Consider the following 109,362-nt stretch of genomic DNA (forward strand, 5'->3'; position numbering starts at 1 on the left):
ACCAACGACGCGCATCCGCTCGCCCTGACGCAGTCGGTGACGGCGCATCCGATCCTCGCCGCGGCGGCCTCCAAAGCCGAGGAGCTCACCGACCTCGCGATGGCGGCAGGCAGCTCGAGCATCGAGAAGCACCGCATGGGCACCGCGATCGACGCCGGCGGTCTGGTGCCCGACGAGGCGCACACCAACAGCTGGGTGCAGGCGGTGGAGGAGGTCGAGCCGATCGAGCTGCTCGAGGTGCAGCTGGCCAACTCGACGGCGCCGTTCATCCTCATCTCGAAGCTGCGCGAGTCCATGAAGCAGTCGCCTGCACGGCGCAAGTACATCGTCAACGTCAGCGCGATGGAGGGCGTCTTCAACCGCGGCTACAAGGGCCCCGGCCACCCGCACACGAACATGGCGAAGGCCGCGGTCAACATGCTCACCCGCACGAGCGGCCGCGAGATGTTCGAGACCGACGGCATCCTCATGACCAGCGTCGACACCGGCTGGATCACCGACGAGCGCCCGCACTTCACCAAGCTGCGCCTCGCGGAGGAGGGCTTCCACGCCCCGCTCGACCTGGTCGACGGCGCCGCGCGCGTCTACGACCCGATCGTGCGCGGTGAGGACGGCGAGGACCTCTACGGCATCTTCCTCAAGGACTACGCCAAGTCGCAGTGGTGAGCGCGGGTCGCTAGGTTGAGCAGCGTGCGCCGCCGCCTGCTGCTCCTCCTGCCCGTGCTGCTGTTGCTGGCGAGCGGATGCGCGGTGCCGCACGAGCACCCGACGGAGGCGGAGGTCTGGCTCGACGCGCAGAGCGCCGCCGGACCCGGCCCTTCCGGCGGTGGACTGCTCGACGGCGTCTCGGACTCCGCGGTGGGCCTCGGGGGTCTGGAGTCCGGCGCCTACGACGCGACATTCAGCTGCTTCGGGACGTCGGTGCGCTTCGCCTTCGAGGACCGGGACCTCGACCTCGACTGCTCGGAGTCCCGCGTCGAGCGCATGCAGGCGGAGACCGCGCTGGATGTCAGGGCGTCCAGCGAGGACGAGGGCGCCTGGTACGTGCGGCTGGCGCCCGCGGAGGCGTGAACGGCGCGCATCCGCTCTGCTAGCCTGGCCGGCTGCCCGGCGACCGACCGGTCGGCGGAAGGCGCTGCCATGACGTTCACCATCGTGGAGCCGCAGGTGCCCGCGCCCGAGGGGTCGGCCGACGCGGCGCGCTTCACCGGCTCGATCGACGTGCGCAACGCCGTCGAGAACGAGCCGTTTGGCACCGGCGAGGAGCTGTCGTTCCAGCCGGAGGAGCTGCTGCCGCAGTGGTCCGACCCGGCGGAGCCCAAGAGGCTGCTGGTGGCCGAGATCGACGGTCGGGTCGTGGCCCGCGGGCTCACCGAGACCCGCTCGGCGCCCGGCTGGCCCGTCTGCTACGTCTCGGTGCAGGTACTGCCCGAGGCCCGCGGCCTCGGTATCGGCAGCGCGCTGCTCGATCGGATCGAGGCCGGCGCGCGCGCCGAGGGCCGCACGCGCCTGCTCGCCTGGGTGGCCGTGCCTCCGCTCGACGGGCCGTCCCTCCCCTCTCCGACCGGCTTCGGCTCGGTGCCGGAGGCGGCGTCGTCGACCGGCTTCCTGCTGCGCCGCGGCTGGCGGCTCGAGCAGGTGGAGAGGGCCAGCCGCTACCCGCTGCCCGAGGGGCTCGGCGACCTCGAGCAGCGCGTCGCGGAGACGCTCGAGCGCAGCGGCGGCGTCTACCGCGTGCACGCCTGGGCCGGCCGCACGCCGCCCGAGTGGCGCGAGCACCTGGCCGCGCTCCGCACGCGCATGACGACGGATGCGCCCAGCGCCGGCCTCGAGGACCCGGAGGACGTCTGGACGGTCGACCGCCTGCTGGAGGCCGAGGAGTCGGATGCGGCGAGCCCGCGCACGACCCTCACCGCCGTGGTCGAGCACGTGCCGAGCGGGGCGCTCGTGGGCTACAACCAGCTCAGCGTGCCCGCCGAGCGCCACCGTCCCGTGCACCAGGAGGACACCCTGGTGGTGCGCGAGCACCGCGGGCACCGGCTGGGCATGCTGCTCAAGGTGGCGAACCTGCTCGAGCTGCAGCGCCGCGACCCCGGGCACCCGAGCGTGCTCACCTACAACGCCGAGGAGAACCGCCCGATGCTCGACGTCAACGAGGCGCTCGGCTTCGTGCCGATCGGCTACGAGGGCGCCTGGCGGAAGGACCTGGTGTAGGCGGCACGGGCCCGGCCTCGGGCACAACCTCCGGCGTGACTCATCATCGAAGCGACGATTCAGCTCCTCCGCGGGCGCTGAGTCGTCGCTCCGGTGCTGAGTCGTCGGCACGGCCGGCGGGCGGGATGCGAGGACGGGCTCGGCCAGCGACATCCGGGCCCCGCCGCGCCTGGTCCCCGCCCGCCGCACCGGCCTCACGCCGGTCCATACGCACGACTCAGCGTCGAGGCGACGAGTCAGCACGGCCGAACCGCATGAGTCGTCGCCTCGACGCTGAGTTGCACGACCCGGACGCGCGGCCCCGCGCGCACCCGAGCCGCCGCGCGCACCCGAGCCGCCGCGCCGTGACGCGTGCGGCGCGCATCCATCCGCCCTGCGCCAGGATGAGCCCATGCCACTCGCGATCGAGGACTACGCGCTCATCGGCGACTGCCATACCGGCGCGCTCGTCGGCACCGACGGCAGCATCGACTGGCTCTGCCTGCCGCGCTTCGACTCGTCGAGCACCTTCGGCGCCCTGCTCGGCGACGAGCGCCACGGCCGCTGGCTGCTTGCGCCCGAGGACCCGCAGGCGCGCATGCTCGGGCGCGGCTACGACGACGGCACCTTCACGCTCATCACCCGGTGGGCCACGCCGACCGGCGAGGTCGAGGTGCTCGACGTGATGCCGCACGGCGATCGACGAGCGGATGTGGTGCGCCGGGTGCGCGGCGTCTCCGGCACCGTGCGGATGCGGCAGGAGCTGCGCATCCGTTTCGACTACGCCGCCGCGATGCCCTGGGTGCGCCAGTCGGAGGACGAGCAGGCGCTCATCGCGACGGCCGGACCGGATGCGGTGATCGTGCGCGGTCCGCGGCTGCGCGCGACCGATCACCGCCACGAGGCCGTCTTCGACGTGGCCGCCGGTGAGCGGGTCGACACGGTGCTCACCTGGTACCCGGCGCACCGGGAGCCGCCGGCCCCGATCGACGTCGACGAGCAGCTCGACCGCACGAACGACTGGTGGCGGCGCTGGTCCGAGGGCTGCGATGCGCCCGGCCGCTACGAGGGGATCGTGCGGCGCTCGCTGCTCGTGCTGCGCGCGCTCACGCACGAGGACACCGGCGGCATCGTGGCCGCGGCCACCACGAGCCTGCCCGAGGACTTCGGCGGCGAGCGCAACTGGGACTACCGCTACGTCTGGCTGCGCGACGCCTCGCTCACGCTGCAGTCGCTCATGCTGCACGGCTTCCGCGAGGAGGCGGACCACTGGCGCGGCTGGCTGCTGCGGGCGATCGCCGGCGATCCGGCCGACGTGCAGATCATGTACGGGCTCTCCGGCGAACGCCGCCTGCCCGAGCGCGACCTCGACAGCCTGCCCGGCTACCGCGGGAGCGCTCCCGCCCGGGTCGGCAACGACGCGTACACGCAGTACCAGGGCGACATCTTCGGCGAGGTGATGATCGCGCTCGACGAGGCGCGAGGGCTCGGCGTGACCGAGAGCACCGACTCGTGGGCGCTGCAGGTGGCGCTGCTGCGCGACATCGAGCTGCACTGGGACCGCGAGGATCGCGGCATCTGGGAGATCCGCGGGCCGGAGCAGCACTTCACGCACTCGCGCGCCATGATCTGGGCCGCCTTCGACCGCGGCATCCGGGCGGTGCGCGAGCTCGGCCTGCCGGGGCCGGTGGAGCGCTGGGAGGCGCTGCGCGACCGGGTGCGCGACGAGATCGAGCAGGAGGGCTGGAACGCCGAGCTGGGCGCCTACACGCAGGTGTACGGCGGCAGCGAGGTCGATGCGTCGCTGCTGCAGCTCGCCCAGATCGGCTTCGTCGACTGGACGGACGAGCGGATGCTGGGCACGGTCGCCGCTGTCGAGCGCGACCTCCTGCGGGACGGCCTGCTGCTGCGGTACCGCACGGACGCCGGTGTGGACGGGCTGCGCGGCGACGAGCATCCGTTCCTCGCCTGCTCGTTCTGGCTCGTGGAGCAGTACGCCCGCTCGGGCCGGTTCGACGAGGCGGTCGCGCTCATGGACCGCCTGGTCGGTTTCGCGAACGACGTGGGGCTGCTCGCGGAGGAGATCGACCCCGCGACGGGCCGGCACGCCGGCAACACCCCGCAGGCCTTCTCGCACCTGGCGCTCGTGCGGGCCGCGGACGCGATCCACGCCGCCGAGACCGCGGGCCCCTGACACGGATCGCACGACGACCCCCGAACCGGGGAGGCGGCTCCCAGGACCGCGGCGTACACTCGGCCCGGTCGCCACCCCGTTCCGCGACGCGCCCCACCGTTCGACCGCTCTCCGGAAACACCTCTCGATGCCCGATCAGCCCCTCTCGCGCCGCGAAGCCCTGCGCGCCGAGCGTGCCGCCGCGCGCCCGCATCCGTCCGCCGTCCGATCGGACGAGCGCGACTCCGAGTCCCCGAGCTCCGACGGAGCGAACGCGTCGTCGCCGCTGGCCGAACCCGCGACGTCCACCGCGGGGCTCTCGGAGGCCGCGCTGGCCTTCCTCGGCGACGACGCGCTGCGCGCCGAGTGGGAGGGCGCCGAGTGGGAGGGCGCCGGGCACGAGCCCGCCGCTGCCGAGCGACGCGCCTCGCGGCGCACGAGCCGGCGGCCGCAGGCCGGTGCATCCGCTCGTCCTGCCCGCCCGTCGCGGCGCTCCCGCCGCGAGGACGACCGCGCACCCAGCGGCCATCGCGCGCGCAAGGCCGCGCTGACCTGGCTCGGCGCGCCCGCGCTGCTCGCCTGCGTCGCGCTGCCGGCGTACGCGCTCAACGCGCAGGGCGAGCCCAACGGCTCGGTGGTCGGCCAGGTCGACCCCGAGGCGCAGTCGCTCGAGATCGCGAGCGGCGACACGACCGCCGTGCAGCCCGAGATCCGCGATCGGTTCATGGCCCTCTCCGAGGCCGAGAAGACGGCCATCGAGGCCGGCCGCATCTCGGCCGACGGCATCATGTCGTACCTGCGCGGCAGCGACGAGGGCTGGTACCGCCCGGTCGCCGCCCCGATGACCTCGCCGTACGGCCCGCGTCGCATCATCTGCAACGAGGCCGGCTGCAGCAACCCCGTGCACGAGGGCATCGACTTCGGCGCCGCCTGCGGCACCCCCGTCAAGGCGGTGCGCGGCGGCACCGTCTCGTTCGTCGGCGCCGACGGGGGCTACGGCAACCGCGTCATCGTCGACCACGGCGAGGGCGTCTCCTCCGTCTACGGCCACCTGGGCACCGGCAGCTACCGGGTCGCCGAGGGCGACACGATCGAGGCGGGCACCTTCGTCGGCGACGTCGGGCGCACCGGCGTCGGCACCGGATGCCACCTCGATCTCAAGATCGACCAGGGTGGCAGCTTCATTGACCCCGAGGCGTTCCTCGTCGCGCGCGGCGTGGTGATCTGATCCCCCAGTAGTGGGCGTTCTCACCTACCGGGCCCGCCAATAGTGTGAGCGCATGCCGTCGCACCGGGCCTGGTGGTTCGCACTCCTCGTGGTGCAGATCGTCATCGCGCTCGCGGGGCTCGCGATCGGCCTCGGCATCCTGCTCGGCACGGGCTTCGCGGTGCCCTCGCCGGACTTCTTCGCCGATCGCGACGTGCGCGGCGTCGCGATCATGATCTTCGGTGCGTCGAGCGCCGCAACCGCCTTCTCCCTCATGCGCGGCCACCGGCTCGCGCTCGCCGGGTCGGCGCTCGGGTCCGTCCTGCTCATGGCATGGACGCACCGCGTGACGGTCGCCGTCGGCCAGCACTCGCCGGTCGGGGTCTTCTTCATGGTGCTCGCGGTCCTGCAGCTGCTCTTCGTGCTGCTCGTGCTCGGCATCGACCGCGGCGTCCCGGCCCCCGCCAGGTCGGCCCCGGCCCCGGAACCCGCACCGGAGCCGGACCACCTCGACCGCTGACGCACGGCCGCCCCTGGGATGAGGCGATGCTGCACGCCGCCGCGGCGCGCATCCGGCGCATCCGCTGGGCGATGCTCGCTCCGACCGGGAGGCGCGCATCCGGTAGACAGGAGCGCATGACGCCGCCGCTCGCCCCGCTGCACGATCCCCGCATCCGCTCCTTCGCGTCCGACAACTTCGCCGCGGCGCACCCGGAGGTGCTCGAGGCCGTCGGTGTCGCGAACGGCGGGCACCTGGGCTCATACGGAGCCGACCCGTACACGGAGCGGCTGCGCGAGCTCACCACCGAGCTGTTCGGCGAGGGTGCGACCGTGTGGCCGCTGTTCAACGGCACCGGGGCGAACGTCGTGGCGCTGCAGAGCATGCTGCCGCCGTGGGGCTCGGTCATCACGGCGGCCACCTCGCACATGCACACCGACGAGAACGGAGCGCCCGCCAGGGTCGCCGGCATCACGCTGCTGACCGTCGACGCGCCGGACGCGAAGCTCACCCCCGAGCTCATCGACCGCCAGGCGTGGGGTCGCGGCGACCAGCATCGAGCGCAGCCGCTGGCCGTGTCGGTCACGCAGTCGACCGAGCTCGGCACGGCCTACACGGCCGACGGACTGCGCGCGGTCGTCGAGCACGCGCACGGCCTCGGCATGCTCGTGCATCTCGACGGGGCGCGCCTCGCCAACGCCGCCGCGGCGGCCGGCGTGCCGCTGGCCGCTCTGTCGAGCGACCTGGGTGTCGACGCGATCAGCCTCGGCGGCACCAAGAACGGGCTGCTCGGTGCGGAGGCCGTCGTGCTGCTCGGCGAGGCCGGCCGGGCGGGTGCGCCGTACGTGCGCAAGATGGACATGCAGCTCGCCTCGAAGATGCGGTTCGTGTCGGCGCAGCTGCTCGCGCTGCTCGAGCCCGCCGAGGCTCCGCTCTGGCAGCGCAACGCGGCGCACGCGAACGCGATGGCCCGTCGGCTGCGCGCGGGGCTCGAGGCGGTCGACGGGGTGCGGTTCACCGTGCCGACCGAGGCGAACGCCGTGTTCGCGGCGTTGCCGCCCGGAGCCGCGGAGCGGGCGCGCGAGCGCTTCGCCTTCTACGACTGGCCCGGCGGGGCCGGCGAGGTGCGCCTCATGTGCTCGTGGGACACCGAGCCCGGCGATGTCGACGAGCTCGTGGCGGCGGTGAGCTCGGCGGTCTGAACAGGGCAGCAGCAGCGCGAGCGCGGAGGAGTCCACGAGGTTCGACCGCGGCGCCGAGCGCCATCACGCGGCCGCGCGACCCTTCGGAGCGACAGGCCCTCAGAGCAGCGGGTAGCCGTGCAGCACGGTGTTGGCCATCGCGACGACCGCCCGTGCGACGAGCATGAGCGTCACCGTGGCGCAGACGCCGAACCCGATGAGCGCACGGTCCCGGTGCCGGGCGGTTCCGCCTCGCAGCTGCAGTGCGCCGAGCACGACGCCGAGCACCGCGATCGGGAAGGTCAGCACGGCCAGCAGGTTGACGACGACGCGTACTGCGCCGGGATCGCCGACGCCGAGAGCCAGGAGGGATGAGGAGGCGAGGCCGACGAGCATCACCAGCGCCCCGACGCCGATCGCCGCGATGCCGAGGGCCAGGACGGCCGTGCCACCGCCCGCGGAGCGGGGCGCCGGCACCGCGATGAGCTGAGCGGTGGAGGGGTCGACGAAGGGCCAGGAGTTCGGCGCCACGGGGGCGGGATGCGCAGCCGTGCCCATCTGCGCCTGGGCTGCCGCGATCGGCGCCTCGTACGTCGCACGGCGCGGTCCCGGAGCGACGGCAGGACCGGCGAGGTCACCGCTCGGGCCATCGGCGCGCAGCGGCCCGTTCGCGTGAAACCGGGCGGCGACCGGTGCGGGCAGCGGTTCCGGCTGGTCCTCGATCGGCGGCTCCGGCGGGACCGCGCCCTGCCCGACCGGCAGCGGCTGCCAGCTCGACAAGGCCTCGCTCCAGATGAGCCATGCGTCCGGCTTCTCGGGATCGCGCACGACCCACGCGTCCCAGGCGTCGTCCCAGATCGGCTGCGCTGCCGCCGCGTCGTCGCTCACCGTGCCTGCTCCGTGCTCACCCGACATGTCTACCGGGTCCGCGCGTTCAGCGGTTGATCAGCTCCGCCACGCGCTGTCGGTGAGCGCCGCGGCGCCGGCCGGTCCCATCCGCAGCATGCCGCCGTCGACCGGGATCGAGGCCCCCGTGATATAGGAGGCGGCGGGCGAGGCGAGGAAGGCGACGAGCGCCGCGACCTCGCGGGCGTCGCCGGAGCGACCCAGCGGGATGCCGGGGCGCGCGCCATCGGCGGGCTCCGCATCCTCCCGTCCGGTCATCGCGGTGGCGATCTCCCCGGGCGCGACGGCGTTGACGGTGATGCCGTGCTCGGCGAGTTCGAGGGCCGCCCCTGCGACGAGTCCGCGCAGGCCGTGCTTGGCGGCGCCGTAGGCGGTCATCCGCATCATCGGCTCGTGCGACTGCACGCTGCCGGTGGCGATGATCCGGCCGCCGCGATGCAGCCGCACGAGGTGCCGGGCGGCGTGCTGGATGCCGACGAAGGCGCCGTCCAGATCGGTCGCGAGCACGCGCCGCCACTCCTCGAACGGCATGTCGAGCAGCGGCGCGGTGGCGGCGACGCCGCCGTTGCTCACGAAGACGGCGAGACCGCCGAGCCGCTCGACCAGGGCGTCGATGGCCCCGGTCGCCTGCTCGGGGTCGGTCGCGTCGAAGCGCTCGACCTCGGCGCGCACGCCGAGCGAGCGGACCTCTTCGGCCGTCGCGTGCGCGCCCTGCTCGTCGGCGTACCAGGCGACGCCCACGTCATGGCCGGCCTCGGCCAGCGCCACCGCGATCGCCCGGCCGATGCCGGAGTCGGCGCCCGTGACGATCGCGGCGCCGGTCATGCGTCGCCGCGCCCGGTGCTGGCCTGCAGCCGCTCGATGTGCTCGGACGCCTCGGCCTTGGTGAGGTCGGCGGAGAGCTCCTCGCCCGCCTCGCGGGCCAGCGTGTCGAGGTAGCTCCGCTGCGCGCCCGTCATCGGCTCGTCGCCGGTGACCCAGTCCGCCGGATCCTTGCTCGCCGTGCTGCCGTCCTCGGGCTTGCCGCCCAGTGTCTCGCCGCTCATCGCAGCTCCTCTCGTCAGGTGCGTCAACCCTCGCCGGATCGAGCGGATGCGGTCAGGACGCGGAGTCCGCGCCCAGCAGCCCCCGTGCATCCACGGCGGCGATGGACAGCTGCCGGTAGCCCTCGTGCTCGAAGAAGACCACGAGGCGGTCGGCCTCGACGCGCAGCACCGTGCCCGGCCCCCACTCGGCGTGCTCGACCTCGTCGCCCGGGGCGAAACGGTCGTCGGGCCGCTCGGTCTCGTCCGCGGCGCCCGAGTCGCAGGTGTCGCAGTTGCGGCAGGGCTGCTCGAGCTCGTCGCCGAAATAGCCGAGCAGCACGCGGCGACGGCAGTCGCGCGTCTCGGCGTACGCGCGCATCATCGCCAGCCGCGAGCGCCCGATGCGCTCGCGGCGTGCGGCGTCCTCGACGAGGCGGTCCCGGATCGCCTGGTCGCCCGGGTCGTCCACGAGGCGCAGCCGCGGGCCGTCGAGCTCGGCGATCCCCGCCGCCTCGAGCTGATTGCCCAGCGACGTCGCCCGGCGGGCGGGGATCGCCGCCGCCCCGGCCAGGTCGCTGCGGCGCCCCTCGCCGCCGGCCTCGCGGGTCGCGCGCAGCAGGGCCCGCAGGCTCCGCGCATCGACCTTGGACGACTGGAAGAAGCTCTTCAGCCCCAGATCCTCCTCGCGGTAGTGCAGGGTCGCGATCGCCGGTCCGCCGTCGCGGCCGGCACGTCCGATCTCCTGGTAGTACTCCTCCAGCGATTCCGGAGCGGATGCGTGGATCACGAAGCGCGCATCCGCTCGGTCGATGCCCATGCCGAAGGCGCTGGTGGCGACGACGACCAAGCGGTCGTCCGGATCGGCGAAGCGCTCGTGCACCCGCTGCCGCTCGGCGCTGCGCAGACCGGCGTGATAGGTCTCGGCGTCGACGCCCCGCTCGCGCAGGGCCGCGGTCAACGTCTCGGTCGCCTTGCGGGTGGCCGCGTAGAGCAGGCCGGTGCCCTCGAGCGAGGCCGCCTGCTGCACGATGGCCGCGTGCTGCTCGTCGGCGTCGGCGTGCCGCACGACGTCGAGGCGGATGTTGGGACGGTCGAAGCCGCGCACGAGCACCCTCGGGTCGCGCAGGCGCAGCGCGTTCACGATCTCCTCGCGCACCGGCGGCGCACCGGTCGCCGTGAGCGCGAGCACCGGCGGGCGCCCGATGGCCTCGGCCACCTCGCCGAGCCGCAGGTAGTCGGGGCGGAAGTCGTGGCCCCAGGCCGACACGCAGTGCGCCTCGTCGACGGCGAACAGCGAGATGCCGGCACCGCGCACGCGCTCGAGCACCTCGTCGTTCGCCAGCTGCTCGGGGCTGAGGAACAGGAACTCGGCGCCGTCGGCGACCGCGGCCCACGCCTCCTCGTTCTGCGCCTCGGACTGCGACGAGTTGACCGCCACGGCGTCGAGCGCGCCGCCCTCGTGCTCCAGGCTGCGCACCTGGTCCTGCTGGAGGGCGATGAGGGGCGAGACCACGAGCGTCGGCCCCGGCAGCAGCGCGCCGGCCAGCTGGTAGATCGCGGACTTGCCGTGGCCGGTCGGCATCACCACGAGCGCATCGTGCCCGTCGACCAGCGCCTCGACCGCGTCGCGCTAGCCCGGGCGCAGCTCGTCCCATCCGAAGCGTTCGCGGGCGATGCGGTCGATGTCGTGGGGCATGCCGTGACGCTAGGACGCCCGGCGGGGCGTGCGGGCCCGCAATCGCGTCGAGCGGATGGGCGAGGCCGTTCCAGGGGTTCGCATCCAGCCGGCTGTCGACCCGGCCCCGGCGGATGCGGGGTTCGCGATCAGGCGGGTCCGCGGCGAGGGGTGTCGGCGGGTCGCTCGCGCCAGCGCGGGTGACCCGCGGCAGCGGGGTGGAGGGTGGCATCAAGGTGGAGGGTCAGCGCGATGCAGGGTGTCACCGTCGGTACGCGGTGACGAAGAGCTCGCCGCGGATCTCGCAGCAGCGGTCGACGATGCGCTCGACGAAGGCTCCGGACACGCCCCTGGCGTCGAGGTCGTACGGCCCGATCGGCCGGAGCCCCTCGCCGCGCAGTCGGACGACCTCCCAACCGACCCGGCGCAGCAGTCGGTCCTTGAGCCGGTCGCTGCGCTCGCGGTGCCCGACGTGCTCGTCGCCGATGCGCCCGGTCGTGTCCCATTCGAGCGCGATCCTGAGATCGGGCAGGATCACGTCGGGCCAGACGTGGAGCCGGTCGTGGAACGGCTGCGCCACCCGTACGGCGTTGAACTCGAGGTTCTGGTCGAGCACCTCGGCGAGGCGCCGGCGCAGCTCGCCCTCGGCCGCCGAGGTACCGAGCCGCGTCGCCTTCGGGTCGACGAAGGCCTCGCCGGGCGGGCCCCCGGGAACCGGCGCGGAGCGCCGACGGCGGGACCCGACCGCACGGAGCGGCTTCGCCGGAAGCGGGATGCCCGAGCCACCGGAGCGCAGCGGATCGCCGAGCCGAGCGGATGCGCCGGGTGCAGCGGCGAGGAGGGCCCGGCCACCGGGGCGGTGCCGCGCCGACCGGTGAGCCTCGCGGCACCCGTCGGGTCGACCGGCGACTCACGAGCCCGCGGACCACGAGCGGATGGCGCGTGCCGCTCAGGAGCGGCGTCTCCGGACGCCGGCACCCGCCATACGCCGGCACCCGCCTCGGACGCCGCCTCCGCCGCCGACCTGGCGAGCTCGCGGCGCCGGGCCGCGGCGCGCTCGTCGTGCACCCGCAGCGCATCCGCTCGCTCCGCATCCGCCGTACCGCCGACCGGTGCGCCGTAGCGCGAGGGCCCGGCCATGAGCGTGCGTCGGGAGCACTCGGGGCAGGTGGTGTCGCGGCCTCTGCGGTCGCGGCCGGAACGGTCGCGCTGCTCCTGCGGAGTGGCGACCCACTCGTGGCCCAGGAAGCAGTTGAAGACGAGGTAGACGTCGGCGGCGAGCGGCACCTGCGAGAGCAGCAGGCCGTGGTTGCGCTCGGGCTCGTACACGGCGAGCACGCGCCGGTAGCCCGACCAGAACTCGCTGAAGCGCCCGGACTCGTAGGGCACGGCAGCGCCGGTGACGCGCTGGCGACGCGCCCACCACTGCAGCACGCTCTCGGGCATGCGATCCACCTCCGAGAGGAGCGTAGATCGGACCGCCGACATGGGAGCCGCGCCCGCCCGGGTCTGCGCACGCCACCGACCGCGGCGTCGCCCCAGCGACGACTCAGCATCGTCGCGACGTCTCAGCACCGACGAAGGGCCTGAGTCGTCGCTCCGGTGCTGAGTCGTGCGAGCAGCCCGTCCGAGCGCGGGCGAGGCGCGACGTCAGCCGTTGCGGTCACCGGCGGGACCGTTGCCGGCGGGAGCCTCTCCAGCGGGAACGTCACCGGCGGGCGCATCAGCGGCGGGCGCATCACCGGGCGCATCACCGGGCGCAGACGGCGCCGTGGTCCCGGCGGCGCCGCGCCGCGTCTCGCCCACCGCCGGGGCGAGCAGCACCGCGCCGGCGACGAGCACCAGCACGACGACCATGGCCAGGCGCAGCCCGAACTCCTCGCCGAGCAGACCGAGCAGCGGCGGCCCCACCAGGAACGCGAGGTAGCCGACCACCGCGGCCTGCGCCACGCGCTGCGCCGACTGCGCGACCGGACCGCTGTCCCCGGCGGCCGAGATCGCCACCGGGAAGCCGAGCGAGGCGCCGAGGCCCCAGAGCAGCACCGACGCCGCGGCGACGAAGGGGTGGTCGGCGAAGACGACGAGCGCGATGCCGATCGCCCCGGCGATCGCGCTGACCCGCATGACCGCGGCGCGGCCGAAGCGCGCGATGAAGAAGCCGCCAGTGAAGCGCCCGATGGTCATCGCGGCGGCGAAGACCGCGAACACGGCCGAGCCGAGTGCGGCGTCGAAGCCGTGGCCGTCGACCATGAGCAGCGGCAGCCAATCGTTGGCGGCGCCCTCGGCGAAGGCCATGGCCAGCACGATGCCGCCGATCGCGAGCAGGCGCGGGTCGCGCCACAGCACGACGCGGGCCGCCGGGTCGCGCCGGGCGCCGCGCTCCCGCGGGGCTCCCTTGCCGAAGCCGACCGGCACGGAGCGGATGGCGATGAGCAGCACGACGACGGCCAGGACGGAGACCGAACCGAGGTGCCACAGCACCGGGAACGCGAGCGCGGTGAGGCTCATGCCGATGACGGCGCCGATGACCGTGCCGAGGCTGAAGCAGCCGTGCAGCGCGGGCAGCACGGATCGCGCGAGCCGGCGCTCGACCTCCGCGCCCTCCACGTTCATGGCCACCTCGCCGGCGCCCATGCCGAAGCCGAAGATGGCGAGGCCGAGCGCGACGAGCACCGGCGCACCGAGCGCGCCGCCCGTGCCGATCACGGGTAGCGACACGACGAGCCCGGTCACGCCGAGGATGACGATGGGCCGGGTGCCGAAGCGCGACACGAGCGCCCCGGAGCCGAGGATGCCGATCATCGAGCCGACCGACAGGCCGAAGAGCACGAGCCCCATCTCGGCTGTCGAGACGCCGAGCAGGTCGCGCACGTCGGGCGTGCGGGTGACCCACGAGGCGAGGCCGAGGCCGGGCAGCAGGAAGAGCGCGAAGAGGGCGTTGCGGCGGCGCAGGTCGGCGCGGTCGAGGGTGGTGGTGCTCATGATGTGTACAAATGTACACACTCCCGCGCATCCGCTCTACGATGGAGGGGATGCGAACACGAGCGGATGCGCCGACCGGCCGGGTGGGCCGATGAGCGGCACCCCGCGCGGCGCGAACGACCCGCAGCGCCGGGAGCGGATCCTCGACGCCGCGATCGAGGTGATCGCCGACCACGGCGTGCCGCGGACGACGCACCGCCGCGTCGCGGACGCCGCCGGGGTGCCGCTGGGCTCGGTGACCTACTACTTCGACGGGCTCGCCGACCTGCTGGCCCAGGCCTTCCAGCGCTTCAGCGAGCGCAAGGCGTCGATCTACCGCGAGTCGCTCGAGCGCGCGCCCGACCGGCGTGCGGCGTGCGAGGCGGTGGCCGAGCTCATCTGCGGCGTCGACTACGTCGGCTCGCGCGAGATGGTGGTCATCTGGGAGATGCACGCGCACGCGAACCACGACGAGCGCGTGGCGGCGATCAACCTCGCCTGGCTGCGCCGCAGCCACGAGAGCCTCTCGCTGCACTTCTCGCCGGCCGCGTGCCGCGGCATCGACGCGCTCATCGAGGGCCTCTCGATGCACCAGCAGTGGGAGCGCCGCCCGCTCGACCGCGCGGTCGTCGTCGCGACCATCGAGGCCGTCGCCGAGCGGCTCGGCTGACGGAGTGACCGCGCGTGCGCTCGGCTCAGGCCGCCGCGAGCACGCGCTCGCGGGCCAGCAGCCCGAGCAGCGCCGCAAGACCCGCCGCGTCGCCGAGCGGGTGCTCCGGGTGCCACTGCACCGTCACCAGCGAGCCCGACTCGTGCTCGAGCGCCTCGACCACGCCGTCCTCGGCGGTCGCCGCGACGCGCAGACCGGCGCCCAGCGTCGAGACGGCCTGGTGGTGGCTGCTGCGCACCGGGCGCAGCGCGAGGCCGTCGAGCGCGCCGCCGGTGACGACCGCGAGGCCGTGCTCGACCATGCCGCCGGTCTCGGGGTGCTGGCGGTGCAGCCCCTCGAAGCCGATGTGCTGGTGCAGCCCACCGCCGAGCGCGACGTTCACGAGCTGCTGGCCGCGGCAGATGCCGAGCAGCGGGGTGCCGGTCTCGAGGGCGCGGTGCACGAGCGCGATCTGCGCCGCATCCGCCCGCTCCTCGTGCACGCCGCCGCCCTCGTACTCGAGGTCGCCGCCGTAGAAGGAGGGATGCACGTCCTCGCCGCCCATGAGCACGATCGCGTCGGTGCCGGCCACGGCCCGCTGCAGTCCGCGCTCGCCGAGCACGCCCGCGGCGAGGCGGTCGACCGTCCATCCGCTCGCCTCCGCGAGGCCGGTGAAGGAGGCGTCGAGTCCGTCGGCGAGGGCCTGGTAGGACTCGCGGCCCATGCGCTCGTCCGTCACAGAGATCATCGCGATGCGGGGCATGCCGACTCCTCTCGTTCCGAACGGCGTGCTCCGACGCTACGCGGGACCGAGCGGATGCGCGGGCGGATGACGGACTGTGACGCTCAGGGCGCGCCCACCCCCATCCGCTCTCCCCCGCAGCCGCCGCGGGCAGCGTGGACGGATGCAGACCTTCGTGCCGTTCCCGGATCTCGCGGCCTCGGCGCAGGCCCTCGACGACCGCCGCCTCGGCAAGCAGCGGGTCGAGACGCTGCAGGTGATGCGGGCGCTGACCATCGAGGGCTACGGCTGGCGGCACCACCCGGCGGTGGCGATGTGGCGGGGGCACCGCCCGGCGCTCATGGCCTACCAGGACGCCTGCTGCGACGAGTGGGCCCGCCGCGGCTTCGCGGACACCTGCCGCGCGAAGACCCTCGAGACGCTGGATGCGGATGCGCGCGACGGCGAGGACTACCGCGCCGGTCGCATCCCGATGCCCGCGTGGTGGGCGCGGCCGGAGGTGCATCGGTCGCACCGCTCGAAGCTGCTCGCGAAGGACCCCGAGTTCTACCGCGAGCGCTTCCCGCACGACCCGGACGACCTCGAGTACGTCTGGCCGGGCGAGGGCTGAGCCCTGCCAGACTGAGGGTGACGAGAAGGAGTCGACGATGACCGACCGACCTGCGCTGGGCGTGCTGCTGCCCCGCGACCTGCCCGCCGCCGAGATGCTCGACGCCGCGCGCCGTGCGGAGGCCGCCGGCGCTGCCGAGCTATGGGTGGTGGAGGACCTCGGCTTCCGCGGCGGCATCGCGCAGGCCGCCGCCGTGCTCGCCGCCACGACGACCCTGCGGGTGGGCATCGGCATCCTGCCCGCCGCGGTGCGCAACCACGCGTTCCTCGCCATGGAGCTCGCCACGCTGGAGCAGCTGTTCCCCGGTCGCCTCGACGCCGGCATAGGCCACGGCATGCCGGGCTGGCTGCGCCAGGTCGGCGCCTGGCCCGAGCGGCCGCTGGCGCTGCTCGAGCGCACGTTCACCGCGGTGCGCGGCCTGCTCGGCGGCGAGGAGTTCGAGGGCGTGCGGCTCGATGCCTCCGCGGTGCCCGCCGCGGTGCCGCAGCTGCTCGCCGGCGTGCGCGGACCCAAGTCGCTGGCCGCCGCCGGCCGCGTCGCCGACGGCACCGTGCTGGCCGAGCCGGTCACGCCGCAGTACGCCGCGGCGGCGCTCGCCGCCATCGCCGCTCCCGGGCCGCACCGGCTCGTCGCCTACAACGTCGCCAGCGTCGACGCCGACGAGGCCGCCGCGTTCGCGCGGGCGCGCCCTGCGCTCGCCTGGATCGGCGAGCCCGACTGGGCACCGCACCTCGTCGACCTGCCGTTCGCGGACGAGTTCCGTGCGCTGCGCGCATCGTCCGCCGGGCCGCAGGAGTTCGCCGAACGGCTGCCGGATGCGTGGGTCGCCGAGCTCGCGCTGGCCGGCTCCCCCGAGCGCGTTCGGGAGCGCCTGGCGGCGCTCGGCGCGGCCGGGGTGACGGACGTCGTGCTGCAGCCGACCCCTCCGATCCGCTGGGCGCCATCGCGGCGCTGCACGCGCTCGCCTGACGCGAGGGTCTGCTCAGGCGCTCGGCACCACGATCTCGACGCGCCGGTTCAGCTGGCGCCCCGCGGGGTTGTCCTGGCCGTCCAGCTCGTTCGGCGCGACGGGCTCGTTCTCGCCGAAACCGCGCGCATCGATCGCGGCGGTCACGCCCGCTTCGCGGAGGCCCCGGGCCACCGCATCCGCTCGCTGCTCGCTGAGCCGCTGGTTGTACGCGTCGGTGCCGATCGCATCCGTGTGGCCGCTCACGACGAGGTTCGTGGAACCCGACTCCTGCAGCGCGGCGGCGAGCTCGCGGATCACGTCGACCGAGTCGGGTCGCAGCTCGTACCGGTCGAAGTCGAAGAGCACCGCGTCTTCGAGCGTGATGGTGACGCCGCACGACTCGACCGGCGCCAGCGACCCCATCGACGGGAAGCTGCCGACCGAGGCCACCGGCGCCACCGGCTCGGCGTCGACGAGCGCCCCGTTCTCTACCGCTGTGCCGTCCCCGTTGTTGACGATCGTGATGTCGCGATCCGAGTAGGTGCCCGAGCCGTCGCCGTTGTTCACGATGGTCACGTCGTCGACGGCGTAGGTGCCGCTGCCGTCGCCGTTCACGACGATCGAGGCACCCCGGTGCGCCGAGGTGCCGAACCCGTCGCCGCCGGTCACGATCGAGCCCTCCAGGTCGTTGTACGTGCCGCTGCCGTCGCCGCCCACGACCACGTTGGTCGTGCCGTCGCTCCATACGCCGCTGCGGTCGCCGCCGACGACGACGTCGACGCCATTGAGGGTGAAGGTGCCGCTGCCGTCGCCGGAGTTCACGATCGTGTCCCCGTAGGGTAACCCGCCGCTCTGCCCGCTCGCGACGACGCCTCCGCTCTCGCAGCGCGCGGGCGAGAAGCTCAGGCCGGGCCGCTCCGTCAGCGTGCGCTGCAGCGCCTGCGCCGGCGCGGCGACGGCCGCATCGAGCAGGCTCAGATCGGGGATGCGGATGAGCGGCACCGGCGGGATCTCGCCGGGTGCGAACCTGGGCACCGCGGCGACGTCGGCCACGTCGGCAGTCGGGCTCGCGGACGGGCTCGGGCGCACGGGCGCCGGCCGCTCGTCCTCGGCCTGGGCGGTGCAGGCGCTGGCCAGCAGCACGACGGCGAGGGCCGCCGCGGTCACGGCGCTCCGCGTTCCACGGACGGTCCTGGAAGCGACCCTATCGAGGCGCCTCCCGGTGGGGCGCCGGTCCGTCGCTCGAGGGCGGGGCGAGCACCGCCGGAAACGACGGAAGGCCCCGCCGAAGCGGGGCCTTCCTGTGTTCTCGGTGGACCCTAGGAGATTCGAACTCCTGACCTCCTCGATGCGAACGAGGCGCGCTACCAACTGCGCCAAGGGCCCGTGAACTCGTCAACCCTAGCACCTCCGCGAGGGTCGTCGTGCACGCTGCTGCGTCAGCCGGTCGAGCGGCGGCGCAGCACCGCGTCGAGGTCGGGCATGCCGCCGGGTGCACCGAAGGGCGACACCTCCGGCTCGCGGTGGGCGGCGCGCAGCGCGCGCTCCGCGGCGAGGGCGGCCTGGCGCAGCTCGTCCTGCGGGTCCGCGGGCACGGCGGTCGCGGCAGCGGGCGCGGGCCTGGCGGGCGCCGCCGGTGCCGCGGGCCGCTCCTGCACGACCGGGCGCGGCACCGCCACGGGCTTCGGCAGCACCTCGGTGCGGCTGAGGTACAGCGGCTTGGGCACCTCGGTCGGGGTCCAGCTGCGGTCCTCGTCCTCCTCCTGCTGCGGCAGCGGGTCGCTGAGCACGATGCGGCGCCCCTTCGGGCGCGCGACCGGAGCGGTGCCGCCGCGGCGCGATCGGGCCCGGGCGGCGACGCTGGCCATGCGGCGCAGCGTCACGAGCGCGAGCACCGCGCCCGTCGCGCCCGCGGCGAGCAGCAGCCAGCCGGCGCCGAGCGCCAGCTGCACGCCGCCCACGACCGCGGCGATCACGGAGGCGAGCAGGAAGACGGAGGTGACCAGGCGGCTGCGGCGGCGCAGCTTCGCGGCCTGGTCGTGCGAGACCTGCGAGACCTCCTGCGCCGAGCGCTGGGCGGCGGCGAGGCTCGCGGCGGACGCCTTGCGTGCGGCGATGCGGGTCGCCTCGCTGGGAACGGGCTCGCCGCGCTTGCCGATGCGCTCGCGCTGCATCCGCTCGGCGCGTGCGACGGCCTCGGTGCGCTTCAGCTCCTCCTGCAGCGCCTTGCGTCGGGCGGCGAGCTCGCGCGCCTGCCGCTCGGCGGGCAGCTCGTCGAGCGGGGCGGCGGTGCCGGCCATCGCCCGGATGGTCTGCTGCAGCCGCACCGCGTTGCGCTCGGTCGACAGGTACTCCCGACGGCGGTACCAGCTGGGCAGCAGGTAGGCGAGCCACAGCACGGCCGCCACGGCGATGATGACCCCGCCCCCCAGTGAATCTCCCATGGGTGGAGCGTACGAGCGCGACGCGCCCGGCGCCGTCCGCCGCGCCGGGGCGCAGCGGTGATTACGCCGAGTCCGACCCGAACGGGCGCTGCGCGCGGCGGACGTCCGCGTCGGGCACCCGTCCGGCGTCCGCTGGCGCAGCGCCCTGACGCCAGCGCCGCAGTACGCCCTCGGGGATCTCCTCGCGCACCAGCGCGAAGCAGAAGTGATCGCGCCAGTCGCCGTCGATGTGGATGTAGCGGCGGCGCAGGCCCTCGTAGCGGAAGCCGAGCTTCTCGACCACGCGCAGGCTGGGCCCGTTCTCGGGGCGGATGCAGATCTCCATCCGGTGCAGATCGACGCCGGCGAAGCAGTGGTCGGTCGCGAGCGCCACCGCCGTGGGGGTGACGCCGCGACCGGCGAAGCGCTCAGCCACCCAGTAGCCGATGCTCGCCGAGGCGAGCGACCCGTAGCTGATCGACGACACGTTGAGCTGCCCGGCGAACTCGCCGTCGACCTCGATCGCGAACGGCATGCCGGTGCCGTTGCGGGCGCCGCCGAGGAGCGAGCGGATGCTGCTGCGCACGTCGACCCCGAAGGTCGCGTGCGGGCTGGTCGCCTCCCAGCGGCGCAGCCACGTGCGGTTCGCTGCGAGCTCACGTTCGAGGGCCCGGGCGTCCCGCAACCGGATGGGCCGCAGGGTGACCGAGCCCTCGCTCAGGGTCGGGATGTACAGGATCGCGTCCCCTCGTCGACGCCGGAGGGGGCGCTTACTCCAGGCCGGCGGCGAAGTCGCGCAGCCAGGGCTTGAGCTCCTTGCCGAGGTCGTCGCGCTCGCTGGCGAGCTGCACGATCGCCTTGATGTAGTCGAGGCGGTCGCCGGTGTCGTAGCGGCGACCCCGGAACACGACGCCGTAGACGCCGCCGGCGATGTCCTTGTCGCTGAGCTCGAGCATCGCGTCCGTCAGCTGGATCTCGCCGCCCTTGCCCGGCTCGGTGCGCTCGAGCACCTCGAAGATCTCGGGCTGCAGCACGTAGCGGCCGATGATCGCGTAGTTGGAGGGCGCGGTGCCCGGAGCCGGCTTCTCGACGAGGCCGACGACCTTGACCACGTCGTCCTCGTCGGTCGCCTCGACGGTGGCGACGCCGTACATGTGCGCGACGGCGGGGTCGACCTCGAGCAGCGCCACGACGGTGGCGCCCTTGCCCTCGGCGACCTCGAGCATGCGGGTGAGCAGCGGGTCGCGCTCGTCGATGATGTCGTCACCGAGCAGCACCGCGAAGGGCTCGTGGCCGACGTGCATCTTGGCGCGCAGCACCGCGTGGCCGAGTCCCTTGGGGTCGCCCTGGCGCACGTAGTGCATGTCGGCGAGCTCGGTGGAGTAGTTCACCTTCTCGAGCTTGGCCGTGTCGCCCTTGGCCGCGAGGGTCGCCTCGAGCTCGGTCATGCGGTCGAAGTGGTTCTCGAGGGCGTTCTTGTTGCGCCCCGTGATCATGAGCACGTCGGTCAGGCCGGAGTTCACGGCCTCCTCGACGACGTACTGGATGGCCGGCTTGTCGACGACCGGCAGCATCTCCTTCGGCATGGCCTTGGTGGCGGGCAGGAAGCGGGTGCCGAGCCCGGCGGCAGGGATCACTGCCTTGGTCACACGTTCAGTCATGGGCACACCCTACAAGGCGGCCCCCGTCCGCGGCAGGCGGCGGGGCCGGCGCAGCGGCGAGCGGATGCACCCGGCGGATGCGGCGCGCGCTCGGCCCGCATCCGCTCACCCTCGCGCTGCTCGCATCCGCTCGCCCCTAGGATGGGCGGCATGTCGCCGGACATCCACGCCGAGAAGCGCGCCCTGCGCGCGGAGCTCCGCGAGCGACGCCGCACGATGACCGTGACGGAGCGCGAGCACGCCACCGAGCAGTTCGGCGAGCGGCTGCGCGAGCTGGTCGCCGCGACGGGCGCCCGCAGTCTGTCGGCGTACCTCTCCTCCACGGACGAGCCGAACGTGCGCCCCTTCCTCAACTGGGCGCACGAGCAGGGCATCCGCGTGCTGCTGCCGATCACCCGCGACGACGGCCTGCTCGACTGGGCGGTCGGCGACGGTGAGAGCGAGCGCGAGGGCCTGTTCGGCCTGCCGGAGGTCGTCGGCGAGGTGCTCAGCCCCTTCGCGATCGACGAGGTCGACCTGATCCTCGTGCCCGCCGCCAGCGTCGATGCGAGCGGCATGCGGCTCGGTTGGGGTCGCGGCTACTTCGACAAGACCCTCGGCTCGATGGAGCGCCGTCCGCCCGCCTACGCAGTCGTCTTCGACAGCGAGTTCGTCGACGTCGTACCGAGCGAACCCCACGACCAGCCGGTCGACGGGGTCGTGACCCCGAGCGCCGTGCGCGCCCTCTGACCAGCTCCATCCCCCTCCCACCCGGAAGAACGCCGTGCCCACGTACTCTTATCGCTGCACCGTCTGCGAGAACGCCTTCGACATCCAGCAGTCCTTCTCGGACGCGAGCCTGACGGTCTGCCCCGCCTGCGGCGGCGGGCTGCGCAAGATCTTCAGCGCGGTCGGCGTGACGTTCAACGGCTCCGGGTTCTACCGCACCGACTCGCGCTCGTCGTCGGGATCGTCCTCGTCGGGGTCGGGGTCGTCCTCGTCGGGCTCGAAGCCCGCGGCGAAGAGCTCGAGCAGCGGTTCCACCAGCGCCTCGTCCAGCAGCTGAGATCGAACGGAAGCAAGGAGACATGACCGTGCTCAAGGGATTCAAGGACTTCATCCTCCGCGGCAACGTGATCGAGCTCGCGGTGGCGGTGGTCATCGGGGCGTCGTTCACGGCGATCGTGAACGGATTCGTCACCGGCATCATCAATCCGGTGCTCGCGTTGCTCTTCGACACGGGAGACCTTGCCGCCGCTACCGTGCCGCTCGGCATGGGCCGCAATGCTCCGGAGCTCGGCTACGGCATCGTCATCTCGGCGATCATCCAGTTCATCATGGTCGCGGCGGTCGTCTACTTCGCCCTGATCGTGCCGATGAACTACCTGAAGAAGGTGCAGTTCCGCAAGAAGGCCGAGGAGCCGGCCGTCGTCGAGCCGGCCCCGCCGACCGACACCGAGCTGCTCGTCGAGATCCGCGACCTGCTGCAGTCGGCGCACAACGATCGCAAGAAGTCCGAGAGCGCGTAGCGCCCGGCGCGCGCGCTCAGCCCCAGTGCGGCGGCTTGTCGGCGCGCAGGCGCTCGTCGTTCTCGGAGGACGAGTGGCGCCGCGGCTCCGGCGCGGGGTTCGGGTCGCTGCCCGGCACCGGCTCGGTGCGCACGCGGCGGTTCGGCCGGCGCGGGCGCGGTGCCTGCCCCTCCTCGACGGGGAGAGCGGATGCGGGCGCCGGCGCGGCCGGCTCCGTCACGTCCGCGGTGTCGCCGGTCGGCGCATCCGCTCGGGCGTCGGGGCGGTCCGCCCCGGTCACGCGCCCGGCAGCGCGGGCACCGGCTGCGTGTCGCTGCGGCCGGCCGCGCCGAGCGCCTGCGCGATGCGGTCGGCGACCGCGTCGGGGTCGGCGAAGAGCTCGAAGGAGTGCACACGCTCGTAGGACCAGCCGAGGCGCCGCAGCTGCTCGGGGCGCTGGCGCAGCACCTCGCGCAGGCTCCCCTCGCCGAGCGCGCGGTCGCTCTCGACGACGAGGCCCTTGTCGCGGTAGCCGACGACGAGACCCAGCGCGCCGCGGTAGCCGAGCGCCGTGCGCAGACCGCGCTGCTCGAGTCGCCGGGCGAGGTCGGTGAGCATCGGGTCGCTGTCGTCCTGCAGGGGCGCCTCGCCGCCGCGCGACTGGATCTCCCGCAGGATCTCGGCCAGCAGCACGACGCCGCGGCCCATCCGGTGCTCCTCGACGTGCTCGGGCTTGAAGGCGCTCACGATGACCATGCCGCGCCGGGCCCGGGTCATGGCGACGGCGAGCAGGCGCTCGCCCTCGGGGCCGCCGAGCGCGCCGAACTCGCTGAGCAGACGGCCGTGGGGCGTGCGGCCATAGCCGATCGAGAAGATCACGCGGTCGCGGCTCTGCTCCACGGCCTGCTCGAGCGTCGCGATGAGCAGGGCTCCGCGCGGTCGCGCACGAGGAAGTCGACGAGCTCGCTGCGGGCTCGCAGCGCCGTGGTGACCTCGCGCTGCAGGCGGGCGGCGTGCTTGCGACTCGCGGTGACGACCATGAGCGACTCGTTCGGGCGCTGGCGGGCGTGCTCGAGCACGAGCGCGACGACCCGGCCCAGCTCGGCGTCGGGGCTCTCGACCGCGCCGGAGATCGAGTCGGGCATGCCCGAGCCGTCGCGCAGCAGCTCGAGGCCGATGCTGTCGTGGCCGAGGAAGGAACCGGCCCACGGGAGCGCCGCGATGCGTCCGCCGTAGAAGCGGCGGTTCACGAGCCCGGCGAGGTCGTCGCCGCCGGCGCGGTAGCTGCGGGTGAGCTCGCGCTGCGGCAGGAGCGCGGCGAGCGCGCTGTAGGCGGAGTGCTCCTCGGGGGTCTCGGCGACCTCCTCCTCGGGCTCCGCATCCGGCGCCTGCAGCGCGAAGTCCTCGGCGGCGGCCGGCACCTCGCCGACGGCGATGCGGAACGGTCGTGCGGCCTGCGTCACCGGGTCGCCGACCACGACCACCTGACGGGAGCGGCGGATGGCGGGCACGGTCTCGGCGAGGCTCATCGAGCCAGCGTCGAGCAGCACGACCGCGTCGAAGCCCATGCCCTCGGGCAGCAGCGGCACCTCGTACGGCGAGGCGAGCCAGACCGGGGCGAGGAAGCGGGTGAGGTGCGGTGCCGCGCGGTGCAGCTCGTCGGCGTCGACGGCGTCGCCGCGCAGCAGCTGCTTGAGCTTGGCGGCCTCCTCGGGCCAGTCGACGAGACCGAGCTTCCAGTTCTCGGCGAGCTGCCACGCGAGCAGCTGCGCGCTGCCGGCGGTGTGCGCCTCGTCGACGAGCCGGAAGTCGGCCTCGAGCCGGTCGAGCACGCTCGTGTTGGCGCCGAGCAGCGCGCGCTCGCTCTGCAGCAGCGACTCGAGCGCCGACTTCCACCAGGCCAGTTCGAGCTCGCCCGCCACGCGCGGGCCCTCGATGCGGCGGGCCGCGAAGTCGTCGAGCAGGTCGGCGAGGTCGATGCCGTGCAGCTCGCGGGCGAGGGCGCTGCGCTCGCGCAGGTTGGCCAGCGCCTCCTCGTCCGCCGCCAGCGCGTCGAGACGGGCCTGCAGCTCCGCGAGCGGCATCGCCGTGAGCACCTCGTCGCCGTGGAGGCCCAGCGGACCGTCGAGCGCCGAGAGGTCCTGCTGCATCTGCTGGTAGGCGCGGTAGACGTCCGCGATGCCCGTGGGCACCTGCGGCTCGACGCCGGCGCGCGCGTAGCGCTGCCAGAGCTGGCGCTGCTGCTGGATCTCGACGAGGAACCCGTGCAGATCGCCGACGTGCACGCCCGGGCGCAGGTACTCGCGGGCGAGCTTCTTGAGCCGGCGCCGGTTGCCGCCCGACATGTCGCCGCCGTCGCGGCGCGGGGCGGTGGCGGCGATGAGCTCGCCGAGGGACCGGTCGAAGACGACGGGCTGGAACCGGTCGAGGGTGTCGCGGATGCCGGCGAGGAGCGACAGGTACTGCCCGAGCTCCTGGATGGTGCCGAAGGGGCGCATGCGGCTCTCGGCGATGACCGGGCGCGCGAGGTCGAGCAGCTCCTGCAGCCCGCCGTTCGCGAGGCGGCTCACCGTGCGGTGAGCCTCGATGGCCTGCTCGGCGCTGCCGAAGTCGGCGCCGTGCCAGGCCGAGTCGCGCGGGCCGAAGCGGAACTCGCCGAGGTCGGCGAGCTCGCTGAGCACCCGGGCGACGGCGGCACGGTCGGTGGCGAGCGCCTCGAGGGTGCGGCGCGGCAGGCGCGCCGTGGTCGTGGGCGGATCGGGCAGCAGCGCGAGCCGGCTGAGCTCCTGCAGGCACTCGAGCACCGACACGCCCATGCCGGGGTCCTTCGGCGTGAGCGCCCGGCGGTACTCGAGCAGCACGCCGCGCAGGCGCACGAGGGCGTTGTCGACCTCGGCCAGCTGCGGACGCTTCGCCTTCTCGTTGCGCGAGATGCCGCGCAGCACCGCGCGGCGCGGCTCGCCGGTCGGCGCCCCGACACCGGGCAGACCGATGTCGCTGAAGCGGCGCACGAGTCCCTGCAGGCTCGCCCGCCGGGGGCTGACGACGAGCACGCGCTTGTTCGCCGCGACGAGCGCGCCGATGGCGTTGACGACGGTCTGCGTCGCGCCGGTGCCCGGCAGCGCGGTGAGCACGAGGGAGTTGCCGGCGGCGATGTGCGCGACCGCCTCCTCCTGCTCCGGGTCCGCGTCGAGCAGCAGGGTGTCGAGCCCCGGCTCGCGCTCGTCGCTGGGCACCACGTCGGCCGGCAGGCGGCTCTCGGTGACGGCCCACTTGGCGGAGGGGTTGCCCGCGAGCGCGTCGAGCACCGGATGCGCGGGAGCCGTGACGTCGGCGGCCAACGCCGCCCCCGCATCCGCGAAGGAGGAGACGACGAGGCGCGGCTGCACCGCGAAGAAGCCGAGGTGCGCGGTGAGGCCGCGCAGCCGGTCGATGATGGGGTTCGGGCTGAACGAGGAGCCCTGCTCGGTGAGGGCGACGAAGGCCTTCGGGTCGATCTCGATGCCGTACTGCTCGGCCAGCGCCGCCGCGAGCGCGGGGTTCAGCTTGGCGGTGCCGCGCAGGGTCAGCTCGAAGTCGTGACCGTAGCGGCGCAGCGCGAGCGGACGCAGCAGGATCGGCCCGCGGAACTGCTCGCCCTCGTGCCGCCACTCGGCCATGCCGATGCCCAGGTGCACGCTGTCGATGCCGCGGGTGGTGGCCAGCTCGTGGCCCTTCGCGGCGATCTCCTCGGCGGCGGCGGTGGCGGCGGCGAAGGCGCGGTCGTCGCGCAGCAGGCTCGAGAGCAGGGTGGGACGGCCGGTGATGAACTGCGCGAGCCCGCCCGGGTGGGTGGTTCCGAGCTCGATGCCGGTGCGGGGGGTGTCCTCGAAGTGCAGCAACGGGCTCGTTCCGCCGACGGCGGCGAGCTCCTCGCGCCAGGCGGCCCACACGGGCTCGGCGACATTCACGGGGGTGTACTCCTCGTCTGCCCAGCTGACGGCGTCGGGCTTGACCCGCAGCCGGCCTCCGCCGAGGTGCAGCGGATGGCCGACCGTCTGGTCGTCGTCTTCCACTCGGCGTTCGGCACGGCGCATGGGTGCCACTGTAGGCCCGCGGTCACGCGGATCCGGGCACCGTCGTGGAGTTTCGCCGTGTCCGTGCGCTCAGCGACGGGCGGCCCCGCGGCTGCGCAGCGCCGGCAGGAGCGAGAGCAGCAGGAGGGCCGCCGCGAGCGCGGTCAGGATCGCCGGCGTCCAGACGATCGCGGTGAACCACGCCGTGCTCAACGGGTCGTCCCCGCTGGTGGCGAGCAGCACCTCCCAGAAGCGCGCGCCGGGGTAGCGGTCGAGGGTGCGCATCGTGGCGACGAGGTTGTAGACGAGGCCGACGAGCGCGAAGCCGGCCAGGACGAGCGCGACGAGGCGCAGGGTGCGATCGGGGCGTGCGGGCGCATCCGCTCGCTGCTCCTCGGCTCGGTCGGCGCCTGCTGCCTCGCTCATCCGACCGACCCTAGCTCGGCAGGATGCGTGCCCGAAGGTGCCGCGCTCCCCTCGTCTCTCCTCAGATCGGCATCTTCCTGATGCTCCCCACGGCACAGAGCGGCAGGAACACGCCGATCTGCGGAGACGGGAGGAAGGGATGCGGGATGCGGCGGTGAGGCGCGAGGGCCCCGGCCGCGGGTGCGGTCGGGGCCCTCGGGGAGCGGGCGGGCTCAGTTGATGTGCGAGCCGCCGTTGATGTCGTACGTCGAGCCGGTGATGTAGGCCGACTCGTCGCTGAGCAGGAACGCGAAGAGGTTCGCGATGTCGTCGGCGGTCGCCTGGCGGCCCAGGGGCACGTCGGCGGCCAGCTTGGCCTCGAGCTCGTCGGTGGTGGCGCCGGCGCGGATGTCGGTGCTCACGACGCCGGGCGTGACCGCGTTGACGGTGACGCCGGTGGGGCCGAGCTCGCGGGCCAGGGCGCGGGTGAAGCCGAGGATCGCGGCCTTGGCGGCCGAGTAGGGCACCTTGCCGAAGACGCCGCCGCCGCGCTGCGCGGAGACCGACGACATGTTGACGATGTGGCCGTGGCCGCGCTCGACCATGCCCTGCGCGACGCGCTTGGTGACGACGTAGGTTCCGGTCGCGTTGATGCCCATGACGCGGTTCCACTCGTCGAGCGTGGTGTCGAAGAAGGGCACGGGCGAGGTGATGCCGGCGATGTTCGCCAGGCCGCTGACGGGCGGCAGCGCGGCCTCGATGGCCGACACGGCCGCGTCGACGCTCGCCTCGTCGGTGACGTTCGCGGCGACGCCGATCGTGGGCACGCCGAACTCCTCGGCGACGAGGCGCGCGGTCTCCTCGGCCGCGGCGCCGTCGAGGTCGATGACGGCGACGGCGAAGCCGTCGCGCGCGACGCGGCGCGCGGTGGCGCGGCCGATGCCTCGCGGCGAGCCGCCTCCGGTGACGATGACGGTGCGGATGCCGGCGTCGGCGGTGTTCTGGGTCATGGTGTGTTCCTCGGTCGTTCGATTCGGTGCGGTGTTCAGGCCTTCGCGGCGTCGAGCAGGTGGGAGACCAGTTCGCCCGCGGCGCGTGCGGCCGCGGGGCGGTCGTCGTCCTCCACGTCGCGGGTCTCGAGCTCGAGGGCGAGCACGCCCTCGTAGCGGTGCTCCGTCAGCGATGCGGCGAGGTCGGCGAAATCGACCTGGCCGTTGCCGATGGAGTGGTGGATGTAGCCCCGTTCGGCGTCGCGCAGGTGCACGTGGCGCGTGCGGTCGCCGAAGCGGTCCAGGAAGGCGCGCGGCGTGCCCCCGCTGGCGACGATGTGGCTGACGTCGCAGACGGCGCCGATCGAGTCGGGCAGCCGCTCGTAGAGCGCCGCGGAGCGCTCCTCGTCCCAGAGGAAGCGGAAGAAGTGCGGGGCCTCGACCCAGAGCTCGATGCCGCGGTCGCGAGCGAGACCGTCGATCCAGGTGAGCTGCTCGACGACCCGGTCGAGGTCGGCCTCGAAGCTCTCGACGGCGTCGTGGGACTGGCGGCCGTTCGGCAGCACGAGCGCGTCGGAGCCGATCGCGACGGCGAGGTCGAGCAGACGGTGCACGTGCTGCTCGCGGGCGGCGCGGGCCTCGTCGTCGAGCACGGCGTTGAGGTCGCCGACGTCGGCGTTGATGGAGCGCACCCGCAGGCCTGACGCGTTCACGGTCGCGGCGACCTGCTCCACTGCGGCCTCGTCGAGCACGTACGGCACGTGGTCGCAGACGCCCGGCAGCGCGCCGAGGTCGATGACCCGGAAGCCGAGGTCGGCGATGGTGGCCAGCGCCAGGTCGAGCGGCAGGTGGCGCAGGGTGATCGTGGAGCAGGCGATCCGCTCGGCGTCGAGGCTCACGTGGTTCTCTCTCTCTTCGAGGACGTCGGTCGCAGCTTATGTGTCTAATTGTTAACAGTCAATCGAGGCGACGAAAAGGGGCGCCGGACCATCCGGTCCGACGCCCCTTCCGAAGCCTGCTCAGGCCTCCTGCACGCCGATGGCGAAGCGCACGGAGCCGTCCTGCTCGACCTGCGCATCCAGCACCTTGTCATCGAGCACCTGCGCCGCGGTGGGCTCGAGGAAGACGCGGGCGCCGCCCTCCTCCACCACCGTGTCGGCCTCGAGCGGCTCGGGCACGAGCGACAGCGCGAAGTCAGTGGGGCCGCGGTCGGCGCCGTCGATGCGGAGCCCGCCGGTCTCGGTGCCGGGGTTCTGCTCGACGATGGTCTTGACGACGTTGGTCGCGTTCTCGGTCAGGGTGAGCGTCATGATGGGAATCCTTCCGTCGTGGACAACGTGCGCTCCACCCTTCCGACTCCCCCGCTCGAGGGCCAAACGGACGGACGGTTTGCGGAGGGAGCGCACACGGGCCGCTCAGGCGCTCGCGGCGACCTCCGCATCGACCTCGACCGCAGCGCCCGGCTCGCCCTGCCGCGACCGCCGCCTCGCGCGCGCAGCGGCGAACCAGGTGAGCAGCAGCGCCCCGACGAGCCAGAGCAGCAGCACGGGCACCGCCTCGGCCACGCCGATCGACCCGCCGGCGATGAGCGAGCGGAAGGCCTCGACGGCGTGGTTGAGCGGCAGCACGCCGTGCAGGGCCTGGAAGAGCGGCGGTGCCGTCTCGACCGGGTACGTCCCACCGGCGGAGGAGAGCTGGAGCACGATCATCAGCAGCGCGATGAAGCGACCCGGCGCGCCCAGCAGCGCGATGAGCGCCTGGTTGACCGCGACGAAGGTCAGGCTCGTGAGCAGCGCCATGCCGAGCAGCCCGGGCACGTCCGCGGCACGGACGCCCAGGCCGACCACCACCGCGCCGGTCATGAGCAGGCCCTGCACGACCGCGACCGCCGCGCCCGGGAGGTAGCTGCGCAGCGCCGCCACCACGCTCGGACCGCGCGCGGCCAGAGCGCTCGCGCGCAGGGCCGGCATCATCAGGTAGAAGGCGAGGGCGCCGACCCAGAGGGCGAGCGACATGAAGTACGGCGCCAGGCCGTAGCCGTAGCTGGGCACCTCGTTGACGCGCTGCGCGTCCAGGTCGACCGGGGTGGCCGCGACCTGGCCGAGGTGCTGGCGCTGTCCGGCCGTGTAGCTCGGCACGTCGTCGACGCCGTCGCGCAGGCGGGTCGCGAGCTGCCCGGCTCCGTCCTCGAGGCTGCCGAGGCCCTCGTCGAGGGCGGCGGCGCCGTCCGCGGCGTCCGCGGCACCGCCGGCGAGTGCCTCCGCACCGCTCCGCACCGTGCCCACGCCGTCGCGCAGCGCTGCCGTACCGCTCGCGAGCGCGCTGCCGCCGTCGGCCGCATCCGCGATGCCCTGAGCGAGGCCGGGTGCGGATGCGGCCAGGGCGCCGGTGCCCTCGGCCAGCGTGGCGAGACCGTCGTCGAGCGAGGCCGCGCCGCCGTCGAGCTGCGCGGCGCCCGCGGCGAGGCCCGTCAGACCGGGACGCTCCGCGCTGCCGTCGCCGACGAGCTCGGCGCTGCCCAGCTCGAGCTGCTGCACGGCGGCGCGGCGGGCCGCGTCGGGGAGAGCGTCCCAGTTCGCGAGCAGCTCCTGCAGGCCGGCGTCGAGACGCCGAGCGCCATCGAGCGCCGTCCCACTGCCGCTCGCGAGCCGGTCGGCCCCCGCGGAGAGGTCCTGCGCGCCGGCCGAGGCCGCCCCCGCGCCGTCGGCGAGCTGCTGCGCCGAATCGGGCAGGGCCGTGGTGGCCTGGCGGAGGGACTCCAGCCCGCCGGAGAGCGACGCCGCACCGTCCGCCGCACCGGAGGCGCCGGCGGCGAGCTCGGGCAACCCGTCCCTCAGGCGCCCGGATCCGTCGCGCAGCTGCGCGAGGCCGGTGACGAGCCGGGCGGAGCCGCTGTGCGCATCCGCTGCGCCGCCGGCCAGCTCGCCCGCTCCGTCGGCGGCCTCCTGCAGCGAGTCGTGCACGTCGGTGAAGCCGACGTAGACGTTGTCGAGGTACTCCTCGGAGACCTGCGAGGCCAGCGACGCCGTGACCCGCTCCCCGATCGTCGCGGCGATGTTGCCGACGATGAGGTTCGAGCCGTCGTTGGTCTGCACGGTGAGCTCGGCGGCCGTGGCGGCCAGCGGGTCCTCGTCGCCCGCGGAGGCCACATCGGCGGAGAAGGTCTCGGGGATCGTGAGCACGGCCGCGTAGGCGCCGCTGGTGAGGCCGTCGCGCGCCGCGTCCGCGTCGACCGCGCTCCAGCGGAAGTTGTTCGAGGCGGTGCTCCCGACGAGCTCGTCGCGCACCTCGTCGCCGAGCTGCAGCCGTTCTCCGTCCGCCGCGTCGGCGCCGGCGTCGAGATCGACGACGGCCGCCGCGATGCCGTCGAGGTTGTGCGTCGGGTCCTCGTTGGACCAGACGAGCGCACCGGCGTAGATGGACGGGATGAGCGCGATCGCCACGAGCACGACGATCTGGAAGGGGCGGATGCGGCGGGTCATGCGGTCGGTTCTCCCGATTCGGCACCCGAGAGGGTGATGAGCAGTGCGGCGATGCGATCGGTCATCGCGTCGACGGCGTCGGGGCCCGAGAAGTCGGAGCCGAGCCAGTCGGTGATGATCCAGACGGCGCCGGCGGCGATGGCGGCGACCCGGTCCTCGGGCCGCAGCGCGGCGCCGCGCGGGATGCGCGCGCCGAGCGGCGACTGCTCGAGGATGCGGGTGGACAGGAAGGCGACGACCGAGGCGCTCAGCTCGCGACCGCTGGGGCCGTGCAGGGCGCGACGGTAGAAGACGGCGTGCTCGCGCAGGTGCTCGAGGAGTCCGCCGACGCCACCGTGCAGGAACGCGGCCCACTGCCCGGTGCTCTCGAACGACGCCGGCGGCTGGATGAGCGCGATGCGCTGTTGCAGCCGAGCGAACGCCGCATCGCGGAACACCGACGGCAGGTCGCCGAAGTGCTGGTAGAGCGAGGGTCGGCTCACGCCGGCGCGCTCGACGAGGCCGCTGATCGTGATCTCTTCGAGCGGACCGGCCTCCATGGCCTCGGTCGCGGCGTCGAGGATCGCGGCGCGGGTGCGGGCGAGGCGGGGGTCGGTCACGAGGACCACCTTTCTTACAGACGTCAAGAACTTTACGTCTGTAAGAAATGCCCGTCAAGCCCACAGCGCGTCACACGGAGCGGACGTCCCCGTCCACGTAGACCCAGCGCCCGTCCTCGCGGACGAAGCGGCTGCGCTCGTGCAGCAGGCCGGCGCCGTCCGCATCCCGGTAGGAGGCGCGGAACTCGACGACCCCCTGCGCGTCCGCCGCTCCCCCGCCGACCGCGTCGACGATCTGCAGCCTGCGCCACACCGTGCCGCCGTCGACCTCGAGGGAGGCCGGGCGGGTCGTGCGCGACCAGGAGCGCAGCAGGTAGGCGGCGTCGCCGAGCGCGAACGCACTGAACCGCGAGCGCATGAGCCGCTCGGCCGTCGGCGCCGGATGCCCCGCGTGGAGCGGCCCGCAGCAGGCGGCCAGCAGCTCGCCGCTGCCGCAGGGACAGGCGGGCGGGGCGGTCATGCGCTCAGCCTAGGCCGACCGGGCACGCCTACGATCGGCGCATGCAGAGGGGGCTCGCACGGCACGGGGCGCGACTGGGCCGCGCCATCGCCGACGTCGTGCTCGCCGGCCTGCTCGGCCGGGAGTGGCTGCTCGACTCGCACTACGCCACCCGCTCGCACGTCGCGGTGCTGCGCCGCCCGCTCGATCCGACCCGCTATCGCGAGGGACTCGCCGACCGCGCGCCCATCGTCCTGCTGCCCGGGATCTACGAGGACTGGCAGTTCCTGCATCCGCTCGCCGACCTCATGCACGAGCTCGGGCACCCGACCCACGCGGTGGTCGAGCTGCGCCGCACCACCACGGGCATCGAGCGCGGGGCGGAGATCGTCTCGGCAGAGCTCGAGCGGCTCGACCTGCGCGGCGCCGTGCTGCTCGCCCACAGCAAGGGCGGCCTGATCGGCAAGAAGGTGATGCTGGGGCCGAGCGGATGGCGGGTGGCCCGCCTGGTCGCGATCGCCACCCCGTTCTCCGGCTCGGCGTGGGGCGACGTGCTGCCCGTGCGCGCCATCCGGGCGCTCGCGCCCTCCTCCCCCGACGTGCTCGCGCTCGCCGCGGAGACGGCCGTGAACGCGCGGATCACCTCGATCTACCCGCTCTTCGACCCCCACGTGCCGGGTGGCAGCGAGCTGCCGGGTGCCGAGAACGTGCGGCTGCCGATCGCCGGGCACTCGCGCATCCTGGCCGACCCGGTCGCCCTGCGCGCCGTGGGCCGAGCGGTGGCCGGGGCGGCGGAGGAGGCCGAGCGCGCAGCGGGGGATGCGCCGCTCGGCGACCGGTCGCGCTGAACCGGGCGGGTCGGCGCCGCTCGTCGCCCGGTCTTCTGAACTGGGCGGGTCAGCGCCGCTCGTCGCCGAGGTGCTTGCGAGCCGCCTGACGCGCCTTCTCGATCTTGTCGCGGTGCTTGCCGCCCGTGACCCGGTCGCCGGCCTGCGCGATGCCGTCCACGGCCTTGCGACCCGCCGACCGGCCCTGCTCGGTCTTCAGCGCGTGCTGCGCCGCCTTGAGGATCTTCGAGAAGTTCGCCATGCGCTCATGATCCGCTGCACCGCTGTGAGCGGTGCAAGGACCGGCTGAGGGTCAGCCCCGCGCCGCGAGCAGCGCCGCGACGACGCGTGCCGAGCGCTCGGCGGCGTCGTCCACGTGCTCACTGAACTCACCGCCGTCGGCGAGATCGGAGATGCCGCGCACCGCGACGAACCCGACCCCGTGCCGGAAAGCCACCTGCGCGAGCGCGGAGGTCTCCATGTCGGCGAAGAGCGTGTCGGGGAAGTCGGCGAGGATGCGGCGCGCTCTCTCCGGGACGACGAACGCGTCGGTGGAGACCGCGTCGCCGATGCGCACCACGTCGCCGGTGAGCGACGCGGCCGCCGCGACCAGCTCCGGCGGCGCCTCGTAGCCGTCGGGCATGCGGGGCACCTGGCCCAGCGCGTAGCCGAAGACCGTCACGTCGACGTCGGCGTGCACGACCCGCTCCGCGACGACGACGTCGCCGACCTCGACCTGCTCGCCGAGGCCGCCGGCGGTGCCGGCGCTCACGACCAGCTCGGCCGGCGCATCCGCTGCGCTCAGCGCGTGCAGGGCGGCGGTGAGCGAGGTCGCGGCGTTGACGAGGCCGATGCCGCCCTGCACCACGGCGACCGGGCGCCCGTCGAGGCTGCCGCGCCACCAGGGCTGGCCGGCGAGCGGTGCCTGCTCGATCGCCTCGCCCACGTGCGCGAGCACGGCGCCGGCCTCCTCGGCCATCGCCGCGACGACGACGACCGTCACGCCATCACCGTCGACCACTCGGCGCGGGCGGCGAGGAAGGGACGCACGGCCTCCTTCGCCTTCTCGAGGTCGTGGTGCGCGGCCCAGCCGCACTGCACCTCGTTCGCGGCGGGCACCTCGGCGGCCTCGAGCACGTCGTGCAGGGTGCGCTCGATGAGCGCCTCGACCTCGGCGATCTCGAGATCGCCGTCGAGGGCTAGGTAGAAGCCGGTCAGGCATCCCATCGGCGAGAAGTCGATGATGCGGTCGCTGTGGGCGCGCGAGAACTCGGCGAACATGTGCTCGACCGAGTGCACGGCCTCGCCGTCGAGGTGTGCGACGTTCGGCTGCGTGAAGCGCACGTCGTACTTGGAGACGACGCCGCCGCTCTTCAGCTCCTTGCGGTCGGCGAGCCGCACGTAGGGGGCGACGACGGCGCGGTGGTCGAGGTTGAAGGACTCGACGCGGGCGCGAGGGTTCTCGGTCATGGTGGCTTCCCTTCGACGGCGGATGCGCGGATGCGCGGGCCGTCGTCCATCCTCCCACCCGCATCCGCTCGTGTGACGCGCGATGATCGTGGCATGCATGAACCACGCAGGACGCACGCCGAGCGCCGCGCCGTCGACGGGCGCCTGATCGAGCGCGTGCCCGTGCCGCCGCTCGCCGCCGCGCTGGAGCTGGAGCCGCACCCGGAGGGCGGCTGGTACCGCCGCACCTGGGCCGGCGCCGCGGAGGTCGCACTCGCGGACGGGCGTGTACGGCCCGCGGCGACCCTCATCCTCTTCCTGCTGCCGGCGGGCGAGGCGTCGGCGTGGCACCGCGTGGACTCGGACGAGATCTGGATCTGGAACGGGCTGGGCCCGATCGCGCTGCAGCTCGGCGGCGACGGGGAGACGCCGGTCGGCGGGGAGATCGTGCGGCTCGGCGACGTGCGCGGCAGCGGCGGCGACGGCGGTCGCAGTGGCGACGGCGGTCGCGGCGGCGGTGGCGACGGCGGTCGCGGTGGCGACGGCGGTCGCGCCCAGGCGCTCGTGCCCGGCGGCGTGTGGCAGCGCACGCTGCCGGGCGAGGCGGAGGCGCTCGCGAGCTGCATCGTCTCGCCGGGGTTCTCGTTCGACGACTTCGTGCTGCACGAGGGCTGAGGCGCCGCCGCGGGGCGGGCTTGCGCGGGGTGTGCTTGCGCGGGGTGTGGCGAGCCGCGCTTGCGTGGGCCGTGGCGAGCTGCGCTCGCGCGGGCCGTGCGGGGCCGTCTCAGCGTCGAAACGACAACTCAGCATCGATCGCGGGGCTGAGTTGTCGGCACGGTACTGAGTCGTACGGGCGCAGGCGCAGCGCGGGTGTGGGCACGAGCGCAGCGCGGGTGTGGGCACGAGCGCAGCGCGGGTGTGGGCACGAGCGCAGCGCGGGCGTGGGCACGAGCGCAGCGCGGGCGTGGGCACGAGCGCAGCGCGGGCGTGGGCACGAGCGCAGCGCGGGCGTGGGCACGAGCGCAGCGCGGGCGTGGGCGCGGGCATGCGCCGGTCGCCGCAGCACGCGAGCCCACCACCACCGCACGCAGGCTGCGCCGCCGCGCGGGACCGCCTCAGCGTCGAAACGACAACTCGGCATCGATCGCGGGGCTGAGTTGTCGGCACGGTACTGAGTCGTACGGGCGCGGGCGCAGGCGCAGTCCGGGCGCGGCGCGGGCGCAGCGCGGGCGCGGCGCGGCGCGAGCGCGAGCGCAGGCGCGAGCGCGGCGCGGGAGGATGGGAACCGCGGGGGCGATCACGCCGAACCGTAGTGCGCGGGGTGCAACGCGCATCCGTCCGTCGAGAGGAATCCCATGACCCGCAGGACCGTGCTCATCACCGGCGGCTCCGACGGCCTCGGTGCCGTGGCCGCCGGCCTCGCCGCGTCGCGCGGCGAGCGGGTGCTGATCGTGGGGCGCAACCCCGAGAAGACCGCGGCGGTCGCCGAGCGCACGGGTGCCGAGCCCTTCGTGGCCGACTTCTCGGAGCTGGACCAGGTGCGCGAGCTGGCGGAGCGCATCCGCTCGGCCGTGTCGCACGAGGGTGCGGGCATCGACGCGCTCGCGAACAACGCCGGCGGCATCTTCCGGGAGGAGCAGCTGACCGTCGACGGCAACGAGCTGACCCTCCAGGTGAACCACCTGTCGCCGTTCCTGCTCACCCGGCTGCTCATGGACGAGCTGCTGGCCGGCGACGGCGCGACGATCGTGAACACCTCGAGCATCGCGCACCGCCTCTGGGGGGACATCGCGCTGGACGACCTCGACAACGTGCGCGGGTACAGCCCCGAGAAGGCCTACGGCGACGCGAAGCTCGCCAATGCGATGTTCGCGCGGGCCCTGCACGAGCGCTACGCCGACCGCGGCATCGCGGCGGTCGCGTTCCACCCGGGCATCGTGGCGACGGGGTTCGCCGGCGACACCACGAGCGTGCTGCGCTGGCTCTACGGCTCCCCGCTGGCGAAGCCCTTCCTCACCACGGCGCAACGCGGCGGCGAGACCCTCGACCGCTTCCTGAGCGGACGCCCCGGGGCCGACTGGAAGCCCGGCGCCTACTACTCGAAGCGCCGGCTCGGGAGGCTGCTCAACCCGCAGCTGCTCGACGACCGCATCGTGAACGGGCTGTGGGAGCGCAGCGCCGAGCGGGTCGGCATCGCGAGCTGACGCACGAGGCCCGCGGCGTGGTGCAGCCCCGACGCCGCAGTACGAGAACGACAGGGCTGCACGCGTGCGCGTACTGCCGTGTCGCTTCGATACTGCGGCTCGGGCGATCGGATGCACGATCCGGAGTCGGGGCCGGGGGCGGGCCCCGCGACCGCCGCCGGTCCCTGCGCGCGCCCGCGGGTCAGCCGCGGAGGCGGGCGGGTCAGCCGCGGAGGCGGGCGTGTCAGCCGCGGGGGCGGGGCACCAGGCGCTCGAGCTGGGTGACGTGCTTCGGCTCGAGCTCGTCGAGGCTGTGCGCGCCGAGCAGCTGCATGGTGCGCACGATCTCGGTCGAGAGGATCTCGATCGTGCGATCCACCCCCGCACGGCCTCCGGCCATGAGCCCGTACAGGTACGCGCGGCCGATGAGGGTGAAGCGGGCGCCGAGCGCTACGGAGGCGACGATGTCGGCGCCGTTCATGATGCCGGTGTCGAGGCCGATCTCGGTGTCCTCGCCCACTTCGCGCACCACCGCGGGCAGCAGGTGGAACGGGATCGGGGCGCGGTCGAGCTGGCGGCCGCCGTGGTTGGAGAGGATGATGCCGTCCACGCCTCGGTCGACCAGCTGCTTCGCATCCGTCACCGACTGCACGCCCTTGACGACGATCTTCCCCGGCCACATGCCGCGGATGATGTCGAGGTCGTCGTAGGAGATCGACGGGTCCATCGCCGCGTTCAGCAGTTCGCCGACGGTGCCGCCGGTGGTCGACAGCGACGCGAACTCGAGCTTGGGGGTGGTGAGGAAGTCGATCCACCACCACGGCCGCGGGATCGCGTTCACGATCGTGCCGACGGTCAGCTGCGGCGGGATGGAGAAGCCGTTGCGCTTGTCCCGCAGCCGCGCACCGGCGACGGGGGTGTCCACGGTGAACTGCAGCGTGTCGAAGCCGGCCGCGGCGGCCCGCTCGACGAGGCCATAGGAGATCTCGCGCTGGTTCATCACGTACAGCTGGAACCAGTTGCGGCCGTTCGGGTTCGCCTTCTTGACGTCCTCGATCGAGGTGGTGCCGAGCGTCGACAGGGTGAAGGGGATGCCCGCCGCTCCCGCCGCGCCGGCGCCGGCCGTCTCGCCCTCGGTCTGCATGAGCCGGGTGAACCCCGTCGGCGCGATCGCGAACGGCATCGCCATCGGGCCGCCCAGCACCTCGCGCGAGGTGTCGACGTTCGACACGTCGCGCAGCACCTCGGGGTGGAACTCGACGTCGCGGAACGCCCGGCGCGCGCGCATCAGCGACAGCTCACCCTCCGCGGCGCCGTCCGTGTAGTCGAACGCCGCCTTCGGCGTGCGCCGCTTCGCGATCGTGCGCAGGTCCTCGATCGTCAGCGCGCCCTGGAGGCGGCGGCGCCGCGCATCCAGATCCGGCTTCTTGAACTGCATGAGCTCGAGGAGCTCCTTGGGCTTGGGGAGTTGACGCTGGACCACGGCTACCTCGACGGGGTGTAGGAGCGGACGGGGAAGGAGTCGCGCACGACGGCGCGCAGGCTCTCGAGGGAGCCCGAGATCTGCCCGAGGGTACGGGCCTGCACGAGGAGGTTGCCGATGGCGGTCGCCTCGTCGGGTCCGGCGACGACCGGCAGCCCGGTCGCGTCGGCGGTGAGCTGGCAGAGCAGCGCGTTGTTGCTGCCGCCGCCCACGATGTGCAGCACGCGAACCTCGGCGCCGCTCAGCTCGCGGGCCTGCTCGATGGTGCGGGCGTAGGCCTCGGCGAGCGAGCGGAGGATGCTGCGCACGAGCCGTGGGCGGTCCTCCGGCACCGGCAGGCCCCGTTCCGACAGCCACGAGCGGATGCGGGTGGGCATGTCGCCGGGCGCCAGGAACGCCGCGTCGTCCACGTCGAACACCGGCGCATCGTCCGGGGCGGCCGCGGCGGCCGCGAGCAGCGCGCCGAGGTCGACGGTCTCGCCGCTGCGCTCCCACTCGCGGATGCTCTCGCTGAGCAGCCAGAGCCCGCCGACGTTGCGCAGGTAGCGCACCCGCCCGTCGACGCCGCCCTCGTTCGTGAAGTTCGCCGCGCGGCTCGCCTCGCTGAGCACGGGGCGCTCCAGCTCGACGCCGACGAGCGACCACGTGCCGCTCGAGATGTAGCCGTAGCCGGGCTCGGTGGCGGGCACGGCGACGACCGCGCTCGCGGTGTCGTGCGATCCGACGGTGCTGACCACCGCATCCGTCGCGCCGATGCCGCGGGCCGCTGTGGGCAGCAGTCCGCCCAGCACGGTGCCGGCGTCGACGAGCTCGGGCAGGATCGCGGTCGGCAGGTCGAGGCGCTCTGCGAGCTGGGCGTCCCATCCGCTCGTCGTGACGTTCAGCAGGCCGGTGGTGGAGGCGTTCGTGCGCTCGGCGACCGCGCGGCCGGTGAGCCAGCTGCCGAGCAGGTCGGGTAGCAGCAGCATGCCGTCGGCGAGCGGCAGGGTGCCCTGCTGCCGGTCGACGGCGAGCTGGAACAGCGTGTTGAAGGGCAGGTGCTGCAGGCCGTTGCGGCCGTAGAGCTCCTCGGCGCCGACCAGCGCGTGCACGGCCTCGACGCCGGCCGCGGTGCGCTCGTCGCGGTAGTGGTACGGCGTGCCGAGCATGCGCCCGCCGCGCAGCAGCGCGTAGTCGACGGCCCACGAGTCGATGCCGATGCCCGCGAGGTCGGGGCGCGCCGCGCGGCGGCCGCGAGCCCCTCGACCAGGTCGCGGTAGAGCTCGAGGATCGACCAGTGCAGTCCGTCGGGCGTGCGCACGGGCCGGTTCTGGAAGCGCGCGACCTCCTCGAGGCGCAGCCGCCCGCCGCTCAGCTCGCCGAGTACGACCCGGCCGCTCGTGGCGCCGAGGTCGACCGCTGCGAGGCTCGTCATCGCAGGAAGGCCGCGGCCACGCCGGAGTCGACGGGGATGTGCAGGCCCGTGGTGCGGCTCAGCTCGGGGCCGGTGAGCACGGTCACCGCGTCGGCGACGTTCTCGGGCACGACCTCGCGCTTGAGGATGGTCCGGTTCGCGTAGAACTGGCCCAGGTCCTCCTCCGCCACGCCGTAGGTCGCGGCGCGGTTGGCGCCCCAGCCGGCGGCGAAGATGCCCGAGCCGCGCACGACGCCGTCGGGGTTGATGCCGTTGACGCGCACGCCGTGCTCGCCGAGCTCGACCGCCAGCAGGCGCACCTGGTGGGCCTGGTCGGCCTTCACGGCCGAGTAGGCGATGTTGTTCGGACCGGCGAAGACGGAGTTCTTCGAGGAGATGTAGATGATGTCGCCGCCGAGGCCCTGCTCGATGAGGGCGGATGCGGCGGCCTTCGACACGAGGAACGAGCCCTTGGCCATCACGTCGTGCTGCAGGTCCCAGTCCGCCTCGGTGGTCTCGAGCAGCGGCTTGCTCAGGGACAGCCCGGCGTTGTTGACGACCAGGTCGACGCCGCCGAAGGCGAGCAGCGTCGCGTCGATCGCGGCCCGCACGCCGGCCTCGTCGGCGACGTTCGCGGCGACGCCGATGGCGACGTCCGTGCCGCCCAGCTCGGCGGCAGCGGCCTGCGCCTTCGCCAGGTCGAGGTCGGCGACGACGACGCAGGCACCCTCCTTCGCGAGACGGGTGGCGATGGCCTTGCCGATGCCGGATGCGGCGCCGGTGACGAAGGCGATGCGGCCCTGGTGGGTCTTCGGCTTCGGCAGGCGCTGCAGCTTCGCTTCCTCGAGCGCCCAGTACTCGATGCGGAACTTCTCGGCATCCGAGATCGGCGCGTAGGTGCTGAGCGCCTCGGCGCCGCGCATCACGTTGATCGCGTTGATGTAGAACTCGCCGGCGACGCGGGCGGTCTGCTTGTTCGCGCCGTAGCTGAACTGGCCGACGCCGGGCACGAGCACGATGAGCGGATCGGCACCGCGGATGGCCGGGCTCCCCTCCGTCGCATGGGCCTCGTAGTACGCGGTGTAGTCGGCGCGGTACTCGGCGTGCAGCTCCTTCAGGCGCGCGATCTGCTCCTCCAGCGGAGCCGTGGCCGGCAGGTCGAGGATGAGCGGCTTCACCTTGGTGCGCAGGAAGTGGTCGGGGCAGCTGGTGCCGAGCGCGGCGAGCGCCGGCGCCTTCTCGCTGGCGAGGAAGTCGAGCACGACCTCGGCGTCGGTGAAGTGGCCGATCTGCGGCCTGTCGTGGCTGGCGATGCCGCGGATGGTCGCGGCCAGGCGGGCGGCGCGCTCGCGGCGCTCCGCCTCGGGCAGGGCTTCGAATCCTTCTCGGGGGCACCGAAGGGCTGCGCCTCGCCGTGGGCGGCGATGTGCGCCTCCGCGGTGTCGATGATCCAGCGCGAGTTCGCCTCCGCCTCGTCGCTCGTGTCGCCCCAGGCGGTGATGCCGTGGCCGCCGAGGATCGTGCCGATCGCCTCCGGGTTCGCGCGCTTGATCTCGGCGATGTCGAGGCCGAGCTGGAAGCCGGGGCGGCGCCACGGCACCCAGACCACCTTGCCGCCGAAGATCTCGGCGGTGAGGCGCTCGCCGTCCGCGGCGGTCGCGATGGCGATGCCGGAGTCGGGATGCAGGTGGTCGACGTGCGCCGCATCGACGAGGGCGTGCATCGCCGTGTCGATCGACGGTGCCGCACCGCCCCTGCCGTGCAGCGTGTACGAGAAGGCCTCGACCATCTCGTCCTCGCAGTCGACGCCCGGGTAGACGTTCTGCAGGGCGCGGAAGCGGTCGAGCTGCAGCACCGCGAGCCCGCCCTCCTGCAGCGTGCCGAGGTCGCCGCCGGAGCCCTTGACCCAGAGCAGCTCGATCGGCTCGCCCGTCACGGGGTCGACGTCGGTGCCCTTGGCGGAGGTGTTGCCGCCGGCGTAGTTGGTGATGCGCGGGTCGGAGCCCAGGCGGTTGCTGCGCGCGAGGAGGTCGGCGGCGGCGGGGTTCGTCATGGCTTCGTGTTCTCTCTGTCTCGATACCTGCGCTCAGGCTCCCCAGCCGGCCTGGGTGCCGCCGATGCGCTCCTCGGCGATGCGCTGCTGGTAGCCGCTCGCGGCGTAGGCGGCGAAGGGGTCGCGCGGCAGACCGCGGGACTCGCGCCAGTCGGCGAGGGCCGGGCGCACATCCGTGTAGAAGGCGTCGTTGAAGATCGCGTGCGCGCCCAGCACGTCGCCCGACTGCTGGGCGGCGGAGAGGGCCTCGCGGTCGACGAGCAGCGCGCGGGCCGTCATCTCCTGCACGTTGAGCACCGAGCGGATCTGGCCGGGGATCTTCTCCTCGACGTTGTGGCACTGGTCGAGCATGAAGGCCACGTCGGGGTTGTTCAGGCCGCCGCCGCGCACGACCTCGAAGAGGATGCGGAAGAGCTGGAACGGGTCGGCCGCGCCCACGATGAGGTCGTCGTCGGCGTAGAAGCGCGAGTTGAAGTCGAACGAGCCGAGCTTGCCGAGCCGCAGCAGCTGCATGACGATGAACTCGATGTTGGTGCCGGGTGCGTGGTGGCCCGTGTCGAGGCAGACCATCGCCTGGTCGCCGAGGGCGCTCACCTGCGCGTAGCTGGTGCCCCAGTCCGGCACGTCGGTGTGGTAGAACGCCGGCTCGAAGAACTTGTACTCGAGCACGAGGCGCTGCTCGTCGCCGAGGCGCGCGTAGATCTCGCTGAGCGACTCGTGCAGGCGGTCCTGGCGGCCCCGCAGATCGGCCTGGCCCGGGTAGTTCGAGCCCTCGGCGAGCCAGATCTTGAGGTCGCGCGAGCCGGTCGCGTGCATGATGTCGATGCACTCGAGGTGGTGGTCGATGGCCTTGCGGCGCACCGCGGCGTCCTCGTGGGTGAGCGCGCCGAACTTGTAGTCGTCGTCCTGGAAGGTGTTCGAGTTGACGGTGCCGAGCGCGACGCCGTGGTCCTCGGCGTGCCTGCGCAGCACCGTGTAGTCCTCGACCTTGTCCCACGGGATGTGCAGCGCGACCGTCGGCGCGAGCGCGGTGAACCGGTGCACCTGCGCGGCATCCGCGATCTTCTCGAACGGGTCGCGCGGGGTGCCCGGCGTTCCGTACACCTTGAAGCGGGTGCCCGAGTTGCCGAACGCCCACGACGGGAGCTCGATGGCCTGCGCGGTCAGCTGGTCGGCGATGGGACTGAGGTCGGTCATGGTGGGCCCTTCCGGCGACGGTGCCGATATGAAACGATTCAACGATCTGCGATCACGGTAGTGTCGCGACCGCGCGGACGTCAAGTCCCGCAGCGCGGTCGACGGAGGGAGAGCGGATGGGCGTGGTGAGCATCCGCGACGTCGCGACCGCGGCGGGCGTCTCCATCGGCACCGTGTCCAACGTGCTCAACCGCCCCGAGAAGGTCGCCGACGCCACCGTCGCGAAGGTGCGCGCCGCGATCGACGAGCTCGGCTTCATCCGCAACGAGGCCGCGCGCCAGCTGCGCGACGGTCGCAGCGCCGCCATCGGCCTCGTCGTGCTCGACGTGCGCAACCCCTACTTCACCGACGTCGCCCACGGCGTCGAGACCGCCGCGGCCGCGGCCGGGCTCAGCGTGACCCTCGGCAACAGCGACGGCGACCCGGCGCGCGAGCGGCGCTACCTCGAGCTCTTCGAGCAGCAGCGCGTGCAGGGGGTGCTCATCTCCCCCGCGGACGCCTCCCTCGACCGCCTGCGCCGCCTCGACGAGCGCAGCATCCCCGTCGTGCTGGTCGACGGCGTCGACCCGACCGGCGCGCTCGATGCCGTGACCGTCGACGACGTCGCCGGCGGCCGGATGGCGGCCGAGCACCTGCTCGGGCTCGGCCGCCGCCGGCTGCTCGTCGTCGCCGGCCCCGCCACCCTGAGCCAGGTCGCCGACCGCCTCGCGGGGGTGCGTGCGGCCATCGCCGCCGTGCCCGACGCGTCGATCGAGGTCGTGCACCTGCCGCAGCTGACCGTGACCGCCGGGCGCGAGCTGGGTCGGTCGCTCGTCGCGCGCCCCGCATCCGCTCGACCGGATGCCGTCTTCGCGGTCAACGACCTGCTCGGCCTCGGCGTGCTGCAGGCGCTCGTGCTCGAGCGCGGGACCGTGCGGGTGCCCGAGGACGTGGCCGTGATCGGCTACGACGACATCGAGTGGGCCGCCTCCGCGGTGGTGCCGCTCAGCTCGGTGCGCCAGCCCCGCGAGCAGCTCGGGCGCACCGCGATCGAGGCGCTGCTCGCCCGGGGAGCCGGGGGCGAGCGGGCCGGTGCCGTGCGCTTCGCCCCGGAGCTGGTGGCGCGGCGGTCGACGACCGGCTGAGGCGTTCACAGGACCGAAACACTCCCGCAGCACCGGGGAAACAGCGCTCGGGCTGAATGGACGGGCACCGTCCCACCCCACCCCGGAGGCTCCGTGAAGCTCTCGACCCTCAAGCATCCCGCCGCCCTCATCGGCATCGCCGCCGTGCTCGGCGTCGCCTTCGGCCTGATCGCCGGCGAGTGGGCGGCGAACCTGAAGGTGGTGGGCGACGCGTTCATCCGCCTCATCCAGATGGCGATCGTGCCGCTCGTGATGGCTTCCGTGATCTCCGCCACCGGCTCGATGGGCGGGCAGGGCACCGGACGGCTCGCGGGGCGCACCTTCGGGTGGATGATCGGCTTCTCGATCGTCTCGGCGGGTCTGGCCGTCGGGCTGAGCCTGCTGCTGCAGCCCGGTGCCGGCGTCTCCTTCGACGGCCCGGTCGATCCGGCGTTCGAGGAATCGGCCGGCGAGGCCGCCAGCTGGCAGGACACGGTGCTCGGCTTCTTCTCCACCAACATCGTCGGCTCGATGTCCACCGGCGCGATGGTGCCGATCATCCTGTTCGCGCTGCTGTTCGGCATCGCGCTCAACCAGTACATCGCCCAGACGGGCAACCGCCTCGTGCTCGACGTGGCCGAGCAGGTGCAGCAGGTGGTGCTGCTGCTCATCCGCCTCGTCATGCTCGTCGCGCCGATCGGCGTGTTCGCTCTGCTGGCGGCCCTCGCCGGGGACGTCGGCTTCGCCGTGGTCACGAGCGGCCTCGCCTACCTCGGCACGACGCTGCTCGGCGTCGTCATCCTCTTCGTCGCCTTCGTCGCGGTCGTGGCCGTGCGCTGCCGCGTGAGCCCGTGGAAGCTGCCGGCCAAGCTCGCCGAGCAGACCGTGGTCGCGATCACGACCACGAGCTCGGCGGTGACCTTCCCGACCGTGCTGCGCAACACCGTCGAGAAGGTGGGCGTCAGCCGTCGCGTGGCGAACTTCACCCTGTCGGTCGGCCTGACCATGGGCTCCTACGGCGCGGTGCTGAACTACACGATCGTCGTGTTCTTCCTCGCCCAGTCGGGCGGCGTGAGCCTCGACCCGCTGCAGATCGTCTTCGGCATGGGCCTGGCCGTGCTGCTCAACATGGGCACCATCACCGTGCCCGGCGGCTTCCCCGTCGTCGCGCTCTTCCTCGCGAGCACCCTCGGCCTGCCCGTGGAGGCGGTGGGCCTGCTGATCGCGGTCGACTGGTTCACCGGCATCTTCCGCACCTTCCTCAACGTCAACGGCGACACGCTCGTGGCCATGCTCGTCGCGGAGGCCGACGACGAGCTCGACCACGACGTGTACGACGGTCGAGCGGATGCGGTCCCGGCGTCCGAGTCCGCATCCGCATCCGCATCCGCCTCCGCCTCCGGGGCGTCCTCCCGCGGCACGACCGCGGGCTAGGCTCGCCGGCATGAGCACGAGCCGCGACGCGATCCACCGCGCCGCGGCTCGGCTGTTCCGGGAGCGCGGCTACGCGCGCACCTCGGTGCGCGACATCGCGGGCGAGGCGGGGGTCGATCCCGCGCTCGTGATCCGGCACTTCGGCGGCAAGGAGCCGCTCTTCCTCGACACGGTCGCGCTCGAGTCCGGCGCCCTCGCCTTCGAGGGCCCGCGCGAGACCTTCGGCCGGCGCTTCATGACCGACATGCTGGAGCGCGGCGACGACGTGCGCGACGTCTTCCTCGCCCTCGTGCGGGCCAGCGACGCCGACGGCGTCGCCGACCGCCTGCGCACCGAGCACGAGCTGCACTTCGTCGAGCCCTTCCGCGCGCTGCTCGAGGGGCCGGACGCCGACCTGCGCGCCCGGCTGGCAGCGTCCGTGATCGGCGGCCTGCTGCACAGCCTCTGGGTGGTCGGCGACGAGGGGCTGCTGACCGCCGACCGCGAGGCGCTCGTCGACCGCGCCGGCGCTCTGCTGCAGTCGCTGATCGATGGCTGACGGGCCTCTGTAGCCGGAGCCTCCGGTGCCTCCGGTACCGACGCCAGCGCCGCTAGCGCCGCCGCCGCCGGAGCCTCCGCTGCGATGCCGTACCGCGACGACGAAGACGTACCGCGACCGATGCGGCGCGGTCGTTCCGGTACGGCGATCCGAGCAGGCTGGCGGATGCGAGCAGGCTGGCGGATGCGCGCAGGAGCGGATGCGGGTGGCCGCGCCGCCCGCATCCGCTCGCCGCGTCGCCTACAGGGCGGACCAGCCGCCGTCCGAGGCCAGCACGGCGCCCGAGATGTTGGTGCCGTCGTCGCTCAGCAGGAAGGTGATCGAGGCGGCCAGCTGCTCGGGCTGCGCCAGCTGGGGCAGCATCGTCATGGCGGCGCGGATGCGCTCGGCGCCGAACTCCGAGCCGAAGGTCGCCTGGATGCCCGTGGCCACCGGTCCCGGAGCCACCGCGTTGATGCGCAGGCCGGAGGGGCTGTACATGAACGCGGCGCTCTTGGTGAGGCCCACGACCGCGTGCTTGGAGGCGGTGTAGGCCGCGCCCGCGGCGGACCCTCGCAGACCGGCCTCGGAGGCCACGTTGACGATCGAACCCGCACCCGCGGCGAGCATGGCGGGGATGACCGCGCGGCTGAGCAGGAAGGTGCCGTCGACGTTGACCGCGAAGACGCGACGCCAGACGTCGTCGCCGACCTCGTGGATCGGGGTCATGTCGTCCATGATGCCGGCGACGTTGGCGAGGCCGTCGATGCGCTCGCCGGCAGCGGCGACGATGCGGTGGACGTCCTCCTGCTTCGTGATGTCGGCGGCGACCGCGACGACGTCGCCGCTCAGGCCCGCGAGGCGGTCCTCGGCGATGTCGACGGCGACGACGCGGCCGCCCTCGCGCAGGATCCGCTCGGCCGTGGCCTTGCCGATGCCGGAGCCGGCACCCGTGACGATGACGGTGCGGCCGGCGAAGCGGGCGCCGCCGGGGAGCGCGGCGGGCGCGTCCTCGGCGGTCTCCTCGGGCGGCAGCTCCCCGCCGTTCGCGCCGCGCACGAGCTGCTCGACGACCTCGGCGGGCAGCGCGCCATTGCTCATGGCCACGAGCTGGCGCAGCGGCAGGCCGCGCGCGGGCGCCAGGGCGTCGGCGCTCTGGCCGGCCTGCGCGAGCAGCCCGCGCAGCAGCTCGCCGCCGACGGGGTGGTCGAGCCACGTGCCGATGGTGGCTTTGGAGGTGAGGATCTCGGACATGCGCTGCCTTTCGGATCGGGGCGTCGACGGTGACGCGGTCCGATTCTGCGCCGGGCGGATGCGGGTGTCAACTTAGTTGACACGGCCCGGCCCAGACCGGGCCGGCGGCGGTCGGCGCGGCAACCCAGCCCCGGTCGGCACGGCCCGGGCGTGCTCGGAGCGGACCGGCCGCGCGTGCGCGGTAGCGTGACGGCGTGAACGAGGCGAGCACCGCATCCGGCACTTCCGCGCCCATCGCGACGGCGGGCCCGCCCGCCGCAGCGGTCTCGGTGCTGGCGGACCGCATCCGCTCGCTGCCCGGCGACCGCGTGATCGTGGGCATCGCCGGCAGCCCCGGCTCGGGCAAGACCACACTGGCGCTCGCCGTCGTCGCGGAGCTCGAACGGCGCGAGCCGGGCACCGCGGCGCACCTGCCGATGGACGGCTTCCACCTGGCCAACGCGACCCTCGACGCGCTCGGCCTGCGCTCGCGCAAGGGCGCGCCCGAGACCTTCGACGGCGCAGGTTTCGCAGCGCTGCTGGCTCGGGTGCGGGGCGAGCGCGGCACCGTCTACGCGCCGCAGTTCGACCGGCTCGTGGACGAGGGCGTGGCCGGCTCGATCGCGATCAGCCCTCGCGTGCGCGTCGTGGTGACCGAGGGCAACTACCTGCTGATCGACGCCGAGCCGTGGCGCGCGGTGCCGCCGCTGCTCGACGAGGCCTGGTTCTGCGCCACCCCGGAGGACGAGCGGATGCGCCGCCTCGTCGAGCGCCACACGCGCTTCGGCCGCTCCCCCGCCGCCGCGGAGGCTTGGGCGCGCGAGGTCGACGGCGCGAACGCCGTGCTCGTCGAGGCGACCCGGAGCCGCGCGGACCTCGTGATCGACGGCGCGACGGGCTCGACGGCGGGCTGAGGGACGCGCGGAACCCGGGCGTCTCAGCACCTCGGCGACACGTCAGCGCCGTCCTGGCTGCTGAGTCGTCGCTCCGGTGCTGAGTGGCCCGTCTTGGACGCCTCGCGACGAGCGCCGGCCGCCGCGAGACCAGTCGACGGTCCGGCGCATGACGGAGAAGCCCCTCCGGCCCGGGCGCATCGGGACCGCCCCTCCCCAGGCCGGAGCACGCCGGAGTCGTCCACCACGGGCTGCTCGTCGACGACGCCGGAGGCGGCCGCGCGCCAGTCTGACGGCATGCACCTCGACGAGCGGCTGATCATCCCGGGGCGGACGAGCGATCGCGAGTCGCGCGCACTGCAGCGAGCCTCCGCCCGAGCCGACCTGCACCGCATCCGCCGAGGGGCCTACGTCGAGCAGCAGACCTGGCAGCAGGCGAAGCCTCTCGAACGGCATCTGCTCGCCCTGCACGCCGAGATCCTCACCACGCCGGATGCCGTCGTCTCGCACCGCTCCGCCGCGATGCTGCACGGTCTGCCCGTGCTCGGCGTGCCGCGCGTGCCGGAGTTCCGCCAGAGCGCGGGGGCGCGGAACGCCTCCTCGGCGACGCGCATCCGTCGCTCGGCGCTCGACGACGGAGACCCGGTGCGTCTGGGTGAGGCGAACGTGGTCCCCGTGGAGCGGACGCTCGTGGACCTCGCCGCCTCCCTACCGCTGCGCGAGGCGCTGATCCCCCTCGATGCGCACCTCCGTCGCGGCGGCAGCATCGACGAGCTGCTGCACCTGCTCCAATCGATCCGGATCCGTGGAGCGCGGCGGGCCGAGCTCGCGATCCTGCTGGCGGACGGGAGCTCCGAGAACGGCGGGGAATCGTTGAGCCGAGGCACGATGCTCGCCCTCGGCTTCCCGGTGCCGATGGTGCAGATGGCCGTACCGGGCAGCGATCTGCGCACGGACTTCGGCTGGCTGCGGTACCGGGTGCGCGGCGAGCTCGACGGTGACCAGAAGTACGAGGACCCTCGGTACACCGGCGGGCGCACACCGGCCGAGATCGTGCTCGCCGAGAAACGACGCGAGGCGCTCATCCGCTCGCTGACCGGGCACGAGTTCGCACGCTGGAGCTGGCCCGATGCGCTCAGGGTGCACCCGCTGCGCCGCGAGCTGCTGCGGGTGGGACTGCCGCAGGGCCGCCCGGTCACGCTGGAGAGCATCCGCTCGTCGTGAGCGCTGCAGACGCCCGACTGCCGGTCGTGCGATCGACCCGGATGCGACGGAGCGGTGAGTCAGCGCCCGCGCGACAACTCAGGTTCGACGGGGACGCTGACTCGTCGCTCGGGTGCTGAGTCGTCGATCCGTTCAAGGACCGGGCGAGGCGGACGGGCGACGGCGCGCATCAGAGGACGGGCGGCGGCGCGACGCAGCGCCCGCGCGTCAGCGGCGCAGCCGCGTCAGTGGCCCGCCGCGCCGCCCGGCAGCTCGGTGTCGGAGGGGGCCAGGGCCTCGCCGCGGCCGAGGCGCGAGTGGCGCCGTCCGTAGGCGAAGTAGATGCCGATGCCGAGCACGACCCAGCCGGCGAAGAGCGCCCAGGTGAGGTTGGCGAGGTTGAGCATGAGCCAGAAGCAGAGCAGCGCCGACAGGATGGGCAGCACGGGCGAGAAGGGCACCTTGAAGGGGCGCTCGATGTCGGGCCGGCGGCGGCGCAGCACGACCACGCCGATGCTGACCGTCACGAAGGCCGACAGGGTGCCGATGTTGATGAGCTCCTCGAGCACGCCGACCTCGAAGAACGCCGCCACGAGCGCCACGGCGAGGCCGGCTCCGATCTGCAGCCGCGCGGGGGTCTGGCGCTTCGAGACCTTCGACAGACCCTTCGGCAGCAGGCCGTCGCGGCTCATCGAGAAGAGGATGCGCGACAGGCCGAGCAGCAGCACCATGACCACCGTGGTGAGGCCGGCGAGGGCTCCCACCGAGATGATGCCGGCCGCCCAGTCGGCCCCGACGAGCGCGAAGGCCGTGGCGAGGGACTTGTCCTCCTGCGCCGCCATCTCCGTGTAGGGCACCATGCCGGTCAGCACGATCGAGACGAGCACGTAGAGCAGGGTGACGATGCCGAGGCCCAGGAAGATGCCGCGCGGCAGGCGGCGCTGCGGCTCCTTGACCTCCTCGGCGCTGGTGGCGACGACGTCGAAGCCGATGAAGGCGAAGAAGACGAGCGCGGCGCCCGCGAGCACGCCGAACACGCCGTACTGGGCCGGCGCTGCGCCGGTGAGGAACGAGAACGCCGACTGCAGCCAGACGTCCTGGTCGGGGGTCTCGGAGGGCACCGCCTCCGGCACGAACGGCGTGAAGTTGGCGCCCTGCACGTAGAAGAGGCCCGCGACGATCACGAAGAGCACGATCGCGACCTTGATGATCGTGAAGACGCTGCCGACGCGGGCGGTGAGCTGCGTGCCGAGCACGAGCAGCACCGTGAAGACGGCGACGATGACGAAGGCCGGCCAGCTCACGTCGATGCCGAGCACGTCGATGGTCGGCGGGATGGGCACGTTCCAGAGCTCGAAGACCTGGCTGAGGTAGACGCCCCAGTACTTGGCGATCACGGCCGCGGCGGTGAACATCTCGAGGATCAGGTTCCAGCCGATGAGCCATGCCGCGAACTCGCCGACGCTCGCGTAGGTGAAGGCGTAGGCGCTGCCGGCGACGGGCATCGCGGCCGCGAACTCGGCGTAGCACATGATCGCCAGGCCGCAGGTGAGGGCGGCGAGGATGAACGACAGGATCACCGCGGGACCGGCGAAGTCGGCGGCCGCGCGGGCGCCGACCGAGAAGATGCCGGCGCCGACGGCGACGGCGACACCCATGAGCGCGAGGTCGGCCGTGCCGAGCGAGCGCTTGAGCGACCGCCCCTTCGCGTTGGCGTCGGCGAGCGCCGTCTCGATCGGCTTGATGCGCCTGGCCATGGGACTCCTCGTGGTACGGGCGGAGCGCGGGGCGCATCCGTGTGGTGCTGGCGATGCGCGGGGCGCATCCGGGGTGCTGGCGACGCGCTCGGCGCATCCGTCGTTCCGCATCGCATCGCGCGCGGACGACAGCCGACAACGCTATCCGCTGAAGAGTGCGGATGCACGCGACGGCTGCCGGTCAGACGCCGTTACCGGCCCGAGCATCCGCCCGCGCGCGGGGTGCCGTGACGCCCTCGAAACACGGCAGCGCTAGCGTCCTGCCCGAACCACCACGGAAGAGGTCGCCATGAGCCTGCTCGTCGTCAACGCCCGCCTGATCACCGTGCCCGCGGGCACGGACGACCCCGGCTACCTGGAGCGGGGGTGGATGCTCGTCGTGGACGGCCGCATCGCGGGCATCGGCGCGGGCGAGGCGCCGGCGGACGTGCGAGCCGGTGCGGCGAGCAGGCCGAGCGGCACGAGCGCGCGCACCGATGCGGCGACGCCGGGTGCGGGGCTGACGCAGGGCGGTGCGGCGACGCGGGGCGGTGCGGCGACGCGGACCGACGTGGCGACGCCCGCGAGCGGCCAGCCCGCATCCGCTCCCGAGATCCTCGACGTCGGCGGCGCCTTCGTCGCACCGGGCTTCGTCTCCTCGCATTCGCACCTGTTCACCAGCGGCCTGCGCGGGCTCGGCGCCGGTGACACGCTCTACGGCTGGTGCGACTCGATGCTGGGCATGACCTCGGCGGCAACACCCGAGGACGTCTACTGGTCGACGCTGCACGGCGCGCTCGACTTCCTCGGCAACGGCGTGACGACCGCCTACAACTTCACCGACCCGCTGCAGGCGTGGGAGTCGATGGTCGACGGCAAGCGATCCGGCGGCGCGCCGCTGCGAGGTCTGGAGTACCACACGAGGCAGGCGGACGGCACGCGGGATGCGGGCATCCGCTTCGTCGACTCGATCGGCATGGATGCGACGGCCGGCAGCGACGAGGAGATCCTCGAGCGCTTCGGCGCCTCGGTCGCGCACACCCGCACCATGGACCCGGACTTCGCCCTCGGTGCCTCGATCATGGGGCAGGTGCAGTGGTCGCCGCGGCCGGACGCGGCCGAGATCGAGGTCGAGGCGATGCGCCGCTTCGGGGTGACGAACCAGGCGCACTTCCTCGAGTCGCCCGAGGCCGTGCCGCTGCAGCAGGCCAAGTTCGCGCTCTACCGCGACGCCGGCGCGCTCGGGCCCGACATGATGTTCGGGCACTTCATCCAGACCACCGACGAGATCATCGAGCAGGCCGTCGCGGGCGGCGCCTCGATGTCGTGGCAGCCCGCGTCGAACGGGCGGCTCGCGTCGGGGGTGGCGCTCGTGCCGGAGATGCTCGCGAAGGGCATGCGCGTGGGCATGGGTCTCGACGACCAGGCGTGCACCGACGTCGCGGACCCCTGGCAGAACATGCGCACGGGGCTGTTCATGCAGCGCGCCCGCACGCAGGACCCGCGCTCGATGATGCCCGAGCAGGTGCTGCGGCTGCACACGCTCGGCGGCGCGGAGATCCTGGGCGTCGACGACCGCGTCGGCAGCCTCGAGGTGGGCAAGCTGGCCGATTTCGTGGTCGTCGACCCGCTGCGCCCGGACGTCGGGCCGCTCTGGCACCCGGTGCGCAGCTACGTGCTGGCCTGCGGACTGCGCAACCTGCGGGGCGTCTACGTCGGCGGCGAGCTCGTGGCCGACCGTGACGGCGCGCTGAGCCCGCTGATGGCGGAGGCGAGCGCCCGCATCCACGAGGACCTGCCGCGCGTGGCGGAGCGGCTCGGGCGGCACCCGCACTGATCCGTCGCGGCGCTGCGCCGTCGCGGCCGCGTGCATCCGCTCGTCGCGGGCGATGACTCAGCATCGTCGCGACGACTCAGCGCGCTCGACGGTGCTGAGTCGTCGCCTCGGTGCTGAGTCGCGCGGTGAGACGAGCGCGGTGGGACGAGCGCGGTGGGACGAGCGCGCCGAGATGTAACGCGCCGGAAACCGGAACGTGAATGTTGATGAAATCAACACCGCTTAGCGTCGGACGGGTCGCAGCAGACGCCTCGCAGCAGGGGCCGCGGCACCTCAACCACCCGAGTGCACCACCGACGGACCGGAGACCACCATGTCCCGCTTTTCCCGCACCCGCATCGCCACGGCAGTCGCCGCGGCGGCCCTCACCGGCCTCGCGCTGAGCGCCTGCGCCAGCGGCAGCGGCAGCACCGCCGAGACCGACGACGCCGAGGGCCACGGCGACCTGACCCTGCAGCTCAGCTGGATCAAGAACGAGGAGTTCGCCGGCGAGTACATCGCCGACAGCGAGGGCTACTTCGACGAGGCCGGCTTCGGCGACGTCACCCTGGTGCCCGGCCCCTCGACCGGCGTCGCGGAGCTGCTCAGCGGCAGCGCCGACATCGCGCTGAGCGACTCCGTCGCGGTCGGCTCGGCCATCGCGAACGAGGGCGCCCCGGTCAAGATCATCGGCGCGACCTTCCAGGCGAACCCGTTCACCGTGCTCTCGCTGGCGGACGGCGGGAACATCGCGACCCCCGAGGACCTCATCGGCAAGCGCATCGGCGTGCAGGACAGCAACCTCGCCCTCTTCAACGCGCTGCTCGCCGCCAACGACATCGACCCGGCCGACCTCACCATCGTGCCCGTGCAGTACGACCCGGCCCCGCTGACCAACGGCGAGGTCGACGGATTCGTGGCCTACATCACGAACGAGGCGATCACCGTCGAGATGGCCGGCATGGCCACCACCAACCTGCCCTTCGCCGACAACGGCCTGCCCTTCGTGGCGGAGACCGTGACGGTCACCGACGAGAAGATCGCGAACGACCGCGAGCTGCTCAAGGCCTTCCTCGTCGCCGAGATCAAGGGCTGGACGGATGCGGTCGCCGACCCGCAGAAGGGCGCCGACCTGGCCCTCGAGGAGTACGGCACCGAGCTCGACCTCGACCCCGCGAAGACCCTCGCGGGCTCGGAGGCGCAGAACCTGCTCGTCGTCTCGGACGAGACCGTCGAGAACGGCCTGTTCACCATCTCGGAGGCGCTGCAGTCCACCACCATCGAGAGCCTCGCGGGCGCCGGCATCGACATCGACGCCGCGGACATCTTCGACCTCTCGCTGCTCGCGGAGGTCTACGAGGAGCACCCCGAGCTCATCGACTACGCGGGCTGAGCCCGGTAACCGCACCACCACCGGAAGGCGCACTGTGACCGACACGGCCACCGCGACCGGTGCCCAGGGGACGACCCTGGGCACCGGCCTCCAGATCACCGATCTCAACAAGGTCTTCTCCGTCGGGCGCAAGAGCGTCGTGGCGCTGCAGGACGCGAACCTGCACACCGACCAGGGCACCTTCCTGGCCCTGCTCGGTCCCTCCGGCTGCGGCAAGAGCACGATCCTGCGCATCCTGGCCGGGCTCGAGGACCCGACGAGCGGCACGACCCGCGTCGACGGCAAGAGCCCGAAGCAGCTGCGCAAGGCCGGCGAGCTCGGCATCGCCTTCCAGGACTCGGCGCTGCTGCCCTGGCGCAGCGTTCAGTCCAACATCCAGCTGCCCTTCGAGGTGGCCGGTAAGAGCGTCGACAGAGCCTACGTCGACGAGCTCATCGACCTGGTGGGGCTGCGCGGTTTCGAGAAGGCGAAGCCCGCGCAGCTCTCCGGCGGCATGCGTCAGCGCGTCTCCATCGCCCGCTCGCTGGTCATGAAGCCCTCGGTGCTGCTCTTCGACGAGCCCTTCGGCGCGCTCGACGACATGACCCGGCAGAAGCTCAACCTCGAGCTGCTGCGCATCTGGACCGAGAAGCCGGCCACGACGCTGCTCGTGACCCACGGCATCGCCGAGGCCATCTTCCTCGCCGATAAGGTGGCGGTGATGAGCCCGCGGCCCGGGCGCATCAAGGAGATCATCGACATCGACCTGCCGCGCCCGCGCACCCCCGACCTCATGCGCTCACCCGAGTTCCACGCCTACGTCGACCAGGCCTCCGAGCTGCTCTTCGGCGCGGGAGGCGCCGCGGCCGATGACCACTGACACCTCGACCAGGGGCGCGCCGATCCAGTGGGAGGACATCCGCCTGCCCGCCTGGGTCACCGGCCTCATCGGCGGCATCGCGGTCGTGCTGCTCTGGTGGTTCCTCGCCACGACCGTGTTCGCGAACGTCGGCCCGGGCGGCGCACAGGCCATCCCGACGCCGCTGCAGGTGGTGCAGGGCTTCGTGACGAGCGGATGGGATTTCTACGTCCGCAACGTGCAGGTGACCGTCGTCGAGGCGGGCATCGGCTACTTTTGGGGCAACCTCATCGCGCTGCTCCTGTCGGCCCTGGTGCTCGTCGTGCCGCGACTCGAGGGGGTGATCATGCAGCTGGCGATCATCACCTACTGCGTCCCGATCGTCGCCATCGGCCTGATCCTGGTCGTCACCTTCCCGGTGCCGGAGCCGGGTGCCTCCTCGGGCACCGCCGTGACGCTCGCCGGGCTCAGCGTGTTCTTCACGACTGTGGTCGGCACCCTGCTCGGGCTCAAGGCGGCGGATCGCTCGAGCCTCGACCTCATCACCGTCTACGGCGGCTCGCGGCTGACCCAGCTGCGCAAGGTGCGGCTCGTCGCTGCGCTGCCGGCGGTGCTGAACGCGCTGCAGATCGCAGCGCCGGCCGCGCTGCTCGGCGCCGTGCTCGGCGAGTTCTTCGGCAAGGTCGAGGTGGGCATCGGGCCGGCGATGATCGCCGCGCAGCAGGCGCTGAACGCGCCGGTCGTCTGGGGTCTCGCCCTCGTCTCGGGCGCGGTCGCGCTCGCCGGCTACGGGCTGCTCGGGCTCGTCGCGCGCCTGGTGGCGCCTTGGTCGAAGGGATCGAAGTGATGTCGGAAGCGCAGCTCGTGGCCGTCGCCACCACCACGCCGCAGCAACCGAAGCTCGACGCGGCCATCCGCAGGGAGAGCCGGCGCGGGGTGCAGCGGGCCCTCATCCGCTCGCTCACCACCTTCCTGCTCACGCTCGTGGGCATCGGGGTGCTCTGGGTCGGAGCGCTGCAGGTGTTCGGCATCAACGCGTACATCGGCAAGGGCCCGATCGACGTGTGGAACTTCCTGTTCACGGTGCCGGCCGCTGCCGAGAACCGCGAGCAGCTGTTCGGGCAGCTCTGGCAGACGCTCGGCCACGCCGGCGTCGGCTTCGGCGCGGGCCTCGCCGCGGCGCTCGTCATCGCGATCGCCTTCCAGCTGAGCAAGGGTGCCGAGCACGCGCTCATGCCGCTCGCGATGCTGCTGCGCTCGGTGCCGCTCGTGGCGATGGCGCCCGTGATCATCCTCATCTTCGGCCGCGACTTCGCGAGCATCGCCGTGATCGGCGGCATCGTGGTGCTGTTCCCGGCGCTCGTGAACATCGTGTTCGGGCTGCGCAGCGCGCCCGAGCAGATGGGCGACCTGGTCGCCGTCTACGGCGGCTCCAAGTGGACCCTGCTGCGCAAGGTCGCCCTGCCCTCCGCCCTGCCGTCGCTGCTCGCCGCCGTGCGCATCTCGGTGCCCGGCGCGATCACCGGAGCGCTGCTCGCCGAGTGGCTCGCCGTCGGCGGCGGCATCGGCGGCGCCGTGGGCGGCTACCAGGCGGGGGCGCAGTTCTCGGCGCTCTGGGCCGCCGTCGTGCTCGTGACCGTCAGCGCGCTGCTCATCTACAACGTGGTGCAGGTGCTGGAGTCGGTCGTCCTCGCCCGGATGGGCATGTCCGGGCGGGCCTGATCCGGGCGGGCGGATGCGGGTGCGCCCGTAACCGCTCGATCCGTCGCCGACGCGACCGCCCGCATCCGCTCCGCTGCCCGCTCGACCGCACCGCCCGCATCCGCTCACCGAAGAATGGGAACCATGACCGACCTCGCCGCCCTCGCCCACGGCCTGCCCAAGGCCGAGCTGCACCTGCACCTCGAGGGCACCCTCGAGCCGGAGCTCAAGTTCGCGCTCGCCGAGCGCAACGGCATCGAGCTCGCCGAGACCACGGTGGAGCAGGTGCGCGCCACCTACGACTTCACCGACCTGACCAGCTTCCTGGCGGTGTACTACCCGGCGATGCAGGTGCTGCAGACCGCGGACGACTTCCACGACCTGGCCTGGGCGTACCTGCAGAAGGCGGCCTCCCAGGGCGTCGTGCACGCGGAGATGTTCTTCGACCCGCAGGCCCACACGAGCCGCGGGGTGCCGTTCTCGGAGGTGATCGGCGGCTACCGCCGCGCGATCGTGCGCGCCGAGCGCGAGCTGGGCGTCTCGGGCGAGCTGATCCTGTGCTTCCTGCGCGACTTCTCGGCCGAGTACGCCATGGCCACCCTCATGGAGGCGCTGGCGTACAAGCCGTGGATCCTCGGCGTCGGGCTGGACTCGGATGAGCGCGGCAACCCGCCGGAGAAGTTCGCCGCCGTGTTCGCGCGGGCGCGCCAGGAGGGGTTCCTGCTCACGATGCACTGCGACATCGACCAGGTCGGATCGATCGACAACATCCGCACGGTGCTCACCGGCATCGCGGTGGACCGCATCGACCACGGCACGAACATCGTCGAGGACCCGTCGTTGGTGGCGCTCGCCATCGAGAAGGGCATCGGCTTCACGACGTGCCCGGTGTCGAATTCGTTCGTGACCGAACAGATGAAGGCGGATGAGATCGTGCAGCTGCTGCGCGCCGGCGCGAAGGTGACGGTCAACTCCGACGACCCCGCCTACTTCGGCGGGTACGTCGGCGACAACTACGCGGCGCTCGCGGCGCAGGCCTCGCTGTCGGCGGCGGATCTCGTGCAGCTGGCGCGCAACTCCTTCGAGGCGTCGTGGCTCACGCCGGCGCGCCGGGACGCCTACCTGGCCGACCTCGAGCGCTACGCTGCGGAGCACGGGGTCGCCTGAGCGGCCCGCACCCGTCATGAGCAGCTCCACGCGTCCGCCCGCCGCCGCCGATCGTGGTCCCGGCGCGGACGTCGGGGCCGAGTCCGCTTCGATCTCCGCGGCCGGGTCGGCGGCTGCGGGTGTTGGAGCGGCTGCGGGTGTTGGAGCGGCTGCGGGTGCCGGGGCGTCGGCTGACGACGAGGCGGCGCGGCGGCTCGGGGCCCGCATCCGCGAGCTGCGCACCGCGCGCGGGCTCACGCTCGTGCAGCTGGCGGGGGCGACCGACCTGTCGCATCCGTTCATCAGCCAGCTGGAGCGCGGGCTCGCGCAGCCCTCGCTCGCGACGCTGCGCCGCCTGGCCGTGGCGCTCGAGACGAGCCCGCTCGAGCTCATCGCCGCATCCGAGCCGCCGGTGACCGCGCCGGCGGTGGAGGTGCTGCGGGCCGCGGAGCTCGGCGTGGTGCCGGACGGCTTCGGCGCCGGCGAGGCGCGGCTGCTGACGCACGGAGCGCAGGGCTTCCTGCCGATGTCGGTGCAGGCCGACGCGCTCGAGCCGGGTGAGCGCTTCGTGCACGACGAGGAGGAGTTCCTGCACGTCGTCGACGGCGCGCTGCGCGTCGAGCTGGGGGCGCCCGGCGACTCCGAGGTGCACGAGCTCGCCGTCGGCGACTCGATCTACTACCCGGGCGGGGTGCCCCACCGCTGGTGGTCGGGCGACGGGCGGGCGTACCGGCTGCTCGTGGTGAAGGGGGCCGGGGCGCGGCGTTGAGGCGCGGGTCGCGGGGCATGACGCCCGGCGTGCGAGGCGCGGGGCGTGACGCCCGATCTCAGCGCCGGTCTCGCGGCGCGGGGGCCGAGAGGGACCCGCCCGGGTTGGGGAGGTTTCTCAGCAGCGAAGCGACGACTCAGCGCCGGAGGAAGCGCTGAGTCGTCGCTTCGCTGCTGAGTCGCGGGGTGGGACACGCGGCGCGGGCGCGGCGGCGGGACACGCGGCGGCGGCACGCGCGGGGTGGGACACGCGGCGCGGGCGCGGCGGCGGGACACGCGGCGGCGGGACACGCGGCGCGAGCGCGGCGGCGGTGCGGGGCGGTCGGCGCGCCGCTGCAGCTAGCGCCCCTGCGCCACCCGCCAGACGCGCTCGCGCGTGAACGGCTGGTGGTACGGGCGCGCCCCGAGCGCGCGGGCGATCGCGTTGCCGATCGCCGGGGCCACCGGGTTGTACGGCGACTCGCTCATCGACTTGGCGCCGAACGGACCCACCGAGTCGTCGGTCTCGGCGAAGTACACCTCGGTGTCGGGCACGTCGGCCGACTGCGGCACCCGGTAGGTGCGGAACACCGGGTTGAGCACGCGCCCGCCGTCGTCGACGAGCACCTCCTCGTAGAGCGCGCTGCCGAGCCCCTGCGCGACGCCGCCCTCGACCTGCCCGCGCACCTGGGCGGGGTTCATGAGGAAGCCGGCATCGGCCGACTGGATCGACTGCAGCACCCGCACCGTGCCGGTCTCGGGGTCGACCGCCACCCGCACCGCGTGCACGTTGAACGCCAGCGAGCGGATCTCGCCCAGCTCGCTGCCGTCGGCCGTCAGCCCGACGTCGTCGCGCTGCTCGGGCGGCGCGGCGGCGTCGATCTCCGCGAAGGTCACGAGCCGTTCGCCGACCAGCACACCGTCCGCGGTGAGGCGAGCGGATGCGGGATCCGCGCCCGCGATGCGGGCCGCGACGGTGCGCATCCGCTCCGCCAGCGCGAGACAGGCCGCGTGCAGGGCCTTGCCGGCGACGGTGATGCCCGCGGACGCGAAGGCGCCGGTGTCGTGCTCGACCGCATCCGTGTCCGCGTTCCAGAGCTCGATGCGCTCGGGGGCGGCGAGCAGGTCGGTGGCCGCGATCTGGCGCAGCACCGTGCTGGTGCCGTTGCCGAACTCGGCCGTGCCGACGCGCAGCCGGATGCGACCGTCCGGACGCAGCGACACCGCCGTGCGGGCGACGTGCCCGCGCGGGGCCATGGTGGCGATCATCGAGGCGGCCATGCCCTCGCCGACCGCCCATCCGCTCGGCGCCTCGACGCCGTTGCCGCGGCGCAGAGCCGACTCGGCGAGGTCGAGGCACTGGTCGAGGCCGTAGCTGCCCCAGACGAGGTCCTCCTCGTACCGGTCGGCGTCGGGGTGCAGCGGGTCGCCCTCGCGCACGGCGTTGATGCGGCGCAGCTCGAAGGGATCGATGCCGAGGCGCTCGGCGAGCAGGTCCATCGCCGACTCGACGCCCAGGATGACCTGCCCCAGGCCGTAGCCGCGGAAGGCGCCCGACGGCAGGTTGTTCGTGTAGACCGCCTCGGCGTCGAGGCGCTTCGCCGGCACCCGGTAGATCGTCGTCGACTCGGCGAGCGAGTGGAACATCACGCCGATCGCGTGGTTGCCGTAGGCGCCGGTGTCGCTGAGCAGGTCGACCCTCATCGCGGTGAGCACGCCCTCCGCGGTCGCGCCGAGCTCGACCGAGACGCGCATCGGGTGGCGCACCGAGGCGCGCTGGAACTGCTCGGTGCGCGAGAACTCGTAGGCCACCGGCCGCCCGGTGCGCAGCACGGCGAGGGTCACGAGGTCCTCGGTGAAGATCTCCTGCTTGCCGCCGAAGCCGCCGCCGATACGGTTCGCGGTCACCCGCACGCGGTCGCGCTCCAGGCCGAAGACGTGGCAGAGCTCGTCGCGGGTGAGGAACGGCACCTGCGTGGACGAGCGGATGACGACGCGCCCGGCCTCGTCGAGCCAGCCGGCGGACCCGTGCGTCTCGAGCTGCGCGTGCGTGACGCGCGACGTGCGCCAGGTGCCGCCCACCGTGACGTGGCTCGCGGCGAGTGCGGCCGCCACGTCGCCGTGCTCGTCGTGCAGCGCGGCCACGACGTTGCGTCCGGCCTCGGCCACCCGGTCGTCGGGGGTGCGCAGCGGATGCAGCAGCGGGGCTCCCGGAGCGCGCGCGGCCTCCGGGTCGAGCACCGCGGGCAGCACCTCGTACTCGACGCGGATCGCCCTCAGCGCCGCCTCGGCCGCGGCCACCGTCTCGGCGACGACGGCCGCCACGCGCTGGCCGACGAAGCGCACCGTGTCGTCGAGCACGCGGGTGTCGTCGGGGTCATCGGTGCGGTGCTCGTGGCGCGCCGTCGAGAAGCGGGTGGCCGGGGCGTGCTCGTGGGTGAGCACGTCGACGACGCCCTCGATGGCCCTCGCCGCGCTCGCGTCGATGGCGAGGATGCGGGCGTGCGGATGCGGGGAGCCCAGCACCCGCAGGAACAGGGCCCCGGGCACGGGCTCGTCGAAGGTGAAGGGCTCGAGTCCCTGCACGATGCGGGCCGCGGCCTCGGGGCGAGCGGAGGCGCCGACGCCGTGCGGGGTCGAAGCGCCCCGAGCACCATGACTCGCGGGCTCGCCCGCAGATCCGCGTGTTCCTGCCGCAACAACCCCCGTCGTAGCAGCCGAATCACGCCGACCTGCGGGAGGTTCGGGGGTGAGCGAGGCGGAGGCAGGCGTGCGGGACGCTGGGCCCGCGGGGCGCGGGGCGCCCGCGTTCGTGGGACCGCATCCGCTCGTCGTCCCCGCCGACAGCGCCGTGCGGATCGCCTCGCGGATCGGACGGTAGCCCGTGCAGCGGCAGAGGTTGCCCTTGAGCTTGCGGTCGAGATCGTCGAGGTCGTGCTCGCAGAGGGTCGACGCCGTCACGCTCATGCCCGGCGTGCAGTAGCCGCACTGGAAGCCGAAGCCGTCGGCGAGCGCCTGCTGCACCGGGTGGAGCTCGCCCTCGGGAGCGAGTCCGGTCGCGGTCGTCACGCTCGCACCCTCCAGCCGCTGCGCGGGGATGATGCAGGAGTGCACCGGCCGTCCGTCGAGCAGCACCGAGCAGGCGCCGCAGTCGCCCGCGTCGCAGCCGCGCTTGACCTCGTGGTGCCCGTGCTCGCGCAGCAGCGTGCGCAGCACCTGGCCGGGGGCGGGGTCGACCTCGAGGGGTTCGCCGTTGACCTGGATCCTCATGCGCTCGCCTCCTCGCCGCCGTCCGCATCCGCTCGCTCCTCGGCCGGCCCCGCCAGCTGCGAGCGGATGCGCTCCGCCAGCACCGCGCTGACCCCGCGGCGCCAGTCGGCCGCGCCGAGCGGGTCGGAGTAGTACCCGTCGAGGGCGTCGACGGCGGCGCGCAGCTCGGCGGCCTCGGGCAGCGCCGCGAAGCGCAGCACGCGCGGGGTGACGGTGGCGGCGGTGACGCCGAAGGTGCTCGTGCCGTCCTCGTCGACACGCCCCGTGACGACGGCGCCGGAGCGTCCGAGCTCGGCGAGCGCGATCTTCTGCAGCCGCGCCTCGGACCGCAGCGCCCGCGCCGGGATCTCGATCGCGCGCAGGATCTCGCCCGCGGCCAGCGAGTTCACGCCGTTGCCGGCGGGCAGCTCGGCGACCGGCATGCGGCGCTCGCCGCCCTCGGGAGTCCAGACTAGCGCGACGCCGTCGAGCGCCACGGCGAGCGAGATCATGGCGCCCGCCGCGAAGCTCTGGCAGAGGTTGCCGCCGACGGTGGCGGTGGTCCAGATCTTGAAGGAGGCCAGCAGCGCGTTCGCGGCAGGGTCGACGAGGGCCGCGGCGCGCCAGTCCGCGGGCACCGCCGGCAGGTCGGCGGCGCGGCCGAGCGCCCAGTCGAGCAGCCGCGCGATCGTGCAGGTGGCGCCGATCGTCAGGCCGCGGTCGTCGACCTCGACATCGGGCCAGCCCATCGTGGTGAGGTCGACGAAGCCGGTCGTGCGGGGCTGCGGCTCGCTCAGCAGCCAGGTGCCGCCCGCCATCGGAGCCTCCCCGGCCGCAGCGCGAGGTCGGCGCGGGAGCGGGCGGCGCGGAAGCTCGTGACGGTGGTGATGTCCATCCGACCCTCCTCGAGTGTTGATGCAGTGAACATTCCCTGCCGTCAGTAGACCAGGGCGGGATTTCGGCGGTGTTTCGCGTCCGCGTCGAGCGTCTGCGGGGCCTGCCAGCGCGGGGTGCGAGGGGCACGGCCGTCGGCGGCGGGCCGCACGCGGATCGGCTCGGCGGATGCGCTCGTCAATGCGGCGGGACGGCGCAGGATGCGGCGAGTGCCGCATCCGCTCGCTCCTGCACGACCGCGGGAGCGTCGTCGTCGGCGGCGCCGCCGCGCGGGCGTGCAGCGGTCCGCGGAGCTCGCGCAGGGGCAGGCCGGTGCCGCCGTGCTGCGCGGCGACGATCTCGGCGAGGGCGGCGAGCGCGGTCTGCTCGGGGCTGGCGCCGCCGAGGTCGAGGCCGAGCGGGGAGTGCAGCCGCGCCAGCTGCGCGTCGGTCACGCCCTCGTCGAGCAGCAGCTCGCGTCGGCGCGCCACGGTCGAGCGGGCGCCGAGCGCGCCGACGAATCCCGCGGACGACGCGAGCGCGACGCGCAGCGCCGGGATGTCGAGGCGCACGTCGTGGGTGAGCACGCAGACGGCCGAGCGGTCGTCGAGCTCCTGGCGTTCGAGGTACTCGTGCGGCGTCTCGGCGACGAGCTCCACCGCGTCGGGGAAGCGCTCGGGCGTGACCAGCAGCGGCCAGACGTCGCAGACCGACACGGCGAATCCCGCGGCGGTGCCGACGCGGCTCAGCGCGGCGGCGTGCTCGCCGGCGCCGAGCAGCACGAGGCGGGGCGCGGGCAGGGTGCGCACGACGAGGACCCGCTCCCCCGCATCCGCTCGCACGACCGCGCCGGCGCGCGACCCGCTCGTGACGACGCCGATCTCGGCGGGCAGGCCCGCCGCAGCGCGTTCGAGGGCCGCGATCGCGAGCGCGTCGTCGGGTCGCAGCACCGACACGACGGCGTCGACCGTGCCGCCGCAGGCGAGCCCGGCGGCGAAGGCCTGCTCGTCGCTGAACCCGAAGCGCGACGCCGCCCCCGTGCCCGTCGACAGGCTCGCGAGGGCGAGCGCGACCGCATCCGCTTCGACGCAGCCGCCCGAGATCGAGCCGATCACGCGGGCGTCGCGGGTGACCGCCATCGCCGAGCCGACGCCGCGCGGCGCGCTGCGGGCGACCCGGGTGACGGTGACCGCGGCGACGGTCTCCCCGGCGCGCAGCAGCGGCAGCAGATCGCGGGCGAGCTCGAGCATGGGCCAACCTTAGGCCGCGAGTGTTTCGGGCTCGCTACGCTCCCCTGCATGAGCGCGATGCCCGAGTCCGTCGCGGGCCTCGTGCTCGCCGCCGGCGCCGGTACCCGTTTCGGCGGTCCGAAGGGCCTCGCGCACACTCCCGACGGCGAGGCCTGGGTCGCCCGCGCCGTGCGCACGCTGCGCGACGGCGGCTGCGACCCCGTGCTCGTGGCGGTCGGCGCCGAAGCGGATGCGGTGAGCGCGCTGGTGCCGTCCGATGCGGTGATCGTGCGGGCGGCCGACTGGGCCGAGGGGCTCTCAGCGTCGCTGCTCTCCGGGCTCGGGGCGTGGGCGAGCGGGTCGCCGCGCAAGTCCCGAGCTGTTCTCGAGGCCGGCCCACTGCCGCCTCGGCACGGAACGGCCGCGTCCGACGAGCCGGGCAGCGGCGCGGCGACGACCGGCGCGCCCGCATCCGCTCTCCTGATCGTCACGGTCGACACCCCGCACCTGCCGGTGGCAGCGGTCGAGCGGATGCGCGCTCACGCCCACGAGGACGTACTCGCCCAGGCGGTCTACCGCGGCCGGCCCGGGCACCCCGTGCTGATCGGACGCCGCCACGTCGCCGCCCTCACCGCGGGCCTCGCGGGCGACCGGGGCGCGCGGCCGTACCTCGTCGCTCGCGGCGCCCTCGAGGTCGAGTGCGGCGACCTCTGGTCGGGCGACGACCTCGACTCGCGCTGAGCCCCAGGGGGCGGGGCTCGGGCGGGGCGGGCTCGAGGGGGCAGTACTTGCTGCCCGCGCGCTCGGGAAGCGCCACTACGGTCCCCTCGCGGCGCGCGTCGTTGCCACTCGGTGCGCTCCGCGCCCGCCTCGAGCGCCGGAACCGGCAACGATTTACGGGAGGTGTCGGGAGGAGTCGGGGGCGCCCCTACCCCCGCTCTGCCGCCAGGTGCAGCACCGACTCGGCGAGGGCGCGCAGGCCGTGCGCGACGTCCTCGGTGCTGACGTCCTCGTCCGGGTGGTGGCTGATGCCGTCGGGGTTGCGCAGGAAGAGCATGCCGATGTCGGTGATCGCGCCGATCGACATGCCGTCGTGGCCGGCCGGGCTGAACAGGGTGGCGGGCGCATCCGCTCCCGGCTCGAGCGTCGTGGCGATGCCCTCGCGCACGACGTCCTGCAGCAGCGGGGCGCAGCCGACGGCGGCGGCGTTGTGCACCTCATCCGCTCGCCAGCGCAGACCGCGTCGGCCCATGATGGCGTCGAGCTCGAGCTCCAGCGCGCTCCAGACCGCGTCGCGATGGCCGTCGAGCTCACCGCGCAGGTCGAGCGAGAAGCGGGCCTCGCCGGGCACGACGTTCATGGCGCCGGGGAAGGCCTCGAGCTGGCCGACCGTGCCGATGATGTGGTGCTCCGCCCGGCAGAGCCGCTCCACGGCGAGCGCCGCCTCGCTGGCGCCCAGCAGCGCGTCGCGGCGCATGTCGTAGGGGGTGCCGCCGGCGTGGCGCGCCTCGCCCTCGACGACGAGCTGGAAGCGGCGAGCGGATGCGATCGACGACACGACCGCCAGGCTCTCGCCCCGGCGGTGCAGCTCCGGGCCCTGCTCGATGTGCGCCTCGAGGTACCCGACGAGCTCCTCGGGCCGGCGCGCGGCCTCGCCGATGCGGGCGGGGTCGAGGCCGAACTCCAGGAAGGCCTGGCGCACCGAGACGCCGTCGGCGTCCTGCAGCGCCCACCAGCGGTCGTCCCACGACCCGGCGGCAGCCGACGATCCGAGCAGCGCCTTGCCGAAGCGGGTGCCCTCCTCGTCCCAGAACGCCACCACCTCGATCGCGAAGCGGAAGGGGCTGCGGTGTGCGCCGTCGCTGTGCGGAGCGGATGCGGACGAGGCAGGAGCCGGCGCGCGCAGCAGCCGCACGACCTCCAGCGCGGCGAGCACGCCGAGCATGCCGTCGTAGCGCCCGGCGTCGAGCACGGTGTCGAGGTGCGAGCCGATCATGAGCGCGGGCGCATCGGGATCCGCCGCGTCGAGACGGCCGACGAGGTTGCCGGCGGCGTCCTGCCGGGTGCTCATGCCGAGTTCGCGCATCCACTCGGCGGCCAGGCGGTTGGCGCGGGCGTGCTCTGGCGAGAGGTAGACGCGCTCGATGCCGGTCTCGCTCGCGGTCACGCGCGCGAGCTCGTCGCAGCGCCGCATGACCCGCCGGGCGGCGGCGTCGACCGCGGCCCGATCGGCGTCGAGGCGAGCGAGCATCACGGGGAGACCGGACTGCTCGAAGCAGTGGCCGCCGCCCGGAACACGTCCGCCGCCGCCTCCACGCCACCGCCGCGCGGCGTCGATGCGCCGAAGCGGTGCAGCACTGACTCGAGCGCGGAGAGCGTGGTGAGCACGGCGTCTTTGCGCGCGTTGTAGCCCATGGTGCCGATGCGCCAGACCTTGCCGTGCAGCGGGCCGAAGGAGGTGCCGATCTCGATGCCGAAGTCCTCGAGCATCGCCGAGCGCGCGGCGTCGCCGGGCACGCCCTCCGGGATCTCGACGGCCACGACGTTCGTCATCTTGTGCGCGACGTCGCCGAAGACGGTCAGGCCGAGGCCCTGCACGCCGGCGAGCATCGCGTCGCCCGCCGTGCGGTGGCGGGCGATGACCGCTTCCCGTCCCTCCGCCAGCAGCAGGCGGGCGCACTCGCGCGCCGCGTAGAGCATCGAGGTGGCCTCGGTGTGGTGGTTGAGCCGGCGCGGGCCCCAGTAGTCGAGGATCTGCCCGAGGTCGAAGTAGTTGCTGCGCACGAAGTCGTCGGCGGAGGCGTCGCCCGCCTCGCGGATGCCCGCCTCGACCCGCTTGCGCGAGCGGATGACGTCGACGGCCCGCTCGGAGAGTGTGATGGGCGCCGAGCCGCTGGGCCCACCGAGGCACTTCTGCAGGCCGGCGGTGGCGGCGTCGAGGCCCCAGGCGTCGGCCTCGAAGGCGTTGCCGCCCAGCGAGGCGGTGGCGTCGGAGTAGAACAGCGCCCCGTGCTTCGCGCAGAGGGCGCCGACCTCCTCGAGCGGCTGCAGCATCGTCGTCGACGTGTCGCCCTGCACGAGGGCGACGAGGTGCGGCTTCACCCGCACGATGGCCTCCTCGACGGCCGAGACCGGCACGACCTGGCCCCAGGGCACCTCGATGGTGTGCACCTCGGCGAGCGCGCGCTCGGCGATCTCGGCGAGCAGGTGCCCGAAGCGCCCGAAGACGGGCACGAGCACCCGGTCGCCGGGGCGCACGAGCGAGATCATCGCCGCCTCGATGCCGGCGCGCGACGTGCCGTCGACCAGCAGGGTCGCGTCGTTCGCGGTGCCCCAGACGCCGCGGTAGAGCTGCTGGGTCTCGACCATCGCGTTCGTCATGAACGGGTCGTACTGGCCCACGAGCGCGTTCGACATCGACTGCAGCACGCTCGGGTACGCCGAGATCGGGCCCGGCCCCATGAGCAGGCGGGCGGGCGGGGCGATGGGGCCGGGCAGGGTCACGAGGTCTCCGATCGGGGTGCGGTGTCAGGAGCGGATGCGCCGACGGCGCCGACGGCGGCGGTGGGAGCGGCGGCGGATGCGAGCGAGCGCGCCAGGCGCACGAGCGCGATGTCGGCGCCGGCGCGCGCGACGAGCGAGACCCCGAGGGGCGCGGCGCCGAGCGGCGAGGGCACGGTGAGCAGCGGCGCCGAGACGGCCGGCAGCCCGGCCACGGCCGCCGGGGTGGTGAGCCGCAGCGTGCGGCCCCGCACCTCGTCGAGCTCCGCCTGCGACAGCGCCCGCGAGGGCGCCGCGCCGGGCACGGCGGGCAGGATGAGCACGCCGTCGGCGACGAGGCCCTGCAGGCGCGCGCGGAAGTCGCGGGCGACGACCCGTGCCTCCGCCTCGGCCCGCTTGGTGACGGCGGCGGCGACGCGGAAGCGCTCGGCGACCGCGGGCCCGACGGCCCCGGGGTGCTCGCGCAGCCATTCGCCGTTGTTGCGCCACGCCTCGGCGCCCTGGATGGTGCGGAACGCGGCGAGCGCCGCATCCGGGTCGCCCAGGCTCACGCGCTCGACGGGCAGGTCGTCCGGCAGCGCGGCGAGCAGCGCCTCGAAGGCGTCGCGGGCCTCGGGGGCGACGCTCTCGAGCAGCTCGGCCGGCACGAGCAGGCGCCTCGGCAGCTCGTGGTCGGACTCGCCCTGCACACGCTCGGCGGTCTCGGAGCCGTCGTAGGAGAGGCACCACTCCGCGACGCGCTGCAGCGCGGCGCCGTCGCGGGTCAGCCAGCCGACCGTGTCGAAGCTCTGCGCGAGGGGCAGCAGGCCCTGGCGCGGCACGAGGTCGTGCGTGGTGCGCAGGCCCCAGAGCCCCTGGTAGGACGCGGGCACCCGGATGGAGCCGGCCGTGTCCGTCGCGAGCGCGACGTCGGCCTGCCCCATGGCGACGGCGGCGGCCGGACCGCTGGAGGAGCCTCCGGGCAGGGCGCCGGGCAGCGCGACGTTCGGCGGGGTGCCGTGGTGGGCGTTGTCGCCGGCGATGCTGTACGCGAACTCGTCGGTGCGCGCGATGCCGACCAGCGCGGCGCCGCCGCGGAGCAGGTCGGCGACGGCCGGTGCCGTCTTCGTCTCGGGCCGCGCCTCCTCGAGGAACGCCGGGTTGCCGGCGCCGATGCGGAAGCCCTCGACGGCGAAGACGTCCTTCACGGCGACGCGCAGGCCGAGCAGCGGCCCATCGCCCGCACCGCGGCGCAGCGGGTCGCCGACGAGCCGCCAGACGCGGGTGTCGATGGCGCGCGGCCGCGGGGCGACGTGCGCGGCGGCGATGCGCCATCCGCCGTCGGTGCGCCGCCAGACCTGGGTCTGCAGCCCGGCGCCGCCGTCGCGGAACCGCGAGACCGACATGACGAGCGCCACGTCATCGCCGAGCTCCCGCACCTCCATCCGCTCGATGCTGCGCGGGGCGACGCCACCGCGCAGGCCGCGGAAGGCGCTGATCGTGTCGCGGCCCACCAGCAGGCCGTCCGGGTCGCCGCGCATGGTGTCGACCCCGGGCTCGAAGGCGGCGTCCAGCGCGTCCAGGTCGTTCGTCACGAGCGCGCGCTCGTAGGCCTCGAAGGCCTCGGTGAGGCCGGCTGGTGCATCCGTCATGCGCTGATCCTCCCCCGTGCGGCGTCGACGGCCGCGAAGTCGGCCTCGCGGATGCGGGCGTGCACCCCCACGGTCAGGTCGACGACCTGCGAGATCTCGAAGTCGGTCGCGGCCGACAGGTACGCGTAGGCGAGGTGCTCGTCCATGCCCCAGCGCGAGCGGATGAGGGAGATCGCGGCCCGCACGCAGGCCCGCATCGCCTCGCGCAGGTCGGGGTCGAGCCCGGTCGGCACGAGGTGGCCCTCGGCGCGGATGAGCGGGCCGAGCACGTCGCCGAACTCGGCCAGCGCCTCCTCGCGCGGCACGACCTCGAAGCGCAGCGTGGCGCGCAGCGAGGCCTCCAGCGCGGTGAGCGCCACCTCGCCGTCGCCCTGCGCGAAGTGGGGGTCGCCGACGTAGGCGAGCGCGCCGTCGACCTGCACGGGCAGGTAGAGCTCGGCGCCCTCGACGAGCAGGTTCACGTCGATGTTGCCGCCGTGCGCTCCCGGCGGCACGGAGTGCGGGCGCTCGTCGCCGGCCACCGCGACGCCCATCGTGCCGAGGAACGGCGCGAGGGGGAACGCGACGACCGGCTCGCCGCCCTCGACGAGCGGCAGCAGGCCGACCCCTCCGTCGACCGGAGTGAAGACGCTCACGTTCGCGCCATCGCGCGGCAGCTCGCCGGGCAGCGCGCCGCGGCCGTGGCGGTTCGAGATCACGCCGTAGGGCACGCGCGGCTGCAAGCGCTCGACGACGATGCGCAGCAGGTCGCCCGGGCGCGCCCCCTCGACGCGGATGGGGCCGGTCACCACGTGCGGCCCGTCGAGCTGCGCGTCGCGCGGCGCGGTGGCGGCGATCGCGACCGCGTCCTCCAGCACCTGCTCCGCCGGCACGCCGTGGCCGCCGAACCACGCGAGCGGGTCCTGGCCCTGGTCGGGCAGGATGCCCTCGTGCGAGACGGTGTCGATCGTCACGGAGGCGCCGGACGCGATCGTGAGCACCGGAGCGTCCGCCGCGCACGGCAGGCGACCCCAGAGGACGTTCTCGACGGTGGCCGGCAGATAGGTCGCGGCGGGGATCTCGCCGACGCCGGGCTGCAGGATGGCGCTCACGCGAGCAGCTCCCGTCCGCCGCGCGCGAGCACGCCCTCGCCGCGCCGGTAGGCGGGCGCGCCGTGCAGCCAGGTCTCGCGCACGACGCCGTGCAGCGTCTGCCCGTGCCACGGCGACATCGCGTTGCGGTACTCGAGCGCCGACGCGTCGACGGTGTGCTGCTCGTCGGGGGCGAAGACGGTGAGGTGCGCCGGTGCGCCGACCTCGATCACGCCGCGGTGCGCGCCGGGGATCGCGGCCAGACCCGCGATGCGCGCGGGCCCGGTGGTCATGAGGGGAAGCAGGGTCTCGAGGGCGATGCCGCGGCGCCTGGCCGCGGTCCACACTGCGGTGAGCCCGGTCTGCAGTCCGGCGATGCCACCCCAGGCCTCGCCGAAGTCGGCCACCTTGAGCTCGGCGACCGAGGGCGAGTGATCGCTGACGACCGCGTCGATCGTGCCGTCGAGGAGCCCGGCCCAGAGCAGCTCGCGGTTGGCGGCGTCGCGGATCGGCGGGCAGCACTTGAACTCGGCCGCACCGTCGGGCACCTCGGCGGCGTCGAGGGTGAGGTAGTGCGGGCAGGTCTCGACCGTGAGCCGCACGCCCTCGGCCTTGGCGGCGCGCACGTCGTCGAGCGCCGCGCCGTCGGAGACGTGCACGATGTGCGCACGTGCGCCGGTGCGGCGCGCGGCCTCGATGACCGAGCGGATGGCGGACCGCTCGCTCGCACCCGGCCGCGTGCCCAGGAAGTCGGCGTAGCGCGTGCCGAGCGCCCCGTGCTCGTGCAGCTCGGCCGGATCCTCCGCGTGCACGATGAGCAGCCCGTCGAAGGCGGCGAGCTCGGCGAGCGCCGCGTCGAGCTGCCCACCGGAGAGGTGGTCGAACTCGTCGATGCCCGAGGGCGAGAGGAAGCACTTGAAGCCCACGACCCCGGCGCCGGCGAGCTCGCGTAGCGCGCCGAGGTTCTGCGGCACGGCGCCGCCCCAGTAGCCGACGTCGACGGCGAGCTTGCCGACCGCGGCGGCGCGCTTGGCCCCGAGCGCCGCGACCGTGGTGGTCACGGGCGAGCTGTTGAGCGGCATGTCGACGACGGTCGTCACGCCTCCGGCGAGCGCCGCGGCGGTGCCGGTGGCGAAGCCCTCCCACTCGGTGCGCCCCGGCTCGTCGAGGTGCACGTGCGAGTCGACGAGGCCCGGCAGCAGCACGGCGTCGTCGGGCAGCACGACGCCCGCGTCCCCGTCGAAGGGGCGGATGCGGGCCACCAGACCGTCGACGATCTCGACCGTCGCCGGCTCGGGAGCGGTGCCGAGGTGCACGCGGCGCGCGGCGATCGTCGTGGGGTTCGCTTCGCTCATGGGGGCACCGTATGGGGTCGACGTTTCGATCATGTTACCCACATCAACATCCGCTGAGCGGGCCGTTACGGTGGCCGCATGGACCTCGCCGTCTTCAACGCACTCCCCCACGACGACGCCCGCGACCTGGCCCTCGTGTGGGCCGCCGTGCCCGCGTGGGCCGAGGCGATCGCATCCGCTCGGCCGTTCGCGACCGTCGCCGATCTGGAGGGTCTGGCCGAGGCGCTCGGCGCCGACTGGACCGCCGCCGAGCTCGACGCGGCGCTCGCGCACCACCCCCGCATCGGCGACCGCGTCGAGGGCGGCGACGCCGAGTCCCGGGCATCGCGAGGGGAGCAGGCGGCGGTGGCGGATGCGGACGCGACGGTGCGCGAGGCGATCGCAGCCGGCAACGCCTACTACGAGGCGCGCTTCGACCGCGTGTTCCTGGTGCGCGCCGCCGGACGCTCGCCGCAGGAGATCCTGGCCGAGCTCGACCGCCGCATCGAGCTGGCGCCCGAGGACGAGGTGCGCGAGGCGCTCGCCCAGCTGCTCGAGATCGCGGTGCTGCGGCTGCGCGCCGACGTCGTCGCCCGCGCACGGGTGACGACGCACGTGCTCGACGCCGTGAGCGGCACCGCCGCGCCGGGCATCGCCGTGACCCTCGACGACGCGGCCGGCCTCATCGCCGAGGGCACGACCGACGCCGACGGCCGCCTCGCGATCGGCCCGGAGCTGCTGCCGAGCGGCGCCTACACGCTGACCTTCGCCACCGGCGCGCACTTCGCGGCGCAGGGCCTGGCGAGCTTCCATCCGCTCGTCGCCGTCACGTTCCTGCTCGACGCCGAGGGCCGCGACCACGACCACGTGCCGCTGCTGCTGAGCCCGTTCGCCTACTCGACGTACCGCGGCACGTGAAACATCGCCGACACACGCATCTGCTGAGGTACCCCGCGTGAAGATCATCATCATCGGCGCCGGCGTCGGCGGCGCCAGCGCCGCGATCGCCCTGCAGCGGCTCGGCCACGAGGTCGTCGTCTACGACCGGATGCGCGAGAACCGCCCGGTCGGCGCCGCCCTGTCGCTCTGGTCGAACGGCGTCAAGGTGCTCAACTGGCTCGGCCTGGCCGACGAGGTCGCGGCCCTCGGCGGCCGGATGGAGCGGATGGGCTACCGCGACGGCCTCACCGGCGAGCAGCTCTGCGACTTCAGCCTCGAGCCGGTCACCGCGCGGACCGGGCAGCGGCCCTACCCGGTCGCGCGGGCCGAGCTGCAGGCGCTGCTCATGGAGCGGGCGGGGCTGGACCGCATCCGCCTGGGCCGTCGCGCGGTCGCCGTGGCGGACGACGGCGACCGGGTGACCGTGACCTTCGAGGATGGCAGCTCCGACACCGGCGACCTGCTCATCGGCGCGGACGGGGCGCGCTCCATCGTGCGCGACCACGTGCTGCGCGCGAACGGGCTCGAGCCGGTCGAGCGACGCTACTCGGGGTACACGAACTACAACGGGATCGTGCCCGCCGACCCCGCGATCGGACCGCTCGACGCGTGGACGACCTCGGTGGCCGACGGCAAGCGCTGCGCGGTGATGCCCATCGGCGGCGACCGCTTCTACTTCTTCGTGGACGTGCCGCAGCCGTCGGGGCTGCCGTCGCCCGCGGACCCGAAGGCGCCGCTGGAGGACGCCTTCGGCGACTGGAACCCCGGCGTGCGCGCCCTCCTCGACGCCATCGACCCCGCCGTCTCGCTCAACCGGGTCGAGATCTGGGACCTCGACCCCTTTCACACCTGGACCGCCGGCCGCGTGGCGATCCTCGGCGACGCCGCCCACAACACGACGCCCGACATCGGCCAGGGCGCATGCTCGGCGCTCGAGGACGTCTTCGCCCTCGCCATCGCCCTGTCGACCAACACCAACGGGGTCGAGGACGCGCTGCGGCGCTACGTGCGCTCCCGCAGCGAGCGCGCCGGCGAGCTGGTGCTGCGCGCCCGCGCCCGCGCCCACGAGACCCACGCCTTCGAGCCGGGCGTCACGGAGGCCTGGTACGCGTCGCTGCGCGGCACGGACGGGGCGGCGATCATCCGCGGCATCGTGGGCAACATCGAGGGCAGCCCGATCGACCTGGGGGTCGGAGCGCTGTAGCGCGGGGAGGCGTCCTCCTCTCCCTGCCTCCTGCCCTCCCTCCCCTGCCAGATCGGCATGTTCCTGCCGCTCCACTCGTCGTGCAGTGGCAGGAACATGCCGATCTGCGGCTCGGGCGGAGCGGAGGCGCCCGGGATCGGCCTCGCTCCAGACGGGGCGGAGGCTCGGGCACCGACTCGAGGGCCCGGAACATGTGCGGCACGCTCCCCGCGCGTGTTCCAGATCGGCGGGTTCCAGCCGCTCTGCGAGGTGCGGAGCGGCACCAAGCCGCCGATCTGCGCCGGGTGCGGGTCAGCGGCGCGCGATCCAGTGCAGGGCACTCGCGAGCAGCGCCCGGTGCGCGGCGCTCGTGTACGAGCGCTCGTCGTGACCGAGCGCCGAGTACACGACGCGGGCGGGGCCCTCGCGACGCGCCGTGACGAGCGGATGCACCCCATCCGCGTCCACCGCGCGGGCGACCGTGACCGCGTCGTCGGCGAAGCGCAAGGCCGTGTACCGCTCGTCGAGCACCTCGAAGGGCTCGGGCACGACAAAGCGTTCGCGCACTTCGAAGGGCTCGGGCACGACGACGGGTTCGCGCAACTCGGAGGGCACGGGCACCTCGAGGCGGCTCGGCGCGGCGGGCGCAGGTTCGACGCGCAGCCGGCCGAAGGGCGGGTGCCACGACTCGTCGCGCTCCCAACGAGCACCGAGCGCCTCACCGAAGCCGGGCACCTCGCGCAGCGTGGACGCCGCGGCATGGACGCCGAGCAGGCCGACGCCGGCATCGAGCGCGGCGCGCAGGCCCGCGGCCGCCGCTTCGAGCAGCTGCGGGCTCGGGGCGCCCGGATCTGCGACGCCCTCGGGCAGCGGGGTCAGGTGGTCGCCGGCGTCGACGACGATCGCGGCGAGGTCGTCGAGGGGCGGCGACGAGGGCGACGGGTCGGTTGCGACAGGATCCGGTCCGTCGCCGGGGTCGACCTCCGCGGCGCGCATCGCGGTGCCGACCGCGGCGTGCTCCGAGGTGCCGCCGCGGGTCTGCGCCGCGGCGCGACCGAGCACCGCGAGTCGGGCGATCGGGTCCGGCGCGATCGTCGTGGCGAAGCCCGCCTCCTCTGCGACCCGGGCGATCGCCGCGCTGGTCGCAGCGAAGGGGTGCCAGGGGTCCGCGAGCCGGCCGCTGCCGGTCAGCACGAGCACGCGCATCCGCTCTCCTCCGTCCCCGGCGGGCGTCGTCACCCGCTCGTCGCAGGCTACCGAGGCTCGCAGCTGCGGCCCGTGCGAACACGGACGGGTCGCGGCGAGTCGGCCGCGGAACGCGCGGACTCGCATCCTCGCCCGCCACGGGCGGAGCCGAGCACCGGGGTCTGCGATGCTGGCTACGGCGAGAGGGGGACGGATGCGACGGTTGTGGACCGTGCTCGGCACGATCGCGGTGCTGATCGGAGCCGCTGTGGTGGTCGTCGTGCTGTCGGGCATAGGCGGCGAGATCGAGGAGCGGAGCGAGGCCTCCGAGCGGTCCTACTTCGTCGAGCACGGCGCCGAGGCCGTCGGCACGCCGATCGCCATCGAGGAGAACGAGCGCGCGAGCCGGCCACGCTACCGCGGCAACGTGCGGGAGTACGCCCTGGTCTACTCGTACACCCGCGCCGACGGCAGCACCGGCGAGGTGCGCGGACCGTGGTCGCAGCTGGAGTTCGAGCTCGAGCTGGACCTCGAGGCCGGCACGACCGCCACGGTGCGCTACCTCGACGATGCCCCTGAGCACGGCGACCGCGCCGGCGGAGCCATTGTGCTCGACGACGGGTCGGGACCGGCGATCCCCACCATCGAGCCGATCGATCCGGACTAGCGCTCCGCGTCGAGCTCCGCGCGAAGCGGCCCCGCCGCGCGCAGCGGCCCCGCCGCGCGAAGCGGCCGCACCGCGTTCGACAGCGCGAAGCCGGCGAGCCAGAGCACCGCGACGCTCATCGCCGTGAACTCCATGGTCGCGCCGATGTCCGTGCGGAACTGCAGCACCGAGAGCAGGCCGCCGACCGCCGCGATGAGGGCGACCGCGATCGCGGCGAGCCGCGAGAGCACCCGCAGCGGACGCGATCCGTCGCCGAACGCGGTCTGCAGCATCGCCCAGGCGGCCGCGGCGAAGCCGATGACCGCGGTGACGACGTGCACGAGGTCCTGCGCCGTTGCTCCCTCCGTGAAGGGCACCGGGCATCCGGCCGTGCAGGGTACGCGCGACGCGACGAGGAAGGCGAGCCCGCTGGTGACGAGCGATGCGGCAATCGACCAGCGCCCGAGCCAGCGGGTCGCGGAGCGCTGCCCGAGGGCGCCGAGACCGGCGAGCACCCCGCCGGCCGCGAGCACGAGCAGCGCCGCGTTGAAGGCCTCCGCCGTCGGCAGGGCGGGCGAGCCCAGCTCGCTCACGTAGACGGTGCCCTCGACGGTGAGCCGGGCCGCCCAGATGACGGCCACGGCGCCGAGCGCGGCGGCGGCGCCCAGCACGGAGCTGCCGCGGGCGAGGATCGGGATGGAGCGCATGCCGTCACGCTAGGGCCTGCAGCTCCGTCGCAGGAAGGCACCGCGGTACGACGTGGGCGGCGCCACGGTACCTCTTCGCCGTGATCAGCCCAGGCCGAGCTCGTGCATCCGCACCGCCACTTGCACGCGGCTGTCGACGCCGAGCTTGGCCATCACGCGACCGACATGGGTCTTGACGGTCGGGATCGAGAGGAAGAGCGCGCCCGCGATGTCGGCGTTCGAGGCGCCGCGCGCGATGGCCTCGGCGACCTCGCGCTCGCGCGGGGTCAGCGTGTCGAGGGCGGCGAGCAGGGCCGGGTCGGGCCTGCGGGCCTGCTGCGCGGCGAGCTGCATGACCCGTTCGAGCACGCTCGGGGCGAGGATCGACCGGCCCTCGGAGGCGGTGCGCACCGCCTGCACGAGCTCCTCCGGCGAGGCGTCCTTGAGCAGGAAGCCGCGGGCGCCGGCGGCGAGCGCCCGCAGCACGTCGTCGTCGGCGTCGAAGGTCGTGAGGATGAGGATGGCGAGCCCCGGATGCGCCGCCAGGATGCTCGCGGTCGCCGTGAGCCCGTCGCGCCGCGGCATCCGGATGTCCATGAGCACCACGTCGGGCCGCTCCCGCTGGATCACGCGCTCCGCCTCGAGCCCGTCGCCCGCCTCGCCGACGACGCGGATGCCCGGATCGGTGCCCAGCAGCAGGCCGAGTCCGTTGCGCACCAGCGCGTCGTCGTCGACCACGACGACCCGCACCGCCCCGCTCACGACGCTGCCCACGGCAGCTCGACGTCCACCCGGTGCTCGCCGCCGACGACCGCCGCCGTGCTCGTGCCGCCCACGGAGCGGGCGCGCTCGTCGATGCCGACGAGGCCGTAGCCGGGTTCGCCGCCCGTGGCGTCGCCGAGCGGATTGCGCGCCGAGATGCGCAGCCGCGCCCCGGTGCCCCCTCCACCCGCACCGTGACCGGCAGGCCCGGGGCGTGCTTGCGCGCGTTCGTGAGGCACTCCTGCACGATGCGGAACGCGTGGCGTCCGATCGTCGGCGGCACGGCGGCCGGGTCGACGAGCAGTTCGAGGCGCGCGTTCGGCTCGTCGGCGAGCAGGGCGTCGAGGTCGTCGAGCGAGGGCTGCGGCGCGGCCTCGGCGGCGGCCTGCGGGTCGCGCAGCACGCCGAGCACCTGGCGCAGGTCGTCGAGCGCCAGCCTGGCCCGGTCGTGCACCACGGCCACAGCCTCGGCGCGCTGCTCGGCGTCGAGGTCGGGTCGGTGCCGCAGGGCGCTGGCGTGCATCGCCACGAGCGAGAGCTGGTGCGCGAGCACGTCGTGCATCTCGCGGGCGATGCGGGTGCGCTCGTGCTCGCGGGCCTGAGCGAGGCGCAGCTGCTGCTCGGCGTCGCTCAGACGGGCGCGCTCCCGCAGCGAGGCGAGCAGCTCGCGGCGGCTGCCGATGGCCCAGCCGATCGCCACGACGGCGGCGGTGAACGCGGCGAACAGGCCGAGGAGCCAGGGCTGGTAGCCCGGCTCGGTCGGCGCTCCGGCATGCAGGTGGAAGGTCTCGACGATGATGAGGCTGACGAGGCCGGCGGCGATCACCGCGCCGATCTCGACCCAGCGGCGGCGGGTGGCGACCGACACGAGCACCATCAGCGCGGCGACCCCGCCGAAGCCCGAGAAGCCGGCGATGAAGGCGGTGGCGACACCCACCGCGAGCGGCGCCATCCGCCGCAGCGGCAGCAGCACGATCGCGACGAGGCCCACCAGCACGTCGGCGATCACGAGCAGACCGAAGCGCAGGTCCTCGGCGTCCGTCGACTCGGCCGGGGCGCTCGCGCCGAAGACGACCGCCCACAGCACCGCGCCGCCGGACAACGCCAGCAGCACTCGCCAGACCTCGCCCCACACGCGCCGCCCCACGCTCCGATCCGTCATGTGCCCAGCCTATGAAGCGGATGCGCTCGCGCGCGTCCTGCGAAGGTCGCATCCGCCGCCTGCGGTTCCCCGCCGGCGCCGGGCGGCGCGCACGCCGGCGCCAAGTGGCGCGCGCTCCGGCGCCGAGCGGCGCGCGCTCACGACTCAGTGTCGAAGCGACAACTCAGCGCCGTCGAACGAGCTGAGTCGTCGCTTCGGTGCTGAGTCCCGCAGCGCGGGCAGCGGCACGGCGGGCAGCGGCACGGCGGGCAGCACGACGGCCGGCAGCAGGGAGGCGCGCGCACCGGCGCCGAGCGGCGCGCGCTCACGACTCAGCACCGGAGCGACAACTCAGGGCCGTCGAACGAGCTGAGTCGTCGCTTCGGTGCTGAGTCCCGCAGCGCGGGCAGCGGCGCGGCGGGCAGCACGACGGCGAGCAGCACCACGGCCGGCAGCAGGGAGGCGCGCGCACCGGCGCCAAGTGGCGCGCGCTCACGACTCAGCACCGGAGCGACAACTCAGCGCCGTCGAACGAGCTGAGTCGTCGCTTCGGTGCTGAGTCTCGCCCGGGGGCAGCGGCACCCGGCAGCAGCGCGGCGCAGAGCAGCGCGGCGCGGCGCGGCGCGGCGCGGCCCGGCGCGGCCCGGCGCGGCCCGGCGCGGCGGCAGCGACGCGCGGCGGCCGGTCAGCGAGCGGAGGCGATGCCTGCCGCGATGGCGGACGTCGCGGCCTCGACCGCGGCGCCGCGCAGCGCCGCATCCGTCCCCTCGCTGCCGTGCACGAAGGCCGTGACACCGCGCCGGACGCCGCAGTAGTCGAGCACCCCGTGCTCGATCTGCGTGCGGAACGCCTCCGTGTAGCCGTGCCGCGCGAAACGCGCCTCGTCGGTCGCGGCGACGGGCAGCAGGTGCCCGGTCAGCCGTCCGAGCATCGCGCGCTCGCCGGTGGCGTCGAACGCCCAGCCGGCGATGAACACGCGGTCGATCCACCCCTTGAGCAGCGCCGGCATCGACCACCAGTACACGGGGAACGCCAGCACGAGGTGCTCGTGCCGGTCGACCCTGGCCTGCTCGGCCAGCACCCCGGCGTCGTCACGGCTGCGCGCGGCGTAGCCCGCGTGATCGGCGGCGGTCCAGCGCGGGTCGAAGCCCTCGGCGGCGAGGTCGGCGACCTCGACCCGCTCGCCCCGCTCCTCGAGCTGCTCGCGCAACCGCCGCACGGCGTGGGCCGTCAGCGAGTCGGCGGAGGGATGGGCGGTGACGATGAGCGTGGACATGCGGTCCTCCCGGGTCGGTGGCGGACTCGGGGGAACGGTGCATCGGGTCGGGGCATTCCCGCGGGGTGCTGTGCTCGAACCCTCCGCGCGGACGATGCGCATGCCCCGCGATCAGCGCACGATGGACGGATGCGCCCCTGGATCACCTCCGCCCTCGCCGCCCTGCTGCTCGGCGCCGCGCTGATGCTGCTCGCCGCACGGGCACCGCTCGACGGACGGATCGACGGGTGGAGCGGCGCAGCGGGTCTCGGCGGCGCATGGCTGGTCGCGGGCGGCGGCCTGCTGCTCGCAGCGCTGACCGCCGTCGTGCTCCTGCGCGAGGTCGCGCGCAGCGTCCGCTCCCGCCGCTGAGCCCCCGCTCCCCGGCCACCCCCGGCCGCACCGCTGCCCAGGGCCGGCACCGCCGGCCGCACCGCTGCCCAGGGCCGGCACCGCCGGCCGCGCCACCGGCCCGGGCCCGGCCACCGCGCACCACCCCCGGCCGCGCCACCGCCACCCGGGCCACCGCCCTCACCCTCGCGCAGGCACCGGCCGCAGCCGCGGCAGCCAGCAGCGCACCGCGCGCCGGTAGGCCCGGAACTCCTCCCCGAAGCGCCGCTCCAGGTCGGCCTCCTCGTGCGGGCGCACCGCGTGGTTCCAGACGAGCGAGCCGAGCAGGGCGTAGACGAGCACGAGCCACGACGAGCCGATGAGCCCCACCGCCGCGCCCTGCACGATGCCGGCGAGCGCCATGGGGTTGCGCACGAAGCGGTAGGGGCCGGCGACCACGAGCCGGTTCGGCATCGCGGCGGGCAGCGGGGTACCGCCGCCGCGGGTGCTCATCGCGAACGCCGACCAGAGGCCGAGCGCGCTCGCGAGTAGGAGCACGACGGTGCCGAGCGGCACCGTCCATGCCGGCATCGCCACCGCCAGGCGCCAGCGCTGCTCGACGAGCACGACGGCGGCGGGCAGCACCACCAGGAACAGCCCCCAGAACACGACGAGCTGGGCGAGCGTGGCCGCCACGTGGCCGAGCACGCCGTCACGAGCGGATGCGGGCCGGAACCCGAACGGGCCAGCCACGATCCACGCCGTCGGCACCCGGCCGAGCAGCAGCAGGCAGAGGCCGAGCGCGCTCCAGCCGGCAGCCGCGAGCATCGCCAGCGCACCCCATCCGGCCTCCGTCGTCACGGTCGCGTAGCCCGCCATCGCGAGGGCGACCAGCGCCGTCCATCCCGTGGCGACGTACGCCGCCGGGCGCCAGCCGAGGGCCGCGAGGGCGGACGCGAGCACGAACAGCGGCAGGTCGAGCAGGGCGATCGGCAGCGGGTCGAGCGAGCCGAGCGTCGCCTCGCGCACCCACGGCAGCAGCGGCACGGCGCACCACCAGGCCGCGCCGGCGACCGCCAGCACGGCGAAGCAGGCCCGACCCCAGCGCACCGTCCGACCGTACCGGGCTTCGTAGACTGGGTGGATGTCCGACCAGCGCGCCGAGCGCCGCCGCCGCATCCTCGACGCGACGGCGGAGCTGCTCACGGGCACCCCGGTCACCCGGCTCAGCATCGGCGACATCGGCCGTGCGGTCGGCCTCGCGACCTCGAACGTGCTGCGCTACTTCGAGTCGCGTGAGGCGGTCCTGCTCGACCTGCTCGACGAGCAGCAGAGCGGATGGGCGGATTCCGTCGACGCGCGCATCGAGCCTTCCGAGGCCACGCTTCCGTCGCGCGCCGCGGAGCTCGCGCGGGTGATCGCGACCAGCCTCGACGAGCGCCCGGTGCTGCGGGAGCTGCTCGCCGCGCGCGACGCCGTGCTCGAGCGCGACGTGTCGGTGCACGTGCTGCTGCGGCATCGCTACGCCGCCGCCGATGTCGAGGAGTCGCTGGTGCCGGTGGTGCGGCGTCTGCTGCCCGAGCTCGACCCGCACCGCGCGCACCGGCTGGTCGTGAGCGCGCTGCTGCTCGTGCCCGCGGTGCAGCCGCTGGCGCATCCGTCCCGCTCGCTGCTCGCGGTCTTCGAGGCCGACCCGCAGCTCGCGCGCGAGCAGCGCGGCTTCGCGGAGTCGCTCGCGCGGCTGCTGGAGCCGCTGGCGCTGGGACTCGTGCGCGGGGACTGAGCGGGCGCGAGGTCGGCCTCCGAGGCTCCCCGGGGGCGAGCGCGCGGTGGGTGCGGGGCGTCGGGGCTCAGGCGAGGGAGCGGATCACGTCGATCTCGTCCGACGGGCGCAGGCCCGAGCGCCGCTCGCGGCCGATCCCGCGACGCACCTCGTCGTCGAGCACCCGCACGACGGTCTCCTCCAGCGGTCTCGGCGCCCCTCCGGAGCGCCGGAACGCGTCGCCGCTGCGCGTCGTGAACCCCGTCTCCGAGGACGGCAGCCAGAGCGGCAGCGATCTCGGGCCCGCCCAGTAGCGCACGTCCCGCGCGAGGAGCTCCTCGTCCGGGGCGTGCACGAGCGCCCCGTCGAACCCCGTGGCCTCGGCCACGACCCGCAGGAATGCGTCGAGCGGATGGCTGCGGCCGACCGCGTTCACGGGCCCGGCGGCTCCGTCCGGTCCGGCGCGCACGATCCAGTCGGCGAGGTCGTCCACGTCGATGACCTGCACGGAGCGCCCCTCCGTCCGCGGAGCCAGGACCGCGCCACCGCGCCGCAGCCGCGCGGGCCAGTAACCGAAGCGATCGCTCGGATCGCCCGGGCCGACGATGAGGCCGGGTCGCACGGCGAGCAGGCGGTCGCCGAGGGCCGCGGCGCTCATCCGCTCGGCGAGGACCTTCGCGTCCGCGTAGTCGGACGGGTCCGTCGGCTCGACCAGGGCTGCGGACTCGTCGGCGCCGGGCTCCCTGCTGCTCGCGTAGACCGAGACGGACGAGACGAGCGTCCAGTGCGCCGCGCGAGGGGCGAGTGCTCGCAGCGCCGGCTCCACGAGGTCGGGCGCGTGCGCGAGCTCCACGACCTCGTCCCACTCGCCGGCGGCCGCGGCGTACGCATCGGGCTTGCGGCGGTCGACTGCGAGGTGCCGAGCGCCGGGCGGCACGGACCCCGTCCGGCCGCGCGCGAGGCAGGTGACCTCCGCGCCGTCCGTCAGCGCCCGTTCGGCGACACGCCGCCCGAGCCATCCGCTGCCTCCGAGGATGAGCACGCTGCGCATGGCCCCAGTCAAGCGCGCTTCAGGCCTCGAAGCGGTACCCCATGCCCGACTCGGTGAGCAGGTGCCGCGGCCGCGACGGGTCGGACTCGAGCTTCTTGCGCAGCTGGGCCAGGTAGAGGCGCAGGTAGCCCGTGTCCGTCACGTGCTCGCTGCCCCAGATCTCGGTGAGCAGCGTCTGGCGGGTGACGAGCCGGCCGGGGTTGCGCAGCAGCAGCTCGAGCACCTTCCACTCGGTCGGCGTCAGCCGCACGCGCTCCCCGCGCGCTCCACGGCGTGCGCGGCCAGGTCGACGGTCACGTCGCCGAAGACCACCACGGGTTCCGCGTCCTGGCCGGGCACCCGCCGGGTGAGCGCGCGGATGCGGGCCAGCAGCTCGTCCATCGCGAACGGCTTGGTCACGTAGTCGTCGGCGCCCGCATCCAGGGCCTGCACCTTGTCGGCGGCCCCGGTGCGCCCCGAGACGACGAGGACCGGCGCCGCGCTCCAGCCGCGCAGGCCCTCGATGACGGCGACGCCGTCGAGGCGGGGCATGCCGAGGTCGAGCATGACGAGGTCGGGGCGCTCGTCGATCGCCAGGCTCAGCGCCTGCCGCCCGTCGGCCGCCACCACGACCTCGTAGCCCTTGGCGGCGAGGGTGATGCGCAGCGCGCGCAGGAACTGCGGGTCGTCGTCGGCGACGAGGATCTTCACGCGTCGGGTTCCTTCCTACGAGCGGATGCACCGCGAACGGAGCCCCCGACGGGACGAGCGGATGCGGATGCGCCCGCCAGCGGCAGCGTCACGACCATCGTCGTGCCGCCGCCCGGGGTCTCCTCGGCGCGCAGTGCGCCGCCCATCCCCTCGGCGAAGCCCTTCGCGAGCGCGAGCCCCAGGCCGAGCCCCGCGAGGTTGTCGTGGTCGCCGAGGCGCTGGAACGGCACGAAGACGTCGTCGCGCCGCTCGGCGGGGATGCCGGGGCCGCGGTCGACGACGCGGATCTCCGCGCTGCCGGCGAAGGCGCTCGTGGTGACGCGCATCCGCTCGCCCGGCGGCGCGAAGCGCGCGGCGTTGTCGAGCAGGTTGACGAGCACGCGGCGCAGCAGGGCCCCATCCGCTCGCACGGCGCCGACGACGTCGTCGCCGTCGAGGGCGAGGTCCAGCTCGACCTCGCCCGGACCGAGCCCGAGCTCGTCGAGGGCGGCCAGCACCGTCTCGCCGGGGTCGACGTCGGCGAGCGCGACGCCGAGCACGCCGGCCTGCACGCGGCTGACGTCGAGCAGGTCGGTGAGCAGCGCGGCGAGGCTGCGCAGCGACTCGTCGGCGGTGTCGATGAGCTCGGCGCGGTCAGATGCGGGCAGCGACTCGGTGCGCAGCCCCGTCACCGCGGCGCGCGCGGCCGCCAGCGGACGGCGCAGGTCGTGGCTGACGGCCGAGAGCAGGGCGGTGCGCACGCGGTCCGTCTCGGCGAGCGGGCCGACCTCGCGGGCGGTCTCGCTGAGCGATTCGCGCTCGACCGCGCCGTCGAGCTGCGCCGCGATCACGCCGAGCAGCCGCCGCTCGCTCGCCGCGACGTCGCCGCCGTGCAGCTCGAGCTCGCCCCGGGCCCCCACCGGCACCCGCGTGGTGCGCCCGACCGGCTCGCCGTCGGTGGCGAGCGTGTCGCCGTCGACGATGAGCCGCACGCCCGCGAGCCCGAAGGCCTCGCGGGTGCGGCTGATGAGCGCCTGCACCGCGCCCTGCCCGCGCAGCACGCTGCCGGCCACGGTGGCCAGCAGCTCGCTCTCCGCGGCGGCCCGCCGTGCGAGCCGCGTGCGCCGCGCGGCGGTGTCGACGACCCAGCTGACCAGCAGGGCGTTGACGACGTAGAGCACGAGCGCCCACAGCTCGAGCGGATGGTCGACGCTGATCGTGTAGTACGGCTCGATGAACAGGAAGTCAAGGGTCAGCCCCGAGAGCACGGCCGCGAACAGGGCCGGCCAGAGTCCGCCGACGAGCGCCACCACGACGACCAGCAGCGAGTAGGCGAGCACGTCGAGGGTGATCGACTCCGGGTCGCGCGCGGTCGCCAGCAGCCAGGTGAGCAGCGGACCCGCGGTGAGCGCGAGCAGCGCCCCCGCGAGCAGTCGGCTGCGCGAGAGCGCGCCGCCCAGCCGCGGCAGCGCGAAGCGGCGGCCGGCAGCGTCGTGGTTGACGATGTGCACGTCGATGGGTCCGGAATCGCGGATGACGGCGGCCCCGACGCCGGGCCCGGTCACCGCCGCGACCGGCCGGCTGCGGCGGCTGACCCCGATGACGAGCTGGGTGGCGTTGACGCCGCGGGCGAAGTCGATGAGCGCGGCCGGCACCTCGCCACCGATCACCTGGTGGTAGCTGCCGCCGAGCTGCTCGACGAGGGCGCGCTGCGCGGCGAGGTGCTCGGGATGCGCCGCGCGCAGCCCGTCCTGGCTGGTGACGTGCACGGCCAGCAGCTCCCCCGATCCGCTCCTGGCCGCGATACGGGCGCCGCGGCGCAGCAGCGTCTCGCCCTCCGGCCCGCCGGTCAGCGCGACGACGACGCGCTCGCGCGCCTCCCAGACGCCCTCGATGCCCTGCGCCCGCCGGTACTCGGTGAGCTTCGCGTCGACGTCGTCGGCGAGCCAGAGCAGCGCGAGCTCGCGCAGCGCCGTGAGGTTGCCGATGCGGAAGTAGTTGCTGAGCGCGGCGTCGATGCGCTCGGCCGGGTAGACGCGGCCGCCCGCGAGCCGGTCGCGCAGCGCCTGCGGGGCGAGGTCGACGAGCTCGACCTGGTCGGCCGAGCGGAGCACCGCGTCGGGGATCGTCTCGCGCTGCGGGGCGCCGGTGATCTCGTGCACCACGTCGTTGAGCGACTCGATGTGCTGGATGTTCACCGTCGAGATCACGTCGATGCCGGCCGCGAGGATCGCGTCGACGTCCTGCCAGCGCTTCGCGTGCTGCGAACCGGGGGCGTTGGTGTGCGCCAGCTCGTCGACGAGGGCGAGGCCGGGGGCTCGGGCGAGCAGGCCGTCGAGGTCCATCTCGTCCAGGCGCACGCCGCGATGCTCGATGTCGACCCGCGGCAGCACCTCGAGCCCGTCCAGCATCGCGGCGGTCGCCGCGCGTCCGTGGGTCTCGACGACGGCGACGACGACGTCGGCGCCCTCATCCGCCAGTCGTCTCCCCTCCTCGAGCATGGCGTAGGTCTTGCCGACGCCGGGGGCGGCTCCGAGCAGCACTCGCAGCCGCCCTCTCGCCATGCGCTACTCCTCCAGCTCGTCGAGCGCCAGGTTGAGCTCGAGCACGTTCACGGTCGACTCGCCCAGGTAGCCGAGTCCGCGTCCCTGCATCGTAGTTTCCACCAGCTCGGTGACCCGCTCGACGCTGATCCCGCGCGCCTCGGCGACACGGTCGACCTGCAGCAGGGCGTAGGCCGGGCTGATGTGCGGGTCGAGGCCGGAGGCGGATGCGGTGAGCGCGTCCGCGGGCACGTCCGCCGGGTCGACGCCATCGCGTTCCGCGACGGCCGCGCGGCGCTCCTCGATCGCGGCGACGAGGTCCTCGTTCTCCGGGCCCAGGTTGGACCCGCTCGAGGCGCCGCCGTCGTAGCCGTCACCGGCTGCGGACGGACGGCTCTGGAAGTACTCGGGCAGCGCGACGCCGTCGGCGTCGACGAAGGACTGCCCGATCAGCGAGCTGCCGACGACCTCGCCGTCGCGCTCGATCAGGCTGCCGTTCGCCTGCGCCGGCAGCACGAGCTGACCGACGCCGGTGATGAGCGCGGTGTAGCCGACGCCGAGCACGACGGTGGCCAGGATCATCGCCCTGAGGGCGACCAGATGGATGCGCATGATGGGTTCCTAGAAGCCGGGCAGCAGGCTCACGACGAGGTCGATGAGCTTGATGCCGATGAACGGTGCGACGAGGCCGCCGAGCCCGTAGACGAGCAGGTTGCGGCCGAGGATGCTCGACGCGGACGCTGCGCGGTAGCGCACGCCGCGCAGCGCGAGCGGGATGAGCACGACGATCACGAGCGCGTTGAACACGATCGCCGAGAGGATGGCCGAGGCCGGCGACGACAGCTGCATGACGTTCAGCAGCGCGAGCCCCGGGAAGACGCCCGCGAACATCGCCGGGATGATCGCGAAGTACTTGGCCACGTCGTTGGCGATCGAGAAGGTCGTCAGCGCGCCGCGCGTGATGAGCAGCTGCTTGCCGATGCGCACGATGTCGATGAGCTTGGTCGGATCCGAGTCGAGGTCGACCATGTTGCCCGCCTCCTTCGCCGCGCTCGTGCCGGTGTTCATCGCGACGCCGACGTCGGCCTGCGCGAGCGCCGGGGCGTCGTTCGTGCCGTCGCCGGTCATCGCCACCAGGTTGCCGCCGGCCTGCTCGCGCCGGATCAGCTCGAGCTTCTGCTCGGGGGTCGCCTCGGCGAGCACCTCGTCGACGCCCGCCTCGGCGCCGATCGCCTCGGCCGTGATCCGGTTGTCGCCGGTGACCATGACGGTGCGGATGCCCATCGCCCGCAGCTCGGCGAAGCGCTCCTTGATGCCGTCCTTGACGACGTCCTTGAGGTGCACGACGCCCAGGATGCGCACGGCGCCGGAGCGGTCGCGCGCGGCGACGACCAGGGGCGTGCCGCCGGTGCGCGAGACGGACTCGACACGCTCCTCGAGCTCGGCGAGCAGCGTGCTCGGCAACGGACGCTCCGACTCGGCCCAGGCGACCACGGCGCTGGTCGCACCCTTGCGCACCTCCGAGCCGTCCGGCAGGTCCAGTCCGCTCATCCGCGTCTGCGCCGTGAACGGCACGATCTCGCCGGGCGTGCTCTCGGGCAGGCGGACCCCCTTCGACGCGGCGAGCGCGACGATCGACTGCCCCTCGGGCGTCGCGTCGGCGAGCGAGGTCAGCGCGGCGAAGCGCGTCAGCTCCTCCTCCGCCGTGCCGTCGACGGGCAGGAACCCGCTCGCGCGCCGGTTGCCGTAGGTGATGGTGCCCGTCTTGTCGAGCAGCAGCGTCGTCACGTCGCCGGCGGCCTCGACCGCGCGGCCCGACATGGCCAGCACGTTGCGCTGCACCAGGCGGTCCATGCCGGCGATGCCGATCGCGCTGAGCAGCGCGCCGATCGTGGTCGGGATGAGGCAGACGAGCAGCGCGATCAGCACCGGCAGGCTCACGGGCGCCGCCGCGTAGGAGGCGATCGGGTTGATCGTGAGGCACACGACCACGAAGACGATCGACAGGCTGGCGAGCAGGATGTTCAGCGCGATCTCGTTGGGCGTCTTCTGCCGCGAGGCGCCCTCGACGAGGCCGATCATCCGGTCGACGAAGGTCTCCCCGGGCTTCGCCGTGATGCGCACGACGATCCGGTCGCTGAGCACGCGGGTACCGCCGGTGACCGCGCTGCGATCGCCGCCGGATTCGCGCACGACGGGGGCGGACTCGCCGGTGATGGCCGACTCGTCGACGCTCGCGATGCCCTCGACGACGTCGCCGTCGCCGGGGATGAGCCGCCCGGCGACGACCTCGACGAGGTCGCCGACGCGCAGGTCGGCGCTGGAGACCTCCTCGAGGCGGCCGTCGACGAGGCGGTGCGCCGTGGTCGAGGTGCGGGTCTTGCGCAGACTGTCGGCCTGCGCCTTGCCGCGGCCCTCGGCGACGGACTCCGCGAGGTTCGCGAAGAGCACGGTCACCCAGAGCCACGCGGCGATGCCGGCGGTGAAGGACACTGGCGTCTCCGTGCCGCCGGAGGACTGCGGCCCGCCGAGGAACGGCTCCGCGACCGCGAGCACGGTCGTCAGCACCGCCCCGACGAGCACGAGGAACATGACGGGGTTGCGCCACATGAGGCGCGGATCGAGCTTGCGGAAGGCGCCGGGAACGGCGGCAGCCAGCGCGGCGGTGTCGAAGGAGCGCCGCTTCGGCGCGTCCAGGGTGGTGGACATGGTCAGTTCAGGCCTTCCGCGAGGGGACCGAGCGCGAGCACGGGGAAGTAGGTGAGGGCGGTGACGAGGATCGTGACGCCGACGAGCAGCCCGACGAACAGCGGGCGGTGGGTCGGCAGCGTGCCGACCGTGGCGGGCACGCGGTGCTGCGCCGCGAGCGAGCCGGCGAGCGCCAGCACGAGCACGATCGGCACGAAGCGGCCGAGCAGCATCGCGATGCCCAGCGCGGTGTTGAACCACGGCGTGTTCGCGGTGAGGCCCGCGAACGCCGATCCGTTGTTGTTCGCGGCGCTCGTGAAGGCGTAGAGCACCTCGCTGAGGCCGTGCAGACCGGGGTTCCAGATGGAGGTGGCCTCCACATCCGCTCGCACCGCCGGGATGGCGAAGCTGAGCGCCGTGCCCGCCAGCACGAGGGTGGGGGTGACGAGGATGGTCAGGGCCGCGAGCGTGATCTGCTTCGGACCGAGCTTCTTGCCGAGGTACTCGGGCGTGCGGCCGACGAGCAGGCCGCCGATGAACACGGCCAGGACCGCGAGCACGAGCATGCCGTACAGGCCGGATCCGACGCCGCCGGGGGCGACCTCGCCGAGCATCATGTTCAGCATCGGCAGCATGCCGCCGAGCGCGGTGTAGGAGTCGTGCATCGAGTTGACCGCGCCGGTGGAGGTGAGCGTCGACACGGAGCCGAAGATCGCCGAGGTCAGGATGCCGAAGCGCGCCTCCTTGCCCTCCATCGCGGCGCCCGCGGCCTCCGGCGCCGTGCCCCAGCCCTGGAGCTCGATCGCCGAGAGCGCGCTGACGCTGGCGATGAACAGCGCTCCCATCGCCGCCGCGATCGCGAGGCCCTGCCTGCGGTCGCCCACCATCGTGCCGAAGGTGCGCGGCAGGCTGAAGGGGATCGCCAGCATCAGCAGGATCTGGAACAGGTTGCTGATGCCGTCGGGGTTCTCGAACGGATGCGCGGAGTTCGCGTTGAAGAAGCCGCCGCCGTTGGTGCCGAGCAGCTTGATCGCCTCCTGGGAGGCGACCGGGCCGCCGGGGATCGACTGGGCGCCGCCGGCGATGGTGGCGACGTCCTGGAACCCGGCGAAGTTCTGGATGACGCCCGTGGCCAGCAGCACGATGGCGCTCAGCACCGCGAGCGGCAGCAGCAGACGCACGAGTGCGCGGGTGAGGTCGACCCAGAAGTTGCCGATGGTGCCGGTGCGGACGCGCGCGAAGCCGCGGATGAGCGCGACCGCGATGGCGAGGCCCACCGCCGCGGAGACGAAGTTCTGCACCGCGAGGGCCGCGAGCTGGGCGGTGTAACCGAGGGTGAGCTCGGGCGAGTACGACTGCCAGTTCGTGTTGGTCACGAAGCTCACGGCCGTGTTGAAGGCGAGGTGCTCGCTCGGAGCCGGCAGTCCCAGGCTGTACGGCAGCCACTGCTGCAGGCGCTGGATCGCGTAGACCGAGAGCACGCCGACCACCGAGAAGGCGAGCACGCTGCGGGCGTAGGCGCCCCAGGTCTGCTCGCCCTTCGGGTCGACGCCGATGACGCGGTAGACGCCGCGCTCGACGCGGAGGTCCTTCGCGCTCGTGAAGGTGTGGGCCATGAAGTCGCCGAGCGGCCGGTGCAGCAGCACGAGCAGCAGGGCGACGGTGGCGAGTCCGAGGGCCGCGGCCAGCTCGGGTGCGAGGTCGGCGGGAACGCTGCCGGGGGCCATCAGAATCGCTCCGGCTTCACGAGGGCGGTCACGAGGTAGACGATCGCCGAGATGCCGAGCGCCGCGGCGATGAGGTCGAAGACGATCACAGCTTCTCGACCCCCTTCGCAACGAGCGCCACGAGGGCGAACGCGGCGACGATGAGCGCCGCGTACAGGATGTCGAGCACGGAGTTACTCCAGTTCGGGTGGTTCGCGGCCCCGGTCGGGACGCGACAGCCCATCCGACACCCGCCGGACGCGCGCGATCCCGGTCCTCACGGTTCGCATACGCGCCCGGCCCGCATCCTCACGCCTCGCAGACGAGGGGCGGTGACCCGCGCCGAGCGGAGCCGCGAGCTGGCTACACTGGCGCGGTCGCGTATGCGGCGGACAGGATCAGGAGAGGCGGTGCGACGCGGATGTCCGGTGACCATCGCCCGGCGTCGACCGAGGACCGTCCCCGATCCACGGCCCGCGCCTCCTGATCATCACCGTCGATCCGCGCTGCACCGCGCGAGCAGGCAGGAGAGCGCATGGCGCTCATCGACAACGGCATCTACGTCGACGGCAGCCGTCGGCACACCCCGGCGAGCCTCGACGAGACGTACGAGCGCCTCCACGAGCACGGTGGCATGGCCTGGATCGGGCTGTTCCAGCCGAGCGAGGAGGAGCTGAGCTCCGTCGCCGCCGAGTTCGACCTGCATCCGCTCGCCATCGAGGACGCCCGCAAGGGCCACCAGCGCCCCAAGCTCGAGCGTTACGGCGACACCCTGTTCGTCGTGCTGCGGCCGGCCTGGTACATCGACGAGACCGAGACCGTGCACTTCGGCGAGATCCACCTCTTCGTCGGGCCGAGCTTCGTCGTGACCGTGCGCCACGCCGCCCGGCCGGAGCTCGCCAGCAACCGTCGGTGGATGGAGGCGCACCCCGAGCTGCTCCGACTCGGCCCCGAGGCCGTGCTCTACGCCGTGCTCGACGAGATCGTCGACGGGTACGCGCCCGTCGTCGCGGGCCTCGAGAACGACATCGACGAGATCGAGGACCAGCTCTTCGCCGGCGACGACGCCGTCGCCCGACGCATCTACGAGCTGCTCAGCGAGGTGATCGGCTTCCAGCGCGCGACGAGTCCCCTCCGCTCGATGCTCGAGGCGCTCCTGCGCGGCGCCGCCAAGTACGGCACGCACCAGGAGCTGCAGAACCGGTACCGGGACGTGCTCGACCACGTGCTGCGCATCGCGGAGCGGGCGGATGCGTTCCGCGTGCTCCTGGAGAGCTCGCTGACCGTGCACAGCACGCTCGTGACCCAGCAGCAGAACGAGGGGATGCGACGGCTGGCCGAGGCGAGCCTCGCGCAGAGCGAGGAGACCAGGCGCCTGTCGAAGCAGAGCATCGCGCAGAACGAGGAGATGAAGAAGATCACCGGATGGGCGGCGATCCTGTTCGCGCCCAGCCTGGTCAGCAGCGTCTACGGCATGAACTTCGAGGTCATGCCCGAGCTCGGCGCGGAGTGGGGCTACCCGATCGCACTGGCGGGCATGGTGGCCCTCGGCGTCGGGCTCTGGGTGGTCTTCAAGTGGAAGCGGTGGCTCTGACGGCGCGTCGCGGGCGGGCTCGGGAGCGCGTGGCGCGAGCAGGGCGCGAGGAACGGGGACCACGTCGTTCGGGATCCGTCAGTGAGCGCATCCGCTCGGTGCACGCGGCGTAGACCGGGTGCCGTGACCCTCACGACGATCCTGCCCACGCTGCGCCGCAGCATCCCCGATCCGCTCGACAGCAACCGCTGGCCCGAGCGCACCCGCGCCACGACGACCGACGTCGTCGTGTGCGGCGTCTCGCTGCTCGGCCTCGTCGAGCTGTGCGGCACGCCCTGCGTGCACTCCGCCGCCGGCGCGGCGCCGGGCACGGGCGGGCGGCCGTCGCCGCTCTTCGACGCCAGCGCCGTGGTGCTCCGCATCACCGAGGTGCTGCACTCGGCCGAGGGCGCCACGCTCGTGCTCCTCGACGGCCGGCTCGACCACCCGGGCACGGCCTGGGGCGAGCTGCGCCTCATCGGTCGCGCCTCGACCGCGCACGACGCCCCCGCCACGGTGCTCGGCGGTGCCGAGCGCAGCGCCTCCGTCGAGCTGCCGGCCGACGTGCGCCCCGGGGACCTGCTCGCCGTGCCGGTGCGCGGCGTGCCCTGCCTGCGGGAGCTCCGCGGATGATGCACCCGGTCACGTTCCGGGCGATGCGCTCGGGGCACTGGGGCGCGGGCGCGCGGGCTGGGGCGCGCGGGCAGCCGCGCGGGCAGCCGCGCGTGCAGCCGCCGAGGGGGCGGTAGGTGCTGCTCCGAGCCCCTGCGCGCGCAACTGCTGCCCCCTCGCCCCCCTGAGCGCCAGTTCGGCGCGGGGCTCGGGTCCGCTAGTTGTCCTGGGCGAGACGGCGCTCGCGCAGCACCTTGCGCACGCGCACGACGATGAACCACAGCACGAGCAGGCCGATGACGCCCACCGCGGCGTAGGAGATGATGCCGCTCCACTCCTCGAGGATGGGCTTGATCGCCGGTCCGAAGGCGAAGCCGAGGCCCACCCAGATGCCGTTCCAGAGGAGCGAGCCGGCGAGCGTGTAGAAGGTGAATTTGCCGAAGTGCATCCGCTCGATACCGGCCGGGATCGAGATGAAGGAGCGCACGAGCGGCACGCAGCGCCCGAAGAACACGGCGGCACCGCCCCAGCGGGTGAAGAACGCCTCCGCCTTGTCGAAGTCGGTGCCGTCCATGAGCGGGATGCGGTCCACCAGCCGGCGGGTGCGGTCGCGGCCGAGCGCCGCGCCGATCCAGTACCAGAGCCATGCGCCCAGGAGGGCTCCCAGCGAGGCGGCCACCCACGCGCCGACGAAGTTCATGCGCCCCTCGTAGGCGAGGAAGCCGGCCACCGGGAGCAGCGCCTCGGAGGGCACCGGCGGGGCGAAGGTCTCGATGAGCACGGCCATGCCGACGCCGACCTCGCCGAAGACCTCCATGAGCCGCAGCACCCAGCCGATGAAGCCGTCATAACCGGCACCGGCCTCGGTCTGGGCGGCGGCGAGGAGGAGGTGGGTCATGCGTCAAGAGTGCCAGACCGCGGCCGGGAGGACGCCCGGCTCAGCCCGCCCGCGCACGGTGGGGCAGTGCGACCCGAGGAACCGAGGGGCGGGGTGCGGAGGAGGTCGTCCCGTCAGATCGCGGAGAACCCCACGACGACCGCTCGGAGCTCGGCGAGCGTCGCGAGCAGGAACGGGTCGTCGAGGTCCGGCGGCCTCCGCTCGATCAGCGCGTCGACGCCCGACACGAAGTCGGCCCGACGCCGGGCGCTCTGCCGCGACGGCTCCCACAGCGCCGTCGAGTGCAGCCCGCTGACGAGCTCGTCGGCCTCGATCAACCACTCCCATGTCGGACGGCTAAGGCGATCGGACTCCCCGTACAGATCCTCACGCTCGTAGCCGGAGAGGAGCGCGTCCGTCAGCACGAAGCTCCGCTCGATGAAACGACGAGCCTGCGCGGCCGCGTCCCGCGCATCGCGGCGACAGGGGCTCATCCGTCCTTGCGCGCCACGATCGTGTACGTGCACGGCACGAGCTCGCGCTCCCCATCGGGCCAGGCGAAGCCGTCGGGCACCTCCACCATCCGCGGTGAGAAGCGCCAGGGCAGGGTGCGGCCCTCATCGAGGCGCAGGATGCGCAGCCCGGCGCCGATCAGCGCGTTCACGATGTCGGAGAGCGGATGCGCCCACTCGTAGGTGCGCGTGTGCGCCACGACGCCGTCGCCGCTGTAGGTCGAGGCGTCGTCCCAGACCTGGGGCGCCTCGGAGGAGAAGTAGGGGTAGCGCAGCCGCAGCGAGTCGGCGGCCTCGTCGAGGGCGTACAGCGCCGGGTGGCCGTCGCGGATGAGGAACGTGCCGCCCTCGCGGAGCAGGCCGGCGACCTGCGCGGCCCAGCGGTCGAGGTCGGGCAGCCAGGTGATGGTGCCGATGCTCGTGTAGACGAGGTCGAAGTCGCCAGTGACGGCGGCGCGGGCGTCGAGCACGTCGGTCTCGACCCAGGTCGCCTCGACGCCGAGGCGCTCGGCGAGTGCCGCGGCGGAGCGCAGCGCGCCGGGCGAGAAGTCGACGCCGGTCACGCGGGCGCCGGCGCGGGCGAGGGACACCGTGTCGGTGCCGATGTGGCACTGCAGATGGCAGACGTCGAGACCGTCGACCGAGGGCAGGTACGGCGCGAGCGCGACGAGGTCGGCGCGCACCACGGGGCTGAGGTGACGCGGATCGTCGAAGGCGGCGATGCCGTAGGACTCCTCGTGCAGCGGCACGCGGTCCTCCCAGTTCGCGAGGTTGACCGTGCGGGCGCCCTCCCAGTCGATGTCCGCGGCGTCGTCCCCCATGCCGCGAGTCTAGGAGGGCTGCGCCTCCGCGTCGTGGTTGAGGATGTCGCGAGCGCGGTGCTCGGCGAGCGGGCCGACGTAGTCCTTGACCTTCGCGTCGGCGAAGTCGTGCACGGTGTCGGCGGCGACCTCGTCGATCAGCCCGGGGTCGCGGTCCGGGAACCTGTCCTGCAGGTGCGACGCGACCTGCTCGATGACCTGCTGCTCGTCGTAGTCCTTCTGCTGCTCCATGCGGCCAGGGTTCGCTCGGCACGTGAACGGCGGCTGATGATGACCGGCGAGGGCGGTGTGCCCGGTGGTCAGCCCTCGATGCGCCCGACCCGCACCAGCACGGCGACGTCGGGCCCGACGACGGCCTGCACCGCCGCCGCGACGGCGGCTGCCGTCGCCTGCGCCGGGGCGTCGCCGCGCACCCCGATGCTCACGGTCGCCCGCGAGCCGCGCACGTCGCTGAGGGGTTCGTCGTCGCGCTGCAGCAGCAGTCGCGCTGCGCCGCCGATGCCGGCAGGTGCGCGGTACACGCGAGCCACGCCGGGCACCGCCGCCGCCGTCGCGTCCACCGCGAGGGCCAGTTCGCGCTCGCTCATCCCTCCGCCTCCTCGCCGTGCACGTCGACCACGGTCACGTCGATGGTGGCCGAGGCGAGGGGGTGTGCCGACGCAGTGCCGCCGCGACGACCTCCCGCACCCGGTCGGCGACGGCGACGAGCGGCCGGTCGCCGAGCACGCTGAGCTCGATCTCGATGCGCGGGGCTCCGTCGAGGTCGCGGATGCGCGTGCGGCCGACGAGCGCGCCGGGCACGCCGTCCCCGGCCTCGCGCACGAGCGTGCGCACGGCCCCCTCGGTGACCACGAGCCCCTCGGCGTACGGCAGGTCCCTGCCGGCCCGCACCTCCTGCGCGACCGTGTCGAGCAGGCCGTCGAGCCAGCCGGGGGTCGGCGTCTGCTCGGTGACGTCTCGGTCGACCAGCTGCTGCGAGAGCGCAGCGAATCGAGCCATGGTGTCGAGCAGCGCCTGGCACTCCGGGTTGCAGTCGATCGCCGCGATGGGGGTGTCCGCCCTCGGTCGAGGTACGCGGAGAGGTCGTCGAGGCTGTAGCCCGATCCGCCGATGTCGTCGTTCATGGTCACCTCCAGTCCTTCATGCGGTCGATCACGGTCCTGCGCGCACGGGCGAGCCGCCCGCGCACGGTGTCGACGGGCACCCCCAGGTGCGCCGCGATGTCGTCGTACGACTCACCCGCCACCTCGCGCAGCAGCCAGATGGTGCGCTGCTCCTCGGGCAGGGCGGCGAGCACGGCGCCGAGAGCGTCCAGCTGCGACCGCTGCACGGCGGCGCGCTCCGGGTCGAGGCCCTTCGCGGGCACCTCGAGGTCGTCGATGGGATCGGTGAAGCGGCGCGAGCGGATGCGGTCCGTCGCCTTCCGGCTGACGATGGTCGTCACCCAGGCGCGCACCTTGTCGGGCTCCTGCAGCTTCGGCAGCTGCTCCCACGCCGTGATCAGGGACTCCTGCACGCAGTCCTCCGCATCGCCCGCGGAGCGCAGCAGCCGCGTCGCGAAGGCCCGCCAGAACGGCGCGTGGCGGCGCACCAGCACGCCGAACGCGACACCGTCGCCATCCGCGGCGCGACGGGCCAGGAGCCCGTCCGTGGCCTGCTCGATGGAGCTCATGCGCGCACACCTCCCATCCGGGTTCCTGCCAGCGGTCTCCCCGTGACGAATCGCGCCGCGCATCCGTCCCAGTAGCGAACCCAACAGTAGGGCAGCAGCAGGCCGCCCGACCCGAGAAGGAGATGAGCATCATGGCGCAGACCACCACCCCCGACCTCAGTACGAACGGCTCCGGCAAGACGACGATCGCCGACGGTGTGGTGTCGAAGCTGGCGGGCATCGCGGCCCGTGAGGTGCCGGGTGTGCACGCGCTCGGTGCGGGCGCGGCGCGTCTGGTCGGCAACATCCGCGAGGCGATCGGGAACAAGGACCTGTCGCAGGGTGTGAAGGTCGAGGTCGGTGAGACCGAGGTCGCCGCTGATGTGACGATCGTGGTGGACTACCCGGAGGAGCTGCAGAAGGTCGCCGAGGCGGTGCGTCAGTCGGTCTCGCGGGCGATCACGGAGCTGGTGGGGATGAAGGTCGCCGAGGTCAACGTCATCGTCACGGACGTGTTCATCCCGGGCGAGGACGACAAGGACGAGGCCGAGGAGTCGCGAGTCCAGTGAACGGCGCAGCGTCCATGAACGGTGTGGTCATCGGCGCGTCGGCGGGGGTCGTCCTGGCCCTCGCCGGCCTCGCCTACGGATTCTGGGGCGTCGTCCTCGTGCTCGTCCTCGGTGCCATCGGTGCCGTCGTCGGTGGTGCGGTGACGGGCCGCCTGGACCTGCGTGCCGCGTTCCGTGCGGCGCGCGGACGCAAGGTCGGTTGATGGTCGGCGCGTCGCCGGCGGGCCGGGTCGTGTTGAGCAGTCGGGCGATCGAGCGCACGCTCGGTGCGTTGGCGGCCGAGGAGCTCGGCTCGCCCGCGCACCGCAGCGGCGTGCGGCTGCACGACGACGCCGGCCGGCTGGCCGTGACCGTCACCGCGACGGCCGCGATCCGTCCGGGCAGGACCGTGCTCGATGCGGCCGAGTCCGCGCAGCGGCGGGTCCTCGCGGACGGGCCGGTCCTCACCGGCGCGCAGATCACGACCGCGCGCATCCGCGTCACCGGGGTGCACGACGTCAAAGCTTCGAGGAGGGTCCGATGAACGCTCGCACGCGACGCCGACTCGGCAACCGCATGCGGCACCGGTCCCGCTCCGTCGCGGTGTCGATCGGACTGTGGGTCGCGGCGCTGCCGCTGGCCTACCTCGCCGTCGAAGCGGTGCTCGAGCTCGTCGGTGCGCCAGCGCTGTGGCAGCGTCCGCTCGACGTCGTGGGCACGATCACCGGCGCCGAGGCGGTCCGCTACGCCGTCGCCGGCGCAGCGATCCTCGCCGCGGTCATCCTGCTCGTCCTGGCGTTCGCGCCGGGGCGCCTGTCGCGGCATGAGTTGGCGGACGAGCGGATGCTCGTGATCGTCGATGACGAGGTCCTCGCCGGTGCGCTCTCCCGCGCCGCCGCGACCGCGGCCGCTGTGCCGCGCGACCGGGTCAGCACCTCCGTCGGTTCGCGCAGCGCCGAGGTGACCGTGCGCCCGACCTCGGGGTTCGACATCGACCGAGACGAGGTCGCGGCCGCCGCCCAGCGCGAGCTGGAGCGCCTCGCCCCGACACCGCCGATGCGGCAGACGGTGCGCATCGAGACCGCGGGGGTGATCGGGCGATGACCACCAGCAACCGCGCCCTCAACCGACTCGCGCTCATCCTGCTGGGCCTGATCGCCCTGGCCGGCGCGGCCCTGCTGCTGCGACCCGAGATCGACCAGCTGCTCGAACCCGCAGGCCTCGTCACACCGACCCTCGGTCTCACCGAGGCGCCGGCGCCGTGGCTGCAGGGAGGCATCATCGCCCTCGCAGCCCTCGCTGTGATCATCGCGCTCGCGTGGACCACGACCCGGGGCCGCGGCGCCGACGGCACCGCGCTCGAGCGCGACGGCATCAGCATCGACGCGAACCTCGTCGAAGGGATGCTGCGCCGCCACCTCGACGACGCGACCGAGATCGCCCACGTGCGCCTGCGCGCGTTCCGCCCCAAGGACCGCGTCCTGCTGGCCGAGATCCAGGTCACCCGCGGCGCCGACCTCGCCGACATCCACCACCGCGTCCGGAACGCCGTCACCACCACCGACCAGCAACTCGGCACGCCGCTGCCACTGGTCGCCCACATCACCACCGGGCTCCGCTCACGCCTCGCCCACGAACGCCGCACCCACTGAGCACGCCGCGAGGGCGCGTCCGCGGAACCGCGGACGCGCCCTCGGCGGCTCAGCGCCGGCGGCCGTTCAGTGCCCTCGGCGGTTCAGCGCCGGCGGCCGAACAGGCGCTCGACCGGGATCGAGCCGTCCTGCCAGGGCGTGACCACCCAGACGACGACGTAGGCGACCCAGCCGAGCACCGGCAACAGGAACGAGACGAGGATCAGCAGGCGCACCAGCCAGACATTCCAGCCGAAGCGGCTGGCGAGCCCTCCGGCGATGCCGCCGAAGACGCGCTGGGGTCCGCGGCGGTAGCCGGCCTTGCGGATGGAATCGAAGAGGCTCATGCCGGCACGCTAGCGAGCCTTCATCCGATCGTGCTGAGGTCCGCCTCGCGGATGGTGACGGAGTCGTCCGCACGCCAGACGATCTCGAGGATGGCGTTGCGCTCATCGTCGCGGGCGAAGGGATGGGAGACGCCCTCGTCCTCGAACTGCGAGCGCGTCACGCAGATCGGGGTCACCCCGGCATCGCCGCGCATCTCGACCAGGCAGACCAGCTGGTCCCCCGCGGCCGACACGGCGAGCGCGGCATGGAGATCGACCCCGTGCGAGGAGTGCAGCGGAACGGGGCCCGCCAGCAGGGTGGCGACCACCGCGTCGCCGCCGACATGGATCGAACCGGGAGCCGTAGTCATCGTGGCCAGCAGCGCGGCCGACTCCGTCACCGAGCGCGCGTCGGCGATGGGTGCGGTGAACCGATCGAACGCATCCCCTCGGAGCAACCCGCCAGCCCAGGCGACGCACGCCGCGCCGATCGCGGCGCCGAGCACGAGTGCCGACACGACGGCCCAGGGGATCGGCCGGCGCCGCGCCGCTGCGACCGGGACGGTGGGCGTCGACGCCGGATGCGCTCGCTCGTAGTCGGCCAGCGCCGCACGGTCCTCGTCGCTCGCCTCGCGTCGGTAAGCGGCACGCTGCAGCCCGAGCAGCCGCTCATCCTATGGGCGGTCGTCGTGCGCAGGGGGCATCCTGCGACGCTACCCGAGCGGATGCGCCCCCGGTCCGCGCTCGACCGGACCGCCTCCCGAGGTCGATACCTTCGTCGCTTCCGCGCATCCGCTCGCTTCGTCAGCATGGGAGGACGAGGAGCGGATGCGAGGAGCGGATGCGAGGAGCGGATGCCGGGAGCAGCATGACGAGGAGCGGCATGACGAGACGCCGACGGTGGACGGGCACCGCGTGCGGCATCGCGATGATCGTCGCGGGCCTTGGGCTCTACGGCGGCCGCTGGTGGCTGCAGGAGCGGTTGCCGCTGCTCGACGACTGGCCCGTGCTGCTGCTCGCCGCTCCCGCGCTGCTGCTCGCCGCTCCCGCGCTGCTGCTCGCGGGCACCGCGCTGCTCGTGGCGGCGCGGCCCGGCCCCGCGCCGGACGAGGATGCGATGCGCGAGCCCGAGTGAACGCGTCGGCGCGGCCCCGGCGGCGCACGACTCAGCAGCGCGGCGACGACTCAGCACCGTCGCGACGCGTCGGCACGAGCTCGACGGCGCGCGGCGGTGCGCGACTCAGCACCGTCGCGACGACTCAGCACCACGAACGGCACCGACTTGTCGCCAAGCTGCTGAGTCGCCGGTTGGCGAGGCGGCGGAGGCGGCGCGGCGGCGGCACCCTCGGCGAGCGCCTCGCCCACTGGTACGAACGCCGCGGCTTCACCGGCTGAGGCAGCCGCGCTGCTCGCGCAGAACCGCGCCTCCAGGTGGCCCGATCCGTCACCCGGTCCATCGCGAACGACCGGAGGCGCCACCGGGCTGGGGAGCCGGGGGCGTTACCGCCGCCTACTCCCCGGCCGCACCCAGTCGCCGGAGCGGCCGCCCGACTTCGCGACGATGCGCACGTCCTCGATGACGACCGACTTGTCCATGCCCTTCACCATGTCGACGATGGCGAGCGCGGCGACCGAGACGCTGGTCAGCGCCTCCATCTCCACACCCGTGCGGTCGGCCGTGCCGACCGTCGCCTCGACGGCCACCCCGTCGTCGAGGATCTCGAGGTCGACGGATGCACGATGCACGCCGATCACGTGCGCGAGCGGCAGCAGGGTCGGCGTGGCCTTCGCCGCCTGGATGCCCGCGATGCGCGCCACCGCGAGCACGTCGCCCTTCGGCGCGGTGCCGTCGCGCAGCGCCGCGACGATCTCGGCGCTGCAGCGCACGAAACCGCGCGCCGTCGCGCTGCGCACGGTCGGCTGCTTGGCGGTGACGTCGACCATGCGGGCGTGCCCGGAGGCGTCGAGGTGCGTGAAGCTCATGCGCTCCATGGTCGCACCCCTTGCGCCGACGTCGCCGGCCTCGACAGGCTGGAGGCCTCACCGATGAGAGGACCGCCGATGACGCACGCTCCCGACGACTGGATGCGGCCACTGGGCGCGACAGGACGATCCGTCAGCGCCGTGACCCTGGGCACCTCCCCGCTCGGCGGACTCGAGCCGGCGACGGCGACCGAGCTGATCGCGACCGCGCTCGCCAGCGACATCCGCACCATCGACACGTCGAACGGCTACTCCGACAGCCGCAGCGAGCCGGTGCTCGGCGCGGCGGTGGCCGCCGCGGGCGGGCTGCCGGCGGATGCGCTCATCATCACGAAGACCGACGCGTCCGGCCGCGACTACTCGGGCGAGCGCGTGCGCGCCTCGGTGCGCGAGAGCCTCGATCGACTGCGCCTCGACCACCTGCCGCTGGTGCACCTGCACGACCCGGAGCAGTTCGCGTGGGACGAGATCACCCAGCCGGGCGGCGCGGTGGACGCGCTCGTCGAGCTGCGCGAGCAGGGCGTCGTCGGCTCGATCGGCGTCGCCGGCGGCGACTCGCGGGTCATGGAGCGCTACGTCGGCCTCGGCGTCTTCGACGCGCTGCTGGTGCACAACCGGCTCACGCTCGTCGACCGCAGCGCCGACCGGGTCGTCGACGACGCGATCGATCGGGGTATGACCGTGTTCAACGCCGCCATCTTCGGCGCCGGCATCCTCGCGGCGCCGCGCTCGGGCATCACCGACTACGGCTACCGCCCGGCGAACGAGGCGGTGCTCGGCGCGGTCGCCGCACTGGCCGACCTCGCCGACGAGTACGGCACCGACCTCGCGACCGTCGCCCTGCAGGCGTCCCTCCGCGACCCCCGGGTGACCTCGACCGTGGTCGGCCTGAGCAAGCCCGAGCGGATCGCGACGACCATCGCATCCGCTCGTCGCCCGCTGCCCGAGGAGCTGTTCGCGCGCGCCGACGCCCTGCTGCCGCCGGCCTCCGCCTGGCTCGACGCCTCGTGAGCGCGCCGTACCGCTTCGCCGTCGTCGGCACCGGCTGGCGCACGGGCTTCTTCCACGCCGTGGCGCGGGCGCTGCCCGAGCGGCTGCAGCTCGCCGGGGTCGTGGCCCGCAGCGACGGCTCGGCCGAGCGGGCCGCGGTCGAGCACGATGCGCCGGTGCACCGCTCGGTCGCCGAGCTGCTGCGGGGCGAGCGCCCCGACTTCGTGATCGTGAGCGTGCCGCGCGAGGCCGCGCCCGGCGTCATCGCCGAGCTCGTCGCGGCCGACGTGCCGGTGCTCAGCGAGACGCCGCCGGCCGCCGACCTCGAGGGCCTGCGCGCGCTGTGGCGCGAGGTCGGGCCGAGCGGACTCGTGCAGGTCGCCGAGCAGTACCCCCGCTACCCCGGGCACGCCGCCCGCAAGGCCATCGTCGACGCCGGGCTCATCGGCCGGCCCACCTCGGTGCACGTCTCCTCGACGCACGACTACCACGCCTTCGCGCTGATGCGCGGCCTGCTCGGCGCCGGCTTCGCCCCCGTCACGGTGCGAGCGGATGCGTTCGACGCGCCGCTCGTCGATCCGCTCGTGCGCGACGCCTGGACCGACGACGATACGGAGCGGCCGGCCACGACCCAGCTGGCCACGCTCGATTTCGGCGGCGGGCGCTCGGGCCTCTACGACTTCACGAGCAACCAGTGGCACAACCAGCTGCGCCACCGCCGCATCCTGGTGCGCGGCAGCCGGGGCGAGATCGCCGACGACGCCGTGATCCGCCTCGCCGGCCCGCGCACGATCCTCGAGTCCACGATCATGCGCCGCCAGCTCGGCTACGACCTCGACCTCGACGGCTACGCCACCGAGCACCTCTCGCTCGACGGCGAGGTGCTCTGGCGCAATGCCTTCCCGGGCACGCGGCTCTCGGACGAGGAGCTCGCGCTCGCCGACCTGCTGCTTGCGACCGGCGCCTGGGCGCAGGGCGGCGGCGACGCCCCGTATCCGCTCGCCGAGGCCAGCCAGGACCACGCGATCACGCTGGCGATGCGGCGAGCGCTGGAGGGCGGCGGGCGCGAGACGGTGGCGGAGGAGGCCTGGGCGGGCTGATCTCAGGGGCGACGCCGGATAGCGTCGTCCCCGTGCTCCTGCTCTGCCTCGCCGCCGCCCTGCTGCTCGCGTACGCGGTGCTGCGCCGCCGCGACCCGCGCATGCTGCGCAACGGCGTGCTGCTCACGGGAGCCATCGGCACCGGCGCGCTCGGCGCGCTGACCCTGGCCGCGGAGGTCAGCCCGATCGCCTCCGTCGCCCTCCTCGTGCTGGCGGTCTCGCTGCCCGTGAGCGTGCTCGTCTTCGGCGGGCTGCTCATCGGCAACGGCGTGACGATGCTGCGCCGCGAGGGTCGCAGCCTCGGCAACCAGCTCTCGCTCGTCGCGGGCCTGCTGGTCTTCGCGCTGCCGGTCGCCGCCATCCTCATCGCCGTCTCGTTCGGCACCGCGGGCCTGGCGATCGCCGCCCTGATCGCGCTCGCGTCGCTCTACGCGAGCCTCGCCTTCATCTCGTTCGCCGTCTACTCGGTCGTCTACGGACGGATGCGCCACCGCCTGGACCCCGCCGCGATCGTCGTGCACGGTTCCGGCCTTCGCGAGGACGGCACCCTCACCCCGCTGCTGCGCGGCCGAGTCGAACGCGCGCTCGCCGCCTACCGCGCCGGACGCGCGCGCGGCCGCCATCCGCTGCTCGTGCCCTCCGGCGGACGAGGCTCGGATGAGGCGCGCTCGGAGGCCTCGGCGATGGCCGAGCACCTGATCGGGCAGGGCGTGCCGAGCGACGACGTGCTGATCGAGGACCGCTCGACCACCACCCGCGAGAACATCGAGCGCTCCGTCGAGCTGCTGCGCGAGACCGGCCGCACCGACCCGCTGCTGCTCGTCACCAGCGACTACCACGTGCTGCGCACCGCGTCGCTGGCGCGCAAGCTCGGCGTCGACGCCCAGGTGATCGGCGCGCGCACCGCCCGCTACTACGTGCCCAGTGCGTTCCTGCGCGAGTTCATCGCGCTGCTCGTCGAGAACCGCTGGGTGACCGTGATCGCGCTGGCCCCGCTGGTGCTGATCGCCGCGGCGATCGTGGTGGCGGAGGCGGTCGGGGCGCTCTGACGGATGGTGCCCCTGGAGGGACTCGAACCCCCAACCCTTTCCTTAGGACGGAACTGCTCTTCCATTGAGCTACAGAGGCTGACCGGACCAGTCTAGGTGCACTGCGCCGGAACGTCGGTGACAGTCGGATGAGCCCGCCCGCAGGGGCGGCGGGCTACGCCGCCGGCGCCAGGTACTCGCCCCAATCGGGCTCGACGCGCTCGGCGCCGCGCACCGTCCAGGTGCCGCCGCGGGGCTGCGCCGGCGTGAACCGCAGGCGCCAGCCCATCTCGGCCGGGTTGCGGTCGCTCTTGAGGTTGTTGCACTTGAGGCAGCAGGCCACGAGGTTCTCCCACGTGTCCTTGCCGCCGCGCGAGCGGGGCTGGATGTGGTCGATCGTCGTCGCGTGCCCGCCGCAGTAGCCGCAGCGGTGCTCGTCGCGGCGCAGCACGCCCCGACGGCTCACCGGCACGGCCTTGCCGCTCGCGATGCGCACGTAACGGCTGAGCAGGATGACCGAGGGACGGTCGAAGGCGCCGTGCGTTCCGAAGACGGGATGGTCCCCGTCCCGTTCCAGCACGACGGCCTTGTGGTTCATCACGAGGATGAGGGCTCGTTTGTAGGAGACCACGGCCAGGGGCTCGTAGCCGGCGTTCAATACCAGGGTGCGCATCCGCGTCCTCTCGCCAGTGCCCGGACGGCTTCCGGGACCACGACTCCCCAGGCCATCGCCCGAACTCGTGCAGCGAACAGAAAAGGCACCGTCGATGACTCGACGATGCCTTACCGATCCCGCGCGTGACACGGCACGCACGGCTCACTGCTGTTCCGTATCCGGAAGAGCGCACGCGCATCCATGGCATGGATGCGGTTCACTCCGGACATGGGAACTCCCGTTCTCGCGATGGACGCTGAGGACGCCAGGATAACCCGGAACCGTGCGCACGCCCAGGGGCGGGGCGAGCCCGGAGGTGACGTTCTCGTTAACTCCCGAGCGGACCGCTGGAGAGCGCGAACGCGACGCCGAGGCTGGCGACCGCGAGACCCAGGAGCACGAGGGCGGCGATGCGCCCGCCGAGGTCGTTCGGCTGCCGCTCCGCCGAGCGCCGCGCTCCGGCCCTGCCGGCGTGCCGGGAGTGGGAGGCGTCGCGCAGCCAGAGCTCGCGCAGGGTGACCGCGACGTCGTGGGAGGTCGGGCGCAGTCCCGCCTCCCGAGCGGTCATCGACTCGAGCATCTCGGCCCACCCCTCGGGCAGGCCGTCCGGGACCGTCGGCGGGCGATGCAACCGCGCGAGCGCAGCCTCCACGGGCGTGCCCGAGTACTGACGCTCGCCGCTCAACGCCTCGATCAGCACGAGGCCCAGCGAGTAGACGTCGCTCGCGGTGCCGACGGGTTCGCCGAGCACCTGCTCGGGGCTGAGGTAGGCGGCGGTGCCGAAGACCGGGCCGTCGTCCTCGCGGTGCATCGTGTGCACCGAACGGGCGATGCCGAAATCGGCGAGCTTGACGAGGTTGCGGAACCCGAAGGCCGGGGTCTCCGCCACCAGGATGTTCCCGGGGGTGACGTCGCGGTGCACGATGCCGCGCGAGTGCACGTAGGCGAGCGCATCCGCCACCTGGCAGCCGATCTCGGCCACCTGCCGGGCCGCGATGCCGGCGCTCTCGGTGAGCACGCCGCGGAAGCTCGGGGTGTCGACGAGCTCCATCACGAGGTAGTCGCGCTCGACGCCCTCGACGCGCACGGTGCCGGCGTCGAACACCTCGATGAGGCCGGGGTGGCGCAGCTCGGCGAGCAGACGCAGCTCGCGATCGGCCTGCTCGATCTCCTGCGCCGACTCCGCGGACGCGGCGCTGCGGTAGAGCTTGACCGCGACCTCGCGGCCGAGGCGCTCGTCCCAGGCGCTGAACACGTCGGCCATGCCGCCGCTGCCGAGGTGGTCCCGCAGCGTGTAGCGCTCGGCGATCGTGCTGTTCGGGTTTGGCTCGGCGAGCGGATGCAGCGTGTCGGTCATCGCCCGCCTCCAGGAGATCGCTGCCTGCGACTGAACACGCAGGATGCTCGAAATACTAGGCGATCTAACGAATCACGTACAGCGGATGCGCGCAGAGGATGACCCGGGCCCGCTTGCCCCGCTCTCGACGGGCTAGTGACCGGCCGCGTCGTCGGTCTCGGCGTCGTCCACGGCATCGCTCATGCGGTCAAGGAACTGCGCGATGACGGCCGCTTCCTCCGGCGGCAGCGATTCCGCGATCTCGAGCATCCGGCCGTGCATGCGGCCCAGCGTCGCGCGCACCTCCTCGTCCGAGGTCAGCGTCGGAACGATGACCAGCGCGCGGCGATCCGTGGGGTGCGGCTCCCGCTCGACGTGGCCGCTCTTGACGAGACGGTCGATGAGGATGGTGGTGGAGGCCGACGAGATGCCGAGCTCGGCGGCGAGGTCCTTCGGGCTGATCTGCCGACCCGCGCGACGAGCCTGGAGGAGGAACTGCACGGCCAGCAGGTCGGTCTCGCCCATGCCCATGGCGCTGCGGGTGCGGCGGCGCATGGCGGCTTCGGCCGAACGGTAGCGGCGCATGGCGTTGAGGACGGAGATCGCCCGACGCGTGCGGTCCTCTTCTCCGTACCAGTAGCTGCCTGCGCGCACCGCGGCTTCGCTCTGGCTGGTCATCGCAACAGCCTAACCCGCCTTGTCGCTAGACGGGCTAACGATTCCCTGCGATGACGCTGCGAACGGGTCACCCGGCGAGCAGCAGCGGGATCACCACCACGAGACCGGCGATCGTGACGATCGTCGCCACGCCGGCTGAGACGAGCGAGACCGCCGCGCCGCGGCGGGCGCGCCTGCGCACCGAGGGCAGCACGGCATCGCGATCGCGGGTGGCGTCGGCGGCCTGGGGGACGGCCTCGGCACGTGGGGCCGGAGCGACCACCCGGCGCGTCGTGTAGCGCGAGGTCGATCCGGCTCCGCCGCCGAGCACGGCCCGGCGACCGGCGACCGGCGGGGCGAAGCGGTCGACCGGAGTCGGCGCCGCACCGATCCCGGCCCCCAACGGGCCTGAGAAGGCCTGCGACGGAGAGGGGCCGCCGACCCGCACGGTGCCCTCCGGCAGCCAGCCGCCGCGCTCGGCGACGACGGTGTCGTCGTCGACGAGCGGATGCGCACCGGGCCGGATCACCGCCGCCGTGGCCTCGTCGATCTCGGGCCGCGGCTGGCGCTGCACGAGCTCGGTCTCATCCATCGTCGACGGGTCCGACCGGTCGACGGCGATGGTGCGGTCGTCCAGGCCGTCGTCCTGATCCATCCGCTCGGAGGCCTCCCGGGCACGGCGGCGCTCGCTCATCGCACCCGCACCGGGATGGTGTCGTCCACGAGCTCGGTGTCGTGGCCGTCCAACGGCGCGGAGCGCAGCAGCGAGTTCGTGGTCTCGTCGCTCGACAGGACGGCGCCGCCTTCGAGCACGTCGACGATGACGACGGTGATGTTGTCGCGGCCGCCGTTCGCCTTCGCACGCTCGACGAGCGCCTGCGCGGCCGACTCGGGACGTCCGCTCATCGTCAGGGTCATGCGGATGCCCTCGTCGGCGACCTCGCCGGTGAGGCCATCGCTGCAGACCAGCATCCGCTCGCCGTTGATGACCGGCAGCAGCCACGAGTCGGCGGTGCTGTCGGCGGCCCCGATGGCTCGGGTGATGACGTTGCGCTGCGCGAAGGTGGGCAGGTCCTCCCTGCGCAGCGCCCCCTGCTCGATGAGCTCCTGCCCGAGGGAGTGGTCGACCGTCACCTGATCGAGGTCGCTGCCGTGATGGCGGTAGACGCGCGAGTCGCCGATGTTGAGGACCAGCCAGTGCGGTGCGCCGTCGTGCTCGACCAGCACGATGCCGGTGAGCGTGCTGCCGGCGCCGCGCGCGTGACCCGCGGCGATCGCGGCGACGTCGGCATTGGCCGCGATCACGGCATCGCGCACCTGCTGCAGCGAGGGCATCACGGGTCCGCTCGCGTGGCGGCGGAACGCGTCGACGACCGCCGCGCTGGCGACCTCGCCGGCCTCGTAGCCGCCCATGCCATCGGCGACGATGAACACGGGCGACTCCGCGAGGAAGGCGTCCTCGTTGTTCGTGCGCTGCACGCCGGTGTCCGTGAGCGCACCGACGGCGAGCCGCACCGTGCCGACCGCCGTCATGCTCAGGCGCCCGCCTTCACCAGTCGCAGCTCGACCTCGCCGAGCACGAAGCGCTCGAGCACCTCGGCCGAGCCACCCTCGTCGAGCAGTTCCTCGGTGCCGTCGGCCCGGACGACGATGACGCCGTTGGTCGAGTTGAGGTCGGTGACGATCCAGCGGCCCTGCAGCAGCTCGAGCTTCGCGTGCGTCTTCGAGAGCGTGCGCGTGGTGTCGGGCACCGGCAGGCTCTGCGCTCCGGACCCCTCGAGCGGCTTGCGTCCGAGCACGACGATGTCGTCGATGACGGGCAGCACGCCGCCGTCGGCCAGCACCAGGTGCCACTGGGACCGGGGCTTGCGGTCGACCACGATGGTGGCGCCGACCTCGTCGTCGTCACCGTCGTCGACCGGGGCCGCGGCGTGTGCGGGGGCGGCCGGAGCCGGCGGCGGCACGGGAGCGGCCGACCAGGCGGGCGCGGCGGCCGGCGGCGCGGGCGGTGCCGCGGGGGCGGCGACGCCCGGGATCGGCGCGATGCCGGGCGGCGGAGCGATGAGGCCGCTCTGCGCAGCGGGCGCCGGCGGCGCGAACGGGTTCGCGGCGGCGGGAGGCGGGGGCGGCGTCGACGACGAGGGCGCGGACGGCACCGCCGCGGGAGGAGCCGGCGGGGCCCCGAACGGCGAGCCCTGGGCCGGGGGCGGCGGAGCGTCGAAGGAGCGCGCACCGGGTGCCGGCGGAGGCGGGGGCGTGCTGCCCGCGGCGCCCGGCACGGCCGAGGGCTGGCCGAAGCCGGCGCCGGGTCCCTGCCCCGGCGCGGGCGGCGGCGGCGGCGCGGTGCTGCCGTAGCCCCCGACCACGGGCGGAGGTACGGCGCCGGGAGCGACGACGCCGGGGGCGAAGCGGCCGCCCTGGTCGTCGAGCGTCGCGGAGGCTCGGCCGCCGACGGGCTGCGCGCCCTTCGCGCCGAGCATCAGCGCCCACACGTACGGCAGCAGCACGCCGAGCACGGTCGTGCCGGCGCCGCGGCCGAAACGCTCGGTGATGCGGTGCAGGCCGATGATCGCGAAGTACAGGTTCGCGAACGGCACGAACAGCCACCACCACGGGTTGCCGCCGAGCTGGATGATCGTGGCGGTGTTGACGTACGGCACCCACCCCTTCCAGGCCGGTTCGCCGAGCTTGCGGAGGATCTTCGCGAAGCCGATGGCGAAGAGCACGTAGGCCGCGATGCCCACGAGGAAGGCGGCGCCGTAGACGGCGACGACGATCGCGAGGACCGCGGCCGGATCGGCTCCGGGACTGCTGTATCCGTTGGTCACGAGACTGCTTCCTTTCGACGGGCCGTAGGCCATCCTGCCGTGGATCCGGTGCCGGAATCGAGCCTGCGCAGGAACGATGCCGGGCTGAGCGCGTGCCGCAGCACCGCGCGCGCGCCGCCCCGGCCGAGCACGTCGGCGCGCTCGGC

General features: G+C 73.8%; 110 protein-coding genes, 2 tRNA genes and 6 pseudogenes (2 of these 118 only partly in view). 45 read left to right on the top strand and 73 right to left on the bottom strand.

All coding sequences use genetic code 11. The features are described 5' to 3' along the window. The 7 genes from QQK26_RS08175 to QQK26_RS08205 all read left to right on the top strand — a co-directional run. Window positions 1-666 carry the 3' end of an SDR family NAD(P)-dependent oxidoreductase gene (locus tag QQK26_RS08175; protein ID WP_284231760.1) on the top strand. Its footprint begins 813 nt before the window's first position, so the window shows 666 of its 1,479 coding nt (coding positions 814-1,479); its start codon lies beyond the left edge, outside the window; the stop codon is at window positions 664-666. Between the two features lie 24 nt (window positions 667-690). Then, window positions 691-1,071: a hypothetical protein gene (locus QQK26_RS08180; RefSeq protein WP_284231761.1), complete on the top strand. Its 381-nt coding sequence runs from the start codon at window positions 691-693 to the stop codon at window positions 1,069-1,071. Between the two features lie 69 nt (window positions 1,072-1,140). Next, on the top strand, window positions 1,141-2,214 hold the full coding sequence (locus tag QQK26_RS08185) for a GNAT family N-acetyltransferase (RefSeq protein ID WP_284231762.1): 1,074 nt from the start codon (window positions 1,141-1,143) through the stop codon (window positions 2,212-2,214). A gap of 391 nt (window positions 2,215-2,605) precedes the next feature. Then, window positions 2,606-4,387 (top strand): glycoside hydrolase family 15 protein, encoded by a 1,782-nt coding sequence (locus tag QQK26_RS08190; protein WP_284231763.1) that lies wholly within the window; start codon window positions 2,606-2,608, stop codon window positions 4,385-4,387. Between the two features lie 127 nt (window positions 4,388-4,514). Continuing rightward, window positions 4,515-5,594 (top strand): M23 family metallopeptidase, encoded by a 1,080-nt coding sequence (locus QQK26_RS08195; RefSeq protein ID WP_284231764.1) that lies wholly within the window; start codon window positions 4,515-4,517, stop codon window positions 5,592-5,594. Between the two features lie 52 nt (window positions 5,595-5,646). Then, complete coding sequence (locus QQK26_RS08200) at window positions 5,647-6,093, top strand: hypothetical protein (protein ID WP_284231765.1); 447 nt, start codon at window positions 5,647-5,649, stop codon at window positions 6,091-6,093. A gap of 116 nt (window positions 6,094-6,209) precedes the next feature. Continuing rightward, window positions 6,210-7,274, top strand: a complete 1,065-nt coding sequence (locus QQK26_RS08205) for a threonine aldolase family protein (RefSeq protein ID WP_284234506.1) — start codon at window positions 6,210-6,212, stop codon at window positions 7,272-7,274. Window positions 7,275-7,373: 99 nt separating this feature from the next. On the opposite strand, the gene QQK26_RS08210 is transcribed toward QQK26_RS08205, so the two are convergent. The 8 genes and pseudogenes from QQK26_RS08210 to QQK26_RS08240 all read right to left on the bottom strand — a co-directional run bounded on the left by QQK26_RS08210 (window position 7,374) and on the right by QQK26_RS08240 (window position 13,841). Beyond that, the gene (locus QQK26_RS08210) at window positions 7,374-8,141 is read right to left on the bottom strand and encodes a hypothetical protein (RefSeq protein ID WP_284231766.1); all 768 of its coding nucleotides are present in this window, start codon (window positions 8,139-8,141) and stop codon (window positions 7,374-7,376) included. A gap of 57 nt (window positions 8,142-8,198) precedes the next feature. Further along, window positions 8,199-8,984, bottom strand: a complete 786-nt coding sequence (locus QQK26_RS08215) for an SDR family oxidoreductase (RefSeq protein ID WP_284231767.1) — start codon at window positions 8,982-8,984, stop codon at window positions 8,199-8,201. Then, window positions 8,981-9,205 carry a DUF3072 domain-containing protein gene (locus QQK26_RS08220; RefSeq protein WP_284231768.1) on the bottom strand — a complete coding sequence of 75 codons (225 nt, stop codon included), beginning with the start codon at window positions 9,203-9,205 and terminating at the stop codon, window positions 8,981-8,983. The genes QQK26_RS08215 and QQK26_RS08220 overlap by 4 nt, the downstream gene beginning before the upstream one ends. 52 nt (window positions 9,206-9,257) lie before the next feature. Beyond that, complete coding sequence (locus QQK26_RS16215) at window positions 9,258-9,653, bottom strand: DUF3553 domain-containing protein (protein ID WP_348520048.1); 396 nt, start codon at window positions 9,651-9,653, stop codon at window positions 9,258-9,260. A gap of 210 nt (window positions 9,654-9,863) precedes the next feature. Further along, window positions 9,864-10,799, bottom strand: a pseudogene (locus QQK26_RS16220) (RecQ family ATP-dependent DNA helicase); the annotation flags it as partial. A 322-nt stretch (window positions 10,800-11,121) separates the two neighbouring features. Next, on the bottom strand, window positions 11,122-11,475 hold the full coding sequence (locus QQK26_RS08230) for a hypothetical protein (protein WP_284231769.1): 354 nt from the start codon (window positions 11,473-11,475) through the stop codon (window positions 11,122-11,124). Further along, a complete protein-coding gene (locus tag QQK26_RS08235; RefSeq protein ID WP_284231770.1) occupies window positions 11,394-12,305 on the bottom strand; it encodes a hypothetical protein in 912 nt (303 codons plus the stop codon). The genes QQK26_RS08230 and QQK26_RS08235 overlap by 82 nt, the downstream gene beginning before the upstream one ends. 204 nt (window positions 12,306-12,509) lie before the next feature. Continuing rightward, window positions 12,510-13,841 (bottom strand): MFS transporter, encoded by a 1,332-nt coding sequence (locus QQK26_RS08240; protein ID WP_284231771.1) that lies wholly within the window; start codon window positions 13,839-13,841, stop codon window positions 12,510-12,512. A gap of 91 nt (window positions 13,842-13,932) precedes the next feature. Between QQK26_RS08240 and QQK26_RS08245 the strand changes: the two genes are divergently transcribed. Next, window positions 13,933-14,490, top strand: a complete 558-nt coding sequence (locus QQK26_RS08245; RefSeq protein WP_284231772.1) for a TetR/AcrR family transcriptional regulator — start codon at window positions 13,933-13,935, stop codon at window positions 14,488-14,490. A gap of 25 nt (window positions 14,491-14,515) precedes the next feature. Here the strand turns inward: QQK26_RS08245 and QQK26_RS08250 are convergent, their stop codons facing one another. Beyond that, entirely contained in the window at window positions 14,516-15,232 is a 717-nt protein-coding gene (locus QQK26_RS08250) for a gamma-glutamyl-gamma-aminobutyrate hydrolase family protein (RefSeq protein ID WP_284231773.1), read from the bottom strand. Between the two features lie 142 nt (window positions 15,233-15,374). Here QQK26_RS08250 and QQK26_RS08255 point away from each other — a divergent pair, with 142 nt between their 5' ends. Both QQK26_RS08255 and QQK26_RS08260 read left to right on the top strand, forming a co-directional pair. Then, on the top strand, window positions 15,375-15,821 hold the full coding sequence (locus tag QQK26_RS08255; protein WP_284231774.1) for an MSMEG_6728 family protein: 447 nt from the start codon (window positions 15,375-15,377) through the stop codon (window positions 15,819-15,821). Window positions 15,822-15,915: 94 nt separating this feature from the next. After that, window positions 15,916-16,662 (top strand): annotated as a pseudogene (locus tag QQK26_RS08260) (LLM class flavin-dependent oxidoreductase); the annotation flags it as partial. A 141-nt stretch (window positions 16,663-16,803) separates the two neighbouring features. Here QQK26_RS08260 and QQK26_RS08265 read toward each other — a convergent pair. The 5 genes from QQK26_RS08265 to galU form a co-directional block, all read right to left on the bottom strand. After that, a complete protein-coding gene (locus QQK26_RS08265; protein ID WP_284231775.1) occupies window positions 16,804-17,937 on the bottom strand; it encodes an OmpA family protein in 1,134 nt (377 codons plus the stop codon). Between the two features lie 146 nt (window positions 17,938-18,083). After that, window positions 18,084-18,156 (bottom strand) — tRNA-Ala (locus QQK26_RS08270). 53 nt (window positions 18,157-18,209) lie between these two features. Further along, window positions 18,210-19,214, bottom strand: coding sequence for a hypothetical protein (locus QQK26_RS08275; protein WP_284231776.1), 1,005 nt, complete (start codon window positions 19,212-19,214; stop codon window positions 18,210-18,212). Between the two features lie 61 nt (window positions 19,215-19,275). Continuing rightward, window positions 19,276-19,914, bottom strand: coding sequence for a GNAT family N-acetyltransferase (locus QQK26_RS08280; RefSeq protein ID WP_431308030.1), 639 nt, complete (start codon window positions 19,912-19,914; stop codon window positions 19,276-19,278). A 49-nt stretch (window positions 19,915-19,963) separates the two neighbouring features. Continuing rightward, window positions 19,964-20,854, bottom strand: coding sequence for a UTP--glucose-1-phosphate uridylyltransferase GalU (galU, locus tag QQK26_RS08285; RefSeq protein ID WP_284231777.1), 891 nt, complete (start codon window positions 20,852-20,854; stop codon window positions 19,964-19,966). Between the two features lie 150 nt (window positions 20,855-21,004). On the opposite strand from galU, the gene QQK26_RS08290 reads away from it, so the two are divergent. The 3 genes and pseudogenes from QQK26_RS08290 to mscL all read left to right on the top strand — a co-directional run bounded on the left by QQK26_RS08290 (window position 21,005) and on the right by mscL (window position 22,362). Continuing rightward, window positions 21,005-21,583, top strand: coding sequence for a 5-formyltetrahydrofolate cyclo-ligase (locus QQK26_RS08290; protein ID WP_284231778.1), 579 nt, complete (start codon window positions 21,005-21,007; stop codon window positions 21,581-21,583). A 34-nt stretch (window positions 21,584-21,617) separates the two neighbouring features. Next, window positions 21,618-21,758: pseudogene (locus tag QQK26_RS16225) on the top strand (FmdB family zinc ribbon protein); the annotation flags it as partial. A gap of 163 nt (window positions 21,759-21,921) precedes the next feature. Continuing rightward, a complete protein-coding gene (mscL, locus tag QQK26_RS08300; RefSeq protein ID WP_348520001.1) occupies window positions 21,922-22,362 on the top strand; it encodes a large conductance mechanosensitive channel protein MscL in 441 nt (146 codons plus the stop codon). 16 nt (window positions 22,363-22,378) lie between these two features. Here the strand turns inward: mscL and QQK26_RS08305 are convergent, their stop codons facing one another. From QQK26_RS08305 to QQK26_RS08350, 10 genes are all read right to left on the bottom strand, one after another. After that, on the bottom strand, window positions 22,379-22,642 hold the full coding sequence (locus QQK26_RS08305; protein WP_284231780.1) for a hypothetical protein: 264 nt from the start codon (window positions 22,640-22,642) through the stop codon (window positions 22,379-22,381). Further along, the gene (locus tag QQK26_RS08310; protein WP_284231781.1) at window positions 22,639-23,241 is read right to left on the bottom strand and encodes a hypothetical protein; all 603 of its coding nucleotides are present in this window, start codon (window positions 23,239-23,241) and stop codon (window positions 22,639-22,641) included. Before QQK26_RS08310 ends, QQK26_RS08305 begins: the two co-directional genes overlap by 4 nt. Next, complete coding sequence (locus QQK26_RS08315) at window positions 23,217-26,417, bottom strand: DEAD/DEAH box helicase family protein (protein ID WP_284231782.1); 3,201 nt, start codon at window positions 26,415-26,417, stop codon at window positions 23,217-23,219. Before QQK26_RS08315 ends, QQK26_RS08310 begins: the two co-directional genes overlap by 25 nt. A 69-nt stretch (window positions 26,418-26,486) precedes the next feature. After that, complete coding sequence (locus QQK26_RS08320; RefSeq protein WP_284231783.1) at window positions 26,487-26,822, bottom strand: hypothetical protein; 336 nt, start codon at window positions 26,820-26,822, stop codon at window positions 26,487-26,489. 212 nt (window positions 26,823-27,034) lie between these two features. Continuing rightward, window positions 27,035-27,811 carry an SDR family NAD(P)-dependent oxidoreductase gene (locus QQK26_RS08325; protein WP_284231784.1) on the bottom strand — a complete coding sequence of 259 codons (777 nt, stop codon included), beginning with the start codon at window positions 27,809-27,811 and terminating at the stop codon, window positions 27,035-27,037. Window positions 27,812-27,846: 35 nt separating this feature from the next. Next, entirely contained in the window at window positions 27,847-28,689 is an 843-nt protein-coding gene (locus QQK26_RS08330; protein WP_284231785.1) for a sugar phosphate isomerase/epimerase family protein, read from the bottom strand. A gap of 120 nt (window positions 28,690-28,809) precedes the next feature. Continuing rightward, the gene (locus QQK26_RS08335; RefSeq protein WP_284231786.1) at window positions 28,810-29,100 is read right to left on the bottom strand and encodes an iron-sulfur cluster biosynthesis family protein; all 291 of its coding nucleotides are present in this window, start codon (window positions 29,098-29,100) and stop codon (window positions 28,810-28,812) included. A 105-nt stretch (window positions 29,101-29,205) separates the two neighbouring features. After that, window positions 29,206-31,272, bottom strand: a complete 2,067-nt coding sequence (locus QQK26_RS08340; protein WP_284231787.1) for a YhgE/Pip domain-containing protein — start codon at window positions 31,270-31,272, stop codon at window positions 29,206-29,208. Then, a complete protein-coding gene (locus tag QQK26_RS08345; RefSeq protein WP_284231788.1) occupies window positions 31,269-31,871 on the bottom strand; it encodes a TetR/AcrR family transcriptional regulator in 603 nt (200 codons plus the stop codon). Before QQK26_RS08345 ends, QQK26_RS08340 begins: the two co-directional genes overlap by 4 nt. A gap of 70 nt (window positions 31,872-31,941) precedes the next feature. After that, entirely contained in the window at window positions 31,942-32,331 is a 390-nt protein-coding gene (locus QQK26_RS08350) for a YchJ family protein (protein WP_284231789.1), read from the bottom strand. 41 nt (window positions 32,332-32,372) lie between these two features. On the opposite strand from QQK26_RS08350, the gene QQK26_RS08355 reads away from it, so the two are divergent. After that, window positions 32,373-33,158, top strand: coding sequence for an esterase/lipase family protein (locus tag QQK26_RS08355; RefSeq protein WP_284231790.1), 786 nt, complete (start codon window positions 32,373-32,375; stop codon window positions 33,156-33,158). Window positions 33,159-33,207: 49 nt separating this feature from the next. Here the strand turns inward: QQK26_RS08355 and QQK26_RS08360 are convergent, their stop codons facing one another. Genes QQK26_RS08360 through QQK26_RS08370 form a run of 3 tightly spaced genes read right to left on the bottom strand, consistent with a single transcriptional unit; the run spans window position 33,208 to window position 34,607 of the window. Further along, entirely contained in the window at window positions 33,208-33,399 is a 192-nt protein-coding gene (locus QQK26_RS08360) for an antitoxin (RefSeq protein ID WP_284231791.1), read from the bottom strand. Window positions 33,400-33,450: 51 nt separating this feature from the next. Beyond that, complete coding sequence (mtnN, locus tag QQK26_RS08365; protein ID WP_284231792.1) at window positions 33,451-34,140, bottom strand: 5'-methylthioadenosine/S-adenosylhomocysteine nucleosidase; 690 nt, start codon at window positions 34,138-34,140, stop codon at window positions 33,451-33,453. After that, complete coding sequence (locus QQK26_RS08370; RefSeq protein WP_284231793.1) at window positions 34,137-34,607, bottom strand: S-ribosylhomocysteine lyase; 471 nt, start codon at window positions 34,605-34,607, stop codon at window positions 34,137-34,139. Before QQK26_RS08370 ends, mtnN begins: the two co-directional genes overlap by 4 nt. Window positions 34,608-34,700: 93 nt before the next feature. Here QQK26_RS08370 and QQK26_RS08375 point away from each other — a divergent pair, with 93 nt between their 5' ends. Together QQK26_RS08375 and QQK26_RS08380 are read left to right on the top strand one after the other, a co-directional pair. After that, a complete protein-coding gene (locus QQK26_RS08375) occupies window positions 34,701-35,261 on the top strand; it encodes a cupin domain-containing protein (protein ID WP_284231794.1) in 561 nt (186 codons plus the stop codon). Between the two features lie 680 nt (window positions 35,262-35,941). Then, window positions 35,942-36,790, top strand: coding sequence for an SDR family NAD(P)-dependent oxidoreductase (locus tag QQK26_RS08380; RefSeq protein WP_284231795.1), 849 nt, complete (start codon window positions 35,942-35,944; stop codon window positions 36,788-36,790). 223 nt (window positions 36,791-37,013) lie between these two features. Here the strand turns inward: QQK26_RS08380 and QQK26_RS08385 are convergent, their stop codons facing one another. The 4 genes and pseudogenes from QQK26_RS08385 to rhaI all read right to left on the bottom strand — a co-directional run bounded on the left by QQK26_RS08385 (window position 37,014) and on the right by rhaI (window position 42,895). After that, window positions 37,014-38,252, bottom strand: a complete 1,239-nt coding sequence (locus QQK26_RS08385) for an alpha-hydroxy acid oxidase (protein ID WP_284231796.1) — start codon at window positions 38,250-38,252, stop codon at window positions 37,014-37,016. A gap of 2 nt (window positions 38,253-38,254) precedes the next feature. Then, window positions 38,255-39,529: a rhamnulokinase gene (locus QQK26_RS08390; RefSeq protein WP_348520049.1), complete on the bottom strand. Its 1,275-nt coding sequence runs from the start codon at window positions 39,527-39,529 to the stop codon at window positions 38,255-38,257. A 133-nt stretch (window positions 39,530-39,662) separates the two neighbouring features. Continuing rightward, a pseudogene (locus QQK26_RS08395) lies at window positions 39,663-41,698 on the bottom strand (bifunctional aldolase/short-chain dehydrogenase). 33 nt (window positions 41,699-41,731) lie between these two features. Then, window positions 41,732-42,895 carry an L-rhamnose isomerase gene (gene rhaI / locus QQK26_RS08400; protein ID WP_284231797.1) on the bottom strand — a complete coding sequence of 388 codons (1,164 nt, stop codon included), beginning with the start codon at window positions 42,893-42,895 and terminating at the stop codon, window positions 41,732-41,734. Between the two features lie 116 nt (window positions 42,896-43,011). Between rhaI and QQK26_RS08405 the strand changes: the two genes are divergently transcribed. The 3 genes from QQK26_RS08405 to QQK26_RS08415 all read left to right on the top strand — a co-directional run bounded on the left by QQK26_RS08405 (window position 43,012) and on the right by QQK26_RS08415 (window position 45,970). Beyond that, window positions 43,012-44,019 carry a LacI family DNA-binding transcriptional regulator gene (locus QQK26_RS08405; protein WP_284231798.1) on the top strand — a complete coding sequence of 336 codons (1,008 nt, stop codon included), beginning with the start codon at window positions 43,012-43,014 and terminating at the stop codon, window positions 44,017-44,019. A gap of 93 nt (window positions 44,020-44,112) precedes the next feature. Beyond that, complete coding sequence (locus tag QQK26_RS08410) at window positions 44,113-45,432, top strand: dicarboxylate/amino acid:cation symporter (RefSeq protein ID WP_284231799.1); 1,320 nt, start codon at window positions 44,113-44,115, stop codon at window positions 45,430-45,432. 10 nt (window positions 45,433-45,442) lie between these two features. Beyond that, window positions 45,443-45,970, top strand: coding sequence for a TetR/AcrR family transcriptional regulator (locus QQK26_RS08415; protein WP_284231800.1), 528 nt, complete (start codon window positions 45,443-45,445; stop codon window positions 45,968-45,970). 240 nt (window positions 45,971-46,210) lie between these two features. Here QQK26_RS08415 and QQK26_RS08420 read toward each other — a convergent pair whose 3' ends face one another. Next, window positions 46,211-47,203 (bottom strand): SDR family NAD(P)-dependent oxidoreductase, encoded by a 993-nt coding sequence (locus QQK26_RS08420; protein ID WP_284231801.1) that lies wholly within the window; start codon window positions 47,201-47,203, stop codon window positions 46,211-46,213. A gap of 194 nt (window positions 47,204-47,397) precedes the next feature. Here QQK26_RS08420 and QQK26_RS08425 point away from each other — a divergent pair, with 194 nt between their 5' ends. Both QQK26_RS08425 and QQK26_RS08430 read left to right on the top strand, forming a co-directional pair. Then, window positions 47,398-48,096 carry a nucleoside/nucleotide kinase family protein gene (locus QQK26_RS08425; RefSeq protein WP_284231802.1) on the top strand — a complete coding sequence of 233 codons (699 nt, stop codon included), beginning with the start codon at window positions 47,398-47,400 and terminating at the stop codon, window positions 48,094-48,096. Window positions 48,097-48,372: 276 nt separating this feature from the next. Beyond that, on the top strand, window positions 48,373-49,299 hold the full coding sequence (locus QQK26_RS08430) for a hypothetical protein (protein WP_284231803.1): 927 nt from the start codon (window positions 48,373-48,375) through the stop codon (window positions 49,297-49,299). 224 nt (window positions 49,300-49,523) lie between these two features. Here the strand turns inward: QQK26_RS08430 and QQK26_RS08435 are convergent, their stop codons facing one another. Beyond that, window positions 49,524-51,035, bottom strand: coding sequence for an APC family permease (locus QQK26_RS08435; RefSeq protein ID WP_284231804.1), 1,512 nt, complete (start codon window positions 51,033-51,035; stop codon window positions 49,524-49,526). A 289-nt stretch (window positions 51,036-51,324) separates the two neighbouring features. On the opposite strand from QQK26_RS08435, the gene QQK26_RS08440 reads away from it, so the two are divergent. The 7 genes from QQK26_RS08440 (at window position 51,325) to QQK26_RS08470 (ending at window position 58,677) form a co-directional block, all read left to right on the top strand. Beyond that, window positions 51,325-52,851 (top strand): amidohydrolase family protein, encoded by a 1,527-nt coding sequence (locus QQK26_RS08440; RefSeq protein ID WP_284231805.1) that lies wholly within the window; start codon window positions 51,325-51,327, stop codon window positions 52,849-52,851. A gap of 313 nt (window positions 52,852-53,164) precedes the next feature. Continuing rightward, window positions 53,165-54,223: an ABC transporter substrate-binding protein gene (locus QQK26_RS08445; RefSeq protein ID WP_284231806.1), complete on the top strand. Its 1,059-nt coding sequence runs from the start codon at window positions 53,165-53,167 to the stop codon at window positions 54,221-54,223. Window positions 54,224-54,257: 34 nt separating this feature from the next. Beyond that, window positions 54,258-55,082: an ABC transporter ATP-binding protein gene (locus QQK26_RS08450; RefSeq protein WP_284231807.1), complete on the top strand. Its 825-nt coding sequence runs from the start codon at window positions 54,258-54,260 to the stop codon at window positions 55,080-55,082. Beyond that, on the top strand, window positions 55,072-55,908 hold the full coding sequence (locus tag QQK26_RS08455; RefSeq protein WP_284231808.1) for an ABC transporter permease: 837 nt from the start codon (window positions 55,072-55,074) through the stop codon (window positions 55,906-55,908). Before QQK26_RS08450 ends, QQK26_RS08455 begins: the two co-directional genes overlap by 11 nt. After that, window positions 55,908-56,783, top strand: coding sequence for an ABC transporter permease (locus QQK26_RS08460; protein WP_284231809.1), 876 nt, complete (start codon window positions 55,908-55,910; stop codon window positions 56,781-56,783). The genes QQK26_RS08455 and QQK26_RS08460 overlap by 1 nt, the downstream gene beginning before the upstream one ends. 123 nt (window positions 56,784-56,906) lie before the next feature. Continuing rightward, window positions 56,907-57,929 carry an adenosine deaminase gene (gene add, locus QQK26_RS08465; protein WP_284231810.1) on the top strand — a complete coding sequence of 341 codons (1,023 nt, stop codon included), beginning with the start codon at window positions 56,907-56,909 and terminating at the stop codon, window positions 57,927-57,929. Between the two features lie 16 nt (window positions 57,930-57,945). After that, entirely contained in the window at window positions 57,946-58,677 is a 732-nt protein-coding gene (locus QQK26_RS08470) for a helix-turn-helix domain-containing protein (protein ID WP_284231811.1), read from the top strand. 338 nt (window positions 58,678-59,015) lie between these two features. Here QQK26_RS08470 and QQK26_RS08475 read toward each other — a convergent pair whose 3' ends face one another. Together QQK26_RS08475 and QQK26_RS08480 are read right to left on the bottom strand one after the other, a co-directional pair. Next, window positions 59,016-61,925, bottom strand: coding sequence for a molybdopterin-dependent oxidoreductase (locus QQK26_RS08475; protein ID WP_284231812.1), 2,910 nt, complete (start codon window positions 61,923-61,925; stop codon window positions 59,016-59,018). Continuing rightward, on the bottom strand, window positions 61,922-64,027 hold the full coding sequence (locus QQK26_RS08480; protein ID WP_284231813.1) for an XdhC family protein: 2,106 nt from the start codon (window positions 64,025-64,027) through the stop codon (window positions 61,922-61,924). Before QQK26_RS08480 ends, QQK26_RS08475 begins: the two co-directional genes overlap by 4 nt. Before the next feature lie 48 nt (window positions 64,028-64,075). Between QQK26_RS08480 and QQK26_RS08485 the strand changes: the two genes are divergently transcribed. Beyond that, window positions 64,076-64,747 carry a nucleotidyltransferase family protein gene (locus QQK26_RS08485; RefSeq protein ID WP_284231814.1) on the top strand — a complete coding sequence of 224 codons (672 nt, stop codon included), beginning with the start codon at window positions 64,076-64,078 and terminating at the stop codon, window positions 64,745-64,747. A gap of 187 nt (window positions 64,748-64,934) precedes the next feature. On the opposite strand, the gene QQK26_RS08490 is transcribed toward QQK26_RS08485, so the two are convergent. Genes QQK26_RS08490 through allB form a run of 5 tightly spaced genes read right to left on the bottom strand, consistent with a single transcriptional unit; the run spans window position 64,935 to window position 71,563 of the window. Further along, complete coding sequence (locus tag QQK26_RS08490) at window positions 64,935-66,257, bottom strand: allantoate amidohydrolase (protein ID WP_284234515.1); 1,323 nt, start codon at window positions 66,255-66,257, stop codon at window positions 64,935-64,937. Continuing rightward, window positions 66,257-67,468, bottom strand: coding sequence for a pyridoxal-phosphate-dependent aminotransferase family protein (locus QQK26_RS08495; protein ID WP_284234517.1), 1,212 nt, complete (start codon window positions 67,466-67,468; stop codon window positions 66,257-66,259). The genes QQK26_RS08490 and QQK26_RS08495 overlap by 1 nt, the downstream gene beginning before the upstream one ends. A 38-nt stretch (window positions 67,469-67,506) precedes the next feature. After that, a complete protein-coding gene (locus tag QQK26_RS08500) occupies window positions 67,507-69,138 on the bottom strand; it encodes an AtzH-like domain-containing protein (RefSeq protein ID WP_284231815.1) in 1,632 nt (543 codons plus the stop codon). Continuing rightward, entirely contained in the window at window positions 69,135-70,229 is a 1,095-nt protein-coding gene (locus QQK26_RS08505) for an acetamidase/formamidase family protein (RefSeq protein WP_431307996.1), read from the bottom strand. Before QQK26_RS08505 ends, QQK26_RS08500 begins: the two co-directional genes overlap by 4 nt. After that, window positions 70,226-71,563, bottom strand: a complete 1,338-nt coding sequence (allB, locus tag QQK26_RS08510) for an allantoinase AllB (protein ID WP_284231816.1) — start codon at window positions 71,561-71,563, stop codon at window positions 70,226-70,228. The genes QQK26_RS08505 and allB overlap by 4 nt, the downstream gene beginning before the upstream one ends. A 78-nt stretch (window positions 71,564-71,641) precedes the next feature. On the opposite strand from allB, the gene uraD reads away from it, so the two are divergent. Beyond that, window positions 71,642-72,460 (top strand): 2-oxo-4-hydroxy-4-carboxy-5-ureidoimidazoline decarboxylase, encoded by an 819-nt coding sequence (uraD, locus tag QQK26_RS08515; RefSeq protein ID WP_284231817.1) that lies wholly within the window; start codon window positions 71,642-71,644, stop codon window positions 72,458-72,460. A 37-nt stretch (window positions 72,461-72,497) separates the two neighbouring features. After that, window positions 72,498-73,685, top strand: a complete 1,188-nt coding sequence (hpxO, locus tag QQK26_RS08520) for an FAD-dependent urate hydroxylase HpxO (RefSeq protein WP_348520002.1) — start codon at window positions 72,498-72,500, stop codon at window positions 73,683-73,685. Window positions 73,686-73,976: 291 nt separating this feature from the next. Here the strand turns inward: hpxO and QQK26_RS08525 are convergent, their stop codons facing one another. Beyond that, a complete protein-coding gene (locus QQK26_RS08525; RefSeq protein ID WP_284231818.1) occupies window positions 73,977-74,870 on the bottom strand; it encodes a ThuA domain-containing protein in 894 nt (297 codons plus the stop codon). Between the two features lie 193 nt (window positions 74,871-75,063). On the opposite strand from QQK26_RS08525, the gene QQK26_RS08530 reads away from it, so the two are divergent. Then, a complete protein-coding gene (locus QQK26_RS08530; RefSeq protein WP_284231819.1) occupies window positions 75,064-75,516 on the top strand; it encodes a DUF3592 domain-containing protein in 453 nt (150 codons plus the stop codon). Here the strand turns inward: QQK26_RS08530 and QQK26_RS08535 are convergent. The 5 genes and pseudogenes from QQK26_RS08535 to QQK26_RS08555 all read right to left on the bottom strand — a co-directional run bounded on the left by QQK26_RS08535 (window position 75,513) and on the right by QQK26_RS08555 (window position 79,360). Beyond that, window positions 75,513-76,202 (bottom strand): DUF998 domain-containing protein, encoded by a 690-nt coding sequence (locus QQK26_RS08535; protein ID WP_284231820.1) that lies wholly within the window; start codon window positions 76,200-76,202, stop codon window positions 75,513-75,515. The genes QQK26_RS08530 and QQK26_RS08535 overlap by 4 nt on opposite strands. Window positions 76,203-76,286: 84 nt before the next feature. Beyond that, window positions 76,287-76,955, bottom strand: coding sequence for a response regulator (locus QQK26_RS08540; protein ID WP_284231821.1), 669 nt, complete (start codon window positions 76,953-76,955; stop codon window positions 76,287-76,289). Further along, on the bottom strand, window positions 76,940-77,182 hold the full coding sequence (locus QQK26_RS08545) for an ATP-binding protein (RefSeq protein ID WP_284231822.1): 243 nt from the start codon (window positions 77,180-77,182) through the stop codon (window positions 76,940-76,942). The genes QQK26_RS08540 and QQK26_RS08545 overlap by 16 nt, the downstream gene beginning before the upstream one ends. Before the next feature lie 206 nt (window positions 77,183-77,388). Next, window positions 77,389-78,105 (bottom strand): annotated as a pseudogene (locus tag QQK26_RS16475) (histidine kinase); the annotation flags it as partial. A gap of 664 nt (window positions 78,106-78,769) precedes the next feature. Further along, window positions 78,770-79,360, bottom strand: coding sequence for an NAD(P)H-dependent oxidoreductase (locus tag QQK26_RS08555; protein ID WP_284231824.1), 591 nt, complete (start codon window positions 79,358-79,360; stop codon window positions 78,770-78,772). 129 nt (window positions 79,361-79,489) lie between these two features. On the opposite strand from QQK26_RS08555, the gene QQK26_RS08560 reads away from it, so the two are divergent. Next, window positions 79,490-79,711: a hypothetical protein gene (locus tag QQK26_RS08560; protein WP_284231825.1), complete on the top strand. Its 222-nt coding sequence runs from the start codon at window positions 79,490-79,492 to the stop codon at window positions 79,709-79,711. Window positions 79,712-79,870: 159 nt separating this feature from the next. On the opposite strand, the gene QQK26_RS08565 is transcribed toward QQK26_RS08560, so the two are convergent. Next, window positions 79,871-80,779 (bottom strand): methyltransferase family protein, encoded by a 909-nt coding sequence (locus QQK26_RS08565; protein ID WP_284231826.1) that lies wholly within the window; start codon window positions 80,777-80,779, stop codon window positions 79,871-79,873. Window positions 80,780-80,813: 34 nt separating this feature from the next. Here QQK26_RS08565 and QQK26_RS08570 point away from each other — a divergent pair, with 34 nt between their 5' ends. Then, the gene (locus QQK26_RS08570; protein WP_284231827.1) at window positions 80,814-81,452 is read left to right on the top strand and encodes a TetR/AcrR family transcriptional regulator; all 639 of its coding nucleotides are present in this window, start codon (window positions 80,814-80,816) and stop codon (window positions 81,450-81,452) included. A 67-nt stretch (window positions 81,453-81,519) separates the two neighbouring features. Here QQK26_RS08570 and QQK26_RS08575 read toward each other — a convergent pair whose 3' ends face one another. The 8 genes and pseudogenes from QQK26_RS08575 to QQK26_RS08610 all read right to left on the bottom strand — a co-directional run bounded on the left by QQK26_RS08575 (window position 81,520) and on the right by QQK26_RS08610 (window position 90,332). Next, entirely contained in the window at window positions 81,520-82,482 is a 963-nt protein-coding gene (locus QQK26_RS08575; protein ID WP_284231828.1) for an NAD-dependent epimerase/dehydratase family protein, read from the bottom strand. A gap of 19 nt (window positions 82,483-82,501) precedes the next feature. Further along, window positions 82,502-83,172, bottom strand: a pseudogene (locus QQK26_RS08580) (response regulator). Beyond that, a complete protein-coding gene (locus QQK26_RS08585; RefSeq protein ID WP_284231829.1) occupies window positions 83,169-85,715 on the bottom strand; it encodes a sensor histidine kinase in 2,547 nt (848 codons plus the stop codon). The pseudogene QQK26_RS08580 and the gene QQK26_RS08585 overlap by 4 nt, the downstream one beginning before the upstream one ends. A gap of 3 nt (window positions 85,716-85,718) precedes the next feature. Further along, window positions 85,719-86,306, bottom strand: a complete 588-nt coding sequence (gene kdpC, locus QQK26_RS08590) for a K(+)-transporting ATPase subunit C (RefSeq protein WP_284231830.1) — start codon at window positions 86,304-86,306, stop codon at window positions 85,719-85,721. A gap of 9 nt (window positions 86,307-86,315) precedes the next feature. After that, window positions 86,316-88,403, bottom strand: coding sequence for a potassium-transporting ATPase subunit KdpB (gene kdpB / locus QQK26_RS08595; RefSeq protein WP_284231831.1), 2,088 nt, complete (start codon window positions 88,401-88,403; stop codon window positions 86,316-86,318). Between the two features lie 2 nt (window positions 88,404-88,405). Then, a complete protein-coding gene (kdpA, locus tag QQK26_RS08600; RefSeq protein ID WP_284231832.1) occupies window positions 88,406-90,109 on the bottom strand; it encodes a potassium-transporting ATPase subunit KdpA in 1,704 nt (567 codons plus the stop codon). Next, entirely contained in the window at window positions 90,109-90,198 is a 90-nt protein-coding gene (locus tag QQK26_RS08605) for a potassium-transporting ATPase subunit F (RefSeq protein WP_284231833.1), read from the bottom strand. Before QQK26_RS08605 ends, kdpA begins: the two co-directional genes overlap by 1 nt. Then, complete coding sequence (locus QQK26_RS08610; protein ID WP_284231834.1) at window positions 90,195-90,332, bottom strand: hypothetical protein; 138 nt, start codon at window positions 90,330-90,332, stop codon at window positions 90,195-90,197. The genes QQK26_RS08605 and QQK26_RS08610 overlap by 4 nt, the downstream gene beginning before the upstream one ends. A gap of 291 nt (window positions 90,333-90,623) precedes the next feature. Here QQK26_RS08610 and QQK26_RS08615 point away from each other — a divergent pair, with 291 nt between their 5' ends. Next, the gene (locus QQK26_RS08615) at window positions 90,624-91,682 is read left to right on the top strand and encodes a magnesium and cobalt transport protein CorA (RefSeq protein WP_284231835.1); all 1,059 of its coding nucleotides are present in this window, start codon (window positions 90,624-90,626) and stop codon (window positions 91,680-91,682) included. A 123-nt stretch (window positions 91,683-91,805) separates the two neighbouring features. Next, complete coding sequence (locus QQK26_RS08620; protein WP_284231836.1) at window positions 91,806-92,294, top strand: hypothetical protein; 489 nt, start codon at window positions 91,806-91,808, stop codon at window positions 92,292-92,294. 196 nt (window positions 92,295-92,490) lie between these two features. Here the strand turns inward: QQK26_RS08620 and QQK26_RS08625 are convergent, their stop codons facing one another. The 7 genes from QQK26_RS08625 to QQK26_RS08655 form a co-directional block, all read right to left on the bottom strand. Next, on the bottom strand, window positions 92,491-93,171 hold the full coding sequence (locus tag QQK26_RS08625) for a DedA family protein (protein ID WP_284231837.1): 681 nt from the start codon (window positions 93,169-93,171) through the stop codon (window positions 92,491-92,493). 113 nt (window positions 93,172-93,284) lie between these two features. Further along, on the bottom strand, window positions 93,285-93,644 hold the full coding sequence (locus tag QQK26_RS08630) for a hypothetical protein (RefSeq protein ID WP_284231838.1): 360 nt from the start codon (window positions 93,642-93,644) through the stop codon (window positions 93,285-93,287). Then, the gene (locus tag QQK26_RS08635) at window positions 93,641-94,483 is read right to left on the bottom strand and encodes a class I SAM-dependent methyltransferase (protein ID WP_284231839.1); all 843 of its coding nucleotides are present in this window, start codon (window positions 94,481-94,483) and stop codon (window positions 93,641-93,643) included. The genes QQK26_RS08630 and QQK26_RS08635 overlap by 4 nt, the downstream gene beginning before the upstream one ends. A 9-nt stretch (window positions 94,484-94,492) precedes the next feature. Continuing rightward, on the bottom strand, window positions 94,493-94,714 hold the full coding sequence (locus tag QQK26_RS08640) for a three-helix bundle dimerization domain-containing protein (RefSeq protein ID WP_284231840.1): 222 nt from the start codon (window positions 94,712-94,714) through the stop codon (window positions 94,493-94,495). 68 nt (window positions 94,715-94,782) lie between these two features. After that, window positions 94,783-95,070 carry a hypothetical protein gene (locus tag QQK26_RS08645; RefSeq protein WP_284231841.1) on the bottom strand — a complete coding sequence of 96 codons (288 nt, stop codon included), beginning with the start codon at window positions 95,068-95,070 and terminating at the stop codon, window positions 94,783-94,785. Window positions 95,071-95,104: 34 nt separating this feature from the next. Further along, complete coding sequence (locus tag QQK26_RS08650) at window positions 95,105-95,482, bottom strand: hypothetical protein (protein ID WP_284231842.1); 378 nt, start codon at window positions 95,480-95,482, stop codon at window positions 95,105-95,107. A gap of 127 nt (window positions 95,483-95,609) precedes the next feature. Further along, window positions 95,610-96,155, bottom strand: coding sequence for an RNA polymerase sigma factor (locus QQK26_RS08655; protein WP_284231843.1), 546 nt, complete (start codon window positions 96,153-96,155; stop codon window positions 95,610-95,612). A gap of 131 nt (window positions 96,156-96,286) precedes the next feature. Between QQK26_RS08655 and QQK26_RS08660 the strand changes: the two genes are divergently transcribed. The 5 genes from QQK26_RS08660 to QQK26_RS08680 all read left to right on the top strand — a co-directional run bounded on the left by QQK26_RS08660 (window position 96,287) and on the right by QQK26_RS08680 (window position 98,334). Then, window positions 96,287-96,703, top strand: coding sequence for an Asp23/Gls24 family envelope stress response protein (locus QQK26_RS08660; RefSeq protein ID WP_284231844.1), 417 nt, complete (start codon window positions 96,287-96,289; stop codon window positions 96,701-96,703). Beyond that, window positions 96,700-96,906, top strand: coding sequence for a DUF2273 domain-containing protein (locus QQK26_RS08665; RefSeq protein WP_348520003.1), 207 nt, complete (start codon window positions 96,700-96,702; stop codon window positions 96,904-96,906). The genes QQK26_RS08660 and QQK26_RS08665 overlap by 4 nt, the downstream gene beginning before the upstream one ends. A gap of 68 nt (window positions 96,907-96,974) precedes the next feature. Next, window positions 96,975-97,226 (top strand): hypothetical protein, encoded by a 252-nt coding sequence (locus tag QQK26_RS08670; RefSeq protein WP_284231845.1) that lies wholly within the window; start codon window positions 96,975-96,977, stop codon window positions 97,224-97,226. Further along, complete coding sequence (locus QQK26_RS08675; RefSeq protein ID WP_284231846.1) at window positions 97,223-97,786, top strand: Asp23/Gls24 family envelope stress response protein; 564 nt, start codon at window positions 97,223-97,225, stop codon at window positions 97,784-97,786. Before QQK26_RS08670 ends, QQK26_RS08675 begins: the two co-directional genes overlap by 4 nt. Further along, a complete protein-coding gene (locus QQK26_RS08680) occupies window positions 97,783-98,334 on the top strand; it encodes a hypothetical protein (RefSeq protein ID WP_284231847.1) in 552 nt (183 codons plus the stop codon). The genes QQK26_RS08675 and QQK26_RS08680 overlap by 4 nt, the downstream gene beginning before the upstream one ends. 83 nt (window positions 98,335-98,417) lie before the next feature. Here the strand turns inward: QQK26_RS08680 and QQK26_RS08685 are convergent, their stop codons facing one another. Both QQK26_RS08685 and QQK26_RS08690 read right to left on the bottom strand, forming a co-directional pair. Further along, window positions 98,418-98,660, bottom strand: coding sequence for a PspC domain-containing protein (locus QQK26_RS08685; RefSeq protein ID WP_284231848.1), 243 nt, complete (start codon window positions 98,658-98,660; stop codon window positions 98,418-98,420). A 20-nt stretch (window positions 98,661-98,680) separates the two neighbouring features. Further along, entirely contained in the window at window positions 98,681-99,157 is a 477-nt protein-coding gene (locus QQK26_RS08690; RefSeq protein ID WP_284231849.1) for a hypothetical protein, read from the bottom strand. Window positions 99,158-99,522: 365 nt separating this feature from the next. Here QQK26_RS08690 and QQK26_RS08695 point away from each other — a divergent pair, with 365 nt between their 5' ends. After that, window positions 99,523-99,774: a hypothetical protein gene (locus QQK26_RS08695; protein WP_284231850.1), complete on the top strand. Its 252-nt coding sequence runs from the start codon at window positions 99,523-99,525 to the stop codon at window positions 99,772-99,774. A gap of 365 nt (window positions 99,775-100,139) precedes the next feature. Here the strand turns inward: QQK26_RS08695 and moaC are convergent, their stop codons facing one another. After that, window positions 100,140-100,622 (bottom strand): cyclic pyranopterin monophosphate synthase MoaC, encoded by a 483-nt coding sequence (moaC, locus tag QQK26_RS08700; RefSeq protein WP_284231851.1) that lies wholly within the window; start codon window positions 100,620-100,622, stop codon window positions 100,140-100,142. A 78-nt stretch (window positions 100,623-100,700) separates the two neighbouring features. Between moaC and QQK26_RS08705 the strand changes: the two genes are divergently transcribed. Genes QQK26_RS08705 through QQK26_RS08715 form a run of 3 tightly spaced genes read left to right on the top strand, consistent with a single transcriptional unit; the run spans window position 100,701 to window position 103,761 of the window. Continuing rightward, window positions 100,701-101,633, top strand: coding sequence for an aldo/keto reductase (locus QQK26_RS08705; RefSeq protein ID WP_284231852.1), 933 nt, complete (start codon window positions 100,701-100,703; stop codon window positions 101,631-101,633). After that, entirely contained in the window at window positions 101,630-102,712 is a 1,083-nt protein-coding gene (locus QQK26_RS08710; RefSeq protein ID WP_284231853.1) for a Gfo/Idh/MocA family protein, read from the top strand. Before QQK26_RS08705 ends, QQK26_RS08710 begins: the two co-directional genes overlap by 4 nt. A 32-nt stretch (window positions 102,713-102,744) precedes the next feature. Further along, on the top strand, window positions 102,745-103,761 hold the full coding sequence (locus tag QQK26_RS08715; RefSeq protein WP_284231854.1) for a YdcF family protein: 1,017 nt from the start codon (window positions 102,745-102,747) through the stop codon (window positions 103,759-103,761). A gap of 4 nt (window positions 103,762-103,765) precedes the next feature. Here the strand turns inward: QQK26_RS08715 and QQK26_RS08720 are convergent. From QQK26_RS08720 to QQK26_RS08755, 8 genes are all read right to left on the bottom strand, one after another. Then, a tRNA-Arg gene (locus QQK26_RS08720) sits at window positions 103,766-103,840 on the bottom strand. Between the two features lie 75 nt (window positions 103,841-103,915). Continuing rightward, on the bottom strand, window positions 103,916-104,413 hold the full coding sequence (locus tag QQK26_RS08725) for an HNH endonuclease (RefSeq protein WP_284231855.1): 498 nt from the start codon (window positions 104,411-104,413) through the stop codon (window positions 103,916-103,918). A gap of 310 nt (window positions 104,414-104,723) precedes the next feature. Next, window positions 104,724-105,752: a serine/threonine-protein kinase gene (locus QQK26_RS08730; protein ID WP_284231856.1), complete on the bottom strand. Its 1,029-nt coding sequence runs from the start codon at window positions 105,750-105,752 to the stop codon at window positions 104,724-104,726. Between the two features lie 132 nt (window positions 105,753-105,884). Then, window positions 105,885-106,409 (bottom strand): MarR family winged helix-turn-helix transcriptional regulator, encoded by a 525-nt coding sequence (locus tag QQK26_RS08735; protein ID WP_284231857.1) that lies wholly within the window; start codon window positions 106,407-106,409, stop codon window positions 105,885-105,887. A 67-nt stretch (window positions 106,410-106,476) separates the two neighbouring features. Beyond that, complete coding sequence (locus tag QQK26_RS08740; protein WP_284231858.1) at window positions 106,477-107,082, bottom strand: hypothetical protein; 606 nt, start codon at window positions 107,080-107,082, stop codon at window positions 106,477-106,479. After that, complete coding sequence (locus QQK26_RS08745) at window positions 107,079-107,921, bottom strand: PP2C family protein-serine/threonine phosphatase (protein WP_284231859.1); 843 nt, start codon at window positions 107,919-107,921, stop codon at window positions 107,079-107,081. Before QQK26_RS08745 ends, QQK26_RS08740 begins: the two co-directional genes overlap by 4 nt. 2 nt (window positions 107,922-107,923) lie before the next feature. Further along, window positions 107,924-109,216 (bottom strand): DUF5684 domain-containing protein, encoded by a 1,293-nt coding sequence (locus QQK26_RS08750; RefSeq protein ID WP_284231860.1) that lies wholly within the window; start codon window positions 109,214-109,216, stop codon window positions 107,924-107,926. Continuing rightward, on the bottom strand, window positions 109,213-109,362 hold the final stretch of the coding sequence (locus tag QQK26_RS08755; protein ID WP_284231861.1) for a transglutaminase-like domain-containing protein. It continues 2,325 nt past the right edge of the window; only the last 150 of its 2,475 coding nucleotides appear in the window; its start codon lies off the right edge, out of view — the gene reads right to left on this strand; the stop codon is at window positions 109,213-109,215. The genes QQK26_RS08750 and QQK26_RS08755 overlap by 4 nt, the downstream gene beginning before the upstream one ends.

The sequence above is a fragment of the Arenivirga flava genome (assembly GCF_030161575.1).
Lineage (GTDB): Bacteria > Actinomycetota > Actinomycetes > Actinomycetales > Microbacteriaceae > Arenivirga > Arenivirga flava.

What these genes read in the sequence shown, in the direction of transcription:
- QQK26_RS08185 (WP_284231762.1), top strand. Translation starts at nt 1,141, where the DNA reads ATGACGTTCACCATCGTGGAGCCGCAGGTGCCCGCGCCCGAGGGGTCG.
- QQK26_RS08190 (WP_284231763.1), top strand. Translation starts at nt 2,606, where the DNA reads ATGCCACTCGCGATCGAGGACTACGCGCTCATCGGCGACTGCCATACC.
- QQK26_RS08195 (WP_284231764.1), top strand. Translation starts at nt 4,515, where the DNA reads ATGCCCGATCAGCCCCTCTCGCGCCGCGAAGCCCTGCGCGCCGAGCGT.
- QQK26_RS08200 (WP_284231765.1), top strand. Translation starts at nt 5,647, where the DNA reads ATGCCGTCGCACCGGGCCTGGTGGTTCGCACTCCTCGTGGTGCAGATC.
- QQK26_RS08205 (WP_284234506.1), top strand. Translation starts at nt 6,210, where the DNA reads ATGACGCCGCCGCTCGCCCCGCTGCACGATCCCCGCATCCGCTCCTTC.
- QQK26_RS08215 (WP_284231767.1), bottom strand. Translation starts at nt 8,984, where the DNA reads ATGACCGGCGCCGCGATCGTCACGGGCGCCGACTCCGGCATCGGCCGG.
- QQK26_RS08220 (WP_284231768.1), bottom strand. Translation starts at nt 9,205, where the DNA reads ATGAGCGGCGAGACACTGGGCGGCAAGCCCGAGGACGGCAGCACGGCG.
- QQK26_RS08235 (WP_284231770.1), bottom strand. Translation starts at nt 12,305, where the DNA reads ATGCCCGAGAGCGTGCTGCAGTGGTGGGCGCGTCGCCAGCGCGTCACC.
- QQK26_RS08240 (WP_284231771.1), bottom strand. Translation starts at nt 13,841, where the DNA reads ATGAGCACCACCACCCTCGACCGCGCCGACCTGCGCCGCCGCAACGCC.
- QQK26_RS08245 (WP_284231772.1), top strand. Translation starts at nt 13,933, where the DNA reads ATGAGCGGCACCCCGCGCGGCGCGAACGACCCGCAGCGCCGGGAGCGG.
- QQK26_RS08250 (WP_284231773.1), bottom strand. Translation starts at nt 15,232, where the DNA reads ATGCCCCGCATCGCGATGATCTCTGTGACGGACGAGCGCATGGGCCGC.
- QQK26_RS08255 (WP_284231774.1), top strand. Translation starts at nt 15,375, where the DNA reads ATGCAGACCTTCGTGCCGTTCCCGGATCTCGCGGCCTCGGCGCAGGCC.
- QQK26_RS08275 (WP_284231776.1), bottom strand. Translation starts at nt 19,214, where the DNA reads ATGGGAGATTCACTGGGGGGCGGGGTCATCATCGCCGTGGCGGCCGTG.
- galU (WP_284231777.1), bottom strand. Translation starts at nt 20,854, where the DNA reads ATGACTGAACGTGTGACCAAGGCAGTGATCCCTGCCGCCGGGCTCGGC.
- QQK26_RS08290 (WP_284231778.1), top strand. Translation starts at nt 21,005, where the DNA reads ATGTCGCCGGACATCCACGCCGAGAAGCGCGCCCTGCGCGCGGAGCTC.
- mscL (WP_348520001.1), top strand. Translation starts at nt 21,922, where the DNA reads ATGACCGTGCTCAAGGGATTCAAGGACTTCATCCTCCGCGGCAACGTG.
- QQK26_RS08315 (WP_284231782.1), bottom strand. Translation starts at nt 26,417, where the DNA reads ATGCGCCGTGCCGAACGCCGAGTGGAAGACGACGACCAGACGGTCGGC.
- QQK26_RS08320 (WP_284231783.1), bottom strand. Translation starts at nt 26,822, where the DNA reads ATGAGCGAGGCAGCAGGCGCCGACCGAGCCGAGGAGCAGCGAGCGGAT.
- QQK26_RS08325 (WP_284231784.1), bottom strand. Translation starts at nt 27,811, where the DNA reads ATGACCCAGAACACCGCCGACGCCGGCATCCGCACCGTCATCGTCACC.
- QQK26_RS08335 (WP_284231786.1), bottom strand. Translation starts at nt 29,100, where the DNA reads ATGACGCTCACCCTGACCGAGAACGCGACCAACGTCGTCAAGACCATC.
- QQK26_RS08340 (WP_284231787.1), bottom strand. Translation starts at nt 31,272, where the DNA reads ATGACCCGCCGCATCCGCCCCTTCCAGATCGTCGTGCTCGTGGCGATC.
- QQK26_RS08350 (WP_284231789.1), bottom strand. Translation starts at nt 32,331, where the DNA reads ATGACCGCCCCGCCCGCCTGTCCCTGCGGCAGCGGCGAGCTGCTGGCC.
- QQK26_RS08355 (WP_284231790.1), top strand. Translation starts at nt 32,373, where the DNA reads ATGCAGAGGGGGCTCGCACGGCACGGGGCGCGACTGGGCCGCGCCATC.
- QQK26_RS08360 (WP_284231791.1), bottom strand. Translation starts at nt 33,399, where the DNA reads ATGGCGAACTTCTCGAAGATCCTCAAGGCGGCGCAGCACGCGCTGAAG.
- QQK26_RS08370 (WP_284231793.1), bottom strand. Translation starts at nt 34,607, where the DNA reads ATGACCGAGAACCCTCGCGCCCGCGTCGAGTCCTTCAACCTCGACCAC.
- QQK26_RS08375 (WP_284231794.1), top strand. Translation starts at nt 34,701, where the DNA reads ATGCATGAACCACGCAGGACGCACGCCGAGCGCCGCGCCGTCGACGGG.
- QQK26_RS08380 (WP_284231795.1), top strand. Translation starts at nt 35,942, where the DNA reads ATGACCCGCAGGACCGTGCTCATCACCGGCGGCTCCGACGGCCTCGGT.
- rhaI (WP_284231797.1), bottom strand. Translation starts at nt 42,895, where the DNA reads ATGACCGACCTCAGTCCCATCGCCGACCAGCTGACCGCGCAGGCCATC.
- QQK26_RS08405 (WP_284231798.1), top strand. Translation starts at nt 43,012, where the DNA reads ATGGGCGTGGTGAGCATCCGCGACGTCGCGACCGCGGCGGGCGTCTCC.
- QQK26_RS08415 (WP_284231800.1), top strand. Translation starts at nt 45,443, where the DNA reads ATGAGCACGAGCCGCGACGCGATCCACCGCGCCGCGGCTCGGCTGTTC.
- QQK26_RS08420 (WP_284231801.1), bottom strand. Translation starts at nt 47,203, where the DNA reads ATGTCCGAGATCCTCACCTCCAAAGCCACCATCGGCACGTGGCTCGAC.
- QQK26_RS08430 (WP_284231803.1), top strand. Translation starts at nt 48,373, where the DNA reads ATGCACCTCGACGAGCGGCTGATCATCCCGGGGCGGACGAGCGATCGC.
- QQK26_RS08435 (WP_284231804.1), bottom strand. Translation starts at nt 51,035, where the DNA reads ATGGCCAGGCGCATCAAGCCGATCGAGACGGCGCTCGCCGACGCCAAC.
- QQK26_RS08440 (WP_284231805.1), top strand. Translation starts at nt 51,325, where the DNA reads ATGAGCCTGCTCGTCGTCAACGCCCGCCTGATCACCGTGCCCGCGGGC.
- QQK26_RS08445 (WP_284231806.1), top strand. Translation starts at nt 53,165, where the DNA reads ATGTCCCGCTTTTCCCGCACCCGCATCGCCACGGCAGTCGCCGCGGCG.
- QQK26_RS08455 (WP_284231808.1), top strand. Translation starts at nt 55,072, where the DNA reads ATGACCACTGACACCTCGACCAGGGGCGCGCCGATCCAGTGGGAGGAC.
- QQK26_RS08460 (WP_284231809.1), top strand. Translation starts at nt 55,908, where the DNA reads ATGTCGGAAGCGCAGCTCGTGGCCGTCGCCACCACCACGCCGCAGCAA.
- add (WP_284231810.1), top strand. Translation starts at nt 56,907, where the DNA reads ATGACCGACCTCGCCGCCCTCGCCCACGGCCTGCCCAAGGCCGAGCTG.
- QQK26_RS08470 (WP_284231811.1), top strand. Translation starts at nt 57,946, where the DNA reads ATGAGCAGCTCCACGCGTCCGCCCGCCGCCGCCGATCGTGGTCCCGGC.
- QQK26_RS08475 (WP_284231812.1), bottom strand. Translation starts at nt 61,925, where the DNA reads ATGAGGATCCAGGTCAACGGCGAACCCCTCGAGGTCGACCCCGCCCCC.
- QQK26_RS08480 (WP_284231813.1), bottom strand. Translation starts at nt 64,027, where the DNA reads ATGCTCGAGCTCGCCCGCGATCTGCTGCCGCTGCTGCGCGCCGGGGAG.
- QQK26_RS08485 (WP_284231814.1), top strand. Translation starts at nt 64,076, where the DNA reads ATGAGCGCGATGCCCGAGTCCGTCGCGGGCCTCGTGCTCGCCGCCGGC.
- QQK26_RS08490 (WP_284234515.1), bottom strand. Translation starts at nt 66,257, where the DNA reads ATGCTCGCTCGCCTCGACGCCGATCGGGCCGCGGTCGACGCCGCCGCC.
- QQK26_RS08495 (WP_284234517.1), bottom strand. Translation starts at nt 67,468, where the DNA reads ATGGGGCCGGGCCCGATCTCGGCGTACCCGAGCGTGCTGCAGTCGATG.
- QQK26_RS08500 (WP_284231815.1), bottom strand. Translation starts at nt 69,138, where the DNA reads ATGACGGATGCACCAGCCGGCCTCACCGAGGCCTTCGAGGCCTACGAG.
- allB (WP_284231816.1), bottom strand. Translation starts at nt 71,563, where the DNA reads ATGAGCGAAGCGAACCCCACGACGATCGCCGCGCGCCGCGTGCACCTC.
- uraD (WP_284231817.1), top strand. Translation starts at nt 71,642, where the DNA reads ATGGACCTCGCCGTCTTCAACGCACTCCCCCACGACGACGCCCGCGAC.
- QQK26_RS08525 (WP_284231818.1), bottom strand. Translation starts at nt 74,870, where the DNA reads ATGCGCGTGCTCGTGCTGACCGGCAGCGGCCGGCTCGCGGACCCCTGG.
- QQK26_RS08530 (WP_284231819.1), top strand. Translation starts at nt 75,064, where the DNA reads ATGCGACGGTTGTGGACCGTGCTCGGCACGATCGCGGTGCTGATCGGA.
- QQK26_RS08535 (WP_284231820.1), bottom strand. Translation starts at nt 76,202, where the DNA reads ATGCGCTCCATCCCGATCCTCGCCCGCGGCAGCTCCGTGCTGGGCGCC.
- QQK26_RS08555 (WP_284231824.1), bottom strand. Translation starts at nt 79,360, where the DNA reads ATGTCCACGCTCATCGTCACCGCCCATCCCTCCGCCGACTCGCTGACG.
- QQK26_RS08560 (WP_284231825.1), top strand. Translation starts at nt 79,490, where the DNA reads ATGCGCCCCTGGATCACCTCCGCCCTCGCCGCCCTGCTGCTCGGCGCC.
- QQK26_RS08570 (WP_284231827.1), top strand. Translation starts at nt 80,814, where the DNA reads ATGTCCGACCAGCGCGCCGAGCGCCGCCGCCGCATCCTCGACGCGACG.
- QQK26_RS08575 (WP_284231828.1), bottom strand. Translation starts at nt 82,482, where the DNA reads ATGCGCAGCGTGCTCATCCTCGGAGGCAGCGGATGGCTCGGGCGGCGT.
- QQK26_RS08585 (WP_284231829.1), bottom strand. Translation starts at nt 85,715, where the DNA reads ATGGCGAGAGGGCGGCTGCGAGTGCTGCTCGGAGCCGCCCCCGGCGTC.
- kdpC (WP_284231830.1), bottom strand. Translation starts at nt 86,306, where the DNA reads ATGCGCATCCATCTGGTCGCCCTCAGGGCGATGATCCTGGCCACCGTC.
- kdpB (WP_284231831.1), bottom strand. Translation starts at nt 88,403, where the DNA reads ATGTCCACCACCCTGGACGCGCCGAAGCGGCGCTCCTTCGACACCGCC.
- kdpA (WP_284231832.1), bottom strand. Translation starts at nt 90,109, where the DNA reads ATGGCCCCCGGCAGCGTTCCCGCCGACCTCGCACCCGAGCTGGCCGCG.
- QQK26_RS08610 (WP_284231834.1), bottom strand. Translation starts at nt 90,332, where the DNA reads ATGGGCTGTCGCGTCCCGACCGGGGCCGCGAACCACCCGAACTGGAGT.
- QQK26_RS08615 (WP_284231835.1), top strand. Translation starts at nt 90,624, where the DNA reads ATGGCGCTCATCGACAACGGCATCTACGTCGACGGCAGCCGTCGGCAC.
- QQK26_RS08625 (WP_284231837.1), bottom strand. Translation starts at nt 93,171, where the DNA reads ATGACCCACCTCCTCCTCGCCGCCGCCCAGACCGAGGCCGGTGCCGGT.
- QQK26_RS08630 (WP_284231838.1), bottom strand. Translation starts at nt 93,644, where the DNA reads ATGAGCCCCTGTCGCCGCGATGCGCGGGACGCGGCCGCGCAGGCTCGT.
- QQK26_RS08635 (WP_284231839.1), bottom strand. Translation starts at nt 94,483, where the DNA reads ATGGGGGACGACGCCGCGGACATCGACTGGGAGGGCGCCCGCACGGTC.
- QQK26_RS08640 (WP_284231840.1), bottom strand. Translation starts at nt 94,714, where the DNA reads ATGGAGCAGCAGAAGGACTACGACGAGCAGCAGGTCATCGAGCAGGTC.
- QQK26_RS08645 (WP_284231841.1), bottom strand. Translation starts at nt 95,070, where the DNA reads ATGAGCGAGCGCGAACTGGCCCTCGCGGTGGACGCGACGGCGGCGGCG.
- QQK26_RS08650 (WP_284231842.1), bottom strand. Translation starts at nt 95,482, where the DNA reads ATGGCTCGATTCGCTGCGCTCTCGCAGCAGCTGGTCGACCGAGACGTC.
- QQK26_RS08655 (WP_284231843.1), bottom strand. Translation starts at nt 96,155, where the DNA reads ATGAGCTCCATCGAGCAGGCCACGGACGGGCTCCTGGCCCGTCGCGCC.
- QQK26_RS08660 (WP_284231844.1), top strand. Translation starts at nt 96,287, where the DNA reads ATGGCGCAGACCACCACCCCCGACCTCAGTACGAACGGCTCCGGCAAG.
- QQK26_RS08675 (WP_284231846.1), top strand. Translation starts at nt 97,223, where the DNA reads ATGAACGCTCGCACGCGACGCCGACTCGGCAACCGCATGCGGCACCGG.
- QQK26_RS08680 (WP_284231847.1), top strand. Translation starts at nt 97,783, where the DNA reads ATGACCACCAGCAACCGCGCCCTCAACCGACTCGCGCTCATCCTGCTG.
- QQK26_RS08685 (WP_284231848.1), bottom strand. Translation starts at nt 98,660, where the DNA reads ATGAGCCTCTTCGATTCCATCCGCAAGGCCGGCTACCGCCGCGGACCC.
- QQK26_RS08695 (WP_284231850.1), top strand. Translation starts at nt 99,523, where the DNA reads ATGACGAGACGCCGACGGTGGACGGGCACCGCGTGCGGCATCGCGATG.
- moaC (WP_284231851.1), bottom strand. Translation starts at nt 100,622, where the DNA reads ATGAGCTTCACGCACCTCGACGCCTCCGGGCACGCCCGCATGGTCGAC.
- QQK26_RS08705 (WP_284231852.1), top strand. Translation starts at nt 100,701, where the DNA reads ATGACGCACGCTCCCGACGACTGGATGCGGCCACTGGGCGCGACAGGA.
- QQK26_RS08725 (WP_284231855.1), bottom strand. Translation starts at nt 104,413, where the DNA reads ATGCGCACCCTGGTATTGAACGCCGGCTACGAGCCCCTGGCCGTGGTC.
- QQK26_RS08730 (WP_284231856.1), bottom strand. Translation starts at nt 105,752, where the DNA reads ATGACCGACACGCTGCATCCGCTCGCCGAGCCAAACCCGAACAGCACG.
- QQK26_RS08735 (WP_284231857.1), bottom strand. Translation starts at nt 106,409, where the DNA reads ATGACCAGCCAGAGCGAAGCCGCGGTGCGCGCAGGCAGCTACTGGTAC.
- QQK26_RS08740 (WP_284231858.1), bottom strand. Translation starts at nt 107,082, where the DNA reads ATGAGCGAGCGCCGCCGTGCCCGGGAGGCCTCCGAGCGGATGGATCAG.
- QQK26_RS08745 (WP_284231859.1), bottom strand. Translation starts at nt 107,921, where the DNA reads ATGACGGCGGTCGGCACGGTGCGGCTCGCCGTCGGTGCGCTCACGGAC.